Annotated in this window: 106 protein-coding genes and 2 tRNA genes (2 of these 108 running past the window's edge); 66 read left to right on the top strand and 42 right to left on the bottom strand. The window is 62.8% G+C overall.

Annotated elements, in window-relative coordinates; all coding sequences use genetic code 11:
* The 7 genes in view from ccoP to ABDZ98_RS11405 are tightly spaced (at most 32 nt apart) and all read left to right on the top strand, a layout consistent with a single transcriptional unit that may run on beyond the window.
* Positions 1-411, top strand: the final stretch of a protein-coding gene (gene ccoP, locus ABDZ98_RS11435) for a cytochrome-c oxidase, cbb3-type subunit III (RefSeq protein ID WP_343807917.1). Its footprint begins 516 nt before the window's first position; 411 of the gene's 927 nt are visible here — the last part of the coding sequence; its start codon lies off the left edge, out of view; its stop codon occupies positions 409-411.
* Complete coding sequence (gene ccoG, locus ABDZ98_RS11430) at positions 398-1852, top strand: cytochrome c oxidase accessory protein CcoG (protein WP_343807914.1); 1455 nt, start codon at positions 398-400, stop codon at positions 1850-1852. The genes ccoP and ccoG overlap by 14 nt, the downstream gene beginning before the upstream one ends.
* On the top strand, positions 1852-2298 hold the full coding sequence (locus ABDZ98_RS11425) for a FixH family protein (protein WP_343807911.1): 447 nt from the start codon (positions 1852-1854) through the stop codon (positions 2296-2298). Before ccoG ends, ABDZ98_RS11425 begins: the two co-directional genes overlap by 1 nt.
* Positions 2295-4412, top strand: a complete 2118-nt coding sequence (locus ABDZ98_RS11420) for a heavy metal translocating P-type ATPase (RefSeq protein ID WP_343807908.1) — start codon at positions 2295-2297, stop codon at positions 4410-4412. Before ABDZ98_RS11425 ends, ABDZ98_RS11420 begins: the two co-directional genes overlap by 4 nt.
* On the top strand, positions 4409-4564 hold the full coding sequence (gene ccoS / locus ABDZ98_RS11415; RefSeq protein ID WP_343807905.1) for a cbb3-type cytochrome oxidase assembly protein CcoS: 156 nt from the start codon (positions 4409-4411) through the stop codon (positions 4562-4564). The genes ABDZ98_RS11420 and ccoS overlap by 4 nt, the downstream gene beginning before the upstream one ends.
* Entirely contained in the window at positions 4561-4791 is a 231-nt protein-coding gene (locus ABDZ98_RS11410) for a hypothetical protein (protein ID WP_343807902.1), read from the top strand. The genes ccoS and ABDZ98_RS11410 overlap by 4 nt, the downstream gene beginning before the upstream one ends.
* Positions 4792-4823: 32 nt before the next feature.
* Positions 4824-6140 carry a radical SAM protein gene (locus ABDZ98_RS11405; RefSeq protein WP_343807899.1) on the top strand — a complete coding sequence of 439 codons (1317 nt, stop codon included), beginning with the start codon at positions 4824-4826 and terminating at the stop codon, positions 6138-6140.
* 83 nt (positions 6141-6223) lie between these two features.
* Here the strand turns inward: ABDZ98_RS11405 and ABDZ98_RS11400 are convergent, their stop codons facing one another.
* The 9 genes from ABDZ98_RS11400 to ABDZ98_RS11360 form a co-directional block, all read right to left on the bottom strand.
* The gene (locus ABDZ98_RS11400; RefSeq protein ID WP_343807897.1) at positions 6224-7681 is read right to left on the bottom strand and encodes a lignostilbene-alpha,beta-dioxygenase; all 1458 of its coding nucleotides are present in this window, start codon (positions 7679-7681) and stop codon (positions 6224-6226) included.
* A gap of 39 nt (positions 7682-7720) precedes the next feature.
* Positions 7721-8575: a class III extradiol dioxygenase family protein gene (locus ABDZ98_RS11395; protein ID WP_343807894.1), complete on the bottom strand. Its 855-nt coding sequence runs from the start codon at positions 8573-8575 to the stop codon at positions 7721-7723.
* Positions 8572-8976 (bottom strand): protocatechuate 4,5-dioxygenase subunit alpha, encoded by a 405-nt coding sequence (locus ABDZ98_RS11390; RefSeq protein ID WP_343807891.1) that lies wholly within the window; start codon positions 8974-8976, stop codon positions 8572-8574. Before ABDZ98_RS11390 ends, ABDZ98_RS11395 begins: the two co-directional genes overlap by 4 nt.
* A gap of 66 nt (positions 8977-9042) precedes the next feature.
* Positions 9043-10098 carry a ketopantoate reductase family protein gene (locus ABDZ98_RS11385; protein WP_343807888.1) on the bottom strand — a complete coding sequence of 352 codons (1056 nt, stop codon included), beginning with the start codon at positions 10096-10098 and terminating at the stop codon, positions 9043-9045.
* A 1-nt stretch (position 10099) separates the two neighbouring features.
* Positions 10100-10252, bottom strand: a complete 153-nt coding sequence (locus ABDZ98_RS11380) for a hypothetical protein (RefSeq protein WP_343807885.1) — start codon at positions 10250-10252, stop codon at positions 10100-10102.
* Positions 10227-11324 (bottom strand): MBOAT family O-acyltransferase, encoded by a 1098-nt coding sequence (locus tag ABDZ98_RS11375; RefSeq protein WP_343807882.1) that lies wholly within the window; start codon positions 11322-11324, stop codon positions 10227-10229. The genes ABDZ98_RS11380 and ABDZ98_RS11375 overlap by 26 nt, the downstream gene beginning before the upstream one ends.
* Positions 11321-12160, bottom strand: coding sequence for a hypothetical protein (locus tag ABDZ98_RS11370; RefSeq protein ID WP_343807879.1), 840 nt, complete (start codon positions 12158-12160; stop codon positions 11321-11323). Before ABDZ98_RS11370 ends, ABDZ98_RS11375 begins: the two co-directional genes overlap by 4 nt.
* A 14-nt stretch (positions 12161-12174) precedes the next feature.
* Entirely contained in the window at positions 12175-13995 is a 1821-nt protein-coding gene (locus ABDZ98_RS11365) for an AMP-binding protein (RefSeq protein ID WP_343807876.1), read from the bottom strand.
* Positions 13995-14642, bottom strand: coding sequence for an acetyltransferase (locus tag ABDZ98_RS11360; protein WP_343807873.1), 648 nt, complete (start codon positions 14640-14642; stop codon positions 13995-13997). The genes ABDZ98_RS11365 and ABDZ98_RS11360 overlap by 1 nt, the downstream gene beginning before the upstream one ends.
* 209 nt (positions 14643-14851) lie before the next feature.
* Here ABDZ98_RS11360 and otsB point away from each other — a divergent pair, with 209 nt between their 5' ends.
* Genes otsB through ABDZ98_RS11345 form a run of 3 tightly spaced genes read left to right on the top strand, consistent with a single transcriptional unit; the run spans position 14852 to position 18770 of the window.
* Positions 14852-15550, top strand: coding sequence for a trehalose-phosphatase (gene otsB, locus ABDZ98_RS11355; RefSeq protein ID WP_343807870.1), 699 nt, complete (start codon positions 14852-14854; stop codon positions 15548-15550).
* The gene (locus tag ABDZ98_RS11350; protein WP_425543040.1) at positions 15535-17361 is read left to right on the top strand and encodes a glycoside hydrolase family 15 protein; all 1827 of its coding nucleotides are present in this window, start codon (positions 15535-15537) and stop codon (positions 17359-17361) included. The genes otsB and ABDZ98_RS11350 overlap by 16 nt, the downstream gene beginning before the upstream one ends.
* Before the next feature lie 23 nt (positions 17362-17384).
* Positions 17385-18770, top strand: coding sequence for an alpha,alpha-trehalose-phosphate synthase (UDP-forming) (locus ABDZ98_RS11345; RefSeq protein WP_343807864.1), 1386 nt, complete (start codon positions 17385-17387; stop codon positions 18768-18770).
* A gap of 30 nt (positions 18771-18800) precedes the next feature.
* On the opposite strand, the gene ABDZ98_RS11340 is transcribed toward ABDZ98_RS11345, so the two are convergent.
* The 3 genes from ABDZ98_RS11340 to ABDZ98_RS11330 form a co-directional block, all read right to left on the bottom strand.
* Positions 18801-19259 (bottom strand): response regulator, encoded by a 459-nt coding sequence (locus ABDZ98_RS11340; RefSeq protein ID WP_343807861.1) that lies wholly within the window; start codon positions 19257-19259, stop codon positions 18801-18803.
* A gap of 123 nt (positions 19260-19382) precedes the next feature.
* Entirely contained in the window at positions 19383-19805 is a 423-nt protein-coding gene (locus tag ABDZ98_RS11335; protein ID WP_343807858.1) for an MAPEG family protein, read from the bottom strand.
* A gap of 71 nt (positions 19806-19876) precedes the next feature.
* Complete coding sequence (locus tag ABDZ98_RS11330) at positions 19877-20839, bottom strand: threonine ammonia-lyase (protein WP_343807855.1); 963 nt, start codon at positions 20837-20839, stop codon at positions 19877-19879.
* A gap of 120 nt (positions 20840-20959) precedes the next feature.
* Here ABDZ98_RS11330 and ABDZ98_RS11325 point away from each other — a divergent pair, with 120 nt between their 5' ends.
* From ABDZ98_RS11325 to ABDZ98_RS11305, 5 genes are all read left to right on the top strand, one after another.
* A complete protein-coding gene (locus ABDZ98_RS11325; RefSeq protein WP_343807852.1) occupies positions 20960-22015 on the top strand; it encodes a 1,9-bis(guanidino)-5-aza-nonane synthase in 1056 nt (351 codons plus the stop codon).
* Positions 22016-22260: 245 nt separating this feature from the next.
* Complete coding sequence (locus tag ABDZ98_RS11320; RefSeq protein ID WP_343807849.1) at positions 22261-23463, top strand: type III PLP-dependent enzyme; 1203 nt, start codon at positions 22261-22263, stop codon at positions 23461-23463.
* Between the two features lie 54 nt (positions 23464-23517).
* Complete coding sequence (locus ABDZ98_RS11315) at positions 23518-23961, top strand: ATP-dependent zinc protease family protein (protein WP_343807847.1); 444 nt, start codon at positions 23518-23520, stop codon at positions 23959-23961.
* Positions 23962-23963: 2 nt separating this feature from the next.
* Positions 23964-24875, top strand: a complete 912-nt coding sequence (gene rimK, locus ABDZ98_RS11310; protein ID WP_343807844.1) for a 30S ribosomal protein S6--L-glutamate ligase — start codon at positions 23964-23966, stop codon at positions 24873-24875.
* Positions 24862-25932 (top strand): succinylglutamate desuccinylase/aspartoacylase family protein, encoded by a 1071-nt coding sequence (locus ABDZ98_RS11305; RefSeq protein WP_343807841.1) that lies wholly within the window; start codon positions 24862-24864, stop codon positions 25930-25932. The genes rimK and ABDZ98_RS11305 overlap by 14 nt, the downstream gene beginning before the upstream one ends.
* 52 nt (positions 25933-25984) lie before the next feature.
* On the opposite strand, the gene ABDZ98_RS11300 is transcribed toward ABDZ98_RS11305, so the two are convergent.
* The 3 genes from ABDZ98_RS11300 to murI form a co-directional block, all read right to left on the bottom strand.
* Complete coding sequence (locus tag ABDZ98_RS11300) at positions 25985-26515, bottom strand: hypothetical protein (protein WP_343807839.1); 531 nt, start codon at positions 26513-26515, stop codon at positions 25985-25987.
* Positions 26516-26623: 108 nt separating this feature from the next.
* Positions 26624-27844 carry a 5-aminolevulinate synthase gene (gene hemA, locus ABDZ98_RS11295; RefSeq protein WP_343808947.1) on the bottom strand — a complete coding sequence of 407 codons (1221 nt, stop codon included), beginning with the start codon at positions 27842-27844 and terminating at the stop codon, positions 26624-26626.
* 118 nt (positions 27845-27962) lie between these two features.
* The gene (gene murI / locus ABDZ98_RS11290; protein ID WP_343807836.1) at positions 27963-28760 is read right to left on the bottom strand and encodes a glutamate racemase; all 798 of its coding nucleotides are present in this window, start codon (positions 28758-28760) and stop codon (positions 27963-27965) included.
* A gap of 185 nt (positions 28761-28945) precedes the next feature.
* Between murI and plsY the strand changes: the two genes are divergently transcribed.
* Positions 28946-29527 carry a glycerol-3-phosphate 1-O-acyltransferase PlsY gene (gene plsY / locus ABDZ98_RS11285; protein WP_343807833.1) on the top strand — a complete coding sequence of 194 codons (582 nt, stop codon included), beginning with the start codon at positions 28946-28948 and terminating at the stop codon, positions 29525-29527.
* Complete coding sequence (gene dprA, locus ABDZ98_RS11280) at positions 29524-30654, top strand: DNA-processing protein DprA (protein WP_343807830.1); 1131 nt, start codon at positions 29524-29526, stop codon at positions 30652-30654. The genes plsY and dprA overlap by 4 nt, the downstream gene beginning before the upstream one ends.
* Here dprA and ABDZ98_RS11275 read toward each other — a convergent pair.
* Positions 30644-31696 carry an acyltransferase family protein gene (locus ABDZ98_RS11275; protein WP_343807827.1) on the bottom strand — a complete coding sequence of 351 codons (1053 nt, stop codon included), beginning with the start codon at positions 31694-31696 and terminating at the stop codon, positions 30644-30646. The genes dprA and ABDZ98_RS11275 overlap by 11 nt on opposite strands.
* Before the next feature lie 276 nt (positions 31697-31972).
* Here ABDZ98_RS11275 and ABDZ98_RS11270 point away from each other — a divergent pair, with 276 nt between their 5' ends.
* The 4 genes from ABDZ98_RS11270 (at position 31973) to ABDZ98_RS11255 (ending at position 37022) form a co-directional block, all read left to right on the top strand.
* Positions 31973-32677, top strand: coding sequence for a hypothetical protein (locus ABDZ98_RS11270; RefSeq protein WP_343807825.1), 705 nt, complete (start codon positions 31973-31975; stop codon positions 32675-32677).
* Positions 32678-32757: 80 nt separating this feature from the next.
* Positions 32758-35370 carry a type I DNA topoisomerase gene (topA, locus tag ABDZ98_RS11265; protein ID WP_343807822.1) on the top strand — a complete coding sequence of 871 codons (2613 nt, stop codon included), beginning with the start codon at positions 32758-32760 and terminating at the stop codon, positions 35368-35370.
* Positions 35370-35552 (top strand): hypothetical protein, encoded by a 183-nt coding sequence (locus ABDZ98_RS11260; protein ID WP_343807819.1) that lies wholly within the window; start codon positions 35370-35372, stop codon positions 35550-35552. The genes topA and ABDZ98_RS11260 overlap by 1 nt, the downstream gene beginning before the upstream one ends.
* Positions 35553-35663: 111 nt before the next feature.
* Positions 35664-37022 (top strand): MFS transporter, encoded by a 1359-nt coding sequence (locus ABDZ98_RS11255; RefSeq protein ID WP_343807816.1) that lies wholly within the window; start codon positions 35664-35666, stop codon positions 37020-37022.
* A gap of 27 nt (positions 37023-37049) precedes the next feature.
* On the opposite strand, the gene era is transcribed toward ABDZ98_RS11255, so the two are convergent.
* Genes era through lepB form a run of 3 tightly spaced genes read right to left on the bottom strand, consistent with a single transcriptional unit; the run spans position 37050 to position 39437 of the window.
* A complete protein-coding gene (era, locus tag ABDZ98_RS11250; RefSeq protein WP_343807813.1) occupies positions 37050-37955 on the bottom strand; it encodes a GTPase Era in 906 nt (301 codons plus the stop codon).
* Complete coding sequence (gene rnc / locus ABDZ98_RS11245) at positions 37952-38623, bottom strand: ribonuclease III (RefSeq protein WP_343807810.1); 672 nt, start codon at positions 38621-38623, stop codon at positions 37952-37954. Before rnc ends, era begins: the two co-directional genes overlap by 4 nt.
* Positions 38624-38633: 10 nt before the next feature.
* Positions 38634-39437 carry a signal peptidase I gene (gene lepB, locus ABDZ98_RS11240; RefSeq protein WP_343807807.1) on the bottom strand — a complete coding sequence of 268 codons (804 nt, stop codon included), beginning with the start codon at positions 39435-39437 and terminating at the stop codon, positions 38634-38636.
* Positions 39438-39565: 128 nt separating this feature from the next.
* Here lepB and pgi point away from each other — a divergent pair, with 128 nt between their 5' ends.
* Positions 39566-41089, top strand: coding sequence for a glucose-6-phosphate isomerase (gene pgi / locus ABDZ98_RS11235; RefSeq protein ID WP_343807804.1), 1524 nt, complete (start codon positions 39566-39568; stop codon positions 41087-41089).
* On the opposite strand, the gene ABDZ98_RS11230 is transcribed toward pgi, so the two are convergent.
* Complete coding sequence (locus tag ABDZ98_RS11230) at positions 41090-42340, bottom strand: NRAMP family divalent metal transporter (RefSeq protein WP_343807801.1); 1251 nt, start codon at positions 42338-42340, stop codon at positions 41090-41092.
* A gap of 211 nt (positions 42341-42551) precedes the next feature.
* Between ABDZ98_RS11230 and ABDZ98_RS11225 the strand changes: the two genes are divergently transcribed.
* The 4 genes from ABDZ98_RS11225 (at position 42552) to ABDZ98_RS11210 (ending at position 46849) form a co-directional block, all read left to right on the top strand.
* Positions 42552-43580, top strand: coding sequence for a hypothetical protein (locus ABDZ98_RS11225; protein WP_343807799.1), 1029 nt, complete (start codon positions 42552-42554; stop codon positions 43578-43580).
* 100 nt (positions 43581-43680) lie between these two features.
* Positions 43681-45027 carry a glutathione-disulfide reductase gene (gene gor, locus ABDZ98_RS11220; protein WP_343807796.1) on the top strand — a complete coding sequence of 449 codons (1347 nt, stop codon included), beginning with the start codon at positions 43681-43683 and terminating at the stop codon, positions 45025-45027.
* Positions 45028-45090: 63 nt separating this feature from the next.
* Positions 45091-46623, top strand: a complete 1533-nt coding sequence (locus tag ABDZ98_RS11215; RefSeq protein ID WP_343807793.1) for an acyl-CoA carboxylase subunit beta — start codon at positions 45091-45093, stop codon at positions 46621-46623.
* Positions 46624-46633: 10 nt separating this feature from the next.
* A complete protein-coding gene (locus ABDZ98_RS11210; protein ID WP_343807790.1) occupies positions 46634-46849 on the top strand; it encodes a hypothetical protein in 216 nt (71 codons plus the stop codon).
* Positions 46850-46998: 149 nt separating this feature from the next.
* Here the strand turns inward: ABDZ98_RS11210 and aroB are convergent, their stop codons facing one another.
* The gene (aroB, locus tag ABDZ98_RS11205; protein WP_343807787.1) at positions 46999-48108 is read right to left on the bottom strand and encodes a 3-dehydroquinate synthase; all 1110 of its coding nucleotides are present in this window, start codon (positions 48106-48108) and stop codon (positions 46999-47001) included.
* Positions 48099-48692, bottom strand: coding sequence for a shikimate kinase (locus ABDZ98_RS11200; RefSeq protein ID WP_343807784.1), 594 nt, complete (start codon positions 48690-48692; stop codon positions 48099-48101). The genes aroB and ABDZ98_RS11200 overlap by 10 nt, the downstream gene beginning before the upstream one ends.
* A 91-nt stretch (positions 48693-48783) precedes the next feature.
* Between ABDZ98_RS11200 and ABDZ98_RS11195 the strand changes: the two genes are divergently transcribed.
* The 5 genes from ABDZ98_RS11195 to ABDZ98_RS11175 all read left to right on the top strand — a co-directional run bounded on the left by ABDZ98_RS11195 (position 48784) and on the right by ABDZ98_RS11175 (position 54198).
* Entirely contained in the window at positions 48784-48909 is a 126-nt protein-coding gene (locus ABDZ98_RS11195) for a hypothetical protein (RefSeq protein ID WP_343807781.1), read from the top strand.
* On the top strand, positions 48906-50762 hold the full coding sequence (locus tag ABDZ98_RS11190; protein ID WP_343807779.1) for a hypothetical protein: 1857 nt from the start codon (positions 48906-48908) through the stop codon (positions 50760-50762). Before ABDZ98_RS11195 ends, ABDZ98_RS11190 begins: the two co-directional genes overlap by 4 nt.
* Positions 50749-51645, top strand: a complete 897-nt coding sequence (locus ABDZ98_RS11185) for a tyrosine recombinase (protein ID WP_343807776.1) — start codon at positions 50749-50751, stop codon at positions 51643-51645. Before ABDZ98_RS11190 ends, ABDZ98_RS11185 begins: the two co-directional genes overlap by 14 nt.
* 10 nt (positions 51646-51655) lie before the next feature.
* The gene (locus tag ABDZ98_RS11180; protein ID WP_343807773.1) at positions 51656-52615 is read left to right on the top strand and encodes an acetyl-CoA carboxylase carboxyltransferase subunit alpha; all 960 of its coding nucleotides are present in this window, start codon (positions 51656-51658) and stop codon (positions 52613-52615) included.
* 113 nt (positions 52616-52728) lie between these two features.
* Positions 52729-54198: a M48 family metalloprotease gene (locus ABDZ98_RS11175; protein WP_343807770.1), complete on the top strand. Its 1470-nt coding sequence runs from the start codon at positions 52729-52731 to the stop codon at positions 54196-54198.
* A gap of 115 nt (positions 54199-54313) precedes the next feature.
* On the opposite strand, the gene ABDZ98_RS11170 is transcribed toward ABDZ98_RS11175, so the two are convergent.
* Together ABDZ98_RS11170 and ABDZ98_RS11165 are read right to left on the bottom strand one after the other, a co-directional pair.
* The gene (locus tag ABDZ98_RS11170; protein ID WP_343807767.1) at positions 54314-54490 is read right to left on the bottom strand and encodes a Flp family type IVb pilin; all 177 of its coding nucleotides are present in this window, start codon (positions 54488-54490) and stop codon (positions 54314-54316) included.
* Positions 54491-54588: 98 nt separating this feature from the next.
* Positions 54589-54738: a Flp family type IVb pilin gene (locus tag ABDZ98_RS11165; protein ID WP_343807764.1), complete on the bottom strand. Its 150-nt coding sequence runs from the start codon at positions 54736-54738 to the stop codon at positions 54589-54591.
* Positions 54739-54848: 110 nt separating this feature from the next.
* Here ABDZ98_RS11165 and ABDZ98_RS11160 point away from each other — a divergent pair, with 110 nt between their 5' ends.
* From ABDZ98_RS11160 to ABDZ98_RS11135, 6 genes are all read left to right on the top strand, one after another.
* Positions 54849-55250, top strand: coding sequence for a (deoxy)nucleoside triphosphate pyrophosphohydrolase (locus ABDZ98_RS11160; protein ID WP_343807762.1), 402 nt, complete (start codon positions 54849-54851; stop codon positions 55248-55250).
* A 44-nt stretch (positions 55251-55294) separates the two neighbouring features.
* A tRNA-Arg gene (locus tag ABDZ98_RS11155) sits at positions 55295-55371 on the top strand.
* A gap of 192 nt (positions 55372-55563) precedes the next feature.
* Positions 55564-56052 (top strand): hemerythrin domain-containing protein, encoded by a 489-nt coding sequence (locus ABDZ98_RS11150; RefSeq protein WP_343807759.1) that lies wholly within the window; start codon positions 55564-55566, stop codon positions 56050-56052.
* Between the two features lie 21 nt (positions 56053-56073).
* The gene (locus ABDZ98_RS11145; protein WP_343807756.1) at positions 56074-57624 is read left to right on the top strand and encodes a phospholipase D-like domain-containing protein; all 1551 of its coding nucleotides are present in this window, start codon (positions 56074-56076) and stop codon (positions 57622-57624) included.
* The gene (gene folE / locus ABDZ98_RS11140) at positions 57621-58229 is read left to right on the top strand and encodes a GTP cyclohydrolase I FolE (RefSeq protein ID WP_343807753.1); all 609 of its coding nucleotides are present in this window, start codon (positions 57621-57623) and stop codon (positions 58227-58229) included. Before ABDZ98_RS11145 ends, folE begins: the two co-directional genes overlap by 4 nt.
* A 38-nt stretch (positions 58230-58267) precedes the next feature.
* A complete protein-coding gene (locus tag ABDZ98_RS11135; protein WP_343807750.1) occupies positions 58268-59560 on the top strand; it encodes a UDP-N-acetylglucosamine 1-carboxyvinyltransferase in 1293 nt (430 codons plus the stop codon).
* Between the two features lie 73 nt (positions 59561-59633).
* Here ABDZ98_RS11135 and ABDZ98_RS11130 read toward each other — a convergent pair whose 3' ends face one another.
* Positions 59634-60113: a peroxiredoxin gene (locus tag ABDZ98_RS11130; protein WP_343807747.1), complete on the bottom strand. Its 480-nt coding sequence runs from the start codon at positions 60111-60113 to the stop codon at positions 59634-59636.
* A gap of 212 nt (positions 60114-60325) precedes the next feature.
* Between ABDZ98_RS11130 and ahcY the strand changes: the two genes are divergently transcribed.
* The 8 genes from ahcY to trxA all read left to right on the top strand — a co-directional run bounded on the left by ahcY (position 60326) and on the right by trxA (position 73161).
* Positions 60326-61744, top strand: a complete 1419-nt coding sequence (gene ahcY, locus ABDZ98_RS11125; protein ID WP_343807744.1) for an adenosylhomocysteinase — start codon at positions 60326-60328, stop codon at positions 61742-61744.
* 99 nt (positions 61745-61843) lie between these two features.
* Entirely contained in the window at positions 61844-64189 is a 2346-nt protein-coding gene (locus tag ABDZ98_RS11120; protein ID WP_343807741.1) for a PAS domain-containing sensor histidine kinase, read from the top strand.
* Positions 64186-64629: a tRNA (adenosine(37)-N6)-threonylcarbamoyltransferase complex ATPase subunit type 1 TsaE gene (gene tsaE, locus ABDZ98_RS11115; RefSeq protein WP_343807738.1), complete on the top strand. Its 444-nt coding sequence runs from the start codon at positions 64186-64188 to the stop codon at positions 64627-64629. The genes ABDZ98_RS11120 and tsaE overlap by 4 nt, the downstream gene beginning before the upstream one ends.
* Positions 64626-65618: an aminoglycoside phosphotransferase family protein gene (locus ABDZ98_RS11110; protein ID WP_343807735.1), complete on the top strand. Its 993-nt coding sequence runs from the start codon at positions 64626-64628 to the stop codon at positions 65616-65618. The genes tsaE and ABDZ98_RS11110 overlap by 4 nt, the downstream gene beginning before the upstream one ends.
* Positions 65615-66334: a nucleotidyltransferase family protein gene (locus tag ABDZ98_RS11105; protein WP_343807732.1), complete on the top strand. Its 720-nt coding sequence runs from the start codon at positions 65615-65617 to the stop codon at positions 66332-66334. Before ABDZ98_RS11110 ends, ABDZ98_RS11105 begins: the two co-directional genes overlap by 4 nt.
* Positions 66335-66340: 6 nt before the next feature.
* Positions 66341-69313, top strand: coding sequence for a PD-(D/E)XK nuclease family protein (locus ABDZ98_RS11100; protein WP_343807729.1), 2973 nt, complete (start codon positions 66341-66343; stop codon positions 69311-69313).
* Positions 69310-72768 (top strand): double-strand break repair helicase AddA, encoded by a 3459-nt coding sequence (gene addA, locus ABDZ98_RS11095; protein WP_343807726.1) that lies wholly within the window; start codon positions 69310-69312, stop codon positions 72766-72768. The genes ABDZ98_RS11100 and addA overlap by 4 nt, the downstream gene beginning before the upstream one ends.
* Before the next feature lie 72 nt (positions 72769-72840).
* On the top strand, positions 72841-73161 hold the full coding sequence (gene trxA / locus ABDZ98_RS11090; RefSeq protein ID WP_343807723.1) for a thioredoxin: 321 nt from the start codon (positions 72841-72843) through the stop codon (positions 73159-73161).
* Here trxA and ABDZ98_RS11085 read toward each other — a convergent pair.
* Together ABDZ98_RS11085 and argJ are read right to left on the bottom strand one after the other, a co-directional pair.
* A complete protein-coding gene (locus ABDZ98_RS11085; RefSeq protein WP_343808945.1) occupies positions 73158-73940 on the bottom strand; it encodes an inositol monophosphatase family protein in 783 nt (260 codons plus the stop codon). The two genes, trxA and ABDZ98_RS11085, sit on opposite strands and share 4 nt — an antisense overlap.
* A gap of 17 nt (positions 73941-73957) precedes the next feature.
* Entirely contained in the window at positions 73958-75184 is a 1227-nt protein-coding gene (gene argJ, locus ABDZ98_RS11080) for a bifunctional glutamate N-acetyltransferase/amino-acid acetyltransferase ArgJ (protein ID WP_343807720.1), read from the bottom strand.
* Positions 75185-75289: 105 nt separating this feature from the next.
* Here argJ and ABDZ98_RS11075 point away from each other — a divergent pair, with 105 nt between their 5' ends.
* The 5 genes from ABDZ98_RS11075 to ABDZ98_RS11055 all read left to right on the top strand — a co-directional run bounded on the left by ABDZ98_RS11075 (position 75290) and on the right by ABDZ98_RS11055 (position 81316).
* Positions 75290-75556: a hypothetical protein gene (locus ABDZ98_RS11075; protein ID WP_343807717.1), complete on the top strand. Its 267-nt coding sequence runs from the start codon at positions 75290-75292 to the stop codon at positions 75554-75556.
* Between the two features lie 84 nt (positions 75557-75640).
* Complete coding sequence (secA, locus tag ABDZ98_RS11070) at positions 75641-78388, top strand: preprotein translocase subunit SecA (RefSeq protein WP_343807714.1); 2748 nt, start codon at positions 75641-75643, stop codon at positions 78386-78388.
* Positions 78389-78462: 74 nt separating this feature from the next.
* A complete protein-coding gene (locus tag ABDZ98_RS11065) occupies positions 78463-79326 on the top strand; it encodes an SMP-30/gluconolactonase/LRE family protein (protein ID WP_343807711.1) in 864 nt (287 codons plus the stop codon).
* Positions 79319-80515: an MFS transporter gene (locus ABDZ98_RS11060; RefSeq protein WP_343807708.1), complete on the top strand. Its 1197-nt coding sequence runs from the start codon at positions 79319-79321 to the stop codon at positions 80513-80515. Before ABDZ98_RS11065 ends, ABDZ98_RS11060 begins: the two co-directional genes overlap by 8 nt.
* Before the next feature lie 54 nt (positions 80516-80569).
* Entirely contained in the window at positions 80570-81316 is a 747-nt protein-coding gene (locus ABDZ98_RS11055) for a class I SAM-dependent methyltransferase (protein WP_343807706.1), read from the top strand.
* A gap of 30 nt (positions 81317-81346) precedes the next feature.
* Here the strand turns inward: ABDZ98_RS11055 and ABDZ98_RS11050 are convergent, their stop codons facing one another.
* The 3 genes from ABDZ98_RS11050 to ABDZ98_RS11040 all read right to left on the bottom strand — a co-directional run bounded on the left by ABDZ98_RS11050 (position 81347) and on the right by ABDZ98_RS11040 (position 82834).
* Positions 81347-81883, bottom strand: a complete 537-nt coding sequence (locus ABDZ98_RS11050) for a YkgJ family cysteine cluster protein (RefSeq protein ID WP_343807703.1) — start codon at positions 81881-81883, stop codon at positions 81347-81349.
* Positions 81884-81890: 7 nt separating this feature from the next.
* Positions 81891-81965, bottom strand: a tRNA-Asn gene (locus ABDZ98_RS11045).
* A gap of 71 nt (positions 81966-82036) precedes the next feature.
* A complete protein-coding gene (locus ABDZ98_RS11040) occupies positions 82037-82834 on the bottom strand; it encodes an NAD kinase (protein ID WP_343807700.1) in 798 nt (265 codons plus the stop codon).
* A 107-nt stretch (positions 82835-82941) separates the two neighbouring features.
* On the opposite strand from ABDZ98_RS11040, the gene ABDZ98_RS11035 reads away from it, so the two are divergent.
* Positions 82942-83733 (top strand): EAL domain-containing protein, encoded by a 792-nt coding sequence (locus tag ABDZ98_RS11035; RefSeq protein ID WP_343807697.1) that lies wholly within the window; start codon positions 82942-82944, stop codon positions 83731-83733.
* Between the two features lie 12 nt (positions 83734-83745).
* Here the strand turns inward: ABDZ98_RS11035 and mfd are convergent, their stop codons facing one another.
* Both mfd and ABDZ98_RS11025 read right to left on the bottom strand, forming a co-directional pair.
* Positions 83746-87240, bottom strand: coding sequence for a transcription-repair coupling factor (mfd, locus tag ABDZ98_RS11030; protein WP_343807694.1), 3495 nt, complete (start codon positions 87238-87240; stop codon positions 83746-83748).
* A gap of 150 nt (positions 87241-87390) precedes the next feature.
* Positions 87391-87663, bottom strand: coding sequence for an FAD assembly factor SdhE (locus ABDZ98_RS11025; RefSeq protein ID WP_343807691.1), 273 nt, complete (start codon positions 87661-87663; stop codon positions 87391-87393).
* Positions 87664-87708: 45 nt separating this feature from the next.
* Between ABDZ98_RS11025 and recG the strand changes: the two genes are divergently transcribed.
* A complete protein-coding gene (gene recG / locus ABDZ98_RS11020; protein WP_343807688.1) occupies positions 87709-89769 on the top strand; it encodes an ATP-dependent DNA helicase RecG in 2061 nt (686 codons plus the stop codon).
* A 106-nt stretch (positions 89770-89875) separates the two neighbouring features.
* Positions 89876-91462: an amino acid permease gene (locus ABDZ98_RS11015; protein WP_343807685.1), complete on the top strand. Its 1587-nt coding sequence runs from the start codon at positions 89876-89878 to the stop codon at positions 91460-91462.
* 49 nt (positions 91463-91511) lie between these two features.
* On the opposite strand, the gene ABDZ98_RS11010 is transcribed toward ABDZ98_RS11015, so the two are convergent.
* A complete protein-coding gene (locus ABDZ98_RS11010; RefSeq protein WP_343807682.1) occupies positions 91512-92732 on the bottom strand; it encodes a sensor domain-containing diguanylate cyclase in 1221 nt (406 codons plus the stop codon).
* A 116-nt stretch (positions 92733-92848) separates the two neighbouring features.
* On the opposite strand from ABDZ98_RS11010, the gene ABDZ98_RS11005 reads away from it, so the two are divergent.
* The 5 genes from ABDZ98_RS11005 to dnaE all read left to right on the top strand — a co-directional run bounded on the left by ABDZ98_RS11005 (position 92849) and on the right by dnaE (position 99294).
* The gene (locus ABDZ98_RS11005) at positions 92849-94090 is read left to right on the top strand and encodes a lipoprotein-releasing ABC transporter permease subunit (RefSeq protein ID WP_343807679.1); all 1242 of its coding nucleotides are present in this window, start codon (positions 92849-92851) and stop codon (positions 94088-94090) included.
* Positions 94083-94760: an ABC transporter ATP-binding protein gene (locus ABDZ98_RS11000; RefSeq protein WP_343807677.1), complete on the top strand. Its 678-nt coding sequence runs from the start codon at positions 94083-94085 to the stop codon at positions 94758-94760. Before ABDZ98_RS11005 ends, ABDZ98_RS11000 begins: the two co-directional genes overlap by 8 nt.
* A gap of 23 nt (positions 94761-94783) precedes the next feature.
* On the top strand, positions 94784-95335 hold the full coding sequence (locus tag ABDZ98_RS10995; protein WP_343807674.1) for a hypothetical protein: 552 nt from the start codon (positions 94784-94786) through the stop codon (positions 95333-95335).
* Positions 95336-95419: 84 nt separating this feature from the next.
* A complete protein-coding gene (locus ABDZ98_RS10990) occupies positions 95420-95758 on the top strand; it encodes a hypothetical protein (protein WP_343807671.1) in 339 nt (112 codons plus the stop codon).
* A 71-nt stretch (positions 95759-95829) separates the two neighbouring features.
* A complete protein-coding gene (dnaE, locus tag ABDZ98_RS10985) occupies positions 95830-99294 on the top strand; it encodes a DNA polymerase III subunit alpha (protein WP_343807668.1) in 3465 nt (1154 codons plus the stop codon).
* A gap of 11 nt (positions 99295-99305) precedes the next feature.
* On the opposite strand, the gene ABDZ98_RS10980 is transcribed toward dnaE, so the two are convergent.
* Genes ABDZ98_RS10980 through ABDZ98_RS10965 form a run of 4 tightly spaced genes read right to left on the bottom strand, consistent with a single transcriptional unit; the run spans position 99306 to position 103443 of the window.
* Positions 99306-100388 (bottom strand): PA0069 family radical SAM protein, encoded by a 1083-nt coding sequence (locus ABDZ98_RS10980; RefSeq protein ID WP_343807665.1) that lies wholly within the window; start codon positions 100386-100388, stop codon positions 99306-99308.
* Between the two features lie 45 nt (positions 100389-100433).
* Complete coding sequence (moaB, locus tag ABDZ98_RS10975) at positions 100434-100961, bottom strand: molybdenum cofactor biosynthesis protein B (RefSeq protein ID WP_343807663.1); 528 nt, start codon at positions 100959-100961, stop codon at positions 100434-100436.
* Complete coding sequence (locus ABDZ98_RS10970; protein ID WP_343807660.1) at positions 100961-102715, bottom strand: lytic transglycosylase domain-containing protein; 1755 nt, start codon at positions 102713-102715, stop codon at positions 100961-100963. Before ABDZ98_RS10970 ends, moaB begins: the two co-directional genes overlap by 1 nt.
* Entirely contained in the window at positions 102712-103443 is a 732-nt protein-coding gene (locus ABDZ98_RS10965) for a uracil-DNA glycosylase family protein (protein ID WP_343807657.1), read from the bottom strand. Before ABDZ98_RS10965 ends, ABDZ98_RS10970 begins: the two co-directional genes overlap by 4 nt.
* Before the next feature lie 128 nt (positions 103444-103571).
* Here ABDZ98_RS10965 and ABDZ98_RS10960 point away from each other — a divergent pair, with 128 nt between their 5' ends.
* The 6 genes from ABDZ98_RS10960 to ABDZ98_RS10935 all read left to right on the top strand — a co-directional run bounded on the left by ABDZ98_RS10960 (position 103572) and on the right by ABDZ98_RS10935 (position 110485).
* Positions 103572-105215 (top strand): electron transfer flavoprotein-ubiquinone oxidoreductase, encoded by a 1644-nt coding sequence (locus tag ABDZ98_RS10960; RefSeq protein WP_343807654.1) that lies wholly within the window; start codon positions 103572-103574, stop codon positions 105213-105215.
* 10 nt (positions 105216-105225) lie between these two features.
* Positions 105226-106038, top strand: a complete 813-nt coding sequence (locus ABDZ98_RS10955; RefSeq protein ID WP_343807651.1) for a 4-(cytidine 5'-diphospho)-2-C-methyl-D-erythritol kinase — start codon at positions 105226-105228, stop codon at positions 106036-106038.
* On the top strand, positions 106035-106760 hold the full coding sequence (locus tag ABDZ98_RS10950; protein WP_343807648.1) for an N-formylglutamate amidohydrolase: 726 nt from the start codon (positions 106035-106037) through the stop codon (positions 106758-106760). Before ABDZ98_RS10955 ends, ABDZ98_RS10950 begins: the two co-directional genes overlap by 4 nt.
* A 114-nt stretch (positions 106761-106874) precedes the next feature.
* Positions 106875-108746: a dihydroxy-acid dehydratase gene (ilvD, locus tag ABDZ98_RS10945; RefSeq protein ID WP_343807645.1), complete on the top strand. Its 1872-nt coding sequence runs from the start codon at positions 106875-106877 to the stop codon at positions 108744-108746.
* Positions 108739-109110: a hypothetical protein gene (locus ABDZ98_RS10940; protein ID WP_343807642.1), complete on the top strand. Its 372-nt coding sequence runs from the start codon at positions 108739-108741 to the stop codon at positions 109108-109110. Before ilvD ends, ABDZ98_RS10940 begins: the two co-directional genes overlap by 8 nt.
* Positions 109097-110485, top strand: a complete 1389-nt coding sequence (locus ABDZ98_RS10935; protein ID WP_343807639.1) for an NAD(P)H-hydrate dehydratase — start codon at positions 109097-109099, stop codon at positions 110483-110485. Before ABDZ98_RS10940 ends, ABDZ98_RS10935 begins: the two co-directional genes overlap by 14 nt.
* On the opposite strand, the gene ABDZ98_RS10930 is transcribed toward ABDZ98_RS10935, so the two are convergent.
* On the bottom strand, positions 110467-110670 hold the full coding sequence (locus ABDZ98_RS10930) for a hypothetical protein (protein ID WP_343807636.1): 204 nt from the start codon (positions 110668-110670) through the stop codon (positions 110467-110469). The genes ABDZ98_RS10935 and ABDZ98_RS10930 overlap by 19 nt on opposite strands.
* A 27-nt stretch (positions 110671-110697) precedes the next feature.
* Here ABDZ98_RS10930 and ABDZ98_RS10925 point away from each other — a divergent pair, with 27 nt between their 5' ends.
* Entirely contained in the window at positions 110698-111687 is a 990-nt protein-coding gene (locus ABDZ98_RS10925; protein ID WP_343807633.1) for a class I SAM-dependent RNA methyltransferase, read from the top strand.
* On the opposite strand, the gene ABDZ98_RS10920 is transcribed toward ABDZ98_RS10925, so the two are convergent.
* The 4 genes from ABDZ98_RS10920 to ABDZ98_RS10905 are packed head-to-tail and all read right to left on the bottom strand — an operon-like array spanning position 111640 to position 114411.
* Positions 111640-112443 carry a hydrolase 1, exosortase A system-associated gene (locus ABDZ98_RS10920; protein WP_343807630.1) on the bottom strand — a complete coding sequence of 268 codons (804 nt, stop codon included), beginning with the start codon at positions 112441-112443 and terminating at the stop codon, positions 111640-111642. The genes ABDZ98_RS10925 and ABDZ98_RS10920 overlap by 48 nt on opposite strands.
* Positions 112440-113102, bottom strand: coding sequence for an alpha/beta hydrolase family protein (locus ABDZ98_RS10915; protein WP_343807627.1), 663 nt, complete (start codon positions 113100-113102; stop codon positions 112440-112442). The genes ABDZ98_RS10920 and ABDZ98_RS10915 overlap by 4 nt, the downstream gene beginning before the upstream one ends.
* A 6-nt stretch (positions 113103-113108) precedes the next feature.
* Complete coding sequence (locus ABDZ98_RS10910; protein WP_343808943.1) at positions 113109-113402, bottom strand: acyl carrier protein; 294 nt, start codon at positions 113400-113402, stop codon at positions 113109-113111.
* 25 nt (positions 113403-113427) lie between these two features.
* Positions 113428-114411, bottom strand: coding sequence for a GNAT family N-acetyltransferase (locus ABDZ98_RS10905; RefSeq protein WP_343807624.1), 984 nt, complete (start codon positions 114409-114411; stop codon positions 113428-113430).
* Positions 114412-114436: 25 nt separating this feature from the next.
* Between ABDZ98_RS10905 and ABDZ98_RS10900 the strand changes: the two genes are divergently transcribed.
* A protein-coding gene (locus tag ABDZ98_RS10900; protein ID WP_343807621.1) for an acyl-CoA ligase (AMP-forming), exosortase A system-associated crosses the window boundary here: on the top strand, positions 114437-115343 show its 5' portion. It continues 608 nt past the right edge of the window; 907 of the gene's 1515 nt are visible here — the first part of the coding sequence; its start codon is at positions 114437-114439; its stop codon lies beyond the right edge, outside the window.

The following is a 115343-nucleotide window of genomic DNA, read 5'->3' as shown; positions in this document are numbered from 1 at the left end:
ATGCCGGCTTTCGGGCGAGATGGCCTGCTGGGCGCGAACGAGATATCCGCCGTGACGGCGCATGTCCTCTCGCTCACCGGCAAGGGCGCTGCCAATCCCGCCGGAGCGGAGCTTTTCGCCAATAATTGTGCGGTCTGTCACGGTCCGGATGGCGGCGGGTTGCGGGCGTTCGGCACGCCCAGCCTGAACGATGCCGTCTGGCTTTACGGCAGCAGTGCGGACCAGATTCGCGCGCAGATCTTTGCGCCGCGCCATGGTGTGATGCCCGCGTGGGGAGAACGGCTCGATCCTGCCACCATCCGCATGCTGGCGGCCTATGTCCACTCGCTGGGCGGCGGTGAGGACTTTGCGGTGGTTGCCCCGGTTCCGGCGGCAGACGCAGTGGTGGCTCCGGTCGATGAACAAAACTGATCCGCTGATCCATCATAGCCCGCTTGGCGATTACCAGGCGCGAAAATCCGTCCATCCGCGGCGTATTGATGGCCCGTTCCGGCGGTTCAAATGGCTGATCATGGCAGTCACGCTGCTGATCTATTACGCAACGCCGTGGATCCGCTGGGACCGTGGTCCCTATGCGCCCGATCAGGCCGTGCTGCTCGATCTGGCCAATCGCCGCTTCTACATGTTCGATATCGAGATCTGGCCGCAGGAATTCTATTTCGTGGCCGGAATGCTGATCATGGCCGGGATCGGGCTGTTCCTGGTGACCAGCGCCGTTGGCCGCGCATGGTGCGGCTATTCCTGCCCGCAGACGGTGTGGACCGATCTGTTCCAGCATGTGGACCGCTTCGTCGATGGTGATCGCAATGCCCGCATGCGGCTGGAAGCTGCGCCCTGGACCTGGGGCAAGGTGGGCCGCCGACTGTTCAAATGGACGATCTATCTGATCATCGCCTTCTGGACCGGCGGTGCGTGGATCATGTATTTTGCCGATGCGCCCACGCTGGTGCGCGAATTCTGGGCGGGCGAGGCGGCGCCGGTTGCCTATATCACCGTCGCTATCTTGACCGTGACCACCTTTGTCTTTGGCGGCTTCATGCGCGAACAGGTGTGCATCTACATGTGCCCCTGGCCGCGCATCCAGAGCGCGATGATGGACGAACAGTCGCTGCTGGTAACTTACAAGGACTGGCGCGGAGAACCGCGTGGCAGCCTGAAAAAGGCGCAGAAAAACCCCGGCGAAGTTGGTGACTGCATAGATTGCAACCAGTGCGTTGCGGTGTGTCCCACCGGATGGGATATCCGCAAGGGACCGGACATTTCCTGCATCACCTGCGGCCTGTGCATCGATGCCTGCGACCGGGCGATGAAGGATGTGGGGCGTCCGCGCGGACTGATCGATTACATCACGCTGGAAGATGCCACGCGAGAGGAAGCGGGCGGAGAGCCGCGCCCGGCCTACAAGGCGCTGATGAACCCGCGGACCATCGTGTACTTCATCGTCTGGTCGGGTATCGGCATCGGCCTGTTGTTCGCCCTTGGCACGCGCAGCCATACCACGATCAGCGCGGCCCCGGATCGCAATCCCGCCTTCACGATGATGCGTGATGGCAGCGTGCGTAACAATTATACGATCAAGCTGCGCAACATGCAGGCCCGCCCGCGTACCATGCGCATTGCCATAGACGGGCTTCCCGGTGCCACCATGTGGACCGAGGACATGAGCACGGACAATGCCGCGCGGCAGATTGACGTGCCGGTTTCCGCCGATGTCACGCGCAGCCTGCGTCTGTATGTCATCGCCCCGCCAGATCTGGCGGCGCAGGATTTCAACTTCACCGTGACCGCTCTTGATGAAGAGGCCGAGAGCGATACTGTGGAAACGCACTTCACCACACCGGGAGACAGCTGATGGATCGACCGTTCACAGGGTGGCACATGCTGGGCATGATGGTGGCGTTTTTCGGCGTGGTGATCGCGGTCAATTTCACCATGGCAGCCGTCGCCCGTTCCAGCTTTGGCGGCGTGGTGGTGGAAAATTCCTATGTCGCCAGCCAGGAATTCAACGGCTGGCTGGATCAGGCGGAAAGCCAGGCCGCGCTGGGCTGGGATGTCTCGGTCGGTTGGCAGGATGGCTCGGCCGTCACGCTGGATGTGACCGGCGCACCCGATCCGCTGGTGATCAGCGCCAACGCACGCCATCCGCTGGGCCGCCTTCCGGACCGGGAGATGGTGTTCGATCGCGTTGCGCCGGGCCACTATCGCTCTCGCACGGAACTGCCTGCCGGACGCTGGACCTTGCGCCTGCAATTGTCTTCAGGTGACAGCCAGTGGCGCCATGAAGAACAGTTGCAGTGAGCGCATCGGAACGTCTCTCCCCTGAACTTGAGACCAGCGTTTTTGCTGTACCGACGGCCCATTGCGCAGGCTGCATGAGCAAGATCGAGCGTGGATTATGCGCCTTGCCGCAGGTGACAGGCGCGCGCGTCAACCTGACCTCGCGCATGGTCACCGTTACCCATGATCCGGCGCTGGACGATCAGGCGCTGGTGGAGGAACTGGCCAGGCTCGGCTTTGAATCGAAGCGGCGGCCCAAGCAGGTGGGCAAGCCGTTCTCGGCCGTAAAGCCGCTGCTCGGCCCGCTCGCCGTGGCGGCATTTGCGGGCATGAACATCATGCTGCTTTCGGTCAGCGTGTGGTCGGGCGCGGAAGGATCGACGCGCGATCTGTTCCACTGGCTGTCGGCGCTGATCGCACTGCCTGCGGTGGCCTATGCCGGGCGGCCCTTCTTCAAGTCTGCGTGGAGCGCCGTGAAGCACGGCACCACCAACATGGATGTGCCGATCTCGCTCGGCGTGATTATCGCCTGCGGGCTCAGCCTGTATGAAGTGGTGACAGGCGGCGAGCATGCGTGGTTCGATGGCGCGCTGATGCTGCTGGCCTTCCTGCTGGCGGGCCGTGTGCTCGATGCGATGATGCGCGACCGGGCGCGCGGGGCGATTGATGCCATGCTGGGCCAGGCAGCGCCCGGCGCTCTGGTGCTGGGCGAGGGCGGAGCGCTGGCATGGACGGCGTCCGAAGCGCTGGAGCCGGGCATGGTGATGCGCGTTGCCGTGGGTGAGCGGCTGGCCGCCGACGGTGAAATCGTGGCCGGATCAAGCAGCTTTGACCAATCTCTTCTGACCGGCGAAACCACGCCGGTCGCCCGCATTCAGGGAGAGGAGGTGCTGGCCGGCACGCTCAACCTGCACGCGCCGGTGGATGTGCGGGTAAGCCACGCAGGGCACGATACCACGCTGGCGGAGATCGCCCGGCTGATGGAAGCCAGCACGCAGAACCGCAGCCGCTATGTGCGCATCGCAGACCGCGCCGCGCGGCTCTATGCACCGGCGGTCCATTCGCTCGCCGCATTGGCGGTGATTGGCTGGCTGATTGCCGGAGCCTCGCTGTATCAGGCGCTGGTGATCGGCGTGGCCGTGCTGATCATCACCTGCCCTTGCGCGCTGGGTCTGGCCGTGCCGGTGGCGCAGGTTGTGGCCAGTGGATCGCTGCTGCGCGCCGGGATCATGGTCAAGGATGGCTCTGCGCTGGAACGCATGGCCAGCGTGAACCGCGCGCTGTTCGACAAGACCGGAACGCTGACATTGGGCAGGCCGACGCCGGACAGGCCCGCACTTGATGCGATGACGCCCGAAGATGCGCGGATCGCGCTGGCGCTGGCGTCCAACAGCCGTCACCCGCTCTCGCGCGCGCTGGCCGAAGCGCTGATGGCGCGCGGGGTAACGCCCGCCGCTCTGGACGATGTGACGGAGGTTGCGGGCACCGGCATGGCGGGAACCTGGCAGGGCAGGAAGGCTCAGCTGCGCCGCCCCGAAGGGTCGACAAGCACGGCTGTGGCGCTGGTGATTGAGGGACGGCCAGTCCGGCTGATCCCCTTTGCTGACCAGCTGCGCGATCATGCCCGCCTGGCCATTGAGGAACTCGGCAGGCTGGGCATTTCCAGCTCTATCATTTCCGGCGACAATGCCGATGCGGTGGCCGTGGCCGCGCGCCAGACAGGGCTGACCGGGCAGGCCGGGGCTTCCCCTGCGGCCAAACAGGAAACCATTGAACGCCTGCAGAAGGCGGGACAACAGGTGCTGATGGTGGGCGATGGTCTGAATGACGGCCCCGCACTGGCCGCCGCCAATGCCTCCATCGCACCTGGCAGTGCCAGCGATGTGGGGATGCAGGCGGCAGACATGGTATTCGTGCAGGAATCGCTGCTCGCCATTCCGCGCGCGGTGCGGGCATCGCGGGCCACCATGCGCGTGGTGAAGCAGAATTTCGCACTCGCCATTGCCTATAATGTGCTGGCCGTGCCGCTGGCGCTGGCCGGGATGGTCACGCCGCTGGTGGCCGCCATTGCCATGTCCGCCAGCTCGCTGATCGTGGTCGCCAATTCGCTGCGGCTGGTCAGGGCGGCGCGATGAACGGTGTGCTGATCCTGCTGCCGATTGCCCTTTTTCTGGGCCTGATCGGTCTGGCCGCCTTTTTCTGGGCCATGCGCAATGGCCAGCTGGATGATCCCGATGGTGCGGCATCGCGCATTCTGATGGACGATGACGAGGATGCCCCGCTGTGAGCCTGACCGCTTTGCTCGCCGCATTGGCCATGCTGCCCGCCATGCTGGGTCCGCTGCCGCTGGAACAGGGCAGCGAATTCATCGCCCTGGCGCTGTGCGGGGGCGGAAGCGTGAACGTTGCGCGCGATCGCGGCGCATCACCGCTTCCCGGTGCGGCGACCACGCCGTGCTGCGCAAAAGGGTGCCGGGGCAGCTCCAAACGCAGGCAAATTGATCCACGGCAATGAACCGGCGCAGGTGCCGGGCGATATAGGCTCGCATGTGGCCTTATCATCCCAAGCTCCTGGAAACGCCCGTACCGCGGTACACCAGTTTTCCCACCGCAGCCGAGTTTGCGCCTGACATTTCGCAGCGCCGCCATGGTGATGCGATCAGCACGGCAACGGGCGATATCTCACTGTATGTGCACATCCCCTTCTGCGAGAAGATCTGCTGGTATTGCGGATGCAACACCGCCGCCGCCAATCGCGCGCAAAGGCTGACCAGCTACCTCGATGCCCTGCATCAGGAGATCAAGATGGTCGGCGCCATGCTGCCAGCCGGGGCGCGCGTGCGGCGCATTGCTTTTGGCGGGGGCAGCCCCAATGCCATTTCACCGGTTGATTTCGTGCGCCTTTACGATGCGCTGGTGCTGGCGTTCCCGCTGCACGATCCGCTGCTGTCGATAGAGCTGGACCCGCGCACGCTCACCAGCGGCTGGGGACCTGTGCTCACCGCCGTGGGCGCCAGCCATGCCAGCCTTGGCGTGCAGACATTTGCCCCTCATCTGCAGGAAAAGATTGGCCGCGTGCAGCCAGAAGCGATGATCGAGAAATCGGTCAGCCTGCTGCGCGAAGCAGGCATCACCTCGCTCAACTTCGATCTGATGTACGGGCTTCCGGGCCAGAGCGAGGAAGACCTTGCGCAGACGCTGGAGCGGGCCACGCACTATGGCGCGGACCGGATTGCGCTGTTCGGCTATGCCCACGTGCCGCACATGCTGCCGCGCCAGCGGCGGATTGATGCAACCGATCTGCCGGGCCCCGAGGCGCGCTTTGCGATGGCCCGCAGCGGATATAGCCAGCTGGTTGAGGCCGGATATTCGCCCGTCGGCTTCGATCATTTCGCTCTGCCCGGTGATCCGCTGGCGCGTGCGATGGAAGCGGGCGATCTGCGCCGCAATTTCCAGGGCTTCACCGATGATCAGGCCGATGTGCTGATTGGCCTTGGCGCGTCGGCAATCTCCTCCTTCCCGGACCTGTTGGTCCAGAATGAAAAGAATGCGGGACGTTATCGCATGCTGCTTTCGCAGGCGCAGCTGCCCACTGCGCTTGGCAAGGAGCGCAGCGTGGATGACCGGCGCCGCGGCGCGATTGTGGAGGAACTGCTGTGCCGTGGCCGCGCCCGGATCGCGGCGGATATCCTTGCAGATTCGCTCGACCGGCTGCGGCCTTATCTGGAACCGGCACTGGCCCGGCTGGAAGGCGGCAACATGCTGGTGATCGCCAGCCATGCGCTGCCATACACACGCAGCATTGCCGCTGCGATTGACCCTTACCGGGGACAATCCCCGCGCCGCTTCAGCTCCGCAGTCTGAACGTTATTGCTCACACAAAAACAGGGGTGGTTCGCTAGCTGCGAACCACCCCTTAGTTGTTGGGTCGGGATGGAACTGGCGCGCTATGCCGCCAGCATGTCCGCCGCAGCCCAGTTGCCGTGAAGCCCCTGGCGCAAGCGAATGGGGAGTTTGGCGCGCGCAACCGGACCCTTGGCCACATCGCACGCATCAAAAATGCACAGGTCGGAGTAGTTGTGGACATGATCGTCCACCAGCGCGACCAGCCAGCCATCGCCCTCTGCCGCATCGGCATTGCGGGGGATGAAGCAGGGTTCCTGGATCGATCCGTCAGGCCCGCACCACCAGCTTTGTTCCTGCCCGGTCTCGAGATCGAAATGGGTCAGCGTATTGATCACGCCGGCAAAGGGTCCGGGCGGGCCGTTATAGGGCTTTTCCAGTGAATAGGTGATCATCCAGCCGTGGCGGTATGGCTTGCCGGCCATCCGGTCATCAATGCGCGGAAATTCGCCCGGGGCATCGCCCAGCCGGGTGATGCTCTCCACCTCGTCGCTGTTGGAGGAAAGGTCCACGGTGATGCGCGAAAGCTCTGTCATCGCCAGCGCGGGATCGAACGGCGCGCCGTCCTTGTCCGGGAAGAAGGGCAGGCTGCCGATCTTCGAAACCGGCGTGTCGAGATGGATTTTCGACCCTTCCTTGAAGGCATTCATCACGTGGCAGCTGCACGATCCCGGCTCATGCTTGAACCAGCGCATGTCGCTGCCGTCGCTGTCCCGGCGCATCACGCCGATGTAGGAGGGCAGAGCGCGGTCGTAATAGAAATGCGGCCGGTCCTGCTCCAGCACGCTCATGTCGGAGCTGTAGGGTGACACCGGGATGACGATGTAGTCATTCGCGATGCAGAAATCGTGGAGCATGGTGTAATAGGGCACTTCGAATTCGGCACGGGCCACCACATGGCCATCCCGGTCGATCTCGAAATAGGTGACGTCGCGGCTCAGATCGCCTTTGGAGGCATAGCTGATGTTGCACAGATTGCCCGTTGCAGCGTCAATCTTGGGATGGGCACCGAATGTGCGCAGCGGCAGCTCGCCGGAAAAATCCGTGTAGCCGTCGGTTTCCAGCGACAGCTTGTCCATCACCAGGCAGGGGCTGTCTTCCTTCATCGCCAGCAGCTTGTCATTGAACACCAGAACATTGGTGTTGGCAGTGCCCCGATATGCGCCCTTCACAGATGGATCATCGGTCAACGGATTGCGGTAGGAGCCGAACAGCGCGTGTCCGGCTTCATTCTCCAGCTTCCACTTGTCGGTCTTGGCATAGCGCTGCCTGAAGCTGATCTTTCCGTCATGCACGCGGAACATGGTGACCATGCCATCGCCGTTGAAGAACTGGTCGCCCGCCTTGCGCGGGGCGAACTGGGGATCGGGATGGACGCGGTAAAAGGCGCCGTCCATTTCGGCGGGCACATCGCCCTCTATTTCCAGATCGCCAATGTCGCCTTCCAGGCGGACCAGGCGCAGCACGTCCTGATAAATCCCATCCTGCGGAAAATGCACCATGTCAGACTTCCCTTTTCCCTGTCTTGTGTGCCCTGTTGTTCAGGCGCGCACTGTCTCGCTGTTTTCCAGCAGCACGGTGGCTGCGGCTGTGTTGGAGATCGGCACGTGATAATTGCTGGCCAGTTCGCGCACCGATCCGAGCAGAGCGCCGCGCGCGGCAATCCAGTTGAGGATTTCCACGCCCTGGCTGCCCGCCAGTTCGACAATATCCAGCGTGTCATGCTGCAACAGCGCCTCGGGATCGGGGGCAAGGTTGCGCAGGCAGAACTTGTCGTAATCGCTGTTGATATGGCCCGCGCGCTCGCCTTCCAGCTGGTGCGACAGGCCGCCGGTGCCGAATATCACCACCTTCTCATCGCCGCCCCATGACCGGATCGCCCGGCCCACGGCGCGGCCCAGGTCAAAGCAGCGCTTGGGGCTGGGCAGGGGGTGCTGCACGGTGTTGATGGCGATCGGCACCAGAGTGACCGGAAAGGCATCCTTGCCCGGCCAGCACAGTTCGAACGGCACGGCCACGGCGTGATCCACCAGCATGGACTGGCAGGTCACCGGATCAAATTCGCTGGCCACCACCTGTTCGATGATGTGCCAGGAAAGGTCCGGCTGGCCGGGATAGGGACGCTCAAACGCGATGCCCCAGCCTTCATCCTCATGCCGGTATTCGGGCGCGGCGCCGATGGCGAAAGTGGGCATCTTGTCGAGGAAGAAGTTGAGCCCGTGATCGTTGTAGAAGACCACCGCCACATCGGGCTTTTCGCGTTCCAGCCACGCATGCACGGGGATGAACCCGTCAAAGAACGGCTTCCAGTAGGGGTCCTGCTGAAGGCCCTTGGCAATGGCGTTGCCGATGCCGGGAACATGGCTGGTGAAGATGCCGCCGCAGATATCGCTCATGATGACATCCCCGTATCGGCCACGTGGCTCTCGGTCATTGCATGGGCCATCAGCCCGGCCTTGAAATCTTCCAGTTCCATGCCGGTCTGCAAGGCACCCAGCTGCTGGACATTGAGGCCGAGAATCCCGGCCAGCTTGGCCAGGTAATAGACGTTGCCGCCTGCCTCCAGCATGCCCAGCACATTGCGCTGGCGCACGGCATTACGCTGCGCTTCGCTGAGCGAGAAGCGGTCCATATAGGCCTCCTCATCGGCGGCGAAGGCCTTGCGGTTTTCGGCGTTGTTGAAGGAATAGCACATGGCATTGAGCGGATAGCCGCCCTGCGCTGCATCACCATCGAACACGATGGTTCCGGGAATGGTGCGCTTGCCTTCGGCGACAAGTCTGGAAAAGGGTGGCATCGGCCATCTCCGTCTGAACGTTGATGGCTGTGTGGCGCGCGTGCGGGCCGTAGTCGTTGCGCTGGGTCAAATCTGCTGGCGGTTGGCCGCAAGCCTCTCCTCAATCAGGTCGACAATCGGCTCCACGCCAGAGCTGTCCAGCCCGGCCTGACGCATCAATTGCAGCACCAGCAGGTCTATCCGCTCGATCTGCGTTGCGCCGCCTTCCAGCGCCCGCGCAGCGGAGGATGGACGCACCAGATGCTGCGCGGCGCTGGCATAGGCGCTGAAGGGTACCAGTATCGCTTCAGGGGCGCCAAGGGCGATGACAAGCTGCGAGACCGCGTCATAGATCTGCTCGGTCCGGACGCGGTCGGTCAGCACGGCATCGGCAATCGACCGCATGCCGCCGGGCATCACGCAGCGGCAGTTGCCGGCGATCAGCATGGGCCATTTGGCCAGCGGAATGAAGGCAGAGGAATGCGCCAGCAGGCGCACTGGCGGGGCCTTCATCCGGCCATCGACCATCACCTTCACCCGCGACATGTCGCGCGCCAGACGCAGAAGCAGTTGTTGGTCCTCATCGCGGGCAAAGGGTGCTGCCTTGAAGTTGGAGGCGAGGGTGACGCTCAGCTCTCCCGGGCGCGATGGGTCCATCCGCAGCGCTTGGGGGTCGGGGCTGGAATTGCTCATGCAAGACGGGTCAAATCCCGACCATGCGTCTGCGCTGGAATACACGCCTTCCAGCGCCGCGCCGCCAATTCCCAGCTGCGCCAGAAAAGGCGGCGGGGGCAGGTTCATGATGGAGAGGCAGGGTTTGCCAGCTGCCGCGATGCGACGGATCAGATCAGCCACGTTGGGGGCGGCGCATTGCGGTTCCTGCATCGCCAGTATCACCATGTCCGCCAGCGAGGGATCGGCCTGTTCGGGCGTGGTGAAAGCAGCATTGCCGGTACGCATTTCGATCATCTCGCCCGACCGGCGATCGCCGATGTGCAGCACCAGATCTTCAGCGGCCATCTGCGCGATTTCCTGCGCGCGGCCGACGAAGGTCACGACGTGTCCCGCCATTGCCAGCTTGATCCCCGGCAACAGGCCGTAGGACGCGCCGAGCACCAGTATGTTGAGCGGTGCTGGGTCCATGTCAGGAATGGAAATCGATATAGATGATGGAACTCTCCACCCGCTGTTCGAACAGCAGGATCGCTACCATCATGGCAAAATAGGCCAGGCACAGCGCTGGCCAGACCAGAGGTGCGGGGAGCAGGGCTTCAAAATGGCGATAAAGCGGCGTCATCGGCAATTCCCAACAGTAGAGTGATGACCGGGCGGGCGAGCGATAGCCAGCCCAGTATTCCCAGCGATATGATCAGGCGCAGCAAGGGCACAGGCAGGCGATCCAGCGGCAGGAATCTGCCCGCAAATCGCGATCCGATAATGCCCAGCGCCTGCCAGAAGGACCACAGCACGTAATAGACCGACAGTTCGTGCCACAGGCCGATCACCAGCATGGCCGCGATCACGCCGGCTATCGGGCTGCGGGTGAGGGCCATGACCGGGCGATAGGCATAGTCGCGGCTCCAGTCTGTCAGGCTGATGTGCCAGCGGGTCCAGAAATCCAGCAGGCTGGTGGCACGCCAAGGCTGGCGGAAGTTCTCTTCCAGCTTCATGCCCATCATCAGGCTGGTGCCAAGTGCGATGGAGGTAAGCCCGGCAAAAACGAAATACAGCTGCATCCAGCTGACGGCGGAAAGCAGCCATGATGTGGTGAACTGTTCGGGCGCCAGCAGGCGATGCGTCAAGTTCAGCTGCACCTCGCCCCAGACCACCCCGCCGATGAAATAGGCCATGAATGCGCCGATCAGGCACCGCTCCAGCCCGCTGAACAGATCGCCTGCATCAAAACGGCGGCGCTGTGCCTGCCGCTCAAAATTCTGGTAACGATGAATGGGGCCCACCAGCATCACGGGCAGAAAGAACTGGTAGCGCACAAGATTGCGCAGCGATGGCGGATCGAGCTTGCCCGTCCACCAGTCGCCCAGAACATGCAGCTGGCGCAGGGTGAAGAAGCTGACCCCGATCCACACCAGTCCGTGTTCAAATTCGCTGAAAACGAACCCCACCAGCAGCAGCACAACGGTCATGCCGGCGAACAGGCCCTTGTTTTGCGCAGCATTGCCAAGCCGCATCGCAGCATGGACTAGCATCGTGGAGGCCAGCAGCCAGGCCACCGTTGCGGGCGAAAAGGCGGCAATCGCCAGCGCGGTGAACAGCGCCACCGCATCCAGCGCCCATGCACGCGGAACCACCCATGACAAGGGCACGGCCAGCAGGCACAGCGCAAGCAGCTGGACAACCGACGCGCTCATGATGCGCTCATACCGGTATCGGCCCACCACTGGCGCAAGGCTGCCACCAGCTTGGCCCTGCCGCTGGCGCCCAGATGGGCACGGTCGACGAAATCATCATTGCTCCATTCGATATCGGGATCGAACAAGGGCAGCTGCAACCGCCTTGCGTAATAGGCGCTGCGGTTGCTGATTTCGGCATTCTGGCCCAATTCCAGATAGGCCTGCGCCATGGGTGAACGGGGCGGCTGGTACAGAATGATCCGCGTTTCCTGTTCTGTAGCCCTGCGCACCAGATCCTGCATACGCTGGCTCGGCTCGCGCTCTAGGAAGATGACCGGATAGACCTGCTCCAGCGGCTCCTGCACGGTGAAGGGTTCGTCCAGCCCGATCGGAAATTCCGTGCCCCGCTTCAACCTCATGGCGTAATTGCTGGGCCGCCCCAGCAGGCCGCGATACCAGTCCCTGAAGTTGTTGCGAAGGCGGCGAATACCCAGAAGCGATTCGCAAAGCAGGTCGTTGCATAATTGACGATCCTGCTGATTGCGCAGCACAAAAATGAACGGGCGCACTTCCAGCAGGATCGTCTGCACTTTGCCATCCAGCGCCTGTTCGACCAGGTCCTCGATCTCTTCGGGCAGCGGATCGCTCAATCCCACGCGCACATGGCTGCGCCCGTCGGCCAGCAGTGCAACCTTGCCGTCATCGCTGGCGGGGATGCCGTACATTGTCAGCGAGCCGCCGATTACGGCGATGTCTGCGCCGGAAAAATCGAACGGTGCACGCGGCGCAGGCTTGTTCGCCCAGCCAGCCATCAGCGCCAGCATCACCGCGCAGGCGAGCCAGCACAGTACCATGCGCCACGTCGCGCTCAACCTGCCAGCTCTGCAATGGCGCGGTGAAGGTCACCCAGCGTTGCAATCCCGGCAATGCGGGCTGCGGGAATGGTTATGGCGAAGTGCTTTTCTGCCTCCAGGATCAGGCTCAATTGTGAAAAACTGTCCCAGCCTGCCACCTGATCGGGTCCGGAGCGCAATGTCAGGCCTTGTGCAGGCTGGCGGAAGACGTCGCTGGCCATGGCGATCACGGCCTCTTCCAGGTCCTGCCGAGTGGCCTGTTGCGGGTCGCTTGCCGTTTGATCCTGGCCAGCCTCGGCCAGCAACTGCTGCCTGATGGTTGCCAGTTGCGGCTTGCCGGATATGCCGCGCGCAATGGAGCTGGCGATGGATATGCGGCGCGGGACCTTTTGCGCTTCCAGGTGTCGGCGGGCGTGATCGAACAGATCATCGATCGAAGCGTCACCTTCCACCACCACCATGCTGGCGGCGATCTCTCCGAATGTGGCATCGTCCAGCGCCACGCTCACGCACTCGCGAACGGCAGCATGTTTGAGCATGACCTCGTCAATTTCCTCTGGCCGGATCAGGAATCCGCCAGACATGATGATGTTCTTGAGCCGCCCGGTCATGGCATAGCTGCCATCATCGTTGCGGCGGGCCAGATCGCCGGTTTTCAGCCAACCATCGGCGGTGAAGCTGGCGCTGGTGCGGGCATCATTGCGCCAATAGCCGGGGAAGATATTGTCTCCGCGCAGCTGCAATTCGCCCTCGCTGCCCGATGCAGGATCAATCCGCGCCTCACAATCGACGGGCTTTCCAATTGTGCCGCGCGGTCCCATTTCATCGTGCGGTCCGGCGTAGAGCGCGCTGGCGACCGTTTCGGTCAGGCCGTAATGGTTGGCAAGGGGATGGCCAAAGCGCTGCTCCAGCCGCGCCCACAAATCCTCCGGCAACTTGGCCGCCACCGATTGCAGCGATGCAAGTTCGGGCGCGTCGAAATAATCGTCATGCGCGCCATAGGCGTCCACCATCGCCCAGATCGTGGGAACGGTGATGAAATGGGTGGCGCGCCGCGCACGCACCTGCGCCAGCCATTGCTCCATGCCCACCAGCGAAAATCCGCCAGCGCGGATAATGGTGCTGCCATTCAGGGCGGCCAGCACCGGCCCCTGGATCATGCCGTCGGCGTGGGCCAGGATCATGTCATTGAAGATGCGCGAGTGCCTGTCATAGGCGAACAGCCGCGTCAGCGTGGCAAGATTGGCGAACAGGTTGCCGCTGGTGATCTGCACACCGCTCGGCTCCGCCGTGGTGCCCGACGTGAACAGCAAATAGGCAAGGCTGGCGGTATCTTCGGGCAGCGCAGGTTCGCGCATTGCTGGGGAGGGGGGCAGGCCCGGAGAAGCTGGCGATGCGCGCCCGGCTAGTCGCGCCAGCACGCCCGGCTTCGGTGCAGATTGGGCCGCCGCATGCGTGCTGAACTGGAACAGTGCCGGTGGAAGCCCGGTAAGCAGTCCGGTTGCGGGCTGCTCGCCATCATGGATGAGGCATTTCGGCTCCACTGCGGCAATGATCGCCTCCAGCCGTGGCTGCGGCGTATCGGTTGCCAGATTGACCGGCACCTTGCCATCCAGCAGCGCGGCCATGAAGCTGGATATGGCGGCAAATTCATTGGTGGTGCGGATTACCACCCGTTCGCCCGCTGCCATTCCCGCTCCGTCAAACAGCGCCAGCCAGCGGCCTATCGCGTCCCTCAGTGCGGCATAATTGTGGTCGCCGTACGGAGACAGCAGAAAGGGCCGCCGTCCGCCATCGCAAATCGCCTGCCACATGCTGGCGCAATTGCCCTGCATCACTCCCCTCCGGTGATTTGCAGGCTGGAGGCGCGCGGCTTGAACGGCTTGGCAACCGCCGGATTGCCCGCGACGATGCAGTTATCGGGCACGTTCTTGCGCACCACCGCTCCGGCAGAGACGATGGAGTTGGCACCAATCCGCACATCGGGCTGCACCGTGGCACCAGCACCGATCACGCTGTTTTCGCCCACGCGAATGTCTCCCGCCAGCGTTGCGCCGGGGCCGATGCTGACGCGGTCTCCCAACAGCACGTGATGGCCAACAGATGCCGCGCGATTGACCAGCACGGCTTCACCGATGATGGTCGCCCCGCCGATCACCGCGCCGGCATTGATGAAGCTGCCTTCGCCGATCCGTGCAGACTGCGGCAGGATGGCGGTGGGATCGATCAGCGCCTGCGCCAGCTCCAGCCCCAGCGCGCGGGCCTGCTCTATCAATTCGCCGCGTCGGTGCGGAGAAAAGGCGCAGGCGATGAAGCGCCCGCCTGGCGGGGCAGCGAAGTCCCGCAGATCGACAATGCGGCTTCGGTCCAGCATGCGCGGCGTATCGTTCACGCTGACGGCGGCGGAAATGGCAATGCCACACCGGATCAGCGTTTCCTCGATTTCTACGATCAGTGGCGATCTTATTCCGAACAGGATCATCGCCATGCTTAACCACGTTGCGCGGATGATTTGAAGGACGGCATCAGTGAAATCCCTCAGTATATTTTCGAAAAGCGCATTTATGGGCTCTCGGGCGTAATTTTCCGGCCTGCGGCACCATCGCGCATTGACCATCGCCGCATGGTCTTTATTGCAATGCAGCAATGACAGGAGCGAACGTCCTCCCACCACCCCCCGGCCTGAGCGCAATGCTCGGCAACGGACCGCTCGCCTTGTTCCTGGATTTTGATGGCACTCTGGTGGAGATTGCCCCCACGCCTGACGCGATTGAGGTTCCCCAAGCTCTCGCAGCAAGGCTGCATGATCTCGCCGCGCGGCTGGAAGGGCGGCTGGGGCTGATAAGCGGCAGGGGCATTGCGGATATAGAGAGCCATCTTGGCCCGTTGCAGATTGCCCGCGCCGGATCGCACGGCATCGATCGCCGCCTGCCCGATGGCACGCCGCTGGGCGGGCAACCGCTGGCGTTTCCCCGCTCGGTCAGCGACGAATTGCAGGCTTTCGCCTGTGCCAACGGCTTTTCGCTGGAGAGCAAGCCGCACGGTGCCGCGCTGCATTATCGCGCCCGGCCAGAGCTGGAAGGGCAGGGGCTGGCCTTCGCGCAGGATCTGGCGGGCAGGCACCAGTTGCTGCTCAAACGCGGCAAATGCGTGATCGAACTGGTCCATCCCGGCGCGGACAAGGGCGGGGCGGTGCGCGCCTTCATGCAGGATGATATGTTCGCAGGCTCTCGGCCGCTGTTTATCGGCGATGATGTGACAGATGAGGACGGCTTTGCCGCCGTGCTCGAATTCGGAGGAACCGGCATTTTGATTGGTGATCGTGAACCCACACTGGCGCAATATCGCCTTGCAGACCCTGCGCAGCTCTATCAATGGCTCGGCCTGTGAACGCGCTCGGCAAGGGGCAAAGCCAGCCCGATCTGGAACTGTGGCCGGTCGGCAATTGCCAGGTTTCCGGCCTGATGGACACGCGCGCCGGTCTGGTGTGGGGCTGCGTGCCGCGGGTGGATGGCGATCCGGCCTTTTGTTCGCTGATCAATGGCGACGCGGCCAATGTCGGCGTCTGGCGGTTCGAGCTGGAGGGTCAGGTTTCTGCCACCCAGCATTATGTCCGCAACACCCCGATCCTGATCACAAGGCTTGAGGCCGAGGACGGCAGCGCGGTCGAAATTTCCGATTTCTGCCCGCGTTTCGAACGGTCCGGCCGGATGTACCGCCCGGTGGCCTTCATCCGCATCGTGCGCCCGGTTGCCGGCGCTCCGCGGATGAAAGTGACGCTCAAGCCGATGCGCGATTATGGTGCCAGCGTGGCGGAAACCACCAATGGCACCAACCATATCCGCTACCTCACCACCGGGCAGGCACTGCGTCTCACCACCGATGCGCCGATCGGCTACGTGCTCGACCAGCGCACCTACCGGGTAGAGACCGACCAGCATTTCTTCCTTGGACCAGATGAGCCGTTCAGCGGCAATATCCGCAGCGAAGTCAGGCGGATGGAGGCCAATACCAAGAAATACTGGCAACTGTGGGTGCGCAGTCTGGCAACGCCGTTTGAATGGCAGGAGGAGGTGATCCGCTGCGCCATCACGCTGAAATTGTGCCAGCATGAGGAGACGGGCGCGATTGTCGCTGCGCTGACAACCTCGATCCCCGAAGCGCCCGGAAGTGAGCGCAACTGGGACTATCGCTACTGCTGGATCCGCGATTCCTATTACACCGTGCAGGCGCTGAACCGGCTGGGCGCGCTGGACGTGCTGGAGAACTATCTCGCCTATCTGCGCAACATCGTGGACAACGCCAAGGGCGGGCAGATCCAGCCGCTCTATTCGGTGATGGGCGTGGCCGAACTGGATGAGACGACCGCGCCTTACCTGGCCGGTTATCGCAACACCGGGCCGGTGCGCGTGGGCAATGCGGCCTACAAGCAGATCCAGCACGATTGCTATGGCCAGATCGTGCTGCCCACGGTGCAGGGTTTCCTCGACAAACGTCTTTTGCGCATTGCCGGGGATACCGATTTTGAATCGCTGGAGCAGGTGGGTGAGACCGCCTGGCAGATGCATGACCAGCCCGATGCCGGCCTGTGGGAATTCCGCACCCGCAAGGAAGTGCACACCTATTCTGCGGTGATGAGCTGGGCCGCCTGCGACCGCCTCTCCACCGTGGCGGAATATCTGGGCAAGGCGGACCGGGCCAAGTTCTGGCGCGACCGGGCCGATATCGTGCGTGAGACAATCGACAAGGAAGCCTGGGTCGAGAACGACGAAGGCGGGCACTACGGCGCCAGTTTCGAAAGCGATTACCTCGATGCCAGCCTGCTGCAATTGCTGGAGCTGCGTTTTATCGAGCCTGATGACGAGCGCTTCCAGTCCACCTTCCGTCAGGTGGAGCGCGATCTGCGGCGCGGCGAGCATATGCTGCGCTATGCCGCGGAGGATGATTTCGGCGCGCCGGAAACCGCGTTCAACATCTGCACTTTCTGGCTGATCGAGGCGCTGGCGCTGTGCGGACGCAAGGACGAGGCGCGCGAATTGTTCTGCACCATGCTAGGGCACCGCACGGCCTCTGGTCTGTTGTCCGAGGATATGGACTTCGAAACCGGCGAATTGTGGGGCAACTTCCCGCAAACCTACTCGCTGGTAGGAGTGATAAACTGCGCGGGCCTGCTGTCCAAGAGCTGGAATACCGTGCGCTAGAGCGCCGGTTGTTAAGGAGAACAATGAGCCGATTAGTCGTCATTTCGAACAGGGTCGCAGTGCCCAAGGCGCGCGGCGCAGCGGGCGCGCAAGGCGGGCTGGCGGGTGCGCTCAATTCCGCGCTCAAGGAAAATGGCGGGATCTGGTTCGGCTGGTCCGGGCAGGAGTGTGAGGAGTTTACCGGCTCACTCAATATCCAGCGATCAACCGACGGTGTCACCACTGCGACCATCGATCTGGAGACGCAGGACGTTGAGGAATATTACAACGGCTATGCCAATTCCACGCTCTGGCCGCTGTTCCATTACCGCATCGACCTGACCGAATATGAGCGCGAATTCGGCAAGGGCTATGAACGCGTCAATGAACGTTTTGCCCAAAGCGTGCAGCCGCTGATCGAACCTGACGATCTCGTGTGGGTGCACGATTACCACCTGATGCCGCTGGGGGAGCGGCTGCGGGCGCGGGGCCTGAAGAACAAGCTGGGGTTCTTCCTGCACATCCCCTGGCCGCCATCCAACCTGTTCGTCTCGCTGCCTTATCATGAGCGGCTGGTGGAAAGCCTGCTGCATTATGACCTGCTCGGCTTCCAGAATGACGAATGGCTGGAGAGCTTCCTGCATTATTGCACCAAGGAGCTGGGAGCCGATGTGGAGCGGGCTACGGGCCGGGTCACGCTGAACGGCCGCACCACTATCGCGCGTGCCTACCCCATTGGCATCGATTATGATTTCTTCATGCAGAAGGGTGCCAGCGATCTGGCCAAATCGGCGCAGGACCGGCTGGCTGTCAGCCTGCGTGGCCGAACCTGCATGATCGGCGTGGACCGGCTCGATTATTCCAAGGGATTGCCGGAGCGGATCGATGGCATCGGGCGCTTCTTCGATATGGAGCCGGAAAGGGTCGAGGACCTAGTCTTCATCCAGATCGCGCCGCCCAGCCGCGAGGATATCGGTTCCTATCAGAAGATCCGCGAAACGCTGGAGCAGAAGACCGGGCAGATCAACGGTGCGCGTTCCGATGTGGACCTGGTGCCGATCCGCTATGTCAACAAGGGCTATTCGCAGGAGGAGCTGTTCGGCTTCTATCGCGCCTCCAAGATCGGGCTGGTTACCCCGCTGCGTGACGGGATGAACCTGGTGGCAAAGGAATATGTCGCGGCGCAGGACCCTGAGGATCCCGGCGTGCTGATCCTGTCTCGTTTTGCCGGTGCCGCACAGCAGATGCAGGATGCCCTCCTGATCAATCCGCACAGCCCGGACGATCTGGCGCATAATATCCGCATCGCGCTCGACATGCCTCTGGAGGAGCGCAAGGAGCGTCATGAAAAGCTGATCGTTACCGTGCGCGAGGAAAATGTGCTGCGCTGGACGGAGAACTTCATCGGCGACATGGAACAGCTTCCCTGAAAGGGCAGCGTATCGCGGTGATTGCGCCAGTCAGATGAAGACGCGCTTGGGCGTATCTTCCTTGCTTCGGCGAAGCTGGAATTCGGCCCATTCCTCCAGGTCGCGATGTTTGGGCCGCTCTGCCCGCGCGCGCAGGGTCTGGTTTACCCGCCACACCAGGAACTTGGGATCTACGGGTTTGCGGATATAATCCTGCGCGCCGAGGAAATAGGCCTGACTTTCATCCTCCGCACCGGCGATGCTGGTGAACATGATAATCGGCAGATCATAGAATTGCGGAGAATTGCGCAGGCGGCGCAGCAGGCTGGTGCCATTTTCACCGGGCATGTTCTGATCCAGCAGGAGCAGGTCCGGGCGGCGCCAGGCCAGCAGTTTTTCCGCCTCCTTCGCATCTGACACCCAGCCGCAGGCATGGCCTTCGGATATCAGAATCTCGGACGCCAGTTCGGCTACGATGTCATCGTCGTCGACGATAAGGATATGCGCCATGGGCGGCCTCTCAAGTCCGGCTCCTCCATCTTGGGGGTGCCTGCCAGTTCACTTGTAAAGCGGCAGAGGGAATTGTTGGTTTCCCCGGTGGTAGGCAGAAGTCCCTAAAGCGCGGCGTTTGTGTCAGATCGTCAACTGCACGGCGCGAACGGCCATTGTCATCAGCACCAGGCTGGAAACGCCGAACAGCGTCAGGCGAACAGGGATGGTGTTAACCAGCGCCTGCCACAGGGAATGGGCCACGCGCAGAGCCACATATGCCCACGCGAGCCACACATCCAATTGCGCCGCACCGGCAATCGCCAGGATCATCACCAACGCATAGAAAATGGTCGGCTGTTCCATCAGGTGGTTGTAATTATGTGCTTTCCACTGCGTCTCGGCTGGCAGCACTCCATCAAGATCAGAGCCCCGGCCACCCCGCGACCGCTCCGGCGGCAATTGCAGTCTGGCAAGCGCGGGCAGGCGGGTAACACCCATCCAGATCAGCATGATCAGCGTCCATGCGACAAGCACGGCTGCGGGCGCGAGAATTTGGGTCTGCATGGCTGGTCCCCCTTGCCTCCAATGACAGGTGGAGGCTGGGGTATCGAAAATAGATTGTCAATTGAAACCCATTAATGTCCGGCGACGATCCTGGCAAAGGATTGCGGGTCCACGTTGCCGCCCGTGGCGATGACAACGGTGGCATCGTCGAGCTGCGCCTTGCCTGCCAGAGCGGCGGCCAGCGCCACCGCTCCGCCCGGCTCCAGCACCAGCCGCAGGCGTGAAAAGGCGAAGCGCTGTGCGTGTGCCACCTCGGCCTCGCTCACGCGCAGGCCAAAGGCGCAGCGGCGGGAGATGACTTCGAAATTGATCGCGCCGGTTGCGAACGTTTGCAGCGCATCGCAGGCGGTGGGGGGAGGGCTGTCTGACACACGCTCTATCCGGCCACTCTCGATCGAACGGCAGACATCGTCCCAGCCTTCAGGCTCCACCGGGACGACCTCGCTATCGGGACAGGCCAGCGCCAGGCCCGCGGTCAGCCCGCCGCCGCCGCAACACACCAGTATGCGCGCTGGCTGGCGGCCCAGCTGGGCGGCGATTTCTATTCCGGCGCTGCCTTGCCCCTCGATCACCCACGGATCGGCAAAGGCATGGACGTAGGCTGCCCCGCGTTCGGCCGCCAGCGCGGTGGCAATGGCCTCCCGGTCCTCGTTCATGCGGTCATAGAAGATCACCTGCGCGCCAAGCTCCCGCGTGCGCGCCACCTTTATCGCTGGGGCGTCTGAGGGCATGACGATAGTCGCCGCCATGCCCAGCCGCCGCGCCGCCCAGGCCACGCCCTGCGCGTGATTGCCGCTGGACACCGCCACTACGCCGCGCTGGCGTTCGGCCTGTGAAAGTGCGCTCAGCCGGTGCCATGCGCCGCGGATCTTGAAAGCGCCGACAGGTTGCAGGCATTCCGCCTTGATCCAGAACTTGCGCCCCTCATGCTCCACCGGCAAAAGCGGGGTTGGCGGCAGGATTTGCGCCATTTTTGCCGCCGCTTCCTGCACTCCGGCAAGATCGGGCCTTCGCATGGAAGCATTATCCGTCATAATGGGCATTCAAATACATGTTTACGAAGGCCCTGCCAGCGACTATCGCGCGCGCCCTTCGCCCGGGAACCCCTGAAGATGTGGGTCCGTTGACCCGGCAACTGGATCTGGAGATTTTACATGAGCGAGTCCCCCGTCAACGATGTGCGCAAGGCCGAGCTGCTCTCGACCGAAGTCGAGCATATCGACATCACCAAATTCGATGCGCGTCCGATTGTGGATGCGATGGGCAAGATGAGCTTTACCAGCCGCGATCTGGCGCGCGCCACGCGCATCTATAACCAGATGCTGGAAGACAAGGATTGCACCATCTTCCTGGTCATCGCCGGTTCCACCAGCGCGGGCGGCTGCATGGATCTGTATGCCGAGCTGATCCGCTCCAACATGGTCGATTGCGTGGTCGCCACGGGTGCCACCATCGTCGACATGGATTTCTTCGAAGGGCTTGGCCACAAGCATTATCAGGCGCTGGAAGTGCCCGACGATAATATCCTGCGCAGCCTCTACATCGATCGTATCTACGATACCTATATCGATGAGGAGCAGTTGCAGGATTGCGACTTCACCATCAACGCCATCGCCAATTCGCTGGAGGCAAAGCCTTATTCCAGCCGCGCCTTCATCCGCGAGATGGGCAAGTATCTGGCCCAGCATGGCAAGAAGGACAACAGCCTGGTCAAGCTGGCTTACGAGCATGACGTGCCGATTTTCTGCCCGGCTTTCGTCGACAGCTCCGCCGGGTTCGGCCTGGTCAAGCATCAGGTGGACCGGATGAAGGAAGGCAAGCCCTACATGGTGCTGGATGCCATCGCCGATTTCCGTGAGCTGACCGACATCAAGATCAAGTCCGGCGATTCGGGCCTGCTGATGGTGGGCGGCGGCGTGCCCAAGAACTTTATCCAGGACACCGTCGTTTGCGCCGAGATCCTGGGTCATGAAGACGTGTCAGTGCACAAATATGCGGTGCAGATCACCGTGGCAGACGTGCGCGACGGGGCCTGTTCCTCCTCCACGCTGCAGGAAGCGGCGAGCTGGGGCAAGGTCAACACCGCTATCGAACAGATGGTGTTTGCAGAGGCCGGCTCGGTCATGCCGCTGCTGGCATCGGATGCGTATCACCGTGAGCACTGGAAGACCCGCGACAAGCGTCGCTGGGCCAAGTTGTTCGAAGGCTGATTGCTTGCTGGCGGGCTCGATCAGCGAGCCCGCCAGTTCAGCCCTCGCCGTGACGAAGGCGGGGCGGGCTTCGGGTGCAGAAATCCTGAACATTTCGGAACACTTGGGCTGGCGAAGCGTGGTGTAGATATGCGCTTTGTTCTTGCACAATTTCCAACGGCGCTTATATGCGCCCTTCCGCTGCCCCAAGGGGACTTCCAACCGCAAGGCAGCTTGTGACGAATTGCTCCTGGGGGTCCCTTGAATTGCACGATTTTCCTGACGCAAAAGCTGTAGTCCGCGCCCTTTCGCCGGATGAAGCTGTAATTCTCAACCGCCCGCATGCTGCGGCGCGGGCAGCGCGTTTCTTTACCGAGAAATTCCCCGGCACGGCGATGTATGCGGTGAAGGCCAATCCTTCCCCCGATCTGCTGCGCATCCTGTGGGCCGAAGGCGTGACGCATTATGACGTCGCTTCCATCGGTGAAGTGCGCATGGTGCGTGAGACTTTGCCGGAAGCGAAACTGTGCTTCATGCACCCGGTCAAGACCAGCTCGGCCATTACCGAAGCATATAATGTGCACGGTGTGCGCACCTTCAGCCTCGATACGATGGAAGAGCTGGAGAAAATCGTCCAGGCGACCCAGAGCGATGCTGGCGAGCCTGCACAGGACCTGCAACTGCTGGTCCGCCTGCGCGTGTCTTCCGAACATTCCGAGCTCTCGCTGGCGGCCAAGTTCGGCGTCGATCTGGCCGATGCCGCACCCCTGCTGCAGGCCACCCGCCAGTATTGCGATGCGCTGGGCATCTGTTTCCATGTCGGCAGCCAGGCGATGACGCCGTTCGCCTATGTGCAGGCGCTGGAGCGTGTGCGCGCGGCGATTGCGGAGGCTGCTGTCACTGTCGACATCATCGATGTGGGCGGCGGTTTTCCCAGCGTCTATCCCGATCTCGATCCGCCGGCGCTGGAGGACTACTTCCAGCAGATCCACCACCATTTCGAAGCGCTGCCGATTTCCTATTCGGCGGAGCTGTGGGCGGAGCCGGGCCGGGCATTGTGCGCCGAATATTCCAGCCTGATCGTCAAGGTGGAAAAGCGCCGCGGCGATGAGCTGTATATCAATGACGGTGCCTATGGCGCGCTGTTCGATGCCGCGCATGTCGACTGGCGTTTCCCCGTTGTGGCGCTGGAGGATGACCTGACCCAGCCGCTGGCTGAATTCTCCTTCTATGGCCCCACCTGCGACGATGCGGACTACATGAAGGGCCCCTTCATGCTGCCGGCGGACATCCAGGCGGGCGACTTCATCGAAATCGGCATGCTGGGCGCCTATGGCGCGGCCATGCAGACCCGCTTCAACGGTTTTGGCGCCAGCGTGGCTGCAATTGTGCACGATGAGCCGATGGCCAGCCTGTACCGCGGTGACCGCCAGCGTCCACAAAGCGACAACGTGGTGAGTTTGCGCTAAGACCCTGATTTTCCGCATTTGGAAACGGGGGGCTAATTGGCAAAACCAAGGACTTTGATCGGCTGGCGGGAGCGGGTGGACCTGCCCGATCTCGGACTGCTGGGGATCGTCGCCAAGATCGATACCGGTGCGCGGACATCCGCCCTGCATGTCGATCACATAGAGGAACTGCCATCGGAGGACGGCGGCAAGAAGCGCCTGCGTTTCTCACGATGGCACAGCCGTGGCTCGGTCAGCGAACGCAGCTGGGTGATGGAAGTCGACGAGCTGCGCAAGATCAAGAGCTCCAACGGCACGTTTGAACACCGCTTCGTGATCTCCACACCCTTCGTGCTGGGGCCGGTCACGGCGACGATAGAATTGACCCTTACTGACCGCAGCGACATGCGGTATGAAATGCTTATTGGCAGATCGGCGATGAGGCGCCGCTTCATGATCGATCCTGCCCGCTCTTTTCTGGCAACAGATGGCGCGCCCCTGAAATCCCAAGGAGAATAGCGATGCGATTCGCGATGTTGGCGCGCAACCCCAATCTTTACACGCACAAGCGGCTGGTCGAGGCTGCCGAGCAGCGTGGGCATGAGATTGAGATCATCAACACCACCAAGTGCTTCATGGAAATCACCTCGCACCGTCCCACCATTCATTATGCCGGGCGCATTTTCCGCGCGGGCGATTTCGATGCGGTGATCCCGCGCATCGGTGCCTCGATCACATTCTATGGCCTGGCAGTGCTGCGCCAGTTCGAGATGATGGGCGTGTTTCCGCTCAACGAGTCAGTCGGCATCGGGCGTTCGCGCGACAAGCTGCGGTCCTTGCAGCTGCTGGCGCGCGACGGCATCGGCCTGCCGGTCACCGCCTTCGCACAGGATGCCAAGCAGGCGGATGACGTGCTGGAAGTGGTTGGCGGCGCACCGGTGGTGATCAAGCTGCTCGAAGGCACGCAGGGCATCGGCGTGGTTCTTGCCGATACCGCAAGATCGGCCAAGTCCGTGTTCGAGGCGTTCCGCAGCGCCAATGTGAACATTCTGGCGCAGGAATTCATCAAGGAAGCCGGTGGCAGCGATATTCGCGCGCTGGTGATTGATGGCAAGGTTGTGGCGGCGATGGAGCGCACCGGCGCCAAGGGCGAATTCCGCTCCAACATTCACCGCGGCGGATCGGCGAAGCAGATCAAGATCACGGCGGAGGAACGCTCCACCGCGGTCCGTTCGGCCAAGGCGATGGGCCTCAATGCCTGCGGCGTGGACATGCTGCGTTCCAATCACGGTCCGGTGGTGATGGAAGTCAATTCCTCGCCCGGTCTGGAAGGTATCGAGGCGGCGACCCAGCTTGACCTCGCAGGCAAGATGATCGAATTCCTCGAAAAGGAAGCGAAGTCGGGGAAGACCAGAACCCGTGGCAAAGGCTGAGAAGACCGGCAAGACTGCGCGCAAGGGGCGCGATTTCACCTTCGCCGATCAGGTGATCGCGCCTGGCGAGATTCGCACTATCGACCTGCCGATCAGCCGCCTTTCCACGCACCAGGAAGTGGCGCTGCCCGTGCGCGTACTCAATGGGCGGCGTGCCGGTCCGGTGCTGTTCGTGAGCGCGGGTATCCACGGGGATGAGATCATCGGCGCGGAAATCATTCGCCGCCTGCTCAAGCTGGTCAGCGTGGATGATCTTGCCGGTACGCTGATATGCATTCCGGTGGTCAACTTCTTCGGCTTCATCTCGCACCAGCGCTACCTGCCCGATCGCCGTGACCTCAACCGCTGTTTCCCCGGATCATCCAGAGGATCGCTGGCGGCACAGCTGGCGCATGTCTTCACCGAAGAGATCATCAGGCGCAGCGACTACGGTATCGATCTGCACTCCGCGGGCCTGCACCGCACCAATCTGCCGCAGACGCGCGTCACGCTGGATCGTCCCGGCGCGCTGGAACTGGCGCGCAGTTTCGGTGCGCCGGTCATCGTTGCCTCGCGCATTCGCGATGGATCGATGCGGCAGGCTGCGGCCGAATGCGATGTGGACGTGATTGTCTACGAATCGGGCGAGGCGCTGCGTTTTGACGAGTTGGCGATTCGGCTGGGGGTGAAGGGGATTTTGCGAACCATGGCCTATCTGGGCATGGGGCGGCGGCGCAACCGCAAGCGTCCATCTTCGCTGTACAGCCGCAAGACCCAGTGGATCAGGGCGCCCGAGGGCGGATTGTTCCGCGCCACCAAGGCGGCGGGCGATCTGGTCGCTGCGGGGGACGTGATCGGTTACCTGTCCGATCCCTTTGGCGATATTGACGACGCCGTGACCAGCAGCGTTTCCGGCATCATCATCGGCCGCTCCAACCTTCCGGTCGTGAACATGGGCGATGCGCTGATGCATATTGCGCAGGTCGAACGGCTTGAAGAGGGCGACGATACGCCGCTGGAACGCTTCGCCGAAGAGGCCTTCAGCGATCCGCTGTTCGATGAGGACGAGGTGATCTGAGGTGATCTGAGGCCCGCCCGCTGCGGCGAGCAGGCCCCGATTACATCACAGTCTAGTCGAAAATGCTCTCACCAAGCGATTCACGAACCGTGGATTCGTGCAGGATGCCCTGGCTGGGAACCTCCGGCTTGAACAATTCGTGGCAGGCCAGGCAGTTCTGCACCAGCCGGTCTCCGATCGCGCGCCACGCCTCGACATCGGTTGATTTGGCTTCGGCCAGCGGCAACGCATCCTGCCCGATCTGGGTCAGGTCATTGGAATGCTTCTGCCAATCCTGATTGGCGACCCATTGCGCATCATATTCGCCCGTGCCTTCGATCTGGATCAGCTGGCCGCCCAGGATCATGTCATAGACCGCGCCGCGCACCTGGTCCCAGTCATGGTCATCGCGCGGCAGGTCGCCATTACCCACGGCCCAGATGTAATCGGCTGATTGGTCGATGATGCCGACCATGGCGGCGTTAATGGGCACTGGCAGCTTTACCTGCGGGGCAGTTCCTTCTTCGGCGACTGCCGGCTCCTCAGCGGCCTGCTGGCAACCAGCAAGCGCGAGGGTCAGAAGGGGAAGGGCGGCAAAAGTCATGATCCTACGCATTGCAATCTCCCGTATATCCGGGCGCACAATGCAGAACGGCATTGCGGCCACTTCCGGAAGGATAGTGCACGCTGTCAGTTTGCGCTTTGATCTAGATCAGGCAGCTTCGCTAAGCTGCAGTTCCATCCGGTCCCAGATTTCCACCAGCGCCTTCGTCAGCTCGGTCATCATCTCTTCTGTATGAGCAGGGCCGGGGGTGAAGCGCAGGCGTTCCGTGCCGCGTGGTACGGTGGGGAAATTGATCGGCTGCACATACACGCCGTACTCGGCCAGCAGGATGTCGCTGATCTTCTTGGCGCGCACCGGATCGCCCACCATCAGCGGAACGATATGGGTGGTGGAATTCATCACCGGCAGGCCGGCATCGCGCATTTTCTGCTTCAGCATGGCGGCAGAGGCCTGCTGGCCTTCACGCTCCACACTGCTTTGCTTCAGGTGGCGCACGGCGGCCAGCACGCCAGCCACCAGAACCGGGCTGAGCGAGGTGGTGAAGATGAAGCCGGGCGCATAGGAGCGGATGCAGTCGATGATCTTGCGATCAGCCGCGACATAGCCGCCCATCACGCCAAATGCCTTGCCCAGCGTGCCTTCGATCAGGTTGATGCGGTGCGCGGCTTCGTCCCGCTCGGAAATACCGCCGCCATGTTCGCCATACATGCCCACGGCGTGCACTTCGTCGATATAGGTCAGCGCATTGTATTTTTCGGCCAGGTCGCAGATCGCGTGGATCGGCGCGACATCGCCATCCATCGAATAGACGCTTTCAAACGCGATCAGCTTGGGCAGGTCCGGATCTTCGGCGGCCAGCAATTCTTCCAGATGCGCCACGTCGTTGTGACGGAAGATGCGCTTTTCGCAGCCGGAATTGCGGATGCCGGCAATCATGCTGGCATGGTTGAATTCGTCAGAGAAAATGATGCAGCCGGGCAGCAGCTTGGCGATGGTGGAAAGCGTGGCGTCATTCGACACATAGCCGCTGGTGAACAGCAGCGCGGCTTCCTTGCCATGCAGGTCGGCCAGTTCGGCCTCCAGCTGGATATGGTAATGGGTGTTGCCGCCGATATTGCGCGTGCCGCCCGAACCGGCGCCGACGTCGTGCAGCGCCTCTTCCATGGCGGTAACCACCTTGGGATGCTGACCCATGGCGAGGTAATCGTTGGAGCACCACACGGTGATCGGCTTGGGGCCGTTATGGCCCGCAAAGCAACGCGCGTTGGGATAGGCACCCTTGTTGCGCAGGATGTCTATGAAAACGCGATAGCGCCCTTCTGAATGCAGACGATCAATCGCCTGGTCAAAGATCTGGTCGTAATTCAGCGTATCTGTCCAAGCTGCACCGCGGTGATGATTGCGGCTTCGAGTCTGTTCAAGTTTCCGGGCGGACTTAGTCAATCCGGCCTGCGGTTTAAAGCCCGATGTTTGCGAATGGCTCGCATTAAAGTCGCAGAATTCTGCCGATTCCGTAGGACTGGAACGCGGGCAGAAGAGGGGAAGGATCTTGGTCATGGCTGGTATCAATCGCGAAATCGTCCTGCGCACGGGCAAAGGACTGTCCCTTGGTCAGGTAGGCGATCCGCCGGGCTATTCCTTGCGCTCCATCAACAAAGCGCACGGACGGGCCGAATTCTTTCCCCAGTTCTTCTTCCAGCAGCGGGAAATGCGTGCACGCCAGCACCACGGTATCGATGTCCGCGCCGCCGGGCTGGCCCAGCAATCCCTCCGCCGCGCGGGCGAAAACTGCCGGGTCGGGCGCAATGCCGCGCATTTTCAGCTCCGCCGCCTGCACCAGCTCGGGCGCGGCGTGGCGCAGCAGGCGCTTGCCCTGCGCATATTGCGCTTCGAGATTATCGACATAGGCCTGGCGGATCGTGGCCCTGGTGCCCAGCAGGCCGATGGTGCCGGTGCGGGTCATTTCCGCGGCGGGCTTGATCGCCGGAACCGTGCCCACGATCGGCACCTCCAGCACTTCGCGCACCATGCCCAGCGCGATGGTGGAGGCGGTGTTGCAGGCGATGCAGATCAGGCGCGGATGATAGCGCTCCGCCAGCCGCCCCAGCAATCCGCACACACGCGCGGCAATCTCCGCCTCGGACTTGTCGCCATAGGGCAGGGCAGCACGGTCGGCGACATAGATGACCGGGGCATCAGGCAGCAACTTTCGCACCTGTTCCAGCACCGTCAGCCCGCCGACACCGGAATCGAAGATCAGGATGGGAGCGGCGGGATCGACCATCCGCGCGGGATGGCCAATGGCTCCCACTGCGTCAACCAGGAACGGCTGCGAGGACCAGTCCGGCGATGCCCGGCAGGAATTCCCGCAGCGTGATGGCGGAGGGTGAACGGGCTGTGCCGGTTTGCTTCGATTGCGGATGATTTTCCCCCTGCCAAATGCGGGGGGAGCCGCTATGCATCATGGCCATGGAATGGCTTTACGCTTTGTTGCTGGGCTACGCGCTCGGCTCGATCCCCTTCGGCCTGCTGCTTTCGATGGCGGCGGGCAAGGGAGATATTCGCCAGATTGGCAGCGGCAATATCGGCGCCACAAACGTGCTGCGTACCGGCAGCAAATGGCTGGCGGCGGCGACATTGCTGCTCGATCTGGGCAAGGGGTTCCTGCCGGTATTCCTGGCCTGGCATTGGTTCCCCTCTGCCGTGCCTCTGGCCGCTCTGGGCGCGGTTGTGGGGCATTGCTTCCCCGTCTGGCTGAAGTTCAGGGGTGGCAAGGGGGTGGCCACCAATGCCGGCGTGTGCTTCGGCATCGCCTGGCCGATCGGGCTGGCCTATGCGGCGGTGTGGATCGCGATGCTGGCGATTTTTCGTATCAGTTCGCTGGCCGGAATGAGCGCGGTTGTCGCAGCGGCGATTGCTGCGGCGGTGCTGGGCGCGACCGGTTTCGTGCCGGTGCTGGCCGCCATCGCCGTTCTGGTGATAGTCCTCCACCGGGAGAATCTGAAACGCCTCGCCAATGGGACGGAGCCCAAAATCGGCGGCAGGAAGTGAGCAGCGCCCCGCCGCTGGAGCGCTCGCTGTCACAGGATGAGGCCTTTGCCCGTATCCGCCTGCTGCGATCACCCAATATCGGCCCCGTCAGCTATGCCCAGTTGCTGCGCCGCTTTGGCAATGCCCGGGCGGCGCTGGATGCTCTGCCCGACCTCGCCGCACGCGGGAAGCGCAGCTACCGTGCGGCCCCTTCGGCAAGGATCGAGGATGAGATTGATGCCGTGCGCAAGGCCGGTGCGCGCTATCTGTTTCACGATATGGCGGACTACCCGGCGCTGCTGGGGCAGATGGAAAATGCGCCCCCGATCCTGACCGTGCGCGGAAACCTGGCGCTTGCGGCGCGCCCTTGCGTGGCGATGGTGGGGGCGCGCAACGCCTCTGCCGCAGCGGTCAAGCTGGCGCGCGACTTTGCCGCCGCGCTGGCGGAGGAGGGCTTTACCGTCGTGTCCGGCCTTGCCCGCGGGATTGACGGCGCGGCGCATCAGGGCGCTCTTTCAGCGGGCGGTGGCGGCACCATCGGTGTGATCGCCAGCGGCATCGACATCACCTATCCGCCCCAGCACACCGATCTGCAACAGCGGGTGGCGGACGAAGGCCTGCTGGTGGCAGAGGAGCCTCCCGGTACTGAACCGCGCGGGCAATTATTCCCCAAGCGCAACCGCATCATCGCCGGGCTGTGCGCCGGAACGCTGGTGGTTGAAGCTGCTCCCAAAAGTGGCTCGCTGATCACGGCAAGGCTGGCAGGCGAAGCGGGGCGCGAGGTGATGGCCATTCCAGGTTCCCCGCTGGAGCCGCGCAGCGCCGGGTGCAACATGCTGATCCGCGAAGGCGCGGTGCTGGTCCAGTCGGCCGATGACGTGGTGGAACTGCTGTCGGGCTTTGAGGGCAATCCCCGCTCCACCTTCCGCGAAGCGCAACCGCCCTATGACTATGAAGATGCGCTGGATGAGGATGGCGGCGAAAGCGCCGATATTGCCGGTCTGCTGACGCTTGCCCCGGTCAGCGTGGATGAGCTGGTGCGGCAAAGCGGGGCCAGTGCCGGCGCAGTGCAGATGGCACTGCTGGAGCTGGAAATATCCGGCCTGATCGATCGCCATGCCGGAGGGCGGGTGTCCCTCAGGCCCTGATCAGTGCCGAGCCGTAGCGCATCAGCGGCTTTTCAACATATCGGGTAATCAGCGCCGATGCCGCGATGCAGGCCATTATGGCGCCTGCCTTGTAGGCCAGACTGCCGTCCATCCGCTCCCCGAACAGATAGAGGCACAGCAGCAGGGCAGGCATGTGCACCATGTAGATGGTGTAGGACCATTCGCCCAGAAAGCGCAGCGGTCCGCGTGACAGCAGGCTGTCCGAATTTGCGACCACCAGCACCGTCAGGATCACAATCAGCGGATAGGCCAGCCCAATCAGCGGCCAGATGTCGATGGCCATGATGGCGAGGAACAGCAGTGCGATACAGCCCAGAGACAGCAGCGTGGGCCACAGGCCTTTGCGAGGGCTGATCCTGCCCTCCACCAGCCGGTAAAGCACGAAGCCGATGGTCAGGCTGGCCAGCGCGCGCACCACATTCCATCCGGCCGTTTCCACCAGTTCATAGGATGCGATCGACGCGCCGATGATGCCGATCAGCAGCAGGGCGATCAAGGCGGGGCGTTTCAGCGCGGTGAAGCTGGCCCAGACAATCACGAACAGCGCCGGAACCACCAGTTCCAGTGACGCGCTCCACGATGGCGGATTGATCGAATCCATGCCGAATGCGGCCTGCGCCAGTGTCAGGTTGATAAGGATTTCCGGCACGGTGGGATCAAATTCCATCACCAGTATCGGCAGCAAGGGAAGCAGGATCACCAGATGGACCGGGACCAGCCGCCAGACGCGCTTGATCGCATATTGGCGGATGGTCAGCGGGCGGCGCATGAAGCTGTGGCACAGGACAAAGCCGCTCAGCACGAAGAAGAAATCCACGCACAGCGCCCACGGTGCATCGGCGATCAGGCCGCCTGTGATCCGGCTCAAGACGGTGTTGAGCCCGAAGTGATACAGCATGACGGTGACGGACAGGATGCCGCGCAGGCCATCCAGATCGCGGTAATGCACGCTGCCGCCATCCGCACTGGCGGGCTGCTCAACGCTTCCAGAGGTGTCCGCGGCTGGCGCCGAAGCAGTCATTCAGTCATGTCCCCGGGCCAGAACCTGCCACATTGGCGCCGGGTGCAAAGCGCCGGGCGCGCGTTAAGAGGGCGGGGCATAACCGCATGCGCCGCATTTGGCCAATGGCAAGTCCGCATCCGCCAGACAGCTGACTTTGCTGGAAATCACCGGCAGACGCGGCGCCTTTGCGCGATCAGGATCGGCGCCGCTACTCCTCATCCCGGACGAGCTTGCCAGAGCGGAAGGAAGGCGTATCCTTGCACCGGCTTCTCGGGATGGCAGGGGGACAGGCGGATGGACAGGAATTTTCAGATAGCGGACATTTTCAGCGGTGTTTCGGCATTGCTGAGCAAGGCCTCACGCGAGGTGATGATATACATACTTGTGCTTGGCGCGTTGGCCATTCTCGGGCTTGTCATGGGCTACACCAATTCAGAGAGTTTCTCTCTGGAGGCCGGCTTCATGATCGATGAAAACGATACGCCGATGAGCGGCCTGTTCGAGCTGGTCTCTGCCATCGTCAGCGTGGTGGCTGCCTATCTGCTGGCGAAAGCCTACCTGGCCGGCAGTGGCCACCTGCGGACGACGGAAAATCGCTTCTGGCCCTATCTGGGCATGGGCATACTCTCCGTGCTGGGAATTGTTTTTGGTTTTGTGTTGCTGATCGTTCCCGGGATTTTCCTGCTGGTGCGCTGGTCTGCGGCAACGGGATATCTGGTTGGCGCGGGTAAGGGCGTGACAGAATCGCTGTCCGACAGCTGGGATGCAACCAAGGGCCACGGCTGGACCATCTTCTTCGCCGGATTGATCCTGATGATCTCGCTTGTGATCGTAGGCGGGATCATCGGCGCAGTGCTGGGAGTTGCGGGCGATGCGCTGTCTTCCTACCTGCTGGCCTTCGTGGAAGCGGCCGCCGGTGCGATCTCCATCGCCTTTGGTATTTCTGTCTATACGCTGGTCAGCAACGATGCCGGAGATGTGAGCGAAGTCTTCTCCTGAAATTGCCTGCTTGACGAATCCGTGACAGGGGCACCACCCTCGCGCGTACGTACACACGTAAGGACTGCCACTTTCAAATCATGCAATTAGTCATCGTAGAATCGCCCGCGAAGGCGAAGACCATCGAGAAATATCTGGGCAAGGACTTCAAGGTCCTGGCATCCTATGGCCACGTCCGCGACCTGCCGCCAAAGGATGGCAGCGTGCGCCCGGATGAAGGCTTCGAGATGGACTGGGAAGTCTATGCCGACAAGCGCAACCGCGATCAGGTGAAAGCCATCGCCGATGCGGCCAAGAAGGCCGACCGCCTGATCCTGGCGACTGACCCTGATCGCGAAGGTGAAGCGATCAGCTGGCATGTCCTGGAACTGCTGAAGAAGCGCAAGGCCCTGCCTGCCGAGGTGGAGCGCGTTACCTTCAACGCCATCACCAAGCAGGCGGTGACCGATGCGATGAAGGTTCCGCGCGGGCTGGATATGGACCTGATCGAGGCCTATCTGGCGCGCCGCGCGCTGGATTACCTGTTCGGCTTCACGCTTTCCCCCGTGCTGTGGCGCAAGCTTCCCGGGGCCAAGAGCGCGGGCCGCGTGCAATCCGTGGCGCTGCGCCTGATCGTTGACCGGGAGCGCGAGATCGAGGCGTTCCTGCCGCAGGAATACTGGTCCGTCACCGCAAAGATGGAGCATGACGGCACCGCTTTTGATGCCAAGCTTGTCAAGTTCGGCGGCAACAAGATCGACCGCCTGACCATTGGCGAAAAAGGCACCGCCGATGCGGCAAAGCTGGCGGTGGAGCAGGGCCGCTTCACCGTTGAGGATGTTGAGACCAAGCCGCAGAAGCGCAATCCTTCTCCGCCATTCACCACCTCCACCCTGCAGCAGGAAGCCGCGCGCAAGCTGGGCTTTTCGGCCAGTCACACCATGCGCTGCGCCCAGTCGCTGTATGAAGCGGGCGCCATCACCTATATGCGGACCGACGGCGTGCAGATGGATGGCAGCGCCATTTCCGCCTGCCGCAAGGCCATCGCCGAGCGGTTCGAGCCGCATTACGTGCCGGACAAGCCGCGCTTCTATTCCTCCAAGGCCAAGAACGCGCAGGAAGCGCATGAGGCCATTCGCCCCACCGATTTCAACCGCGATCGCGCGGGTTCGGGGGATGAGGCAAAGCTGTATGACCTGATCTTCAAGCGGGCGATGGCCAGCCAGATGGCAGGCGCCCAGCTGGAACGCACGACCGTCGCCCTGCGCGATCCGACCGGCCAGCATGAACTGCGCGCCACGGGGCAAGTGGTGAAGTTTCCCGGCTTTCTGGCGGTGTATGAGGAAGGCCGCGACAGCAGGTCTGACGATGATGAGGACGCAAACCTGCTGCCGATGATGCGCAAGGGCGATTGCCCGGCGAAGAAGGCTGTGGAGGCGATCCAGCATTTCACCCAGCCGCCGCCGCGCTTTTCCGAAGCGAGCCTGGTCAAGCGGATGGAGGAGCTGGGGATCGGCCGTCCGTCCACCTATGCCTCCACTATCCAGACCCTGCGTGACCGGGACTATGTGCGGATGGAGAAAAACCGTTTCTTTGCCGAGGATTCGGGCCGTTTGCTCACATCATTCCTCGAACGGTTCTTCGATCGCTATGTGGCATACGAATTCACCTCCGGCATGGAAGACGAGCTGGACGAGGTTTCCGCCGGACACGCCGAATACAAGAAAGTGCTCGAAGCCTTCTGGCGCGATTTCAAGCCCAAGAGCGACGAGGTGATGGAACGCCAGCCTTCGGAAGTGACCGAGGCGCTGGACGAGTTCCTGTCCGATTACCTGTTCCCGAAGAACGAAGACGGCAGCGATCCGCGCCTGTGTCCCAAATGCGTTGCAGAAGGCCGCGATGGCGGCCGCCTGAGCCTGCGCGGCGGGCGTTTCGGCGCCTTCATCGCCTGCAATAACTATCCCGAATGCAACTTCCGCCGCAAATTCGGCCAGCCCGGGGACGAGGATGGGTCAGACGATGCCGTGATCGGCGTCGATCCCGAAAGCGGCCTGAATGTGGAGCGCAAGAGCGGACGCTATGGTCCCTATGTGCAGATGGGTGAGGGCAAGGACGCCAAGCGCGCCTCCATCCCCAAGGATCTGGACGATTTCGATCTCGACTGGGCGCTGAAGCTGCTGGCCCTGCCACGTATCGTCGGCAATCATCCCGAAACCGGTCAGCCGATTGAAGCGAGCATTGGGCGCTATGGTCCGTACCTTCGCCATGACGGCAAATATGCCAAGCTGACCTCCACCCGCGACGTGTTCGATACCGGCATGAATGCGGCGGTCTCGCTGCTGGCCGAAGCGGCCAATCGCAAGGGCGGCACGCGCGGCAAGGCGGAACCGATCAAGACGCTGGGCCTGCATCCGGTGACGGAAGCCGAGATGAAGGTGATGCCGGGCCGATACGGCCCCTATGTCACCGATGGCACCAATAATGCGACCATTCCCAAGGACGTGAAGCCAGAGGACCTGACCGAAGAGCAGGCCATCGTCCTGATCGATGCGCGCATCGCCAAGGGTCCGCCCAAGGGCAAGGGACGCAAGAAGGCTCCGGCCAAGAAGAAGGCTCCGGCCAAGAAGGCTGGGGCGAAAAAGAAGGCACCTGCCAAGAAGAAGGCTCCCGCCAAAAAGGCCGCCAAGGCTGCTCCAGCGGCAAAGGCGGAATAATGGCGGGCGAACATTTTGAGCGCCACAAGCAGCCGTGGAACGGTGAGGAGGCGGGCAAGCTCAAGCTGCTGGCAACCAAGGGCCACGGCCTGAAACAGATCGCCAAGGCGCTCAATCGCAGCGAGGAATCGACCAGGGACTTCGCCAAGAAGAACAAGATCGCGATTGCCAAGAAGCGGTAGTTACCCACGCAAGCTCTTGCAGCGGCGGGACGATGCGAGCATTGAGCGCGCGTGTTGCAGGATCAATCCGATACCGAATCCCCGGCCAAGGCTCCAGCTGGAACCGCGCCAGTGACCGACGAACACCACGGCCTGCCCAAGCCGCGCCGCTGGTGGGCGATTATCGCCATCAGTTTCGGCACATCGCTGCTGGTGCTGGATGGCGCCATTGCCAATGTCGCGCTGCCCACCATCGCCCGCGATCTGGGCGTTACCAATTCCGTCGTGACCAATGTTGTCACGGTTTACCAGCTGGTGCTGGTGATGCTGCTGCTGCCCTTTTCATCGCTGGGAGACCGCATGGGGCACCGGCGGCTGTACCAGTACGGGCAGGGCGTGTTCATGGCGGCATCCGCGCTGTGCCTGTTTGCAGACAGTTTTGCCGTGTTGCTGGTGCTGCGCGCGGTGCAGGCAGTTGGCGCGGCAATGGCGCTGAGCGTTTCGGCGGCCATGCTGCGGCAGATTTACCCGGCCAAGAACCTTGGTGCGGGACTTGGCGTGAATTCCGTGATCGTGGCGTCGTCTGCCGCGCTGGCACCAACGCTGGGCGGCTATATCGTGGGCAATGCCCATTGGCAGCTGGTGTTCGTGGCCGCGGTGCCGCTTGCCATCATTTCGCTGCTGCTTGGCCGCGCTCTGCCCGAACCGGAGCCGCGCGAGGGCAGGCTGCAATGGATCAGCGCATCGTGGAGCGCGGTGACCATGCTGCTGGTGATCGGCGGATTGCAGCTGGGCACACATGGCAATGCCCCGATCGGCATCGCGCTGGCGCTGGCGGGTGTGGTCTCGCTGGTGCTGCTGGTGCGGCGGGAGAAGGCGCGCACCGCGCCGGTGCTGCCGGTGGACCTGCTGGCAAAGCCGGTGATCGGCCTGTCTGCTCTGGCGGCAATGGCCAGCTTCGTTTCCGCCGGCGCGCTGATGCTGTCCCTGCCGTTCCGCCTTGAGGTGGGCATGGGCTATGATCCGCAGACGGTGGGCCTGCTGCTGCTGCCATTCCCGCTCACCATGCTGGTGGTTTCCCCGCTTGCAGGCTGGATGAGTGACCGCATCGCCGCCACCAAGCTGGGCGTGACCGGCATGAGCATTGCCATCATCGGCCTGTTGCTACTCGCCTTCATGCCCGATGATCCGGGCAAGATCGGGATCGCCTGGCGGCTGGCCTTCACCGCGCTGGGCTTTGGCCTGTTCTTCAGCCCCAACACGCGCCTGCTGATCGGCCGCGCACCGCGAGACAGGGCAGCTGCGGCAGGCGGATTGCTGTCCACCTCGCGCCTGCTGGGCCAGACACTGGCCGCCGTGGTGGTGGGTATATTGCTGGCTGGCGGAATGGGCATGGGCGGCGCGCCGATGTTCCTCAGCTGCGCGCTGGCCGTACTCGCGGCGCTGTGCAGCATGACCCGCTATTGGTTCAGGGAATCGAAGCCGGTCTGAGCGGGGGATGGCCCTGCGCTCGACAGTTCACTTCACCCAGTCCAGCCCCATTTCGTCAAATATTTCGCGACTTTCGGCCCAGTTCTCGTCCACTTTCACGTGCAGGAACAGGTGGACCTTCACGCCCAGGATCTTGCTCAGTTCCTTGCGCGCCGCTTCGCCGATTTCCTTGATCCGGCTGCCGCCTTTGCCCAGCACGATGGGCTTCTGGCTGGCGCGCGCGATCACGATCTGCTGGCGCACTTCCACGCTGCCATCGGGCCGCACCTTATAGCTCTCATGCCGCACGGTGCTGTCATAGGGCAGCTCCTCGTGCAGCTGCGCATACAGCTGTTCGCGCGTCACTTCGGCGGCGAGCAGGCGCTCGCTGGCATCGGACACCTGGTCTTCGGGATAATGCCACGCGCTTTCGGGCATCAGGCTGGCCAGATGGTCTTTCAGTTCGGGCACGCCGTCACCGGTGAGGGCGGACACGAAGAACACTTGCTCAAAATCGACCATTCCGGTCAATTCCTGCGCCAGTTCCAGCAGCGGTTCCTTGGTCGCCCGGTCCACCTTGTTGAGCACCAGAATCTTGTGCTCGGGCCGGTCTTTCAGGATTTCCAGCAGCGGCATCAGATTGTGGCGGCGCTGCTTCATCGGATCGACCATCAGCAGGATCGCATCGGCAGCCTTGGTGCCTTCCCATGCGGCGCTGACCATCGCGCGGTCGAGGCGGCTCTTGGGATCGAAGATGCCGGGCGTATCGGCCAGGATGATCTGCGTATCGCCGTGCAGCGCAATGCCCATCAGCCGTGCGCGCGTGGTTTGCGCCTTGGAACTGGTGATGGCGACTTTCTGTCCCACCAGCTGGTTGACCAGCGTCGATTTGCCGGCGTTGGGCGCACCGATCACGGCAACCACCCCGCAATGCGTCTTGGTGCCGTCAGTCATCCGAATTTCTCCATGAAAAGGCGTGCGGCCTCTGTTTCTGCGTCCTGCTTGGACGCGGCGGTGGCATCCACTTCGCCCACATTCTTGACCGTGACGCGCACGGTGAAACGCGCGGCGTGATCGGGGCCGGTGCGGCCGATAATCTCATATTGCGGCGGACGGCGCTGGTTGCCTGCCGCCCATTCCTGCAAAGCGCTCTTGGGATGCTTGGACCGGCCCACGTGGCCTTCCACCGTATCCTTCCAGATCTGCCGCACCACATCGCGCGTGGCGTCAAAGCCGTTCTGAATGAAGCTTGCGCCCAGCAGCGCTTCCATGATGTCGCCCAGCACATTGTCGCTGTCCGCCGCGCCATCATCGCGCGCCTGCTTGCCCAGGCGGACATGCTCGGGCACGCCGATCTGGCGCGCGCACCTTGCGCAGGACTGGCGGCTGACCAGCGCGTTCAACCGCTGCGCCAGTTCGCCTTCAGCGCCTTTGCTGTTGTGATAAAGCCATTCGGCGATCGAAAGGCCCAGCACCCGGTCACCCAGGAATTCCAGCCGCTCATAATCACGCTCATGGCCGGTGCTGCCGTGTGTCAGCGCTTCCAGCCACAACAGCTCATCCGTGACGTGGAAGCCCAGGCCTTCCAGCCAGAGCTTCGTTTCAGGTTCCAGCGTACGCATTGCTCTCAGATCAGATGCCGCGGCCAATGCGGCTCCACCGCACGCCATCGCCGTAGGACCAGTACATGAAGCTGGCCTGCGCCACGAGGTTCTCCTGCGGGACCAGGCCGATACCGCGGCCAGGCTCTGCCGGGAAACGGCTGTCGAGCGAATTGTCGCGGTTGTCGCCCATAAGGAACAGGCGATCTTCAGGAACGATCACCGGCGCGGTGGTGTCCTGCGGCTCCAGACCGAAATCGAGCACGTTGTAGGATACGCCATTGGGCAGGGTTTCACGGAACTGGGGGTAGCGGCAGGCAAAGCTTCCATCCGCCTGCTGCTCGGCAAAGCGGGCGCGGGCGCAGTGGCCATCGGGGCTGATCGGCAGCACCAGGTCTTCAACCGGCACCTTGGGCACGGCAACGCCGTTCAGATGCAGCACGCCGTTCACCATCTGCACTTCGTCACCCGGCAGACCGATCACGCGCTTGATGTAATCGGTGCCGTCGATCGGATGTTCGAAGATGGCGATGTCTCCGCGCTCTGGCTGGGAGGCAAATATGCGCCCGGGAATCAGCGGCAGGTCAAGCGGCAGGGAGCGCTTGGAATAGCCATAGGACCATTTCTGCGCGAACAGATAATCACCCACCAGAAGGCGCGGCATCATGCTCTCACTGGGAATGTTGAAGCTGGTGAACACGAAGCTGCGAAAGATCAGCACGATAATCACCAGTTTCACGCAGAACCAGGTGAAGCTGCGCCAGTCTTCCTTCTTCTCGGCCTTGACCGGTGCGGCCGGTGGTGTGGCCGCCTGTGTAGGGGTAATTTCACTCATGGCGCGGGGTCTTGTTGTCAGGGAAGGGCAACGTCAAGAAAAATGGCGACAGAAGGCTTGCATTGATCGACCAAAGCCTTAGCGCATTTGCCCATACCAGCACCATGACCAGCACCAGGAGAAGCCCATTGAGCACCCCTCGCGAAGCCGTCTGGAACAAGCTCTCGCTCCATCAGGACCCGACACTGGTGCAATTGTTCGCCGATGATCCGCAGCGGGTGGAGACATTCTCGGCCCGGTTCGAGATGGAAGAGGGCGGCGTGCTGTTCGACTGGTCGAAAACGCACATGACCGAGCAATTGCTGGCCGAGTTCGAGGAGCTGGCGCAGGTCAGCCAGTTTGACGAGATGCGCCGCCGCCTGTTCGCAGGCGAGGTGGTCAATCCCACAGAGGGCCGCGCGGCCGAGCATTCCGCCCTGCGCGGGGTAGGCAAGGAAACCAGCGTTGAAGAAGCAGAGGCGCTGCTGGCGCGTATGCAGACGCTGGTTGAAGCCATTCACGAAGGCGCTTTGGGAGAGGTGAAGCACCTGATCCATGTCGGCATCGGCGGATCGGCGCTGGGACCCGCCCTGGCGGTGGATGCACTGTCACGCGACCTGTCGCTGGTGGATGTGCATGTGGTGTCCAATATCGATGGCGTGGCGCTGGAAGCAGCCTTCGCCGCCTGCGATCCGGCCACCACGCTGCTGGCGGTGGCGTCCAAGACCTTCACCACGATTGAAACCATGACCAACGCCGCCAGTGCGCTCAAATGGCTGGCGGACAACGGCGTGGCCGATCCCGCGGGCCGGGTGATCGCGCTGACCGCCGCACCAGAAAAGGCGGTGGAATGGGGCGTGGATGAAACGCGCGTGCTGCCTTTTGCAGAGAGCGTGGGCGGGCGTTATTCGATGTGGTCGTCCATCGGCTTTCCCGTCGCCATTGCCATTGGCTGGCAAGACTTTGAAGCGATGCTGGAAGGCGCGGCGGATATGGACCGTCATTTCCGCGATGCCCCCATGCGCGAAAACCTGCCGCTGCGTGCCGCATTTGGAGACCTGTATTATGCGCGCGTGCGCGGCGCCGAAACGCGCGCTGTGTTCTGCTATGACGAACGGCTGGGCCTGCTGCCCGATTACCTCCAGCAGCTGGAGATGGAATCGAACGGCAAGAGTGTGACTGTGGATGGTGCGCCAGTGGATGGGCCCACCGCTCCCATCACCTGGGGCGGGGTGGGCACCGATGCCCAGCATGCGGTGTTCCAGCTGCTGCACCAGGGCACGCATCTGGTGCCGATAAACTTCATTGCCAGCATCGCGCCGGGCGATGCGCTGGACCCGGCGCATCACCGCATCCTGCTGATGAACTGCTTCGCGCAGGGCGCAGCCCTGATGGCGGGCAAGACCACTGACGATCCGGCCCGGTCCTATGCCGGCAACCGGCCCAGCACGACCATTTTGTGCGATGATCTGGATGCCGCCACGCTGGGCGCGCTGATCGCCTTCCACGAACACCGCACCTTTGCCAATGCGGTGATGATGGATATCAACCCGTTCGATCAGTTCGGCGTGGAACTGGGCAAGGAGATTGCCAACAAGATCGAGAAGGGCGGCGCAAGTTTCGATCCCAGCACGGAAAACCTGCTGAAACTGGCGGGGCTCTCGGCGGGCTGATTACCTCAGAACCAGCACGAAATACATCACTGCCAGCGCGGCCATCACCAGTATGGCCAGCCAGCTCCATGCACGCGTGACAAGTCCCGGACGCGCTTCGTCGGGCATGGCGCAACGCGTCACCACCAGATGGTTCAGCAACGCCACAACAGGGGCAATCACGAAGCTGGATGATGTCACGAAGTCCAGGAAGACCGAAAAGTCAGCCAGCACGGTGAACAGCACCGATGATGCCAGCGCCATGAACAGCAGGCAGAACCCCACATAATCGCGCCGCAGCCCGGCATCGTCTCCCTTGCCCGACATGACAGACATGGCGGAGGCGAAAATGCGTGCATAGGCGTCTATCCCGGCGATCACCGTGGTCAGCATCACCGACAGGGCGGCAATCGCGGCAAGGATGGCGGCCTGCGGTCCCAGCGCCTCCCGATAGAGATTGACCAGCTGTCCGGCAAAGCCGGGCGCATCGCTGAGCGGAGTGATCGATTGGGCGTGCATCACGCCTGCGCCCATGATGCAGAAACACACCGCCATCAGCGCAGACAGCGCATATGGTCCCATGAAGCTGGCGCGCGCTTGCCGTAGCGAGGGGTGGCTTTCTTCGGGCAGGCTGCGGTCTGATTCCACCTTCCACAGCGACAGCGCCACCGAAACGTCCAGCGGGTTGGGCATGAAGCCGGCCAGCGCGACGATGAACAGCAGGGCAGTTGTCTGATGCGTCCAGCTGAAATCTGTCAACGTTCCCCAGTCCACCCGCGGGACCACCATGATGGTGGTGATCAGCGTGGAAATGACCAGGAATACAAGCAGATAGCCGTTGATCCGGTCCAGCCAGCTATATCCGCCCGCAACCAGCAGCAGCGTTGCGCCCAGCAGCACCAGCGCGGCCAGCGGCGGTACCGGCATGATCGTGCCGATCAGCGTGCTGATGATGCCTGCGGTCGCCGCGCCCAGTGCCGCAAGGATGATCGGCACCAGCGGGGCCACTGCCACCAGGAACAGGATCGGCGCCCATTTGCCCAGTTCCCGGTAACCCGAAAGCAGTGATCGGCGGCTGGTGTGGCTGTAATCCACGCCAAAGCGATAGGCCGGATATTTCAGGAAGTTGACCAGCACGATCACACCGATCAGCGCCGCCCCGAACATCGCGCCTGCGCGGGTCGACTGGACGAGATGCGATGTGCCGATGGCAGCACCCGAAAAAATCAGACCCGGGCCGATCATGTGACGCAGGCTGTGCAGGCTCTTCATGGCCGGATTCCAGCGGCGACTGTGCCCGCCATGACCAGTTCAGCAGCTATCGTACGTTCCTGCACTCCAATCCCCCCGGATTTGCCGGTCCGCAACAGCGGACCGCAAGGGCATTAGTGCCTTTTTTCCAGGGGTCACGATAGAGATTTCTTAACCATGCAGGCCTAGCAGATTCCAAGCAATTATGCGCATCGCGGGGGCGTTTGAGTTAATGATCAGATCCAAGACAACTCTGGTCATCGGTGCCGGTGCCGGCTCCGAGATCGAAATGCCCGACGGGCGCGAAATACTGGGCAAGATTGCCCAGGGTTTCGACTTCGCGCGTCTGGGCAGCGAGTTGCAGACCCGCGACATGCAGGTTCTGGCCGGTCATTTTGACAAATTCTCCCGCCGGATCGGTGCCAGGCCGGAACAGTTGATGCAGGCGGCGCAGACCATCCGCACATCCGCGCGCGTGGGCAGTTCCATCGATAACATTCTGGAACAGCACAATAATGATCCGCTGGTGACGGCTGCGGGAAAGCTGGCCATCATCTATTTCACGCTGCAGGCCGAAGCGCGATCGCCGTTGCAGCTGGAGCCGCGCGAGGAGGGCGACCTGCCCTTGCGTGGAACCGAGAACTGGCTGTTCCAGCTGGGCAAGCTGATCACCTCCGGCGTGCCCCGCAGCAAGGCGGAAAAATGTTTCGAGAATCTGGCAATCATCAATTTCAACTATGACCGGTCAATCCAGCATTACCTGCCCTATGTGGTGGCGATGGCTTTTGGCATGACGCTTCAGGAAGCGCGCCAGCTGGTGGGGGCGAAGCTGAATATCGTCTACCCGCTGGGCAATGCCGGCCGCCTGCCGTGGGAACCGGGCGAGCGGCCCGATGTCGAATGGGGCAATGAGGAGCCGTGGAACCTGCAGAACCTGGTCAAGGAGATCCACACGGCGTCCGAGCGCATGAACAACCGCGCCTTCGTGACCGGCCTGCATGGCGCGCTGGCGGGATCGAAGAAGATCATCTTCCTTGGCTTTGAGTTCGATCCGCTGACAATCGATTTCCTGTTCGATTATTCGCTCAGCCATGATCCCGATGTGATCGCGGCGGTCACCGGCATGAATGAACCCACCAAACTCGCCGTTGCGCGACTGCTCAAGCGCCGCACCGGGATTGAGGAGGAGGGGCTGATCTCCGTGATGGAGATGCGCAGCTTCCAGCTGCTGCGCGATTACTCGCTTTTCCTCGAAAGCTGATGACCTGTAGTAACTTCTGGCGGTTGGCAATCGAAGGCTGATTGCCCATAGGGCAGACGCCAGCACGCAGGAATCTGGCAAGCAGGGAGCCATTCAGCGCATGTCGCAATTCGATTATGATCTATTCGTCATCGGTGCCGGTTCGGGCGGCGTGCGCGCGGCGCGCATTTCGGCCAGCCACGGCGCCAAGGTTGCCATTGCCGAGGAATACCGCGTTGGCGGCACCTGCGTCATTCGTGGCTGCGTGCCCAAGAAGATGCTGGTCTATGGCTCTATGTTTGCCGAAGAACTCTCCCACGCCGAGAAATATGGCTGGAGCGTCGGCGAGAAGAGCTTTGACTGGGCCGCCTTGCGCGATTTCGTGAATGGCGACGTGGACCGGCTTGAAGGCCTGTATGGCAAGACGCTGGAAAGCCATGATGTCGAACTGATTGCAGAGCGTGCGACGATCGCCGGACCCAACACCGTCAAGCTGGCGAGCGGGCGCGAGATCACCGCGAAACATATCCTCATCGCCGTGGGCGCATGGCCCGCCATGCCCGATTTCCCCGGCGTGGAGCATTGCATTTCCTCCAACGAGATTTTCCATCTGGAACAGCAGCCCAAGTGCCTGATGGTGGTGGGCGGCGGCTATATCGCGATGGAATTCGCCGGAATTTTCAACGCGCTGGGCAGTGAAGTCACGGTGGTCAACCGCTCCGACAAGATCCTGCGATCCTATGATGACCAGATTGTCGAGCGCATGCTCCACATCGCCATGGGCCGGGGCATCAATTTCAGGATGCACAGTGAGATCAAGTCGGTCGAAAGGACGGCAGAGGGCTGTCTGTCGGTCGATCTGGGCGAATCCAATCGCGTGCAGGTAGACCAGATCCTGATCGCCACCGGCCGCAACCCCAAGACCGATGGGCTGGGCCTGGAAAATGCCGGGGTCCAGCTGGGCGAGAAGGGTGAAATCATCGTCGACGAGTATAACCGCACCAGCTGTGAGAGCATCTATGCGGTGGGCGATGTGACCGACCGCGTGCAGCTGACGCCGGTGGCCATTCGCGAAGGCCATGCCTTTGCAGACAGCGTATTCGGCGGCAATCCGCGCACCATCGATTATGATTTCATCCCCAGCGCCGTGTTCAGCCAGCCACCGCTCGCCGGTGTCGGCATGACGGAGAAGGAGGCGCGCCGCACGCATGGCAATGTGCGCGTCTATTCCTCCGACTTCCGCCCGATGAAGAACATCTTTTCGCCCCATGCGGAGCGTGGGCTGTACAAGATGATCGTGGATGACACCTCGGGCAAGATCCTGGGCATTCACATGATCGGCCCGGAATCGCCGGAGATATTGCAGGTCGCCGCCGTGGCCCTGAAGGCCGGCCTGACCAAGGATGCCTTTGACGATACGGTTGCGCTGCATCCCAGCATGGCGGAGGAACTGGTGCTGCTGAAATAGCAGCCACCTTGCCGCCCGGCTGCTTGCGCTCTACCCCTTGCGCTGGGTGCAAGAGGAGAGTGCATGTCCGCCAATATTCCTGAAGTTGAACGCAGGCGCGAAGCTGCCCGCCTGGGCGGCGGCGAGAAGCGCATTGCCGCGCAGCATGCCAAGGGCAAGCTGACCGCGCGCGAACGGCTGGACGTGTTGCTGGACGAGGGATCGTTCGAGGAGCTCGACATGTATGTCGAGCACAATTGCACGGATTTCGGGATGGAGGAGCAGCACGTTCCGGGCGATGGCGTGGTCACTGGCAGCGGCACCATCAACGGCCGTCTGGTGTTCGTCTTTTCGCAGGATTTCACCGTCTTTGGCGGATCGCTGTCGGAACGCCACGCGCAGAAGATCTGCAAGGTGATGGACATGGCGATGAAGGTCGGCGCACCGATCATCGGCATCAACGATTCCGGCGGCGCGCGCATTCAGGAAGGTGTCGCCAGCCTGGCGGGCTATGCCGAAGTGTTCCAGCGCAATGTGCTCGCCAGCGGAGTGATCCCGCAATTGTCGCTGATCATGGGGCCGTGCGCGGGCGGGGCGGTCTATTCGCCCGCCATGACCGATTTCATCTTCATGGTGAAGGACAGCTCCTACATGTTCGTGACCGGGCCTGAAGTGGTGAAAACGGTCACCAATGAGGTGGTCAGTCAGGAGGAACTGGGCGGGGCGATCACCCATACCACCCGCACCGGCGTGGCCGATCTGGCGTTCGAGAACGATCTGGAAGCCCTGGTGGCAGCGCGCGAGTTCATCTCGCTGCTGCCGTCGGACAATCGCTCCGGCGTGCCGCAGGTGCAAACCAATGATCCCTTTGACCGGGTGGAGGACAGCCTCGACACGCTGATCCCGGACAATGCCAACCAGCCCTATGACATGCATGAACTGGTGCGAAAGGTGCTGGACGAAGGTGAATTTTTCGAGATTGCCCCCACGCATGGCGGCAATATCCTGTGCGGGTTTGGCCGGGTTGAAGGACGCACTGTGGGCGTTGTCGCAAATCAGCCGATGGTGCTGGCCGGGTGCCTCGATATCAACGCCAGCCGCAAGGCCGCGCGCTTCGTGCGCTTCTGCGATGCTTTCGATATTCCGATCATCACCTTCGTCGATGTTCCCGGCTTCCTGCCCGGCACCGCGCAGGAGCATAATGGCATCATCAAGCACGGCGCCAAGCTGCTGTTCGCCTTTGCCGAGGCGACCGTGCCCAAGATCACCGTGATCACCCGCAAGGCATACGGCGGGGCCTATGATGTCATGGCCTCAAAGCATTTACGCGGCGATCTCAACTACGCATGGCCCACCGCCGAAATCGCCGTGATGGGAGCCAAGGGCGCGGTGGAGATCATCTTCCGCAAGGACCGCGACGATCCCGCCAAGATTGCAGAGAAGACCAGCGAATATGAAGACCGCTTCGCCAACCCGTTCATCGCCGCCAGCCGCGGCTACATCGACGAGGTAATCAGGCCGCGCAACACGCGGCGGCGGATAGCGATGGGACTGCGGAAACTGCGCGGGAAGAAGCTGGAGAACCCGTGGAAGAAGCACGATAATCTGCCGTTGTGAAACGGAGTAGATGAGGCTCGCCTTCACCTTCGCGTTCCCCGCCATCGCGCTGCTCGCGGCAATCTACGCTGCCTGGCTTGCGCGCAAATCGTGGCGAAACCCGGACAATTGGCACCTCGATCCGCAAAGTGCGCAGATGACTTTTCACAATTGGCCCGAATTTGGCCTTTCGAGTTTGGTCAGCGCGATTTGTGGCGGCGTTGCGGTGGCGGGGTTTCTGATTTGATTCTGCAGTTGCGGACCGTTTGAGCCAAATACCGTCACCCTGAACTTGTTTCAGGGTCCATCGTGCCTCAATCGTGCACCAATCAAGCGCGGTGCGGGCCGGGGAATGGATGCTGAAACGAGTTCAGCATGACGGAATGGGAATGACTGCTATTGGCTCGCCAACTGCTCACCCAGAAACGCCGCCACGTCAGCCAGTTCGACCTGCTTGTCCACAAACGCTTTGCCGATCCCGCGCAGCAGGATGAAGGGCAGGGTGCCGGCATCCATTTTCTTGTCGTGTAGCATGTGACTGGCAAGCTTCTGACCCGAGCAGGTGAGGCCCAGCGCTGATATCTCACTCGGCAATCCGGCAGAGGCGATCGCGGCGGTGATGCGAACGGCATCGCCATCGGATATATATCCGCGCCGCGCCGAATAACGCGCCGCCAGAACCATGCCCAGCGCCACGCCTTCGCCGTGCAGCAGCCGGTTTGAAAAGCCGGTTTCCGCCTCCAGCGCATGGCCGAATGTGTGGCCCAGATTGAGCAGTGCGCGCGCGCCGGTGGTTTCCCGCTCATCCTCGGCAACGATGCGCGCCTTGGCCTTCACGCTCTGATCCACCGCATATTCCAGTGCGGCCTGATCGCCTGCCATGACCTTGGAGCCATTGGCCTCGCACCAGTCGAAGAATGCGGGGTCGCCAAGAATGCCGTATTTGATCACCTCGGCATAGCCCGCGCCCATTTCGCGCGGGGGCAGGGTGGTCAGGCTGTCCAGATCGGCCAGCACCAGGCTCGGCTGGTGAAACGCGCCGACCAGATTCTTGCCCGCACTGGTATTGATTGCCGTCTTGCCGCCCACAGAGCTGTCGACCTGCGCCAGCAAGGTGGTGGGCAGTTGCACAAAGCCGCAGCCGCGCTTCAGGATGGCCGCGGCAAAGCCGGTAAGGTCGCCGATCACGCCGCCGCCCAGCGCCAGGATGTGATCGCCGCGCTCAACCTCTTCGGCCAGCAGCCAGTCCATCACGCGTTCCAGTACGGCCCAGCTCTTGGACCCTTCGCCCGGATCGAGGGTGAGGAAATGCGGCTCATGTCCGGCGGCTTCCAGTGAGGTTGCAACAGTCTCACGCCAGTGGTGCGCCACGTTCAGATCGGTGATGATCGGCACCACCTTCTTGCGCAAAAGGCCATCGCACTGGCGCGCCACATCGGCCAGCAGCCCGCTTGCCACGCGCACTTCATAGGACCGTCCGGCCAGTTCCACGCGCGTTACAGCCATTGGTCGAGTGCCTCCAGAATGCGGTTTACGGTTTCGCCATGAGGGCCGGTGTCGCTCATGACCTTGATCGGTGCCTGGGCATAGGCGGGATCGCGCTGTGCCTTCATGCGGGTAACAATTTCACGAACATCGCCGCCGCGCAGCAGGGGGCGCTTGTTATTGCGGCTGACGCGTTCAACCAGTGTTTCGATATCGCTGTCGAGCCAGATGGGTATGCCTTTTTCGCGGATAATCGCGCGCGTATCGTCCTGTACGAAAGCGCCGCCGCCAGTGGCGATCACGCAATTGTGACCTTCCAGCAGGCGGGCGATGACCCTGCGCTCGCCATCACGAAAATAGTCCTCGCCAAACTGGTCGAAAATCTCGGCTATGGGCATTTGCGCGGCCTTGATGATCTCGTCATCGGCATCGGCGAAATGAAAACCCAGCAATTGCGCCAGCTTCCTGCCGATGGTGGATTTGCCCACGCCCATCATGCCCACCAGAACCAGCGGACGCGTGACGCGCCCGGCCAGCGCCTTGATCGTGGCATCATCCGGAGCGCCTGCGTTTTCCGGCCCGCCATTGGGTTGTTCGATGTTCATTGCCGTTTGGGCTATAATTGCGCTAACCGCCGGTGCAAGTTCGCAAAGCCGATGATTGTGTAAGGGTCGGGGATAGGTGGCAAAGCGCCTGATGAGTATTTTGGTTGTCATTCTTGTGCTGTGCGTGGCCGTTCTGGCGCTCGCCTGGTATGATGCGGGGCGTGAGGAACAGCGCCTTGTCGTTGAACCCGTGATGTTGCCGGAGGCGGCCCGATGAAGCGATTCATGCTGCTTGGCGGTGCCATTCTGGCGCTCAGCTCTTCGCTTGCCCTGGCCCAGCCTGAAAGCCTGCTGCCCGATATCTTCGACGATCCGCCGCCAGAGCCTGCGCCCACGCCCACTCCGCGCGCAACCGCCGCGCGTCCGGCGCCTGCTGCGCCGTCTGCACCTGGCGCCAGGCCAGCCCCCGGCTCGCCCGGCGTATCCGCTCCGGTGGTACAGCAAGTTCCCGGTATTGCTGGAGAAGGTGCCAGCACGGTCGCGCTTCCTGCAGACTTCCCTTCGCTGGAAGAGCTGGAGAATATGGAACCGGGGGAGATCAACGAACTTCTCGGCCTGCGCCCCAAGTTTGACGTGCCGCCAGCGGCGCGGCGGGCCATGTCGGGCATCGGCGTGATCGCCCGCAGCGAAGGGGGATTGCCGTCAAGAACGCTCTCCGGGCAGCCAGCCGGACTGGTGCGCGCGGCCTTGCAGGGCATGCGCGGCCCGGTGGTTTCCCGCTGGGGCCATATATTGCTGCGCCGTGCGCTGGCCAGCCGCATGGATGCGCCGCAGGGCATGAATCCGGTGGAATTTACCGCCCTTCGTGCCGCCGCGCTCAACAATATGGGAGAGCCGCAGGTTGCGCGGGCGCTGGTGCAGGATGTCGACACCGGCAATTACGACCGCGCCCTGATCGATGCCGCTTTCGATGCCTATCTGGCCAGCGGGGACGTGCTGGGCATGTGCCCGGCGGCCCGCTTGCTGCCGACCGCGCGCGAAGATGGCGAGTGGATTCTTATCCGCGCGATCTGCGATGCCTATCTGGGTGAGGCGCGCAGTGCCGAAAGGCGTCTTGCGCGGGCATTGGGAACGGGTGAGGCGCCTGCCATCGACGTGCGACTGGCACAGCGCTTTGCCGGTGCGGCGGGCGATGCCGGGCGCGCAGTGAATATTGAATGGGACGGGGTGGACGAGCTGACCCCGTGGCGATTCTCGCTCGCGCGTGCGCTGGGTGTGGAATTGCCTGACAATCTGCGCGATGCGATGCCCGCGCGATTTGATCTGGCCGATGCGCTGATTCCGGCAACGCCCTTGCTGGACCGGGTTGAGGCAGCCGATCTTGCGGCCCAGCGCGGGGTCATGTCCTCTGCCGCGATGGTCGGCCTGTATTCGCAGCTCTATTCCAGCGATGTGGTCGATGCCGGTGACCGCAATCCCGGCATTCTGTTGCGCGAGGCCTATGTCGCCAGCGATCCGGCTGCCCGGCTTGTGGCCATGCGCAACCTGTGGGGGGACGGCGATGCCTATGGCCGGCAGGTGCTGACGGCTTTTGCCGCCGCGCGCATGCCCGTTTCGGACAGTTTCGAGGATGATGCGGCGGATATCATCGCTTCCATGCTTGCTGCCGGGCTTGATCGCAATGCCATGCGCTGGGGCGATGTGGTGAGTGAGGGCAGTGCCGCCTGGGGCCTGCTGGCACTGGCGCAGGAGAGCGGCGACACGCAGGTAAGCTCCGGAGCCGTTGAGAGCTATGTCGATGGCGACACCAGCGAGGATTACCGCAAGTCCCGCTTCCTGCTGGCTGGCCTTGCCGGTTTGGGCCGCCTCGACAGCGATGCGATCTCCGATCTGTCGGACAGTCTTGAAATTGACCTGAACCGCTCGAGCGTCTGGAGCGCACGGATCGACAAGGCCGCGCAATATGGCAATCCGGGGCTGGTGGCCCTGCTCGCCGGTCTGGGCATGCAGGGCGATGGATGGGACCGGATGACCGCGCGCCATCTGTATCACATCGTCAAGGCGCTCAACGATGTGGGCATGGGCGCAGAGGCAAGGATGATCGCCGCGGAGGCGGTTGCGCGGGGGTAGGGCCATCGGCGCCGCGATAGACACTTTTCTTGCCATGCTGGCCGCCGAGCGCGGTGCTGCGCCCAATACTCTGGCCGCTTACCGGCGTGATCTGGAAGGGGCGGAGGCCCTGCTGGGCGATCTGGCATCGGCCAACCGCGACCAGCTCGCCTCTCTGGCAGGACGATGGGCCGATCTGGCACCGTCCAGCGTGGCGCGCAAAAGCTCGGCCCTGCGGCAGTTCTTCGGCTTTCTGGTGGATGAAAACATTCGCGATGACGATCCGTCGCCAGCCCTGCCGCGCCCGGCTGCGCGGCGCCCTTTGCCCAAGATACTCTCGCACGATGAGGTGGAAGCGCTGTTCGAGCGCGCCGAGATGGAAGCGTCGGCAGGAACGCCGCCAGCGGTCCGCACGCTTGCCTTGCTGGAACTGCTCTATGGATCGGGCCTGCGCGCTACCGAGCTGGTCGGGTTGCCGCTATCAGCGGTGCCGCGCGATGTTCCGTTCCTGACCGTGACCGGCAAGGGATCGCAGCAGCGCATGGTACCCGTTTCACGCCGGGCGCAGCAGGCGCTGAGCCAGTGGCTGGAGGTGCGCGGCAGCCAGTCACCCTTCCTGTTTCCCTCGCGCACCAGGCATATCAGCCGTATTCGCCTGTTTCAGCTGGTGAAGGAACTGGCAGCGCGCGCCGGGCTCGATCCGGCAAAGGTCTCCCCGCATGTGATGCGTCATGCCTTCGCGACCCATCTGCTGGAGGGCGGAGCAGACCTGCGCGTGTTGCAGACATTGCTTGGCCACGCCGATATCGCCACCACGCAAATCTACACCCACGTCGATTCCGCGCGCCTTGTCGCTCTGGTAAATGAGCGACATCCCCTTGCAGGCAAGCCGCGCTCCGGTTAGCGCAAGTCGCATGATTTCCTATCTCGAATTTGAAAAGCCCGTTGCGGCCATTGAAGCCAGGATTGCCGAGCTGCGTTCAGCCGCCGGGGACGATGGCGATGTCGATATCTCGAAAGAGCTGGCGCGGCTGGAAAAGAAGAGCGCGGACCTGCTCGCCAGTACTTATGGCGCGCTTTCGCCGTGGCAGAAGACGCAGGTTGCGCGCCATCCGCTGCGCCCGCATTTCCGCGATTACGTGGCCCATTCCTTCAGCGATTTCATGCCTTTGGGCGGAGATCGCCTGTATGGCGAAGATGAAGCGATACTGGGCGGGCTGGCCACGCTGGATGGCCGCAAGATCGTGTTGATCGGCCATGAAAAGGGCAATGACACCGAAAGCCGCATTCGCCACAATTTCGGCATGGGCAAGCCGGAGGGCTATCGCAAGGCCATCCGCCTGATGGAACTGGCCGATCGTTTCGGCCTGCCGGTTGTCACTCTGGTCGATACTTCGGGCGCATTTCCGGGAATCGAGGCGGAGGAACGCGGCCAGGCAGAGGCGATCGCAAGATCGACGGAAGCCTGCCTGGCACTGGGCGTGCCGATGGTGGCCGCGATTGTGGGCGAAGGCGGATCGGGCGGGGCGGTGGCGCTGGCCAGCGCGGAACGCGTGCTGATGTTCGAACATGCCGTCTATTCGGTGATCTCGCCCGAGGGCTGCGCTTCCATTCTGTGGCGCACCGGAGAAAAGGCACCGCAGGCAGCCGAAGCGATGAAGATGACGGCCAAGGACCTGGTGGGACTGGGCGTTGTCGATCGCATCGTGCCAGAGCCTGTTGGCGGTGCGCACCGCGATCCGGCGGCGGCCTCTGCTGCGCTGGCAATCGCCATTGGCGAGGAACTGGATGCGCTGGGCAAACACGATTCCGCCAGCCTGAAACGGATGCGGGAAGAGCGTTTCCTGGCGATTGGCGAGGACCTTGCCCGATAGGGTCCGCTCAGGTCTCGGGAACCGAGGGCAGTGCTGCCGGTTGCTTAGGAAAGATAACAGGGCGACGATGAGCGCCTGAAATTTGTCTGGAGCCTGAAATGCCCTCAACCTACATGTCGCGAATTATCAAGATTTCCCTGGCGAGCACTGCATCGCTGGCGCTGGCAGCCTGTGCCACAGTGCCCGGTGCCAATGTTGCCGCCGGGTCCCCGATTACCCCTGCCGAAGCGCAGATGGGGGCTGAATATCACCCCCAGTTCCTGGCCGAATTTGGCGGGGAGATGACCGGTCCGCAGGCCACCTATGTGGCGCAGATCGGCTCCAATATCGCTGTGCAGTCGGGCCTGGCAAACAGCCGTGACGCCTTTGACGTGACGCTGCTCAATTCATCGGTCAACAATGCCTTCGCCGTGCCCGGCGGCTATGTTTACGTTACGCGCCAGCTGGTTACGCTGATGAACAATGAGGCGGAGCTGGCAGGTGTTCTGGGGCATGAAGTAGGACATGTGGCGGCGCGCCATTCTGCCCGCAGGCAGGCCGCGGCACAGCGCAACCAGCTTCTGGGACTTGGCGGTGCGATCCTTTCCAGCGTTCTGCTGGGCGATAATCCGCTGGGGCAGCAGCTTGCGCAGGGCGCGTTGCAGGGATCTCAGCTGCTGACGCTGAAATATTCGCGCACGCAGGAGATCGAGGCCGATAATCTGGGCGTCCAGTATCTCAGCACCGCAGGCTATGATCCGCATGCAATGGCCACATTGCTGCAAAGCCTTGCCGCGCAAAACTCACTCGATGCGACATTGCAGGGCAGGGGCGATGCCACGATGCCGGCATGGGCATCCACTCACCCCGATCCGGCCAGCCGCGTTCAGAATGCCCTGACTGTTGCGGGTTCCTCTACCGGTGTGACCAATCGCGAGACCTTCATGAGCCGGATCGATGGCCTGTTATATGGCGATGATCCCCAGCAGGGCGTGATCGAGGGCAGCGATTTCATTCATCCCGAACTGCGCCTGCGATTTACCGCGCCGCAGGGTTTTTACATGGTCAATGGCACCAGCGCCGTCTCCATCAATGGCGATGGCGGGCGCGCCCAGATGAGCAGCGGGCCATATAGCGGCAATCTGGAAACCTATGTGCGGGCGGCGTTTCAGGCTTTGGCCGGTGAGCAGCAGCAGCTCGCCCCGCAGACCCTGCAAAGAACCACGGTGAACGGACTTCCGGCAGTTTTTGGCGGCGCGCGGGTCAATAATGGCCAGCAGGAAGTCGATGTGACCGTGTTCGCCTATGAATTTGCGAACAATCAGGCCTTCCACTTTGCCGCGATTACCCCGGCGGGCCAGGCGGCGGTTTTCAACCCGATGTTCAATTCCATGCGGCGCATTTCCGCGTCCGAAGCAAGCCAGGTCATCCCGCGCCAGATCGATATCGTCACCGCGGGCCGCAGTGATACGGTCCAGACACTGGCCAGGCGGATGGCTTACAGCGATGCGCAGGAGCAACGTTTCCGCGTTCTGAATGGCTTGCTTGGCAATTCCCAGCTGGTTCCGGGGCAGCAATACAAGATCGTCGTGCGCGCCAACTGAGGTCAAACTTGGCTCTTTTGCTTGCGACAGGCGTGAGTTTGCGTGTGCTCCAGACAAAAAGAAAGGGCGGCAGGTTTCCCTGCCGCCCTTCCTCTAGACTTGGTAGCTTTCGCTATTAGCCGTCGTTGGCGGAGTCGAGTTCGCTCTCAACCTTACCGAAAGTCGTGTCGAGTTCGTCGCCCACGCCCTGCAGGGCGGTGATGGCAGCGATGGCGATCAGTGCAGCGATCAGGCCATATTCGATTGCGGTTGCGCCAGCTTCGTCGCGCAGCATGTTCTTGAAGAAGGTCATTTTAGTCTCCTGGTTTACAGTCTTCGGTACCCGGTCCGGCCAATCTCTCGACCGGACGATTTGTGATCTAGGGGATAAAAGTTGATAAACTCCTAAGCCTAGACCGCATCTTCAACGCTGGTTTGGACGTATTCCCACATTTCATCGGTGGCCCGCGCAAAGCCTTGCAGCGCACCAATGATGAAGATCACCAGCAATCCGACGATCAGACCATATTCCACAGCAGTCGCACCGCGCGTATCGCGCACTACGGCTTTAAAACATCGGACTACACACATAGGGATGTCCCACAGGAATGGACTGATGCTTAAGATTTTCGCACCGAATGACTAACGAATGATTGAGGGGCCGCACTGAGGTGGAAAGCAATCCGACATGGTTGGCGGTGGTCGCACTGGCGCTGCAGGATGAATCCGGACGGTTGTTGATGCAGCAGCGCCCTGACCACAAGCACCACGGCGGCCTGTGGGAGTTCCCGGGCGGCAAGGTGGAAAAGGGCGAAAACCCCCGCCAGGCGCTGGTGAGGGAGATTGCGGAAGAACTGGGGGTCAGGATCGAAGCCGATGATCTGATCCCGGCCTTTGTCGCTGATGAAGCCGGATCGCGCATGGTTGTCCTGATTCTTTACACCTGTCTAAGATGGTGCGGCGATGTGGAGCCGGCGGAGGGCCAGGACTGGGGATGGTTCAGCCAGGATCAGGCCTCGGCGCTACCCATGCCGCCGATGGATGCCAGCTTGTTGCGCCGCATTGCAGACTAGCTATTGCCAAGCTTCCAATGCCACCCTATGTGGCCCCCTCCAACGCGCCCGTAGCTCAGCTGGATAGAGTACCTGACTACGAATCAGGGGGCCGGAGGTTCGAATCCTTCCGGGCGCACCAATCAAGGCGGTCTTGCGAAAGCAGGGCCGCCTTGTTTGGTTTTGGCGACCTGAAAACCGGAATTTCAGACTCCGCGATCATTGTGCCCGTGACCGTTCGCCGCTGGCCCGAAATCGCACTGGCGTGAAAGATTTCCGGAACATGGCGCGGCTCTTTGGGTTCTATCTTCAAACCAAAGATAGGAGCTTCGAAATGAGCAATGACGATATCTTCGCCCGTCTCAAGGAAGATCATGACAACCATCGCCAGCTGCTGGCCACGATCGAGCAAACGCATGGCGAATCCGCAGAGCGCAAGGACCTGTTCGAGGCGCTGACCTATGAATTGAAGGGGCATGCCGCGGCTGAGGAGCAGGCGCTTTATTCAACCATGATGCGCAAGCCGCCGACCACGGACGAAACGCGCCATTCGGTGGCCGAACACCACGAGATCGAAGAAATGCTGAACGATCTGGCGGCGACGGACATGGCCACCGGTGCCTGGCTGACCAAGTTCAAGCAGTTCAAGCACGATTACCTGCACCATATCGATGAAGAGGAAGAGGATCACTTTCCCGACTTCAAAAAGCATCTTACGGCAGCAGACGAGCAGCACATGCGTGAAGTCTTCGAGCGCCGGAAGAAGGTGGAAGAGGCTGAAGCCGAGGTGACGCCGGAAAAGATGGAAGACGCCAAGGAATAAGATCCGGCGCAAGAGGGGCAATTGGTCGCGCAGCAAACCGAACAGACAGGCGTCGACGCCGGGCAGGGGGATCAATCCGCCGCGCCCGGTGTCTGGCGTTATGCATGGGCCAGCCGCGCGTCTCTGGTGGTGGATGGCGAGGATTACTTCGACCTGATGCAGCAGGCCATGCTGAAGGCCGAGCAGCGAATCCTGCTGATCGGCTGGGATTTCGACACGCGCATTCATCTGTCCAAGGGGCGGCGCTGGTGGGAAAAGGGCTGGCGCAGATATTATCCGCGCCGGCTTGGCAGTTTTATCCTGTGGCTGGGCAGGAAACGTCCGGGACTGGAAGTCCGCATCCTGAAATGGAGCGTGGGTGCGCTCAAATTCCTTGGCCGCGGATCGATGATGATCGACCTCATCCGCTGGTGGCCGCATCGCCGCATAGACTTCAAGTTCGATACCGCGCATCCGGTTGGGTGCAGCCATCACCAGAAGCTGGTCATCATCGACAACAAGTTTGCTGTGTGCGGCGGTATCGACATGACGTCGCGCCGGTGGGACACCCGCGATCACCTGGAACATGATGATCGGCGGATCGGGCCGGGCGGCGCGCCCTATGGACCCTGGCATGACATGGCGATGTTGATGGAAGGTGACATTGCCGCAGCGCTGGCGGACCTTGGCCACACGCGCTGGATCGCGGCTGGCGGCAAGCCTCTGATTCCGTGCAGGCCGCAGGATCACAGTGCCTGGCCTGATGCACTGGGTGCGCATTTCGAGAATGTCGAAGTGGGCATCGCGCGCTCTCGCGCTGCCTATAAGGATCAGCCGCGCATCGATGAGGTCGAGCAGCTGTTCCTGCTGCAGATCGCGGCGGCGAAGCACTTCATTTATGCGGAGAACCAGTATTTCGCCTCCCGCACCATTTGCGAGGCGATTGCCAAAAGGCTGAACGAGCCCGATCCGCCTGAAATCGTGATCGTCCACGCCCAGTCGGCTGATGGCTGGATTGAAAGCCAGGTGATGGACCCCGCGCGCGCGGCGCTGGTGGATGCCGTGCGCGAACTGGACGCCAATGACCGGTTCCACCTGTATGTGCCCTTCGCCGGCAAGACGCCGATCTATGTCCACGCCAAATTGCTGATCGTGGATGACATGGTGATCCGTGTCGGCTCGGCCAATTTCAATAACCGGTCGATGGGCCTGGACAGCGAATGCGATGTGTTCATCGATGCCGCGCGGCCCGGCAACGCCCATGCGCATGAACCGATCAGGGCGCTGCGCCATTCCTTGCTGGCGGAGCATTGCGGCGTGGAGCAGGACGAGGTCGCCCGGCTGCTTGAACAGCACGGGTCCATGGCCGCGATGATCGCATCGCTTGGGGGCACCAAGGCCTGCCGCCTGCGACCCTTCAACACAACTATTCACGAAGACTGGGCACACGAACTGGCCGAGCGCGAGATGTTCGATCCCGAGCATCCTGACGAGTTGTTCGCAATATTACCGCGCAAACGTGGTCTTTTCCGTCCGGGCAGCCTATTGGCCAAAGCCAAGACAAGATTGACAAGGAAACGATCGGATAAATGAGTAGCCTGGTTGGTCCGGATGAGGACGATCCCCGCGGCAAGCCCCCGGTTCCCGAAGATGTGCAGGATGCCATCCGCACATTGATCAAATGGGCCGGCGATGATCCCCAGCGAGAGGGTCTGATTGATACTCCAGCGCGTGTCGCACGTGCGTGGAAGGAGTATTGTCAGGGATATGACGAAGACCCGTCGCATCACCTTTCCCGCGTGTTCGAGGAGGTGGGCGGCTATGACGAGATCGTCCTGCTGAAGGACATCCCTTTCCAGAGCCATTGCGAACATCACATGGCGCCGATCATCGGCAAGGCGGCCATCGCCTACCTGCCCACCAACCGCGTGGTCGGCATCTCCAAGCTGGCGCGTGTGCTGCACGGCTATGCGCGGCGATTGCAGATCCAGGAACGGCTCACCGCCGAGGTGGCGCAGTGTATCTGGCAACATCTGGAGCCCAGGGGCGTGGCCGTGGTGATCGAGGCAAGCCATGCCTGCATGACCGCCCGCGGTGTGCGCACCCCCGGCGTCAACATGGTCACCAGCCGCGTGATGGGCTTGTTTCGCAGCGATTCGAGAAGCCGCGAAGAAGTGCTCAAGCTGATGGGCTATTGATGCCCGATCGCTCGCATTAGAATTTCGGAAGGAAAGACATGACGGCGCTTTACGTCCGCGGCGGACAGCCATTGAAGGGCAAGATTGACCCCTCTGCCAACAAGAACGCTGTGTTGCCGGTGTTGTGCGCGACCCTGCTCAGCGATGCGCCCATCACTTTGCGCAATGTGCCCGAAATTACCGACGTGACCCGCATCCATGATTTCTTTGGCGCGCTGGGCAGCACGGTCAACTGGGACAAGGCGGCCAAGGTGCTGACCATTGACCACAGCACCATTCCCGCCGGAGCCAAGGCCACTTTGCCGCAGGCGATGCGCGCTTCGATCATGATGATCCCCGGCCTGCTGGCCCGTCTGGGAGAGGCGCGGCTGGAAAACGAGGTCAAGGGCTGCACGCTTGGCGCGCGCGAGATTGATCCCCACGTGGCCGTGTTCAAGGCTTTCGGCGCCGAGGTTTCGACCGAAGGCAAGGACATCGTCTTCCGTACCAGGGGCAAGACCAAGGGCACGCGCATGTGGCTGGAGTATGCCAGCGTGACCACGACCGAGAATTTCATCATCAGCGCGCTGACCGCCAATGGCACCAGCCAGATCGTCAATGCCGCTTGTGAGCCGCATGTGCAGGAAATGTGCGCATTTCTGGAACTGATGGGCGCCCGGCTGAAGGGCAAGGGCACTTCGATGGTGTCGATCGAGGGCGGGGCAGAGCTGGGCGGGGCGGATTACACATTCGTGGAGGATTTCCACGAGATCGCCACTTTCCTTGCTTTGGCAGCGGTAACCGGCGGCGATATTTCCGTGCGCAATTCGCAGCCTGAAAACTTCATGCTGATCGACCAGACCTTTGCCAAATTTGGTGCCCATGTGGAGCACAAGGATGGCTGGTCGCGCCTGATCGCTCCCGAACAGCTGGAGGTGCAGCAGAACTTCACCAGCCACCTGATCACCAAGGTGGAAGCCGCGCCGTGGCCCTATATCCCGGCCGATCTGCTGCCGATCTTCATCGCTCTGGGCGTGAAGGCCAAGGGCCAGACGATGTTCTGGAACAAAGTCTATGAAGGCGGGCTGACCTGGCACACTGAACTGTCACTGTTCGGCGCGCACACGCTGCTGTGCGATCCGCACCGCCTGATCACCTTTGGCGGGGACCGTCTGGTGCCTGCCACGGTGACCAGCCCGTATATTATCCGCGTGGCCATCGCGATGCTGATGGTGGCCGCCTCCATCGACGGCGAAAGCACCATTCTGGATGCCGACCCGATCCGGCGCGCGCATCCCAATTTCGTGCCCAATATCGATAGTCTGGGCGTGAATGTGGAATGGGGCGACTGAGGGGCCTTCACGAAACATAATAAAAAGGGCGCCGCAACGGGCGCCCTTTTTCGTATTGGCTTGGGGCCGGAGCTTACAGCTGGCCGAGCATATGCTCCGCGCTGGAGACCTTGAATTCGCCGGGGCCTTCCACGTTGATTTCGGTCACCACGCCATCATCGACGATCATCGAATAGCGCTGGCCGCGCTGGCCCATGCCATATCCGCTCATGTCTGCCGAAAGGCCAACCGCCTTGGCGAAATCGCCATTGCCGTCTGCCAGCATGGTGATGTCATTGGAGCCGGCAGCCTTGTTCCACGCAGCCATCACGAACGCATCATTGGCTGCTGTGCAGGCAATCTCGTCCACGCCCTTGGCTTTCAGCTCGGCGGCCTTCTCGACATAGCCGGGAAGATGCTTGGCCGAACAGGTCGGGGTGAAGGCACCGGGCACTGAAAACAGCGCCACTTTCTTGCCGGCGAAGAAATCGGCGCTCTGCACCTTGTCGGGCCCGTCTGCACCGGCCTTGACCAGCGTTACGTCGGGCAGCTTTTCACCCTTGGAAATTGTCATGTGGGATAATCCTCCTGTCCCCGTCCAGCTGTACAAATAGGTTATTGCGCTGGCAGTGCAACCCAAACGGCCAGCGTCGACGGTCAGCGTTGGCAGGCCCAAAAGGCCGGGGTTGTCGCGAGGCCTCCGCGCGACTATGTGCGTGTGCGAAATAGCGCGTTGCATGGAGCCCCGGCGACGCTTCACCCCTTCATTTTACAGGAGAAGTGTACGTGGCCACTGCTGTCGCTCAGAACGACTATATCGTTAAGGACATCTCTCTCGCCGAATTCGGCCGGGACGAGATCAACATTGCCGAGACCGAAATGCCCGGCCTGATGGCCCTGCGCGAGGAATTCGGCGCGTCCAAACCCCTGCGCGGTGCGCGCATCACCGGATCGCTGCACATGACGATCCAGACCGCCGTGCTGATCGAGACGCTGACCGCGCTTGGCGCAGACGTTCGCTGGGCGACCTGCAACATCTTCTCCACGCAGGATCACGCCGCCGCCGCGATCGCCGCGACTGGCGTTCCGGTCTTTGCCATCAAGGGTGAAAGCCTGGCCGAATACTGGGATTATGTCGGCAATATTTTCGACTGGTCGACCGAAGACGAGCCCAATCTGACCACCAACCTCATTCTCGACGATGGCGGCGATGCCACCATGTTCGCCCTGTGGGGCGCGCGTCTGGAAGCGGGCGAAACCATGCCCGATCCGCAGAACGCCGAAGAGATCGAGATGCAGCGCGCGCTCAAGGCCTATATCGCCAAGAAGCCGGGCTATCTCACTGCCTCGGTCAAGGCCATCAAGGGCGTGTCGGAAGAGACGACCACCGGTGTCCACCGCCTGTACCAGATCGCCAAGAACGGCCACCTGCCGTTCCCGGCCATCAATGTGAATGACAGCGTCACCAAGTCGAAGTTCGACAATCTGTATGGCTGCAAGGAATCGCTGGTCGATGCCATCCGCCGTGCAACGGACGTGATGCTGGCCGGCAAGGTCGCCTGCGTCGCCGGTTTTGGCGATGTCGGCAAGGGTTCGGCTGATTCGCTGCGCCAGGGCGGCGCCCGCGTGATGGTGACCGAAATCGATCCGATCTGCGCGCTGCAGGCGGCGATGGAAGGCTATGAAGTCGTCACCATGGAAGAAGCCGTGAAGCGCTGCGACATCTTCGTGACCGCAACCGGCAACGAAGACGTGATCACCGCAGAGCACATGAAGGCGATGCGTCCGATGAGCATCGTGTGCAACATCGGCCACTTCGATTCCGAGATTCAGATTTCCGCGCTCGACAACTACGACTGGAAGGAAATCAAGCCTGGCACCGACATGGTGACCTTCCCCGATGGCAAGCAGATCCTGATCCTGGCGCAGGGCCGCCTGGTCAATCTGGGCTGCGCCACCGGCCACCCCAGCTTCGTGATGAGCTGTTCCTTCACCAACCAGGTGCTGGCGCAGATCGAACTGTGGCAGCGCGGGCATGATTATTCCAAGGAAGTGCACGTCCTGCCCAAGCACCTGGACGAAAAGGTGGCCGAACTGCACCTCGCCAAGCTGGGTGTGCAGCTGACCAAGCTGAGCAAGCGGCAGGCCGATTATATCGGCGTGCCCGAGAGCGGCCCCTACAAGCCCGATCATTATCGCTATTAAGCGACAATTCGGCTGAAAATGCACGGGCGGGTCCTCACAGACGTGGGGACTCGCCCGCTTGCCATTGCATCCACGGCCCGTCGGCCATAGCTGGAAGTAATGGAACTCTCGCCTTCCTCACTGGCATTGCTCGGCCTGCTTCTGGCGGCCTGGACGCTGGGCGCGGTGTGGCTGGTCCTGGCAGCGCAGGCCCGCGTGCGGCAGGCCAGCACCGCGCGCTCCACCGCCCGGCGGCTGACGCGCATGATCGACGATTCCCCGGCAATCCCCATGCTGGTGCGCGGGGATGGGCGGATCGAAGGGCCGGACCGGCTGTCTGCCTGGCTTGGTCTTGATCGCCTGCCCGGATACCTCAGCGAACTCGATGCCGGGACGGTGGGCCTGACCACGGACGATCTGGAAGAATTGCGCGAAGCGGTGCGCCGCACGCAAAAGACCGCCGCCCCCTTCCGCATGGTGGTAACGCCGCGCGGCTCCGTCAAAAGTCTGGCGATACGCGGGCAGCAGGCCGATCCGGCAGTCGCTCCGCACGGCTCGGCCCTGATCTGGTGGTTCGATTTCTCCGAAAGCCACGGCGAACTGGCGCGCCTGCGGGCCGAAACTGCCCGCGCGCGCAATGATTTTGCAGCGCTTGTCGGCCTGATAGAGGCCGCGCCCATTCCCATGTGGTTCCGCGGGCCGGACATGACCCTGCGGCTGGTCAACAGCGCTTATGTTCTGGCGGTGGAAGCCGCAGATGCTGAAAGCGTGGTCGAACAACAGATAGAACTGATTGAGCCTGTTGACGGCCTCACCGCCGCGCAGATTGCCCGGCAATCGCGTGAGCAGGACTTGCCGGTCGAACGTATCGTGCAGGCAACGCTGGGCAATCAGCGCCGCAGCCTGCGCGTCAGCGATCTGCCGCTGGGCGATGAAGGCGTGGCCGGTTACGCCATCGATATCGAGGAGATGGAGGAGCAGGGCCGCGCCTTCCGCGCCTTCAGGGAAGCGCAGCGCTCCATGCTCGATCAGCTCTCGGTCGGCGTGGCGCAATTCGATCCGGAGCGGCGGCTGACCTTCGCCAACCAGCCTTTCCTGCGCATTTTCGCTCTGCCCGGCTCAGTGCAGATTGAGCCGCCGGACTTCGATCGCTTCCTCGATCTTGCACGCGACAAGGGACGGCTGCCCGAAATGCGCGATTTTCCGGCGTGGCGTTCGGAACTTGCGGGCTGGTTCCTGCTCGACAATCCGATTGAAGACGCGTGGACGCTGTCGGACAACACCCATCTGCGCATCGTCGCGCAGCCCATGCCCGATGGCGGGCTGGTGCTGGTGGCGGAAGACCGCTCGGAACAGCTGGCGCTGTCTGCCACGCGCGACACGCTGCTGCGTACGCGGACCGCCACATTCGATTCGCTGTTCGAATCGCTGGCCGTGTTCGCGCCCGACGGGCGGGTGCAGCTGTGGAACCGCTCCTTCCCGGCGATCTGGAACCTGGATGAGGAGTTCTTTGACGAGCATCCGCATGTCGACGCTCTGCTGGACCAGATTGCCCAGTGCCTGGCACGGCCGGCACAGCACAAGGCGATTGGCGAAGTGGTGCGGTCTGCCACGCTCGATCGCCGCCAGCGCGGCGGGCAGGTGATCCTGTCCGACGGGCGCACGCTGGAATTCGCCGGTGTTCCCTTGCCCGATGGCAACGGCCTGCTGACGGTGCTGGACGTGACCGACAGCGCGATGGCCGAACAGGCGCTGCGGGAACGCAATGCCGCCCTTGAGGAGGCTGACGCGGTCAAGACGCGCTTCCTGGCCAACATGTCCTATGAATTCCGCACGCCGCTGACATCCATCGGCGGGTTCGCCGAACTGCTGCAATCGGGCGTGGCGGGTGAATTGAGCGAACAGGGCAAGGAGTATATCGGCGCCATCATCGCTTCGGTGGAGCGCCTTTCCCAGCAGATAGAGAGCGTGCTTGACCTGACCCAGAGCGAGGCCGGACTGCTTCCTATCGCCACCGAAGAAGTGGACCTGCTCGCCTTCACCACAAATGTGGTTCGTCAGCGGGAAGAGTCGATTGAGGAAAAGGATCTGGCGCTGGACCTGCGCGGGGACAAGAGTGCGGGCAAGATCATGGCCGACAAGCGCCAGCTGGGGCGCGCCATCGGCAATCTGCTCGACAATGCGATCGAAGCCGTGCCGCAGGGAAAGGGCCGCATTCTGGTGGCTCTTTCGCGCCGCAAGCAGGGCGCGCGCATCGTGATTTCGGACAATGGGGCGGGCATGAAGCCGAGCGAACTGGCGCGCGCGCTGGATGGCTATCGCATGGTGGGCGATGGCACCAACAGCAAGGAAAAGCGCGGGCTGGGCCTGCCGTTGGCCCGGCAATTGATAGAGGCGCATGGCGGCAGGCTGGACATCCAGTCCGAACCGGGTGCCGGCACAACCGCCACGGTTACCCTGCCTTGATTGTCGAGTTGCCCGATCTTTCCGCAATGGATGACTTTGGCGCGCGGATTGCTGCGGCCCTGCGCGCAGGTGACGTGGTGGCGCTGACGGGCGGACTGGGCGCTGGCAAGACCACGCTTGCACGCGCTATTCTGGCGGCGCTGGGTCATGCGGGCGAAGTGCCATCGCCGACCTTCACCATTATCGAGAAATATGACGATCCCGCCATGCGCCTGCCGGTGGTCCATGCCGATTTCTACCGGCTGGATAGCCCGCAGGAGGTGGAGGAACTGGGGCTGGACGATTACCGCGAAGGCGCGGCCTTGCTGGCGGAATGGCCGGACAAGGCGGGCGGCTTCGCCCATGAGCCTGCCTGTCTTTCCATTACGCTGGAAATCCACGGCGAAACACGCAAGGCGATTGTCGAGATGGGGCCTGATTGGCTAGGGCGCTTGGCATGAGTGGAGAGCTGCCGGAAGGCATCATGCAATTCCTGCGCGAAGCAGGCTGGGGTGAGGCGGTGATCGAGCCGCTGCCCGGTGACGCCAGTTTCCGGCGCTATTTCCGCATTCGCCGGGGCGATGCCAGCGCCATGCTGATGCACGCCCCGCCGCCGCATGAAGATCCCCGGCCATTCCTGCACGTGGGCAAGTGGCTGGAACAGCAGGGCCTGCGCGCGCCGCATATCCATGCCCAGCAGGCCGAGAGCGGTTTTGTCCTGATCGAGGATTTCGGCGATGACCGCATGCGCGACTGGCTGGAGCAGCACCCGGCGCAGGAAATGCGCGTTTACCGTCATGCCGTGGATGCCCTGGCGCAGCTGCACACGCGGCCCCCGGGTCCGTTTGCGCCTTATGACATGGCGACCTATCTGCGCGAGGTGCGGCTGTTCACCGAATGGTTCTGTCCCTGTGCCGGGATTACGGTGGATGCCGCATCGCATGATGCCGCATGGGAAGAAGTGCTAACCCCGCTACTGGCCAGGCAGCAGCCCGGTGTTGCAGTTCTGCGCGATTATCATGCGGAAAACATCATGTTGCTGCAACCTGAGCATCCCGATGGCGGCGAGCAGGGGCTGATCGATTTTCAGGATGCGCTGGTGGGTCACCGCGCCTATGATCTGGTGTCGCTGTTGCAGGATGCGCGGCGCGATGTTTCGCCCGAACTGGAGCGCGCCATGCTGGCCCATTATGCCTCGCGCATCGATTGCGGAGAGGACTTCGCCGCCGACTATGCCCGGCTGGGTGCACAGCGTAATGCCAAGATCGTCGGCATTTTCGCGCGCCTGTGGAAGCGTGACGGCAAGCAGCGCTATCTCGCCATGATCCCGCGCGTGTGGGAAGCGATGGAGCGTGATCTGGCGCATCCCGATCTTGCCCCGGTTGCGTCATGGTTCGATGCCAATGTCCCGCCGGATATCCGCGCGCGGCGCGGTGGAGGACTGGGATGAGCGTGCTTGCTTCGGATACGGCGATGGTCATGGCTGCCGGGCTTGGCAAGCGCATGCGGCCGCTCACTGCCAGCCAGCCAAAGCCGATGGTGCGCGTTGCCGGAAAGCCGCTGATCGATCATGCGCTGGACCGGGTGGTTGAAGCGGGCATCACCCGCGCGGTGGTCAACGTGCATTACTTTGCCGATGTGCTGGAAGCCCATCTGGCAGAGCGTGACCGGCCCGAAATCATCATTTCCGATGAGCGCGCGCAATTGATGGAAACGGGCGGCGGACTGGTGAAGGCGCAGCACCTGCTGCCCGATCCGTTCTTCTGCCTGAACAGTGACAACCTCTGGCTGGATGGGCCCAAGAACAGTTTTGCCGATCTGTCCGCGTTGTGGGATCCGGACAGGATGGACGCGCTGCTGCTGCTGGTGCCGCACAAGGGCGCGGCCAATTTTCGTGGCAAGGGCGATTTCCACATGGACGCCTTGGGCCGGCTCAGGCGGCGCAGGTCGGGCCGTATCGCGCCCTATATCTTCACCGGAATACAGCTAGTTTCCAAGCGTTTGCTGCGCGATGCGCCCGATGGACCGTTCTCCACCAACCTGTTGTGGGACCGTGCACTGGAGGAGGAGCGCCTGTTCGGCCTGGCCTTTACCGGGCGCTGGTTTGAAGTGGGCACACCGCAATCCATCAAACCGACAGAGATGGCGCTGGCCGATGGCACATAGGGTCTGATGTCAGGGCCGGGCCCGCAGATTTATTCCATAGCCGCGCATCGCGGCTTTGCCGATGCGCTGGTGGCGGGATTGGTCCCGCGCTATCATGAAGATGGGCTGGGGCTGGCCCGGCTGACGCTGATCCTGCCCAGCAGCCGCGCCGCGCGCACCATGAGCGAGGCCTTTATCCGCCACGCGGGCGAAGCGGGCAGTGCGGGAATGCTGATGCCGCGCATGGCGATGGTGGGCGACCTCGATCTGGATGAGACGCTCGGCCCGCTGTTTGACCGGCTTGGCAGCGCCGATGACATTCCCCCCGCAGCCGATCCCACGCGCCGCTGGCTGCGGCTGGCAGAGCTGATTTCACAGTTTCGCGGCAAGGATGCTCCGCGCGGCGGCGCTCTGCTGCGGCTGGCGTTTGAAACGGGGCAGGTGATGGACCGCCTGCTGGCAGAGGAAATCGCACCCGAAGACCTGATGGGTGAGGGCGTGCTGGATCTTGTTGGCGACCTGTCGGGCCATTGGGTCGAAAACCTGCGTCTGTTTGCATCTGTCCAGCGGCTGTGGCTGGATGAATTGCAGCAACGCGGGGAAGTGGATGCGGCAACGCGGCGCAATATGCTGTTCCGCCGCGCTGCGCAGGAATTGCAGGCCAGCCCTCCGGCCACGCCGATTGTGGCCGCGGGCGTCACCAGTGCTGCTCCTGCCCTGGCGCATTTGCTGCGGGTGATTTCGGAGTTGCCGGGCGGGGCCGTGGTGCTGCCGGACCTTGACCTGACCATGGACCACGCGGTGTGGGATGAGCTGGGCAGCGCTGGCGCTCCCGATGCGCAGACGCCGTTTGAGCGCGGCGATGCCGTGTCCCACCCGCAATATCACCTCAAGCTGTTGCTCAACCGCATGGGCGTGGCGCGCGGGGAGGTGCAGCCGTGGCACCGTGCCGGGCTGGGCAAGGGCCCGCCCGAACGCAGCCACGCCATATCCAGCCTGTTCCTGCCGCCAGAGGCGAGCAAGAGCTGGGTTGATCTGCCCGCCGAGAAACGCCGCCTTGCCGGCGTTCGTCTGATCGAGACCGCCCATCCGGAGGAGGAGGCGCAGGCCATCGCCCTGCTGGTGCGCGAAGCCTTGCTGGAACCGGAGAAGCGCGTGGCCGTGGTGACTCCCGATCGCGGCCTGGCAGGCCGGGTGGTGCAGCATTTGCGGCGCTGGCATATTGAGGCGGACGATACCGCTGGCCGCCCGCTGGCGCAGACGCCTGCTGGCCGGGTGATGCTGCAACTGGCCGATGTGATGGCGCAGGAAGCGGCGCCGGTGGAGCTGGTTTCACTGCTCGAACATCCGCTGGTGCGGCGCGGTGAAGGGCGCGAGGACTGGCTGCACGCCGCGCGCCAGCTGGAACTGCATCTGCGCGGCCCGCGTCCGGCTCCCGGGCTGGAACCGCTGCGCCATATTGCGCAGGCGGCTGAACTCACGAGCTGGTGGGATGAGGTGGAGACAATCCTTACCCCGCTGATGCTGGATGATGCGCCGCGCCCGCTGGCCGATCTGATCGACCTGCTGGCCACGGCAGGAGAGGCGCTGTGCGGGGAGGAATTGTGGTCGCGCGAAGATGGCCGCGCGCTGGCCCGCTTCGTGGAGGCACTGCGGCTGCACGCCCGCGATGTCGGCACCATGCTGGAGCCAGAGGACCTGCCCGCCGCATTGCGCGATGCGATGGACCGCGAAGCGGTGCGCCCGCCCTATGGCGGCCATCCGCGCATCGCCATCTATGGCCTGCTGGAAAGCCGCATGACGCGCGCCGATCTGGTGATCTGTGCGGGGTTGAATGAAGGCACATGGCCGGCCACGCCCTCCAATGATGCGGTGCTCGCACCCCCGGTCCTGCGGGCGCTTGGCGTGCCGGGCGCGGATTTCCGCATCGGGCTGGCGGCGCACGATCTTGCCTCTGCGCTTGGCGCGCCCGAAGTGGTGCTGAGCCGGGCAATGCGCGACGCGGGCGGGCCGGTGATTGCCTCGCGCTTCTGGCTGCGCGCCTGCGCCTTGCTGGGGGAGAGCCTGCTGAAGGAATACCTCAATCGCGGCACGGTGGAGATGGCCCGCGCCATCGACAAGGGCGAGGCTGTGGCCCCGCACCCGCGCCCTCAGCCCCGGCCCAGTGCGCAGCAGCGGCGCGAACGGCTGAGCGTGACCGCGATCGACCGGCTGCGCAGCGATCCTTATCAGTTCTATGCCTCGCACATTCTGTCGCTGAAGGAACTGGACCTGCTCGATGCCGAGCCCAGTCCCGCATGGCAGGGTACGCTGGCCCATCTGATCCTGCATGATTGGCATGAGGGCAAAGGATCGATGGAGGAGCTGGCAAAGCACCATTTGCAGGAGATGAATGCCCACCCGCTGATGCGCGCCTTGTGGCGGCCACGGCTGATGAAGGCGCTGGAATGGGTGGACCTGCGCCGCGATGCCGACCTTGACCGGGAAACCATAGCGTCAGAGCAGAAGGGCAAGATGACCCTGCGCGGTGTTACCATTACCGGGACGGCGGACCGGATAGATCGCATGGCGGATGGCTCGCTGGCGATTGTCGATTACAAGACCGGCGCGCCGCCCTCGTCACGCGAAGTCGAAGGCGGATATGCGATGCAGCTTGGCACGCTGGGGCTGATGACGCGCGCAGGGGCGTTCGGCAGTCTGGCGGGCGAGCCACGGGTCTTCGAATACTGGTCGCTCGCCAAGGCCAAGGACGCCGATCACCCCACCGGTTTTGGCTATGTCACCACGCCGATCAAACTGCCGGGCAAACGCAGCGGCATTGCGCCTGATGATTTCCTGCCGAGCGCGGAGAAATTCCTCCACGATGCGCTGGACAAGTGGATATTGGGCGATGAGCCTTTCACCGCGCGGCTCAACCCCGATGCCAGGGTCTATAATTCCTATGACCATCTGATGCGGCTGGATGAATGGATCGGCCGATTGGAAGGCGGCGACGGATGAGCGGCAAGGTCTATCCCCTTCAGGACAACCAGAAGCTGGCGGTCGATCCGCGTGACAGCGTGTGGCTGTCCGCCTCTGCCGGAACCGGCAAGACGCAGGTGCTTTCAGCGCGCGTGTTGCGGCTGTTGCTGCGCGAGGATGTGCGGCCGGAACAGATCTTGTGCCTCACCTTCACCAAGGCCGGTGCGGCCGAAATGGCCACCCGCGTCAACGATGTGCTGGCGCGCTGGGTGCGCATGAAGCCAGAGGCGCTGGGCGGGGAATTGCTGGCAATCGGCGCATCGGCGGACAGCCACACGCAGGCCCGGGCGCGGACCCTGTTTGCCAGCGTGCTCGATTGTCCGGGCGGCGGCCTGCGCATCGATACGATCCACGCCTTTGCCCAGTGGCTGCTCGCCGCATTCCCGACCGAAGCCGGGCTTGAACCCGGCACTCAGCCGATGGAAGATCGCGAGCGGGACATGCTGGCCCACCGCGTGCTGGCGCAGATTCTCGTCGATTGGGAGGGGCAGGGCGATCATGAGGCCATTTCGGCGCTTGAGGACCTGTCGCTGCGCATGGGAGCCGATGGTGCGCGCGGCTGGCTGATGCGCTGTGCGATGGCGCGTGAGGCTTGGTTTGGTACCGGCGCCTGGCAACCGCCGATGCGACCCCGCGTGGCGCGCCTGCTGGGGATTGCCGACGGGGAAACCCGCGCCTCGATTGCTGACTGGTGCAGCGATGAGAATTTCGATCTGGCGGCGCTGCGCCAGGTGGCAGACGCCTATCACAGCTGGGGCACGCCCAGCGCGGCAAAATATTCAGAGCCGATCGAGGCATGGATCGCCAGTGCGCCGGCAGCCCGGCTCGAAAGCTGCACCGCCCTGAAATCGGCGTTGTTCAACGAGGCGGGCCAGCTCAAATACCTCAAGAATATCCAGAAGCACGATCCCGATATCGACGCTGTCGGGGACGATGTGCTGGCGGCTCTGTCGGTGATAGAGGCGCGCAGGACGCTGTTCGATCTGGTGGACCTGATCACCCCCGCGCTGGAAGTGGGGCGCAAGTTCGCTCTGGCATGGGACGAGGCGAAGAAGCGCGAAGGACTGGTCGACTTTGACGATCTGATTCACCGCGCTGCCGCTCTGCTGAAGGATGGCGGGCTGGGCGACTGGATCCGCTACAAGCTTGACCGCCGGTTCGACCACATATTGATCGACGAGGCGCAGGATACCAATCAGGCGCAGTGGTCCATCATGGATGCGCTGACCGGCGATTTCTTCACCGGGATGGGCCAGCGGGAAGACAAGCTGCGCACCATCTTCGTGGTGGGCGACTACAAGCAGGCGATCTTCCGCTTTCAGGGTACGAGTCCGGAGAACTTCGCCGCTGCCAAAGCCCGCTACAAGCAGGCCATGGCCGAGCGGGCATCCAACGCGCTGGCCATGCGCGAGAATATTCAGGCGCGCGAACTGGTCGATCTTGATCTGGGCCGGTCCTATCGCACGGCGCAAAGCGTGCTGCATTTCGTCGATGATGCGATTGCCACCATCGGTCCGGCACAAATCGGGCTGAAGGAAGACCCCAAGCCGCATGTGGGAGAGGATCGTCCCGGTCTGGTGACCATGTGGCACCCGGTGCCCGCCATTCCCGATGATCTGGAGGAGGACGCCGAAAGCCCCGATGGCTGGCTCTCCCAGCCCGAACGGCGGATGGCGGACCGCATCGCAGAACAGATCAGGCACTGGATGCAGACAGGCTTTCCGCTGGTCAAGGACAAGGCCAATCCGCGCAATGCCGGGCCGGGCGATGTGATGGTGCTGGTGCGCAAGCGGCGCGAACTGGCCGGGCTGATCGTGGCGCGCCTGCATGCGGCGGGAGTGCCGGTGGCGGGCGTGGACCGCCTGCGGCTGGGCGCTCCGCTGGCGGTGAAGGACCTGATGGCGGCGTTGCGTTTTGCTGCGCAACCGAATGATTCGCTCAGTCTTGCCGCTCTGCTCGTCTCGCCGATCTTTGGCTGGAGCCAGCAGGAGCTGCTCGATCATGGCCACCGGCCGCGCGGCATCAGCCTGTGGGACAAGTTGCGCACCACGTCCGATCCGCTGGTGGCGCATACGGTGGAGCAATTGCTCGGCCTGCTCAGGATTGCCGATTTCGAACCGCCGCAGGCGATGCTCCACTGGATGCTGATCGGGCCGTGGCAGGCGCGCCGCAAGCTGACGGGGCGGCTGGGCAGCGAAGTGAACGACCCGATAGACGAATTGCTCAATGCCGCGCTGGCCTATTCCGCCGCGCATACGCCCAGCCTGCAAGGGTTCCTCCAGTGGTTCGATGCAGGAGACGGGGAGTTGAAACGCGATGCTGCGGGCGATGGCGGCATGGTGCGGGTGATGACGGTACACGGTGCCAAGGGCCTGCAGGCGCCGATCGTGATCCTCGCCGATGCCACTGGCGATCCTGAAAGATCGCCCACGCGCGGGCTGGAGCTGGAGGAGGATGTGCCGGGCGGTGGCGGGCGCACCATGCCCGTGCCCGATCTGCGCAAGGAACAGAAGGTCGGCCCGATACTCGCCGCAGACGAACAGGCTCGCAAGGCCGATCTGGAGGAGCACTGGCGCCTGCTTTATGTCGCCATGACCCGCGCGGAGGAGGCGCTGTTCATCGGCGGCGCGCTGGGCAAGCGGGAGAAGGAGCCTGCCGCCAACAGCTGGTATGCAAGGCTGATCCACCTGTTTGGCGAGATTGCCGAACATGACGACATCTGGGGCGCACGGCGCGAGCGGGGCGCGCTGGCGGAACCGATCCCCAAGGTGATCAATGAACAGGATGGCGCGCGGCTGGAACTGCCCGAATGGGTTTCCACCCCGATCGGACCCGAACCGCGTCCGCCGCGTCCGCTGGCACCGTCCGCCGCCGGGGAAGAGCAGGGCGCCGATCCGCCATGGCCCGCCGATCAGGCGCGCTATGCCGCCAGGCGCGGCGTGCTGATCCATGCGCTGCTTGAACGCCTGCCCGATGTGGCGGAGGAGCTGCGTGAGGATCAGGCGCGCCGTTATCTGGCAAGGCATGGCAGCGATATCGATCTGGCGGAGCGGGAGGACATGCTTGCCCGCGCTCTGGCGGTGATTGCCGCGCCGCACTGGGCCGAACTGTTTGGTCCGCTGGCTCTGGCCGAAGTGCCGCTGGCCGCCACTGTGGGGGGACAGGTGATTGCCGGCACCGCCGACCGTCTGCTGATAGAGCCCGACCGCGTGCTGATCGCCGATTTCAAGACCGCGCGGCGCCCGCCGTCCTCACTGGCAGACGTGCGCGATTCGACGCTGAAACAGTTGGGCGCCTATGCCGCCGCGCTGGAAGTGATCTTCCCCGGCAGGACGGTGGAGGCGGTGCTGCTTTATACCCAGACCCCGCAACTGATCGCGATTCCCAGGGATATTCTGGCGGCGAACAAACCGCACTTGGGCCCAATGCAGTAAACCTATGCCTCACAACCCATTGCCGATGGCGCCGTCATGCCTAGATTGGCGCAACATTACAGGAGACAGATAATGGCCACCAAGAGTGTCACCGATGCCAGCTTCCAGGCTGACGTGCTCGATTCCGACAAGCCCGTGCTGGTCGATTTCTGGGCAGACTGGTGCGGTCCGTGCAAGATGATAGCCCCCGCGCTGGAAGAAATCAGCGATGAACTGGAAGGCCAGCTGACCATCGCCAAGATGGACATCATGGAAAATCCCGACGTTCCAGGTGCGATGGGCGTGCAGTCGATCCCGCTGCTGGTGCTGTTCAAGGATGGCAAGGCCGTGGCCAACAAGATGGGCGCTGCACCCAAGAGCCAGCTCAAGGGCTGGATCGAAAGCGTCCTTTAAGCAGGCAGACCGGCCAGTCGCTCGGCCAGCTGGTCCCACAATGCGGGACTGGCCGCGCCGAGCAGGCCCTTGCGATCCCATTCGCTGACCAGATAGGCCGAACCATCCGGCCGCATAACCTTGCCGCCCGCCTCGTTCAGCCACAGGGCACCGGCCGCATGGTCCCACGCCAGCGTGCGTTCGAAGATGGAAATGTCGTTCTCGCCCAGTCCCAGCCGCGGATATTGTTCGGCGGCGCAATAGGGCACGTCCACCAGCCGGTAATGCGGGGCGATATGGTCCATCATCGACTGACGCTGGCCGCTGTCCATGAACAGCAGCGAGATGGCCGCGACCGGCGGCGTCTCACCGGTGGCGCGTGACGTGATCCGTTCGTCGTCCACGAACGCGCCTTTGCCCAGATGGGCGGTGCAGAACCGCTCGCTCAGGCAATCATAGATCCATCCCGACTGGACCACGCCTGCATCGGCCCGCGCGATCAATATGCCGAAGGGCGGCTTTCCGGCGGCGAAATTGCGTGTGCCATCCACCGGATCGATGATCCAGCACGGGCCGGACAGTGCATCCAGCACCGATTTGTCTGCGTGAGCAGCTTCCTCACCGACAATGGCGATGGAGGCATCAAACCTTGCCAGCCCTTCGCTCAGCAGGATCTCGGCCTCGCGGTCGGCCACGGTGACGGGATCGTCGCCGCCCTTGTCCTCCACCTCGCCGTGCCTCAGGTTGCGGAAGCGCGGCAGGATCACCCGCTCGCTCACATCGCGCAGCAGGGCGAGCATTTCGCGGTCGAAAATGCTCACGAGCGGTAGTCGGCGTTGATGGCGATGTAGCCGTGGGTCAGATCGCAGGTCCAGACCGTGGCCCGGCCATCGCCAAGCCCGATATCGACGGTGATATCGACTTCGCGTCCTTCCAGGTGCTTTGCAACGGGCGCCTCGTCATAATCGGGCAGGGGCAGGCCATCGCGCGCGGCCCACACGCCGCCAAACGCGATGGACAGCTTGTCGCGGTCGGCAGGCTCGCCCGCCTTGCCCACCGCCATCACCACGCGGCCCCAATTGGCATCGCCCCCGGCAATCGCGGTCTTCACCAGCGGCGAATTGGCAATGGAAAGGCCGATACGGCGCGCGCTGTCATCGCTTGTCGCACCGGTTACGCTGACAGAGATGAATTTCTGCGCCCCTTCGCCATCGCGCACCACCAGATGGGCGAGCTGGCGGCAGATGTCCTGCATCGCGGCCATGAAGGCATCACCGCCCGGATCGTCAGGTGAGGTGAGCGGCGCATTGCCAGCCTTGCCGGTGGCAAAGGCCAGCACGGTGTCGCTGGTGGAGGTGTCGCTATCCACGGTGATGCAGTTGAAGCTGCCCTGATTGGCGGCGGACAGGCAGTCCTGAAGGAAGGCAGGCTCCACCGCCGCATCGGTGAAGATATATCCCAGCATGGTGGCCATGTCGGGCGCGATCATGCCGCTGCCCTTGATGATGCCGTTCAGCGTCACGCGCACATCGCCGATCATGGCGGAAACGGTTGCACCCTTGGAGAACGTGTCGGTGGTGCCGATGGTTGCGGCGGCATCCTCCCACGAACATGCCTCGGCGCTCAAGGCGGCCTCGACGCCGGCCCGCGCCTTGTCCTTGGGCAGGGGAACGCCGATCACGCCGGTGGAGGAGACGAGCACATCCGCCGCCTCGCAGCCCAGGTGATCCGCCACCTGGCCCATGATCTGCTCCACCGCCTCGCGTCCGCGAAACCCGGTGAAGGCGTTGGAATTGCCGGCATTGACCACCAGTGCCCGCGCCGCGCCGCGCGCCACCTGTTCGCGGCCCATCTCCACTTCGGTGGAGCAGCAGATATTGCGCGTGAACACGCCTGCCAGCGCAGTGCCCGGTGCCAGTTCGGCATAGGTCAGGTCGCAGCGGTCCCAGTTCTTGTAGCGTGCCCGCGCCACGCGCAGCGTCACGCCGGCAATGTCCGGCATGTCGGGAAAGGGCAGGGCGAGCGGAGAGCGTTCAAGGTCCATGCGCAGCCGCATAAAGGCTCCCCGGCCTACCGACAATCCGGCAAAATTCAGCGCAAAGTAACTTTGCTGGCGTAGACAAGGCATAATAGATCGCTATCTGGGGCCATGATGCTTCGCCAATTGCTTACCTTGCTGGCTGTAATCACCGGGCTGACCGTTGCGGTTGAGCCTGCGCGTGCGGTTGATGCAGGCGTGCAGACTGTCCGGTTGAGCGAGACGGTCGAGGCATACCAGGCGCAAGCCATCGCCCAGAGCGAGGGGCGCGAATACCTGCGTTTCGCCGGACAGCGGCGTGAGGCGGATCGCAAGCCTCCCACCATCACGATCTACGTTCCCACGGTGATGCTGAAGGCAGACCGCGCGCGCGAATAGCAGCGCCTGCTTCTACCAATTCGCTGAAATTCCGGGCCGCGCACGTGCATGCGGCCAATCTCCATATCACGACAGGATACGCCCATGTGGCAGACAATTGCCAAATCCATTTTCGGCTCGGCCAATGACCGTTATGTGCGCTCGCTCGACAAGACGGTTGAGCGCATCAATGCGATGGAACCGCAGCTGGCCGACTTCTCCGATGAAGAGCTGAAGGCGCAGACGCACAAGTTTCGCCTGAAGCTGCAGGAAGGCGCCAAGCTCGACGATCTCCTGCCCGAGGCTTTTGCCACGGTGCGTGAGGCATCCAGGCGCGTGCTGGGCATGCGCCATTTCGATGTGCAGATGGTTGGCGGCATCGTCCTCCACCGCGGCGAAATCGCCGAAATGCGCACGGGTGAGGGCAAGACGCTGGTGGCAACGCTGGCCACCTACCTCAATGCCATTGAAGGCAAGGGCGTCCACGTCGTCACCGTCAACGATTACCTCGCCCGCCGCGATGCGGAGTGGATGGGGCAGCTGCACAACTGGCTGGGGCTGAGCGTGGGCGTGATCGTGCCCAACCTGCCCGAACAGGCCCGCCGCGAAGCCTATGCCGCCGACATTACCTACGGCACGAACAATGAATTCGGCTTCGATTACCTGCGCGACAACATGAAGCATGAACGCGCGCAGATGGTGCAGCGCCCGTTCAATTTCGCCATCGTCGACGAGGTGGATTCGATCCTGATCGACGAAGCGCGCACCCCGCTGATCATCTCCGGCCCGACCGAGGACAAGTCCGAGCTGTATGTTTCGGTCGATGCCATCGTGAAGGGGCTGGAAGAGGAATATTACGAGGCGGATGAAAAGGCGCGCTCCGTCCAGCTTACCGAAGAAGGCGTGGAAGAGGTCGAAAAGCGCTTGATCGCCGCCGGCATGCTGGAAACCGACAATCTTTATGACGTGGAGAACACGCAGGTTGTCCACCATCTGGACCAGGCACTGCGCGCGGTGGTGATGTTCAAGCGCGATACCGATTATATCGAGAAAGACGGCAAGATCGTCATCATCGACGAATTTACCGGCCGCATGATGGAAGGGCGCCGCTGGTCCAATGGCCTGCACCAGGCGGTGGAAGCCAAGGAAGGCGTCAAGATCGAGCCCGAGAACCAGACGATGGCCTCGATCACTTTCCAGAACTATTTCCGCATGTATCCCAAGCTTTCCGGCATGACCGGCACGGCCGCCACCGAAGCGGCGGAATTCTGGGATATCTACAAGCTCAACGTGGTGGAGATTCCCACCAATGTCCCCGTCAAGCGCGTCGACGAGGATGACGAGTTCTACAAGAATACGATCGACAAGTTCCAGGCCATCGCCAAGGCGATCAAGGAAAAGCACGAGATCGGCCAGCCGGTGCTGGTGGGTACGGTGTCGATCGAAAAGTCCGAACTGCTGTCGCAATTCCTCGACAAGGAAGGCGTCGAGCACGCCGTTCTCAACGCCCGCATGCACGAACGCGAAGCGCATATCGTGGCGCAGGCTGGCCGCCTTGGGGCGGTGACCATCGCCACCAACATGGCTGGCCGCGGCACCGATATCCAGTTGGGCGGCAACGTCGAATTCCGCATCGGCGACGAGCTGGCCGAAGTGGAAGAAGGCCCCGCACGCGAGGCAGCCATCGCCACGATCAAGGAAGAAGTCGAGGCAGAGCGCCAGAAGGTGCTGTCTGCCGGCGGCCTGTTCGTGCTGGGCACGGAACGCCATGAAAGCCGCCGTATCGACAACCAGCTGCGCGGCCGCTCCGGCCGCCAGGGCGATCCCGGCCTGTCACGGTTCTACCTGTGCCTGGAAGACGATCTGCTGCGCATCTTCGGTCCGGATACGCTGTTTTCCAAGATGATGAATTCCAACCTTGAGGACGGGGAGGCTATCGGCTCCAAATGGCTGTCGAAAGCCATTGAAACCGCCCAGAAGAAGGTTGAGGCGCGCAACTACGAAATGCGCAAGCAGGTCGTGCAATATGATGACGTGATGAACGATCAGCGCAAGGTCATCTATCAGCAGCGTTCCGAGATAATGGACGCCGACCGCGTGGATGATGTGGTGGTCGACATGCGCCAGGATGCCATCAATGCGATGGTGATGACCGCATGCCCTCCCGGCTCCTATCCCGAGCAGTGGGATATTGCCGGGCTGCAGAAGAAGGTCGCCGATGTGCTGGGTCTGTCACCCGATCTGGCCGCCTGGCTGGAAGAAGAGGCGGTTGAGCCGGATCTGATCGAAGAACGCCTGCAGCAGCTGGCCGAAGAAACGCTGAAGGCGCGCACTGCGGAAATTGACGAGCCGGCATGGCGCGACGTTGAAAAGCGCGTGCTGCTGAGCCAGCTCGATTTCCAGTGGAAGGAGCATCTGGCCACGCTGGATGCGCTGCGTCAGGTGGTGTTCCTGCGTGCCTATGCGCAAAAGCAGCCGATCAACGAATACAAGCAGGAAGCTTTCGGCCTGTTCGAAACCATGCTGGAAACCATCCGCGAGGATGTGACCCGTATCTTGATGACCAGCGAACTGCGCAGGTCGGAACCGCCGCCCGCGCGTGAATTGCCCAGCCTGCCCCAGTTCATGACCGGCCATATCGATCCGTTCACAGGCGAGGACGATTCCAACGATGGCGACGGCTCGGCCATTCGCCAGCCGCTGTTCGGTGCGCTGGCAGGCTCCGTCATGGCGCAGGTCGGTCCCGGCGGCGCCAACCGGGAAGATCCGTACAAGGACAAGAACGTCAACCGCAACGCGCCTTGTCCTTGCGGTTCGGGCAACAAGTACAAGCACTGCCACGGGGCTGTCTAACAAGGCCTGACGTCAACCTCTTCTTGCCAGCACAATAACGATCGTTATTATCGCTGGCGGGAAGGGGATGACCCATGCAGATTACCAGGCTGGACCTGCCGAAAAGGTCGGTAGGGGAAGGTCCCGTTTGGGACGTGGCGGAGCAGGCGCTCTATTACATCGATATCCTCGATAAGAAGGTGCTGCGCTGGCATCCGCACAGTGGTGCGCAGGCGCAGTGGGACGTTCCCGACATGATCGGATCGATGGCGCTGCGCAAGAATGGCGGCGCGATCGTGGCGCTGGTCGATGGTATCCACGCGCTCGATTTTGACAGCGGTGAGGTTACGCCGCTGGCTTTGATGCAGCCTGCCAATCCGGCGATCCAGCTGGCCGATGGCAAGGTGGACCGCGCAGGGCGCTTTATATTCGGCACCAGCCACCGCAAGGCGGCAGAGCCCTTGGGCGGGCTGTTCTCGCTCAGCAAGGGCGCGATCAGCCAGCTCGACAGCGGTCTGACGCTGGGCAATGGCCCGTGCTGGTCCCCCGATAACCGCGTGCTCTACCATGCCGATTCCATGGCGCATGTGATTTATGCCTATGATTATGATCTGGCCACCGGCACCGCCAGCAATCGCCGCGAGTTCTTCGACACCAGCGAATATGGCCCCATTCCCGATGGTGCGACCATCGATGCCAGCGGCGATATGTGGGTGGCGATCTGCGAGGGCGGGGTGGTGCTGTGCCTGTCACCCAAGGGCGAGGTGAAGCGGGTGATAGACATGCCTACGAAGCTGCCCGCCAGCTGCATGTTCTTCGGCCCTGATCTGGATCGTTTGTTCGTCCCCACCATCGACCCATCCTTCCTGGGGCGTGAGCCGGGCGAACATGACGGCTATAATTTCGTGATCGATGGCCTTGGAGTGCAGGGCCTGCCGGAGCCAAGGTACAATGGATAAGCGCCTTCCTCCGCTGCTGGTGGCGGTGTTCATCAACATTGCCGGTTTCAGCCTGATCCTGCCGCTGCTGCCGTTTTACGGGCAGGTGTTTGCGGCAAATTCGTTCGAGATTGCGCTGCTGTTTGCCGCCTATTCGCTGGGCAATGTGTTTGGCGAGATATTCTGGGGCCGCAAGTCGGACCTGTGGGGTCGGCGCAAGGTGCTGGTGGTCACCACCATGCTGGCGGGCCTGTCCTATGTCGCCTTCGCCTATGCACCCACGCTGTGGGCAGCGATCGGCATACGTGTGGTCAGCGGGTTCTTCTCCGGCACGCTCAGCGTGGCGCAGGGCTTCATCGCCGATGTTTCCGCACCCGAAAAGCGCGCCAAGACCATGGGCTATTTCGGCGCGGCCTTCAGCCTGGGATTTGCCTTTGGACCGGTGCTGGGCGGGGTCTTTGCCGGGGAAGAAGTGGTGGCAGCCAGTTTCCGCCTGCCGATCTTCATCGCTGGCGGCCTGGCGCTGCTGGCCAGCGCGTGGTGCATGGCGGTGCTGCGCGATGCGGTGGAGCCGCAGGGGAAGGGCAGGCCCATGCCCCGCTATTCAGAGGCTTTCACCTTTGTTTCGGCCCAGCCGCTGCTTTCTCGCCTGTTCGTGATCTCCTTTTTCGGCATCGCCGCCTTCGCCTCGATGGAGGCCATTTACGGCCTGTGGAGCGAGGCCAATTTTGGCTGGAGCGCGCATGATCTGGGCTTTGCCTTCCTCGCCATTGGCGGCGGCGGGCTGTTTGCGCAGCTGGTGCTGATCGGCCCGCTGGTTGCGCGATTTGGCGAGGCGCGGGTGATCGTGATCGGGCTGGGCCTGCTGGCCCTGTCCATGCTGCTGCAACCGGTAATCCGCATGCCCGTTTCCGGCGTGCTGCTGATGGGTGTACTGATGACCGGCCACAGCCTGGCATTCCCGTCTGCCGGGGCGCTGCTGTCGCGCAATACACCGCCCGAACGGCAGGGCAGCATCATGGGTCTGCTGATGGCCTCCAACGCCATCGGGCGGATTATCGCCCCGCCGATATTCGGGCTGATCTATGGCAGCGTGGGGCACGATGCGCCGTGGTATTTCGGCGCGGCGATGATTGGCCTTGTGGTGATAATCGGCATGCAGGCCGTGCGCCTGCTGGACCAGCAAAGGGCCGCTGTCGATACAAATTGAGGGTTGTTTTAGGCGCGCAGAAAGATAGCCTTCCGCCCAAAGGGAGACTTGTCCATGAAACGCGCTTTTTCCGCCACCGTCACCACCGCAATTGCCGCAGCTCTGCTCGCCTCGACCGCATCGATCCCCGCATTTGCGCATGAAGAATCCATGGCTGCCATTTCCGCCGCCGTTGCCGATGATCGCCGGCCTGAGGCCGATGTGGCGCGTGACGGTTTGCGCAAGCCTGCCGAAATCGTCCATTTTGCCGGTGTGGAGCCGGGCATGACCATTGCCGAAATCGCCCCGGGTGGCGGCTATTACACGCGTATTCTGGCTGAAAGCGTGGGGCCTGAGGGCAAGGTCTATGCGCTGATGCCAGCCTTTTTCGCCAACCGTCCCGGCGGCCTCGACGGTATCAACGCGCTGGCCGCGCAATATCCCAATGTGGAGGTCGTGGTGGCCGATTTTGCCGCGCTCGATCTGCCCGAAGCGGTCGATCTGGTGTGGACGACCGAGAATTATCATGACCTCGCCAATGGCGATATCGGCCCGATCAACGCCTCTGCCTTCGATGCGCTGAAGCCGGGCGGGATCTACTTCGTGGAGGATCACTCGGCCCCGGGTACCGGCACCTCTGCCACCAGCACGCTGCACCGGATCGATCCGGCGGCCGTGGTCGAGCAGGTGACCGCGGCGGGCTTCGTCAAGGAGGCGGAAAGCGACCTGCTGCATAATCCCGATGACGCGCATGATGTGAACCCGCGCGAAGTGCAGCCGACATCGGACAAGTTCGCCCTGCGCTTCCGCAAGCCGGAATAGGATCAGGCGTTCACCGGCCCGCTGATATCGTCAGATATCGTCATAACCGGTCATGGTCTTGTAGCTGTCTTCGCGAAACCAGCGGTCCAGCAGGCGTTCCAGTGCCATGGCCTGCGGGGCAAAGCCCGGCAGCTGGTGGCCACGTTTGCCTTTGCCCAGCGCCTCGGTCACGCGTGCGCGCGCTTCGGCCTGGTCTTCCTGCGGGTCTCTTTCGTCGCCGATAGCCAGCGCCAGATCCCGCTTGGCCGCCAGGGTCTGCGTGATGCGTGATTGCGCCTGCTGCCCGGTGATGGTGCCATCGCGCAGCGCATTGATCGTTTCGCACACATAGGACTGGCAGGTGTGCGGGCGCGATTGATAGACTTCGCACTTGAAGCCACGAAGGCGGGGACAGCGCTGGTTGAAGCTGAATTCGCCATCGTCATATTCGATGACCTGAATGCCCAGCGCGCGCAGCTGCGGCGCTTCTTCGGCTGAGGAAATTACCCGCCCGAACAGCGTGTTGTCACAACACATGCCGCAAGCAAGGCACAGCTCGCTTTCGGTGGGGTCTGCTTCGGCTGACAAGGAAAAATGGCTCCCCGAGTTGGATTCGAACCAACGACCAAGTGATTAACAGTCACCTACTCTACCGCTGAGCTATCGGGGAGCAGCCCGAAGGCAGGAGTGCGCCTATATGGGGGTGATTCCGGTTTGGCAAGACCCGTTTGCGGGCAATCGCTACACCATGAATTGTTCTGCCACGATCCGCTCATCCAGCGCATGGCCGGGATCGAACAGCAGCGTCATTTCCATGTCGCGGGCAATCTCCACATGCACCTCGGCAATGTCGCGATATTCCTTCTGGTCCGCCACCACCGCAACCGGGCGCTTGGCCGGTTCGCGCACGCGGAAGCTGACCTTGCTGCGATCGGGCAGAATGGCCCCGCGCCAGCGACGCGGGCGGAACGGGCTGATCGGCGTGAGCGCCAGCATCTGGGAATCGAGTGGCAGGATCGGCCCGTGGGCAGACAGGTTATATGCGGTGGAGCCGACCGGCGTGGCCAGCAGCACGCCGTCGCCCGCCAGCTCCGGAATGCGCACCTTGTCATTCACGCTGATTTCGATCTTGGCGGTCTGGCGCGTTTCACGCAGCAGGCTGACTTCATTGATGGCGCAGGAGCTTTCGCGCCTGCCATCCTGCGTCACCACTTCCATGCGCAGCGGGCACACGCTGACAGGCTTGGCCCTGGCGATGCGCTTCATCAGCCCGTCGCAGCCGCGATAGCGGTTCATCAGGAAGCCCACCGTGCCCAGGTTCAACCCATAGGCGGGCAGGATGCGGTTCTGGTCGAGCATGATGTGCAGCGCATCGAGCATGAAGCCATCGCCGCCCAATACGACGACGCCCGAAGCCTCCTCCAGCGGGACCCAGTTGGTGCAGCCACGCAGAGCCTCTGCCGCCTCCCTCGCGCGGTCAGTCGGAGAGGCAAGCAGCGCCAGCCGATCGAGATCCAGTTCGGAGCCATTGCTGGTCATGAATGCAACCCTATGGAGCGGCGTCCCGATTTGCAACGCGCGTCGCAAGGGCAGGTGACGAATTGTGTTCTGGCAGCCAGTGGAGATTGATGACATCAGCTATGCCCATGACCGAACGCCGCAACAAAAGTGACCGCCGCATGACTGATCAGCACCCGCTGTCAGATGCGCTGGCGGCCGCGATAGAGCGGCACGAGGTCGAGATTGTCTTCCAGCCGCAATACGCCTGCGCCGATGGCTCTCTGGTGGGCGCAGAGGCGCTGGTGCGCTGGACATCGCCCGAACATGTGGTGGTATCGGGCGATCTGGTGTTCGCCATTGCCGATGTGGCCGGATTGACATCCGATCTTGTGCGCCACGTGCGCGAAACCGCGATGCAGGCGGCGAAGGCATGGCCCGATCATCTTCGGCTGTCGATCAACGTGACCGCCGCCGATCTGGGTGAGGCCGATTTTGTCCGTTCCATCACCGATGCGATGGTCAAGACCGGCATTTCCGCCAAGCGCCTGACTCTGGAAATCACCGAGCAGGCGCTGGTGAGAGATCTTGAGCGGTCTGCCCAACGGCTGCGCGAACTGGTCGATCTGGGCATGCGCATCGCGCTGGATGATTTTGGCGCGGGCTTCTGCAACTTCAACTACCTCAAGGTCCTGCCGCTGCATTACCTCAAGCTGGATCGCGCGATGGTGGACGGCATAGCGCAGGACCCGCGCGACCTGGCCGTGCTGCGCGGAATTATCGCCATGGCCCATGCGCTGGAACTGTCGGTCATCGCCGAAGGGATCGAGACTGCGGACCAGCGCGCCGCCATCACCAGCGAAGGCTGCGACACGTGGCAGGGCTTCCTCGGCGCGAAAGCGATGGGGGCAGGGGAGTTCGCAAAGCTGGCCAGAGGTTAACCCACCCGCCGCCTATCCCTTCTTTGCCGCCCTCTTGGCCACGCCGCTCAGGCCCTTGGTCAGCTGGAACAGGCCGTTCAGGCGGCTTTCGGGATCGCCCCATGCGCGGTTGATCACCAGTTTCATGTCCGGGCGCAGCTTGGCGGTGCCGTTGAGCCTGTCGACATAGGCCAGCAGCCCCACCGGATCGGGGAAGTTGTCATTGTGGAAAGTGACCAGCGTGCCGCGCGCGCCCACGTCGATCTTGGCGATGCAGGCGTCGATGGCCTGATGCTTGATTTCGATCAGGCGGATGAGGTTCTTGGTCGGTTGCGGCAATTCGCCGAAACGGTCGATCATTTCGGCCGCCATGCTCTCGATCTCGGGCTTGTCCTTGGCATCGTTGAGGCGGCGGTAAAGCGCCATGCGCACGGCCAGATCGGGGACATAGTCTTCCGGTATCATGATCGGCGCATCGACGGTGATCTGCGGGGAGAGGCCCTCGCTCTGGCGTGACAGGCCCATCGCGCCCGCCTTGGCCGCCAGGATCGCATCTTCCAGCATCGCCTGGTAAAGTTCGAAACCGACTTCGCGAATATGGCCCGATTGCTCGTCGCCCAGCAGATTGCCTGCGCCGCGAATGTCCAGATCGTGGCTGGCGAGCTGGAAACCGGCCCCCAGACTATCCAGATCGCCCAGCACCTTCAGGCGCTTTTCCGCCACTTCGGTGAGCGCGGTGTCCCTGGCCGTGGTGAGATAGGCATAGGCGCGGATCTTGGCGCGCCCCACGCGGCCGCGCAGCTGATACAGCTGGGCCAGCCCGAAGCGGTCCGCACGGTGGATGATGATGGTGTTGGCAGAGGGGATATCCAGCCCGCTTTCCACGATGGTGGTGGACAGCAGCACCTCGTATTTCTTCTCATAGAAGGCGCTCATTCGCTCTTCCACTTCGCCTGGGCTCATCTGTCCGTGAGCGGTGACCGCCTTGATCTCCGGCACATGCTCATGCAGCCATTCGGACACCGCTTCCATGTCCGAAATGCGCGGCACCACGATGAAGCTCTGCCCGCCGCGGTGATGTTCGCGCAGCAGGGCCTCACGCATAACCATATCGTCCCATTCCATCACATAGGTGCGCACGGCGAGGCGATCGACCGGCGGAGTCTGGATCGTGGAAAGCTCACGCAGGCCGCTCATCGCCATTTGCAGCGTGCGCGGAATGGGCGTGGCGGTCAGGGTGAGGACGTGCACATCGGCGCGCAGTTGTTTCAGCTTCTCCTTGTGGGTGACGCCAAAGCGCTGCTCCTCATCCACCACCACAAGGCCCAGATCCTTGAACTTGGTGTTCTTGGACAGGATCGCGTGAGTGCCGATGACGATATCGATCTTGCCCTCTGTCAGCCCTTCGCGCGTTTCCTTCATCTCCTTTGGCGGGACGAGGCGGGACAGGCGGCCGATGTTGAGCGGGAAGCCGGAGAAGCGCTCGCAGAAACCCTGGTAATGCTGGCGGGCGAGCAATGTGGTGGGGGCAACCACTGCCACCTGCTGCCCGGCCATTGCCGCCACGAATGCCGCGCGCAGGGCCACCTCGGTCTTGCCGAAGCCAACATCGCCGCACACAAGCCGGTCCATCGGGCGGCCTGAGGCAAGGTCCTTCAGCACATCATCGATGGCGGCGTCCTGATCGTCGGTTTCCTCCCATGGGAAGCGCTCGACAAACTGGTTGTAGGAATTCTCGTCCACCTCCAGCACGGGCGCGGTGCGCAGGGCGCGGGCGGCGGCGACCTGCATCAGTTCGCCGGCAATCTCGCGAATGCGTTCCTTCAGGCGGGCGCTGCGCTTCTGCCACGCCTCGCCGCCCAGCCTGTCCAGCGCGGCGCCTTCCTCGGAAGAGCCATAGCGCGACAACACATCGATGTTCTCGACCGGGATATAGAGCTTGTCGCCGCCGTGATATTCCAGCCGCACGCAATCATGCTGGCTCTTGCCCACGTTGATGGGCTCAAGGCCGATATATTTGCCGATGCCGTGATCCACGTGGACCACCAGATCGCCGCGCCGCAGCGCCTGCAATTCGGCCAGGAAGGCGTCGGAATCCTTTTTCTTCTTGCGGCGGCGGACCAGCCGGTCACCCAGCAGGTCCTGCTCGGTAATCAGCTCCAGCTCGTCATTGGCAAAGCCGGTATCCAGCGGCAGCACCATCGCCACCGGCCTGGCCTTGCCGGACTTGTTCGGCACGGCCTTGCCCAGCGCATCCTGCCAGCTGGTGGCCAGCACCATGTCCGTTCCGGCTTCGCCCAGAATGGAGGCGATGCGGCTGCGCGATCCTTCGGAATAGGCGGCGAACAAGGCGCGCTTGCCGCTCTTGCCCAGATCGCTGAAATAGCTGGCGGCGGCCTCATAAGTATTGCGCCCGGCGGAGCGTTCCGGCGTGAAATCGCGCGCCGAGCGGAAGCCGAAATCGATGACCTTGTCGCTCTCCGGCTCGGCAAATATCACCGATCGGTGGATCGGCGCGGCGGCGCTGGCGGCGGTTAGTTCCTCACTTGTTAGATAGAGCGAGGCGGTTTCCAGCGGGCGGAAGCTGCCGGCGGCCTGCCCGGACACTTCGCGGCGCTGCTTGTGATAGTCGGCAATGTCGGACAGCCGCTCCTGCGCGGCGGTTGCGGCGCCGGAATCGATCACGATGATGTCATCGCCGGTCAGGTAATCGAACAATGTGGCCAGCTTGTCCTCAAACAGCGGCAGCCAGTGTTCCATGCCTGCCAGGCGGCGGCCTTCGCTGACCGCTGTATAGAGCGGGTCCTGCGTGGCGGTGGCGCCAAACTGCTCGCGGTAATGGCTGCGAAAGCGCTTGATCGTGGCATCGTCCAGCAAAGCCTCGCTGGCGGGCAGCAGCAGGTGACTTTCCAGAATGCCGGTGGTGCGCTGCGTGGCAGGATCGAACAGGCGCAGGCTTTCCAGCTCATCCCCGAAGAAATCCAGCCGCAGTCCGCCATCAAGGCCGGACGGGTAAATGTCGAAGATCGATCCGCGCACGGCGAATTCGCCCGTGTCGACCACCGTATCGGTGCGTGTGTAGCCTTGCCGCTGGAGCAGGGCGGACAGGCTCTGGTGGCCGATCTGCGTGCCGGGTTTCAGCTCCCGCACAGCCTCGCGGATGCGGAACGGGGTGAGCACGCGTTGCAGCACGGCGTTGATGGTGGTGACCAGCAGCTGATTGCCGCTGGCGCCCGATTGCAGCTGGAACAGCGCGGACAATCGCCGCGCGGATACGCCAAGGGCCGGACTTGCGCGGTCATAGGGCAGGCAATCCCACGCCGGAAATTCGATAACCTGCAGTTCGGGCGCGAAGAATTGCGCCGCATCGGTGATCGCCCGCATCGCCTGCTCATCGGGCGCGATGAACACCGCGCGGCCCTTTGCCGCGCGCGCCAGATCGGCCAGCACCAGTGGCTGCGCTCCGCGTGCAACGCTGGCGAGGGTGAGCGGCTGCCGGGCGGCGAGGATGCGGTCAAAATCGGGCATTGTTGGCCAAGAACTTTCGGACGCGCACGTGTTCCAGCCACGCGCAATTGCCCGCCGGCGATTTTCGGGAAAGGTCGCAGGCGGGTTCAGATGGATAAGAGCCATGCGCCCTATTGAAAGCGCGCCTTCAGGGCAAGCCGGTTAGGCCAATCAGATGGAGACGTAATCGAGCTTTCGCATCGCGTCGAGCAGCGGACCGTGGAAACGTTCCGGCGCATCCTGCGTTTGCAGGGCCCAGGCCATGATATCGACGTCATCCGCGTCCAGCAGATCCTCGAACCAGCAGATTTCCTGCTCACCCCACCCGCCATGATAGCGATCGAAGAAGCCGCCGATCATGTAATCCGCCTCTCGCGTGCCGCGATGCCAGGAGCGGAATTTCATGCGGGCGAGACGGATGGTGATTTCAGGCGGATTGCTCATCCACACCTCCTACCGCGCAGCGCGCCAATCGGCTAGGGTCCTCTCATGCGTCCCGACATTCTCAGCCCCCTGTTTGCCGAAACCGATTCCATCGATGGTGTCGGTCCCAAGCTGAAGAAGCCGCTGGACAAGCTGGGTCTGACCCGGCTGCGCGATCTGGCCTATCACCTGCCCGAACGTTTCGTCACCCGCCACGCCGTCGCCAATCTGGATGCAGCGGGGGAGGGTGAGCAGATCGTGGTCGCCCTGACTCCGGTGGAACATCGCGCCAGCGGCACCGGGCGCGGGCCGTACCGCGTTCTGGCGCAGGATGAGGCGGGCAATATCTGCGCCATCACCTATTTCGGGCGCGCCAGCTATACGGCGAAGAAGCAGCTGCCGGTGGGCGAGAAGCGCTGGGTAGCCGGGCGGCTCGATCGTTATGGCGACATGCTGCAGATCGTTCATCCGGACCATGTGGCGGACCACAGCGGTGCGCTGGCGGGCAAGCTGACCGAACCCGTCTATCGCCTGGCCGAAGGGCTGACCCAGCCGCGCGTGGCGGGCATGGTGGCGCAGGCGCTGGAGGCGGCGCCCGAACTGCCCGAATGGATAGAGCCGGGCCTGCTGGCACGCGAGAAATGGCCCTCCTGGCGCGATGCGCTGGTGCTGGCGCACAAGGGCGAGGATCAGGCGGCGCGCGACCGGCTCGCCTATGATGAGCTGTTCGCCAATTCGCTGGCGCTTATGCTGGTGAGGGCGGCCAACAAGCGGCGCAAGGGCCAACCCCTGCAAGGTGACGGATCGCTGCGAGACAGGCTGGCGCTGCCATACCAGCTCACTGGGGCGCAGCGCCGCTCGATTGACGAGATTACCGGCAACATGGCGCAGGAATCGCCGATGCTGCGGCTGCTGCAGGGTGATGTGGGATCGGGCAAGACAGTGGTCGCGCTGGAAGCCATGCTGGCCGCTGTGGAGGCAGGTGCGCAGGCGGCTTTGCTGGCCCCCACGGAAATCCTCGCCCGTCAGCATTTTGAGACGCTGCGCGATCTTGCCAAGTCCACCGGGGTGGAAATCGCCCTGCTGACCGGTCGCGACAAGGGCAGGGCGCGGGAGAGCATCTTGATGGGGCTGGTCGATGGCTCGATCCAGATCATCGTCGGCACCCATGCGATCTTTCAGGACACGGTGAACTACCGCAATCTGGGCCTTGTCGTTATTGACGAGCAGCACCGCTTCGGGGTCAGCCAGCGGCTGTTGCTGACGCAGAAGGGCAAGCGCACGCCGCACACCCTTTCCATGACGGCAACGCCGATCCCGCGCACGCTGACGCTGGCGCAATATGGCGAGATGGAAGTCAGCCGCCTCGACGAAATGCCGCCCGGACGCCAGCCGATCGATACGCGGGTGATTTCCGCCGAGCGGATCGCCGATGTCGTGGACGGGGTGGAGCGGCATCTGGCGAGCGGCCAGCAGGCCTATTGGGTATGCCCGATGGTGCGTGAGAACGAGAATGAGGACATGGCCGCCGCCGAGGCGCGCTATGCCGCGCTCAAGCATCGTTTCGGCAATGATGTGGTGCTGGTCCACGGCCAGCTTTCGCCTGAGTTGAAAGATGCCGGCATGGCCCGCTTTGCCGCCGGAGAGGCCAAACTGCTGGTGGCCACCACGGTGATCGAGGTGGGTGTCGATGTGCCCAATGCCACGCTGATGGTGATCGAACAGGCAGAGCGTTTTGGCCTGGCCCAGCTGCACCAGCTGCGCGGCCGGGTGGGGCGTGGCAGCGAAAAGAGCACCTGCCTGCTGCTGCGCGGCGGGGAGCTGTCCGAAACCGGCCGCGCGCGGCTTGCCCTGATGCGAGAGACGCAGGACGGCTTCCTGCTGGCGGAGGAGGACCTGCGCCTGCGCGGCGGTGGCGAACTGCTCGGCACACGCCAGAGCGGCGACACGCCGTTCACAATCGCCACGCTGGAACAGATCACCCGCATGCTGCAAATGGCCAATGATGATGCCAGGCTGCTGGTCGAACGCGATGCAGCGCTGGAGAGCGCACGCGGGCAGGCTGCGCGCGTACTGCTGTATCTGCTGGAGCGCGACTGGGGCGTCACGCTACTGCGCGGGGGATGACACCGGCATCAGAATCCCGATTGCCGGCGATTTCGAATGATATAAACAGCGTGGTTCGGGGAAGGTGGAGCAGGCGAGTCTGCTGCGGCCCCAGAGGACGAACTCAATGTTCCTTGACCGTGTCAAACCACTCGACGTTATCCTTGCAGTAGCTGAAAAAAAGAGCCTCCACCGATCGCTGGGCGGATTCCAGCTGATGCTGTTCGGCATTGGCTGCATCATCGGCACCGGCATTTTCGTGCTGACTGCGGCGGGCGCGCAAAAGGCAGGACCCGGCCTGATGCTGGCATTCGTGATCGCGGGCGCCGTGTGCATCGTGGCCGCGCTCTGCTATGCCGAAATCGCCTCCATGATCCCGGTCGCAGGGTCCGCCTACACCTATAGCTATGCCACCATGGGCGAGTTTCTTGCCTGGACCGTCGGCTGGGCGCTGGTGCTGGAATATGCCATCGCCGCCTCTGCCGTGGCAGTTGGCTGGTCGGGCTATTTCACCGGCACGATCCTGCACGATACATTCGGCATCTCGCTGCCGGCATCGCTCACCGCAGGGCCTCTGGCTCTGGGCGGCGCGCCCGGCGGGCTGATCAATTTGCCCGCCTTCATCATTGCCTTGCTGGTGACGTGGCTGTTGATGATCGGGACGAGCGAAAGCGCACGGGTCAATGCCGTGCTGGTGCTGATCAAGGTGACTGCGCTGACGGTGTTCATCGCGCTGACTTTCACCAGTCCCGAATTCGAGGTTGAGCGCTTCAATCCGTTCCTGCCTGCGGGCGTGTTTGGCGGCTGGGGTACGGGCGTTGGCGCGGTGGGGGCCGCGGCGACGATCTTCTTCGCCTATGTCGGATTTGACGCTGTTTCCACCGCGGCGGAGGAGACCAAGAACCCGCAGCGCAACGTGCCGATCGGGCTGGTTGGATCGCTGCTGTTCTGCACCATTTTCTATATTCTGGTGGCTGCGGGCGCGATTGGCACCATTGGCGGGCAACCGATCATGGGGCCGGGCGGCATTCCCTTTCCCGCAGGGTCCGAACAGCTGGCCCTGCAATGCGCGATGCCGCAATATGCCGATGCACTGGTCTGTTCGAACGAGGCGCTGGCCCATGTCCTGCGGCAGATCGGCTTTGGCGCAATCGGCAATATGCTGGGCTATGCCGCGATCCTGGCGTTGCCTTCGGTGATTCTGGTGCTGCTGTATGCCCAGACCCGCATCTTCTTCGTCATGAGCCGCGATGGCCTGCTGCCCGATGGCCTGTCCAAGGTGCATCCCAAATGGAAGACCCCTTATGTGGTGACCGCGATCACTGGCGTGCTGGTGGCGATTGGGGCGGCATTTTTCCCCGTAGGCCAGCTGGCGGATATCGCCAATGCGGGCACGCTCTATGCCTTTGCCATGGTGGCGGTAGCGGTGATGATCCTGCGCAAGAGTGACGGCGCACGCGAACGCAGTTTCCGCGTTCCGGGCCTTGTGGTGATTGGCCCGCTGACGGTGCTGGGCTGCGTGTTCCTGTTCCTCAACCTGCCGCTGGCGGCCATGCTGATGCTGCCGATCTGGACCGTGATCGGCTTTGTGATCTACGCGCTCTACAGCCGCCGCCACAGCCATATGGCGCAGGGCATTGTGGAAGTGCATGAGCCTGAGCTGGCAGATATCGAACCGGACATCCCCGGCATCGCCGACCGCGACCGGCCCTAGGGCTTGTCGCTCCAGTCCCGCGCGTCACTCGAACGCGCGATATGCGGTGTTACGCGGCCAGGCGGACCTGGTCGCGGCCGTTCTGCTTGGCGATGTAAAGGGCTTCATCTGCCCGGGCAATCAGGTGGTTTCGGTCATCGCCCTCGATCAGCTGGGCCACGCCTGAGCTCACGGTTATTCCCATCACCGAACCATCGGGCAGGATGATGTGCAGGGCGGCGATGGCAGCGCGCAGGCGCTCGCATGCGGCAACGGCTTCGGCTGCCCGGCATTCCGGAAAGGCGATGACGAATTCCTCACCGCCAAGCCGGCCCACAAGATCCTGATCGCGCATGACCTCTACGGCCATCTGTCCGACCCTGCGGATCACCTCATCGCCTGCCGGATGGCCGTATGTGTCGTTCACCAGCTTGAAGCGATCGATATCAAGGATTGCCACGGACAGCGGACGCTTGTTGCGCCGGGCGCCCCCCATCATCCGGTCCAGCGATCCCAGCAACTCGCGCCGGTTTGCCAGTCCTGTCAGTTCATCGGTGGTGGCTATGCGGCGCAGCTCGGCTGAAACCCTTGCCTCCCGCGCCAGCGACCGGCGCAGAGCGATGCTGGCCAATGCGCCGATTATCAGCAGCAAAACGCCAACCATGCCCAGCAGGCGTTCAAAGCTGGCTGACCGCTCGGAGGCGATGTCAGCAATCTGCACGCGCTCTTCCAGCAGCTTGACTTCTTCGCTCTCGAACGCGGAAAGCGGTGTGAAGATGCCCTCTATCGTGCTGCGGTCCTCGCCGGCCCTGGTTCGGCGGACGGCCTCTTCATGCTGGCCCCGCGCCACCAGGGCGATCAGCTGGGCCATCTTCCCAAGGTGGAGGTCGATCTTTTCCTCCAGCATGGCCAGTCGCGCCAGCTTCTGGGGGCTGTTGGCAAACTCCTGCTTCAGGCTATCGGTAACCCCGGCAATCTGGTTTCGGCCTTCGATATAGGGTTTGAGAAATTCAGGATCATGGGTCAGCAGATATCCGCGCTCACCGCGCATCGTGCTCATTACCGCGATGCGCAAGGTTGCCGTATGTTCGAGCACGGTGCGCGTATGGCTCTCCCAGTATTCCGCCCGGCGCTGCTCCGCGCTTGAAGTGAATGTCAGCCAGCTGGACACGGCGAGCATCGCGGCAAGTGCCAGCATCACCACCAGCGCCGCCGTTCCAAGCCGTGAGCTTGACTGGCGCGGCAGATGGCGGACCAGTAAATGTGCTTTCTGGAGAGTTAATCTGTTCACACGGCCTGATAGGCCGCAACGGGTAATGAGATGGTTAACGGCAAATCAGTTGCCACGATTGATGGGCGAACCTAAACAGGCGCCTCCGTCGCCAGACATCAGATAAAGATACAATCTTGATCCTCTCCCCCTTCGAATGGACCATCGCCAAGCGCTATATGCTTCCCGGCCGCGGGGAGGCAGTGATTGCGCTTGTGGCCTCAATCTCCATCGGCGTTGTCATGCTCTCGGTCGCCATGCTGGTGATCGTGATGAGCGTGATGAACGGCTTTCGGGCAGAGCTGCTTGAACGCATCACCGGGCTGAACGGCCATGCAATCGTGCAACCCTATGGCGGCAGGATGGAAGACTGGGAGGAGATCCTGGCGCAGGTGCGCGCCACGCCCGGCGTCACCCGCGCATCCCCGCTGATCGACCAGCCCCTGCTTGCCACATTCAATGGCCGGGCGGAGGCTGTGCTGGTGCGCGGCAATCTGCCCGAAGATATTGAGCGGCTGCGCCCCAATGTACTGATGGGCAATCTCGATACGCTGCAACCCGACCTGCGCAATGTCGCCATCGGATCGCGTCTGGCGCTGAACATCGGCGCGCGGCTGGGTGACACGATCACCATCATCAATCCGCAGGGGCGCTCTACCCCGATGGGCACGATGCCGCGCCAGATCGGCTATACCATCACCGCCATCTTCGAAGTGGGCGTGTATGATTTTGACGAGCGCTTCGTGGTCATGCCGCTGCCTGCGGCGCAGACCTTGCTGATGATGGGCAATTCCGTCGGCATGATCGAGGTGACAACCGAAAATGCCGACCGCGTGGAGGACATCATGGCGCCGCTGGCAGAGAGCCTGTCCGGCCGTGCCGTGGTGACCAACTGGCAGAGCCTGAACTCATCGCTGTTCGAGGCGCTTCAGGTGGAACGGGTGGCAATGGCCTTCGCGTTGGGCATTATCGTGCTGGTTGCCGCCTTCAACATATTGTCATCGCTGGTGATGCTGGTGCGGTCCAAGACCCGCGACATCGCCATCATGCGGACCATGGGGGCCACGCGCAAAAGCCTGCTCAAGATCTTCGTCACCACCGGATCGGTGATTGGCGCGCTGGGCACATTTGCCGGCCTGGCGCTGGGTTTCATCGTGCTGATATTCCGCCAGCCGATTGTCACGGGCATTGAATTCATCATGGGCGTCACTTTGTGGGACCCCGAAGTGCGTTTTCTGACAGAGCTGCCTGCCCGGGTAAATCCGGTGGAAATCATCGCCATTGCCGGCATGGCGATGGGGCTCAGCTTCCTGGCAACGCTCTATCCTGCCTATCGCGCGGCCAATACCGATCCGGTGGAGGTGCTGCGTTATGAGTAACCCCCCGATTGTCCGCCTGCGCGGCCTGGCCCGCAATTTCGAACAGGGCGGCGAAGTGATCGAGGTCCTGCGCGGTGTCGATCTCGATATCGCTCCGGGAGAAATCGTGGCGCTGCTCGGCCCTTCGGGATCGGGCAAATCCACCATGCTGCAAGCTGTTGGCTTGCTGGAAGGCGGGTTTTCCGGCGTGATCGAACTGGCCGGACACGATGCCAGCAAGATGAGCGCATCCGAACGTACCAGACTGCGCCGCGATCATCTGGGCTTTGTCTATCAGTTCCATCACCTGCTGCCCGATTTCAACGCGCAGGAAAACGTCATCATCCCGCAGATGCTGGTGGGCAAGACCCGCGCCGAGGCAGCCGAGCATGCACGCGAACTGCTCACCACGCTGGGGCTGGAACACCGTCTGGAACACCGGCCCAGCCAGCTTTCCGGCGGCGAACAGCAGCGCGTGGCCGTGGCCCGCGCGCTGATCAATTCGCCCAAGCTGGTGCTTGCCGATGAGCCGACGGGCAATCTTGACGAAACCACATCGGAAAAGGTCTTCGGCCAGTTTATCGAACTGGTTCGCGGCAAGGGCAGCGCCGCGCTGGTGGCCACGCATAACGAGGCTCTGGCCGCGCGAATGGACCGTGTGGTACGCTTGCATGAGGGCCGGCTGGAATAGGCGGGCCGCAACGGAGAGCAGACATGTTCGCATTCGCCGCAAGCCTGTTGCTGCTGCAGGCGGCAACAGCTCAGGCCCAGACACAGGCTCAGGTTCAGGCCCAGAATTCAGCCACGTCGCCATCGCCCCAACCTTGCGCCAGTGAAGCACATGGCCAGTTCGATTTCTGGGTCGGCGAATGGGACGTGTTCCCCAATGGCGGCGGTGACCAGGTGGCGCGAAGCTCCATCCAGCGGCTGCACAATGGCTGCGCAGTGCGCGAACAATGGATGCCACTGCAGGGGCAGGGCGGCTCCAGCCTCAACCGCCTCGATGTGGAGACCGGACGCTGGCACCAGCTGTGGATCGATTCCAGCGGCACTACGGTGGAGTTTGAAGGCGGGCTGGTTGGCGATGTGATGGTGATCAGCGGCTATTGGGCCGATATCAACGGGCCGGGTGTGGATGGGCTGGTGCGCATGTCCTACACGCCCAATGCGGATGGCTCCGTGCGCCAGTATGGGCAGGTGTCCTTCGATCATGGGCTTACGTGGCAGGACAGCTTCGATCTGGTCTATCGTCCACGCGCCCAGTAACCGGCCCATAGTAACTGGCCCAAAGTAACCGGCGCAGCACTTGGGCCGTATTGCCCGGCGGGCACAAACGCAGGATCAAGGCACATGATAGAAGCATTTCAGGACTGGTTTCTCTCTCTGGGAGAGAATTACGGCGTTAACCCGTGGGTTTTCGGCGCGATCTATGTCGGCGCCATTCCGTTCTTCCTTGCCTCCATCACCTGGCTGGTGACGCGCGCGAGGGCGCATCGCTCCACCGTCGTGCCCACCATGCTGGCAGGGTTCTTCTTCGTGTCCGCCTATCTCTACCTTGCCATAGCTGGCCGCAATATTCCGGTGTGGGTGTGGATATTCCTTGCCGTGCTGGTTGTTTACGGTGCGTGGTCGACCATTCGCGACACCCGTCGCAAGATCGCCGCGGCCAAGGCGGCTGCGGGCGAATAGGCTGGTGAAAAGCCTGCGGACAGCGGCGCTGCGGCAATTGCCCTTGCGGCGATAAGGGCTAATCTGCGGGCATGGCCTTTGCTCCCTTTGTCCCTTTGCGCGTGCTCTCCAGCTATTCGATGCTGGAAGGGGCAATTGATCCCAAGGCGATTGCGCAGCTGGCGAAGGAGCGCGGTTTTCCCGCCATCGCCATTTGCGATCGCAACGGGCTTTACGGTTCCACCGCCTTTGCCTCCGCCTGCAAGGGTGAGGGGATACAGCCCATCATCGGCGCGCTTGTGGGTGTTGCGCGGGCGGTGGATGGCCCCATCGATTATCTGCCGCTGTTCGCGCAGGACAATGATGGCTGGCAGAACCTGTGCCACCTGGTCAGCCGCGCCCACCTCGATCGCCCGCTGGAACTGGACCCGCATGTCGCACTGGCCGATCTGGAGGGTCATACGGATGGTCTGATCGCCCTGTCCGGTGCGGGCGAGGGGGCAATTGCCCGGCTGCTCGCGGACGGTAAGGAAACCCGCGCACAGGCCATGGCCATGCATCTGGCATGCCTGTTTCCGGGGCGCTTCTATATTGAGCTGGCGCGGCGCGGTGACGCGGTGGAGGAAGCGGCGGAGGAAGGCCTGATCGAACTGGCCTACCGCGAAAACCTGCCGCTGGTGGCCACGAACCCCGCCAATTATGCCGAACCGCATATGCACGGCGCGCATGACGCCATGCTGTGCATCGCCAATTCCAGCCAGATCGACAGCGCGGATCGGCCGCGTTCCTCACCCGAGGCTTTCGTAAAGACGGCGTCGATGATGGAGGAGCTGTTTGCCGACCTGCCCGAAGCGACCGCAAACACGCTGGTGATTGCCCAGCGCTGCGCCTTTGCGCCGCCGCGCCGCAAGCCGATCCTGCCCAGCCTTGCCGGCGATCTGGAAGGCGAGATCAAGCTGCTGGCGCAGGACGCGCACAAGGGTCTGGCCGCGCGCCTCGAACATTATGAGGAGATGACCGACGAGGAGCTGAAAACCTACGTCGACCGGCTCGATTTCGAGATCGAAGTCATCACCCGCATGGGCTTTCCCGGCTACTTCCTGATCGTTGCCGACTTCATCAAATGGGCCAAGGCGCAGGGCATTCCCGTGGGACCGGGACGCGGCTCGGGTGCAGGATCGCTGGTGGCATGGGCGCTGACCATTACCGATCTCGACCCGATCCGCCTGGGGCTGCTGTTCGAACGCTTCCTCAACCCGGAACGCGTGTCCATGCCCGACTTCGATATCGATTTCTGCGAAACGCGGCGCGGCGAAGTGATCCGCTATGTCCAGGATCGCTACGGGCAGGACAAGGTCGCGCAGATCATCACTTTCGGCAAGCTGAAGGCGCGCGCCGTGCTGCGCGATTGCGGGCGCATCCTGCAAATGCCCTATGGCCAGGTGGACCGGCTGACCAAGATGGTGCCCAACCATCCCACCGATCCGTGGACGCTGCCGCGCACGCTGAATGGCATATCGGAATTCAAGCGCGAATATGACAACGATACCGAGGTGAAGCGGCTGGTGGATCTGGCGTTGCAGCTGGAAGGCTTCCCGCGCAATTCCTCCACCCATGCCGCCGGTGTGGTGATCGGTGACAGGCCTCTGTCGCAGCTGGTGCCGCTCTACCGCGATCCGCGATCGGACATGCCGGTTACGCAGTTCGACATGAAATATGTCGAGGAAAGCGGGCTGGTGAAGTTCGACTTCCTCGGTCTCAAGACCCTGTCCGTGCTGCGCAAGGCGGTGGACCTGCTGGCCAAGCGCGGGATCACCGTGGAGCTGGAAAACCTGCCGTGGGACGATGACGATGTCTTCGCCCTGCTCAAGCGCGGCGATACGGTGGGCGTGTTCCAGCTGGAATCCGAAGGCATGCGCCGCACGCTGGCTGCCGTTCGCCCGACCAAGTTTGAGGATATCATCGCCCTCGTCTCGCTCTATCGGCCGGGTCCGATGGACAACATCCCGCTGTTCGGCAAGCGCAAGAACGGCGAAGCGCCGATCGAATATCCGCACCCCAGGCTGGAAGGCATTCTGGCCGAGACTTATGGCATCTTCGTCTATCAGGAACAGGTGATGCAGGCCGCGCAGATCCTGGCCGGATATTCGCTGGGCGATGCCGATCTGCTGCGCCGCGCGATGGGCAAGAAGGTTCAGGCCGAAATGGATGCCCAGCGCCAGCGCTTTGTCGATGGCTGCAAGGAGATATCAGGCATTGAATCGAAAGAGGCGAACGTTCTGTTCGACTTGATCGACAAGTTTGCAGGCTATGGCTTCAACAAATCGCACGCCGCCGCCTATGCGCTGCTGTCCTATCAGACCGGCTGGCTGAAGACGCATTACCCGGAAGAATTCTACGCCGCCTCCATGTGCTTCGACATGCACCAGTCGGAGAAGCTGTCTATCTACGTCGATGACATGCGCAAGAACGGCATTGCGCTGATGGGTCCGGACATGAACGCCAGCGAGGGCGAGTTCACCGTGGAGCAGACCGATGAGGGCCACGCGGTGCGCTATGCGCTGGCGGGCATTCGCAATGTTGGCGAAAAGGCGATGAACGCCATCGTTGCCGAGCGTGAGGCGAATGGCAAATTCACCAGTCTGGAAGACCTGTTCGGACGCATGCCCGCAGGGGCGATGAACCGTCGCCAGCTGGAAGGTCTGGCAGGCGCGGGCGCGTTTGACAGTATGGAGCCGAACCGCGCCAAGGTGCTCGCCAATGCCGACATGCTGCTGGCCGTGGCAGAGGCCGCCACGCGTGAGCGCACCAGCGGGCAGGCAGGCCTGTTCGGCGGGGAGGATCACGAGGAGCCATCGCTGCGACTGGTCGACGCACCGGAATGGAAACGTACCGAGCAGATGGCGGCCGAGCGCGAGACCTTCGGCTTCTACTTCGCCGCCCATCCGGTGGAGGAATACCGGATGATCGCCTCTGCCAACGGCGCGCGCAACTATGGCTCGCTGATGGAATCGGGCGTTGCCAATGGCCGCCAGCCGGCAGTGATGGCCGCGATGGTGGAAAGCGTCAGCAAGGGCCGCACAAAGCGCGGGGGTGAGTTCATCCGCGCCGATTTTTCCGATTCAACCGGCCAGTTCAGCGCAGCTTGCTTTGAGGAGAGCCTGGTCGAGAATTTTCAGCGCTGGGCGGCAGATGGCACCTGCGTGTTGCTCAACGTGGAGCTGGATTCGCCCAGTCCCGAAGAACCGCCGCGCGTCACCGTGCGCGGCGCGCGTCCGCTGGCGGAAGTGACCTCCACATCGCGCATGCTGCTGGAGCTGGAGGTGCATCAGGAAGCTGCGCTCGATGCGCTGAGGGCGGCATTGAGCGAGGGCAAGGCCGGCCACGGCGAAGTGGTGGTGCGACTGATGATCGGCGAGGAGGAGAACCCCCGCCTGCGGCTTGGCCGCGATTTCGCGCTGGGCGGCGATCTGGTGGATCAGCTTTCGCTGGTCCCCGGGCTCAGCAATGTCTCGCTGCGGCCACGGCGCGGGCCTTCGCTGAAGCTGGTCGCCTGACGGTGATATCTTCACAGCAGTGACAATTGCCCGTCCAGCGAGGGCGGGCGAAACCGGCTGCAATCCAGCGTGAACTTGTGCCTGCTGATCCCGGCCTTGCGGCAGGCGAGGCGGAACCGCGCGCGGAACAGGTCTGCCCACACGCCGCTGGGGCGAAAACGGCTGTAGAAGGCCGGGTCATTGTCCCGCCCGCCGCGCACCGATTGCACGATCCCCATCACCTTGCCTGCGCGCTCGGGGAAGTGGACGTCCAGCCATTCACGGAACAGGGGCGAAACTTCATGCGGCAGGCGCAGCATGATCCAGCCCACTGACTGCACGCCATGCGACGCTGCCGTGGCGATAATCTCCTCCATGAAGCAATCGGTGATGGCCGGAATGACCGGGGCCACCGCGCAATGGGCGGGGATGCCCGCGCTCACCAGCTGCGCCAGCGCCTGCATCCGCTTGGCGGGCGATGACGCGCGCGGCTCCAGCCTGCCGGACAGCACGGGATCGAGCGAAGTCACCGATAGCGAAACCGCTACCAGATCATGCGCGGCCATTTCCTGCAGGATATCGATGTCCTGTAGCACACGGTCGCTCTTGGTGGTGATGGTGACAGGGTGCCGGGTTTCGAGACACAGTTCCAGCAGGCTGCGGGTGATGCGATAGGTCTTCTCTATCGGTTGGTAAGGATCGGTATTGGTCCCCATCGCAATCGGGCGGGGCACGTATCGGGGCCGGGCCAGCGTTGCGCGCAGCAATTGCGCGGCATTCGGCTTGGCAAACAGCTGCGTTTCGAAATCAAGGCCGGGTGACAGGTCGAGAAAGGCGTGGCTGGGCCGGGCATAGCAATAGACGCAGCCATGCTCGCAGCCGCGATAGGCATTGATGGACCGGTCAAAGCCGATATCGGGCGACTGGTTGAAGGTGAGGATGGATTTGGGATGTTCCTGTGTGACGGTGGTCCGCAATTTTGGAGGGTCGCCATCCAGCGCGCGCATGGCATCGCGCCAGTCATCGTCAACCAGCCTTTCAGCCAGGCCAAAGCGTTGCGGCACAGCCGCGCTTTGGGCACCGCGCCCGGTTGTGGATGATGTTCTCGCAGCCATGATGAAGTGAGAACATATATGGAACAGATGGACTTGTGAAGAGGCTCAGACCTCTTTGAGGCGCGGCATCAGTTCCACGAAATTGCACGGCCTGTTGCGGCTGTCGAGCTGTTCGGACAGGATCATGTCCCACCCATCGCGGACCGCTCCGTTGGAACCGGGCAGGGCGAAGATATAGGTGCCGTCCGCCACCACCGCGCAGGCGCGGGACTGTATGGTGGACGTGCCGATGGTCTTGAAGCTGACCCAGCGGAACAGCTCTCCAAAACCGGGAATTTCGCGGGTCTTCACCCGGTCCAGCGCTTCGGGCGTCACGTCGCGCCCGGTCAGTCCGGTGCCGCCGGTCGAAACCACCGCATCGACCTGCGGATCGGCCATCCACGCGCGCAATTGCACCTCGATCAGGTCGGCATCGTCCTTCAGGATCGTGCGCGCGGTGAGCTTGTGCCCGGCGGAGGTTATGCGCTCCGCCAGCAGATCGCCCGATGTATCCTCATCCGGGCCGCGCGTGTCCGACACAGTCAGCAGGGCGATGTTGATGGGCCTGAACGTGCGTTTTGTATCAATGGCCATTATTCGCCTTCTGCTGAAAGGTAGACGCGGCCACTGCCGTCATTCGTCTGGGGAAAGGCTGGCCATGCGTTCTGCGCCAGCGCCATGCGGCTGGGGGAGGCGGCGTTGGCCTGCCGCTCATACATCCAGTAATTGCGCATCACGATGGCAACATATCCGCGCGTTTCCCAATAGGGAATGGCCTCCATGTACAGCAGCGGATCGCCCATATCGCGAACCTCGCTCTCCCAGCGGGTAACCGGGGAAAGGCCGGCGTTATAGGCCGCCATGATCTTTGGCAGCTTGTCATGGGTGACGGGATTTTCCTGCAACATCTCCAGATTGCGCTGGCCGAATGCCAGGTTGGTGCGCGGATCGAAGATATCGACCTGGCTGGCGGACATTTCCAGCCGCGGGGCGTGCTGCTGCACGGTAATCGGCGTGATCTGCATCAGCCCCTGCGCATTGGCCGGACTGCGGGCATTGGCGCGAAAGTTCGATTCCTGCAGGATATGCGCATAGGCAAGCGCGGGATCGACACGCCAGCCGGTCAACGGAGTCCAGCGCGGCGTGGGGTAAAAACTGGCCGGATCGGCGCGGCCCCCAGAAGGCGCGTTATAGGCCATGTACAGCTGCGTCTGCGGCAGGCCCAGATCGCGCGCGAGGCGGGAAAGCGGCGCATAATGCGACGGATCGCCGATCTTCGCCTGATGCAGCAGGACTTCGCTGGCCAGATCCTCCTCGCCAATTTCCGCCAGTGCGACAGAGATGCGGACATTCTCCAATTGCCCGATCTGGCGCCAGTCATCATCGGACAGATCTGCCTGTGAAACGCGCGGGGGCAGGGCACGGCCCAGCTGTTCGGTCGCCAGCATGCCATAAAGCGTCTCGTCATTGCTGGCCGCTTCGCCCAGCAATTGCGCCGACAGTTGCGGCTGGCGGCATCGCAGTGCGGCGCGGCTGGCCCAGTAAAGCGCGGCTGCGCGCAGTTCCACGTTCTGCGCCTGGAAGGCGGAGCGGCGGAAGGCCTGCGTGGCTTCATCGCAATCGTTCAGGCGCCATGCGGCAAGGCCCTGTACCCATTCGCCCTCTGCCACCCACGCGCCGCTTCCTTCGGTAACGGTGCGGGCCATGGCCAGCGCCTGCGGATCCATGTTCTCGATGAAATAGGACCATGCAACGCGCTGGCGCCATTCTGCCCGGGCTTCCGGGCTGAGCGAGGCATCCACCCCGTCAAGCAACTGGCGCGCACCGCCGGGATCGTCATTGGAAATGGCGCTGAGGATGGCCGCGCGCACACCGTCCGGCATGGTGCCATCGTTGACGGTGGCGGGCCGCACGCGGCGCGGGAATTCACCGGCGGAACGAATGGTGTTCTCGGAAGGCAGGCTGGGCATGGCGTCCGCCCCGCGTGTCATGCCCAGCCGCGCCATTTGCGCTGCCATCGGCAGATTGCGGCCCTGTTCCAGCCATTCGAGGATTTGCGGCAGCTCTACGCGCGGGGAGCGTGCATGCAGGTAATATCTGGCGCGGGCGATTGGATGCAGCAGCCCGCTATCCCTCTCGCTCAAGAGTTGGGTGACCTCGCTCCAGTTCTCCCGGTCGATGGCGCGGAAAACGGAGCGGTAATAGGCCGCGTCACTTTCGCTCAGCTGGCGCGGGGCATCGTTGCGGGCGATATGGGCCACGAAATAATCGCGCGAGGCCTGTGCCAGCGCCGGAGTTGCAACACCTGCCGACAGGCATGCCAGCGCTGCAACGATCAGTTTCTTCATGCTTTCCCTGTCCAGTCGAGCCAGCGGCGCCACAGATCCGCGCGCAGCCGTGCATTCGCGATCAGATTCTCCGCTTCGAAGCTTGCCAGGACATGAATCGATCCTGCGGGCAGGGCGATTTCACACACGCCTTGTCGCTTTTCCTGTCCCAGCACAGTCAATATATCGCGGCCCAGCACGATAACCCGGACAGGCGCACACAGGGCAATGTGGTGAAGCAGCACTTCGCCATGCCCGGCAGCGTGCAGATCGTCCCACCCGGCCAGCGGCATGTGGCGCGGCAGGGCGGAGGCGAAATAGGCCTTGTCCGCAGGCACCTCCATCGCGCGCAGCATATTGGCGATCAATTTGCCGTGATGGCCGGCAAGCAGGGTATCACTGTCATCGGCCTCCGGCATGGGGACGATCACCATCACATCCGCATTGGCCGCGCCGCGCGGAGCCACGCGGCTTTCGGCAGGTGCCTCGTCCAGACTGGGTTCGTTCATCCACCAGCCGGCAAAATCTTCGAGCGTTGTGGGCCAGCTCTCTCGCGCACCGCCAACTTTCGGCAGTTCAGGTTCGGCGGCCTTCAGGGCAGGCGCCGCCACCTTCTCGGCCTGCTGTTCCGGCTCTTGCAGGAATGGTTCGGCTACATCGTTGAAATCCTGATCCACGCCCGCTTCGCGCCACCAATCGCAGGCGGCCACATATTGCTCGGCAAGGGTCAGGGGCGGGCGGCTATCCATAGGGGTCCTTTGTACCGGTCTTGACCTCCCGCCAGCCAGCGATCAAGTCCCTTGAGCATGATCTACCCTGTTATGGAATGGCCTGAAGTGTCGGAAGAGCCAGTAGTGTCGAAAGAAAAGGTGGCGGCATGAGTGAGCGTGAAAGCATGCCGGTTGATGTCGTGATCGTGGGCGCGGGTCCCGCGGGGCTTTCTGCCGCCATCCGCCTGAAACAGCTGAATGACCAGCTGGAAGTGGTGGTGCTGGAAAAGGGCGCGGAAGTGGGCGCGCATATCCTGTCGGGCGCGGTGGTCGATCCGCGCGCGCTGGATGAATTGCTGCCCGACTGGCGCGAAACCTGTCCGCTGGCAGAGGTTCCGGTGAGCGAGAACCTCCACTGGGTGCTGACCCGTACGGGCACATGGGCGATGCCGCATCTGGCTTTGCCGCCGCTGATGTCCAACAAGGGCAACTACACCGGCTCGCTGGGCAATCTCACCCGCTGGCTGGCAGAGCGGGCCGAGGAAATGGGCGTACAGATATTCCCCGGTTTTCCCGCCAGCGAGGTGCTGTATGACGATGCGGGCCATGTCATGGGCGTGGCGACGCAGGACATGGGCGTGGCCGCCGATGGCTCGCACAAGCCCGATTATGAGCCAGGCATGGAACTGCATGCCAAATATACGCTGTTTGCGGAGGGCGCTCGTGGCCATCTGACCAAGCGGATGAAGGCGCAGTTTGATCTCGAAGCGGATTGCCAGCCGCAGGTCTATGGCCTGGGGATCAAGGAATTGTGGGATATCGATTCCGCCAGACATGAACCGGGACGGGTGATCCACACGCAGGGCTGGCCACTGTCCGAAAGTGACACCTGGGGCGGTGGCTTCCTCTACCATCAGGCGGATGGGCAAGTGGCGCTCGGCTTCGTCACCGCGCTCGATTACGCCAATCCCTACGTCAGCCCGTTTGAGGAATTCCAGCGCTGGAAGCAGCATCCCGCAATCCGAGAAGTGCTCGAAGGCGGCAAGCGCGTGTCCTATGGTGCGCGGGCGATCAATGAGGGCGGCTGGCAGAGTGTTCCGAAGCTGGCATTCCCCGGCGGCGCGCTGATCGGCTGCTCAGCCGGGTTCGTGAATGTGCCGCGGATCAAGGGCACTCATACCGCCATGAAAAGCGGCATGCTGGCGGCCGACAGCATCGCCGAGGCGATTGCGGGCGGGCGTGAGAACGACGAACTGGCGAGCTATGACGCAGCCGTGCGATCAAGCTGGATCGCCGATGAGTTGCAGAAGGTCAGGAACGCGCAGCCGCTGGTCGCCCGGTTTGGCGAGGGGCTGGGCACCGCGCTGGCCGGTATCGACATGTGGCTGCGCACGCTGAAAATCGGCCTGCCGTTCACACTGGGGCACCACACCGATGCCAAGGCCACGCAGCGCGCCGATCTGTTCCAGCCCATCGCCTATCCCAAGCCTGACGGGGTGATCAGCTTCGATCGCCTGTCCTCGGTCTATCTCTCCGGCGTCAACCATGCAGAGGACCAGCCCTGCCACTTGCAGCTGAAGGACCCCGCCGTTCCCCAGCGCATCAACTGGCCGCTCTATGCAGGACCGGAGGCGCGCTATTGCCCGGCCGCCGTCTATGAATATGTCGGCTTGGAGGAAGGCGAGCCAAGGCTGGTGATCAACGCGCAGAACTGCGTCCACTGCAAGACCTGTGACATCAAGGACCCCACGCAGAACATCAACTGGGTCACGCCCGAGGGCGGCGGCGGCCCGACCTATCCGAACATGTGAGACAAGCGGCTTGCGCCTGACCGAAACCGCCTTTGCCAAGATCAATCTGGCGCTGCACGTCCGCGCGCGGCGCGATGATGGCTATCACCAGCTGGAGACGGTGTTCGCCTTTGTCGATGCGGGGGACCGGCTGGTTGCCCATTCGTGCGAGGCGGACCGGCTGGAAGTCACCGGCGAATTTGCAGGCTCGTTGACCGATCCGTTCGATAATATCGTCGCCAGGGCGCTCACCGCGCTGCCGCATGGCGACGGACTGTGTGTGTCGCTGGAGAAGAACCTGCCCGTGGCCGCCGGACTTGGCGGGGGATCGGCCGATGCGGGGGCGATTTTCCGTATGGTCAAAGACTCTCATGGTCTGCCCGATGACTGGCAGGATCGTGCCGCACGGCTTGGCGCCGATGTCCCCGCCTGCGTGGACAGCGTCACCTGTGTGGGTCGCGGCACGGGCACCGAACTGGAACCCATTGAAAGCGACCTGACGGGCTGCGCGGTCTTACTAGTCAATCCACGCATTCCGCTTTCCACAGGCCCGGTGTTCGCCGCCTGGGATGGCCGGGACCTCGGTCCCTTGCCAACAGGTGCGGTATCGCAAATCGCACAAGAAGGGCGCAATGACCTGCAAGCGCCTGCCATCGCGCTGGTGCCCCTAATCGCCGCCGTGCTGGATGCCATTGCCGCAAATGGCGCATTCCTCTCCCGGATGTCGGGGTCAGGCGCGACCTGCTTTGGTCTGTTTCGCGATGATGAGGCCTTGGCGCGGGCCGCGCAGGCGATCGCACGGGACCACCCCGGCTGGTGGCAAATGCAAGGACATCTCAGGTGAGCGAACCATCCTACCGCCAGATCGGCAAACAGGGCCGCGCCAGCATCGTGACCGTGTGCGATCACGCATCCAACCATGTGCCCGACGATATCCAGCTCGGCGTTTCGGCACAGGCGATGGAAAAGCATATCGCCTGGGACATTGGCGCTGCGGGCGTGACCGAACGGATGGCGCGCCGTCATGGCATTCCCGCCCATCTGGCGCAGATCAGCCGGCTGGTGATCGACCTCCACCGGGAGGAGGATTCGCCCGGCCTGATCCCGCAGACGAGCGACGGCATACTGATCCCCGGCAACATCGGCGCAGACCGCGAAGGGCGGCTGGATCGCTATTACCGCCCTTATCACGATGCGCTGGGCAAATGGCTGGACAATGCGGACCCGCGCCTGATCCTTTCCATCCACAGCTTCACGCCCAGCCTTGAAAGCGCGCCAGCGCCGCGCCCGTGGGAAATTGCCCTGCTGTATAACCAGGATGATCGCGCCGCCCGCCACGCCATCCGCCTGCTGGGCGAGCTTGGCTGCACTGTCGGCGATAATGAGCCTTATTCGGGCAAGCAGCTCAACGCCACGATGAACCGCCATGCAGAGGCGCATGGACGGCCCTATTGCGCGATCGAGATACGCAATGACCTGATCGCCACCAGGGCCGGTCAGGCGCGCTGGGCGGGGCTGATTGCCGATGTCGCCGGGCGCGTGCTGCTGGCGCTGGATGGCAGCTGAGCCTGCGCTTTTGCGGCGCAGTTGCGACTGCAACCGCATTTCTGCTTAGAATGCAGGCGCACCTGCGGTAGGGGCTGCGCATAAACACACGCACTATTTCCCGACGGAGTCACCATGCCTGCCTATCGTTCACGCACATCGACCCACGGCCGCAACATGGCCGGCGCCCGCGGCCTGTGGCGCGCCACAGGCATGAAGGATGGTGATTTCGGCAAGCCGATTATCGCCGTGGTCAATTCCTTCACCCAGTTCGTGCCGGGCCATGTGCACCTCAAGGACCTGGGCCAGCTGGTTGCGCGTCAGGTGGAAGCGGCGGGCGGCGTTGCCAAGGAATTCAACACCATCGCGGTGGATGATGGCATCGCCATGGGCCATGACGGCATGCTCTATTCGCTGCCCAGCCGCGACCTGATCGCTGACAGCGTGGAGTACATGGTCAACGCCCATTGCGCCGATGCGATGGTGTGCATTTCCAATTGCGACAAGATCACGCCCGGCATGCTGATGGCGGCGATGCGGATCAATATTCCGGTGGTGTTCGTTTCTGGCGGACCGATGGAAGCGGGCAAGGTCGTGCTCAATGGCAAGGAAGTGGCGCTCGATCTGGTCGATGCCATGGTTGCTGCCGCCGATCAGAACGTCAGCGATGAGGATCTGGCGGAGATCGAACGCTCCGCCTGCCCAACCTGCGGCTCGTGTTCGGGCATGTTCACCGCCAATTCGATGAACTGCCTGACAGAGGCGCTGGGCCTGTCGCTGCCCGGTAATGGCTCGCAGCTGGCCACCCATTCGGACCGCAAGGGCCTGTTTGAGCGGGCCGGGCGGCTCGTCGTCACTCTGGCCAAGCGCTATTACGAGGAGGATGACGAGAGCGTCTTGCCGCGCAATATCGCCAGTTTCGAGGCGTTCGAGAACGCCATGAGCCTGGATATCGCCATGGGCGGATCGACCAATACCGTGCTTCACTTGCTCGCCGCCGCGCATGAGGCGGGCATAGATTTCACCATGAAGGATATCGACCGGCTGAGCCGCAAGGTGCCTTGCCTGTCCAAGGTGGCTCCGGCCAAATCGGACGTGCACATGGAAGACGTTCACCGCGCGGGTGGGATCATGGCGATCCTGGGGGAACTGGACCGTGCGGGCCTGCTCCACACTGCTCTGCCCACCGTGCACAGCCCCACGCTGGGCGATGCGCTGGCAGACTGGGACATTCGCCTGACCAATAATCCCAAGGTGCAGGAATTCTTCAAGGCAGCGCCCGGCGGCGTTCCTACGCAGACGGCTTTCAGCCAGTCGCGCCGCTGGGATGAGCTGGATATGGACCGTGAAAATGGCGTTATCCGCTCTGCCGAACACGCCTTCAGCAAGGATGGCGGGCTGGCGGTGCTCTACGGCAATATCGCCCGCGACGGCTGCATCGTGAAAACGGCGGGCGTGGACGAATCCATCCTGAAATTCAGCGGCCCGGCAAGGGTTTTCGAAAGCCAGGATGCCAGCGTTGCCGCAATCCTGACCGGACAGGTCAAGGCGGGCGACGTGGTGGTGATCCGCTATGAAGGCCCCCGCGGCGGCCCGGGCATGCAGGAAATGCTCTATCCCACCAGCTACCTCAAATCGAAGGGGCTGGGCGCGGAATGTGCCCTGCTGACAGACGGGCGCTTCTCCGGCGGCACATCGGGCCTGTCGATCGGCCACGTCTCCCCCGAAGCGGCAGAAGGCGGCGAAATCGGACTGGTGGAGGAGGGCGACCTGATCGCCATCGATATCCCCGCCCGCACGATCAACCTTGCTGTGAGCGATGAGGAACTGGCCAACCGGCGCGCGGCGATGGAAGCCAGGGGTGACGCAGCCTGGCAGCCCGCTGCGGCGCGTCCGCGGCAGGTTTCGGCGGCATTGCAGGCCTATGCCGCCATGACCACCAGCGCCGCACGCGGGGCCATTCGCGATGTGACACAGCTTCGCTCCGCCCGGGATCGCAATGGCTGACATGGGCCGCCTGCTGCCCTTGCTCGCACTGACGGTGCTGGCAGGCTGCTCGGTCAGTGAGACTGTGCAGGAACTGCCGCTTGATGATGACAGCGCGATTTCCTGCGCCATTGGCAGTGCGACACAGTTTACACGTAATTGCAGTGTTGAACGGGTAGTCATTGATAACAAGCTGTTTCTTGTGATCCATCACGACAATGGCGGGTTCCGCCGACTGGAAGTTTTGACCGATGGGCGCGGGGTTGTTGCAGCCGATGGCGCCGATAATGCCACGATCAAGGTCTTCGATGGAGAGATCGAAGTTACCATTGGACCGGACCGTTACCTCCTGCCAGCAGTGATCGCGGACAATGGCGCACAATAACCAGATTCTCACCGTCCAGCATATGCAGGCGGCGGAGCAGGCGCTGATCGATGGCGGGGAAACCGTGTCCTCGCTGATGGAAACTGCGGGAAAGGGTGCTGCGGACTGGATCTGGCGCCTCGCCGCAGGGCGCAGTGTCACCGTGCTGTGCGGTCCCGGCAATAATGGCGGCGATGGCTATGTGATTGCACGCGTTTTGCAGGAACGTGGTCTGTCTGTCGCGGTGGTCGCTCCGTTTGAACCCCGCACCGAAGCCGCAATCGCCGCGCGCAAGGCCTGGGGCGGGGAATGCGTGAAGGATGCCCGTGGGGGCGTGTTCGTGGATTGCCTGTTCGGCAGCGGCCTGACGCGCGAGCTGGGCGGCAAGCTCAGGACGTTGCTGGTAAAGCTTGCCGGCCAGCATTCGCTGAGCGTGGCGGTGGACCTGCCCAGCGGTATCGACAGCGATAGCGGTGCCGTGCTGGATGAAGGCCTGCCGTCATTTCATCTGGTGATCGCGCTTGGTGCATGGAAATTCGCCCACTGGCTGATGCCGGCCATGGCGGGAATGCAGGCCAAGCGACTGGTGGACATCGGCGTGGCCAAAGTGCCCGGTGCGGCAATGCTCTCCCCAAGACCGCAATTGCACGCGCCTGATACCGATGAGCACAAATATTCACGCGGCCTGCTGGGCGTGGTGGGCGGCGCCATGCCGGGCGCATCGATGCTGGCGGCGCGCTCGGCGATGCATGGCGGTGCCGGTTATGTGAAGCTGTTCACCGCTGAAGCGATCTCGGGCGCGCCTGATGACCTTGTCACCAGCGATGGCGACCTGACGGACCTGCTTGTCGATCCTCGCCTGTCGGCGCTGCTGATCGGTCCCGGGCTGGGCAGGGACGAGGAAGCGCGAACGTCGCTTGCCACCTTGCTGGCGTGGGATCTGCCCACCGTGTGCGATGCCGATGCGCTGGTGCTGCTGGAACCCGATATGCTCGATGACCGGGAAAGCGAGCTGGTGGTCACCCCGCATGCTGGCGAGCTGGAGGCCCTATGCCGCAATTTCGACACGGCAGAACCTGAGCGCGTCGACCAGATTGCCGAACTGGCGCAGGCGCTGAATGCGACGGTTGTTGCCAAGGGTCCGGACACGATCATTGCCAGCAGCACTGGCAGTCTGGCGATCATGCCGCCTGCTACCAGCTGGCTCAGCACGGCCGGTACCGGTGATGTGCTGGCGGGCCTGATCGCCAGCCGCCTTGCCGCAGGGCAAGCCGGTTTCCTGGCCGCTCAGGAAGGGGCGTGGCTCCATGGCTGCGCCGCACACCATGCTGGTCCGGCCTTTTCATCCAGCGATCTTATTGATTATATTCCAAAGGCCTATTCAACATTTCTGTAACTGAAAACGAAGTAATTCTGCGCATCGCTGCCAAGGGCGATGGCGTCACCACGTCTGGCCAGCATGTCGCCGGAGCGGCACCTGGCGATCTGGTCAACGCCGATGGCCTTGTTCAGCGCGGGCCGCATCATGTCGATCCGCCGTGCCGCTATTTTGGCACCTGCGGAGGCTGTGAATTGCAGCACTGCGATGATGAAAGCCTTGCCAACTTCGTGCAGGAGCGCGTTGTTTTTTCAGCAACTTCGCAGGGGATGGAGCCGGGAAGGATTGCTCCGGTCCATCTTTCGCCGCCGCATAGCCGCAGGCGCGCCACCCTGCATGCGGTCAATGGCGGCGGCCGGGCGCTGATCGGCTTTCGCGAGCGGGGATCGCACCGGCTTGTCGATGTGAAGGAATGCCACGTCCTGGCACCGCAACTTTTCGCGCTGATCCAGCCGCTGCGCGCCTATCTCTCGAAGCGCAAAGGCAAATTCGCTGCGGAGATTGAACTGGCCCTGACCGATCAGGGTGTCGATTGCGCGATCAAGGGCATCACCGTCGAAGGTCTCGATCAGATCGAGGACCTGCTCGACCTGTGCCGTGACAACCAGCTTGCCCGCCTCAGTCTGGATCAGGGATACGGCACCGAGGGATTTTGGGAGCCGGAGCCGGTAACCGTAACGCTCAGCGGCGTTGCCGTGCCCTTTCCCGCTGGGTCCTTCCTGCAGGCCACGAAGGACGGGGAACGGGCATTGGCCGCCGCTGCGCGTGAGTGGCTGGGTGAGTGCGAAAATGTGGCCGATCTGTTCGCCGGGCTGGGTACATTCGCCTTCGCTTTCCCCGCTACAATGCAGGTATCTGCCTATGAGGCGGCGCGCGATGCCGTGCTGGCCTGCAAGACAGCTGCCATGCGCTATCGCCCCAACATGTCTGCACATCACCGCGACCTGTTCCGCAATCCGCTTCGCCCCGCTGAACTGGCCCAGTTTGATGGGGTAGTGCTCGATCCGCCGCGTGCCGGTGCACGATCACAGGTGGAACAGCTGGCGCAGGCCGATGTGGCGCGCATCGTCTATATCAGTTGCAATCCGTCCAGCTGGGCGCGTGATTGCACCTTGCTGACAGAGGCGGGATACGAGCTGGCAGAATTGCGCGCTGTCGGGCAATTCCGCTGGTCAACCCATGTCGAGCTGGCGAGCCTGTTCCTCAAGAGTGGCAAGTAACTGGTTGAAAAGCCAATCACGTGCATGCGGTTCGGAAAAGGAATGGCCCGCATTTTCACAGATCTGCCACGCGTCCTTGCTTTCTGGGCAGGCGGCCATGAAGGCCTGCCCGGTGCGATCGGTCTGCGCCACCAGGTAAGTTGCAGGAAGCGTTGATTGGCGCATGCCGCCGCGCAGCAGTTCCACCAGCGATGACGGCGGCGGCGGCGGAGACAGCGCGCGGCGCAATCCGCCTGCGAGCTTTGCCAGCGAGACGCCGCCGGTCACCAGTCGCACCAGTTCACGCGGGTTCCTCAGCTTGGCCGCATAGCGCGATCGGATCGCGGCGGGCGGCGGGGCTGCGTCTGCATCATCGGCATCGAAGGTCCAGGGATTGGCGAGAATGAGCGCGTCACAACCCGCGCCGCCCATCAGCATCAAGGCGCTGGCCGCATCGCAATTGCCAAAGCCAACGATCCGCAACGGTCCCGGCTTGCGGTCTCGAAACGCGGAGATGGCTGCGGCGATATCTTCATGACTGGCTTCGAAACCGCAATTTTCCCCGCTGCTGTCGCCCACACCGCGCCGGTCAAAGCGCATGACCGGGTATCCCGCCGCTGCGATCCTGGCTGCAAGCTGGGCCTGACCGCTGAATGCTCCGGCGCGCGTTTCATTGCCGCCTGTCACCAGCAGCAGGCCCGCCGCTCCATTGGCATCGTCCAGCGTCGCCGCCAGCTCTTCGCCCGCGCAAGGGAATGTGAAGTGGCGGCGGCTCATGCGCGCAGTCCTGCGGCGATCCGTGCCGCCAGCGCTTCTGCCTGTTGCTGATCGTGATCCGGTTCTGACCGCAGCCACAGGCCCGCGCCGCCCAGTTCCGCCTGGCGTATCTCTTCAACGTCGGCGCGCTCGGGCAAGTCTGCTTCTGCCATCTGGGCGATCATCGCGGGGCCAAGGCGATATCCAGCCAGATCCAGTCCTTGCGCAAGGCCTGTTTCGAGCAATTCCTCGCGCTTTTCCACGCGGCCAGTCTCCTTGCTGGCAATGACCCGGCCCCGCAGCAACGCCCTGAGCGCGGACGTGGCAGCAACTGGAGCATAGCTCCAGCCGGGCAGGGGCGGGGCGATAGTGGCCGCCGCGCGGATGGCCAGCACGTGCGTGCACGCCAGCGCCTGCGCAGCCTGAGCAGCGGCATCGCGCCAGCTGTGCAGGTCCTGCTGGTCAAGCGGTTCCAGACTTTCATTGCAGCCGGGCAGATCGGGCAGGACGCTGTCCACGCCCTGCGCATCCAGCGCGCGCATCACCTCTACAGTGAAGTGGCGCAGCTTGTTGCTTTCATCGAACCAGGCGGGCAGCACCAGCAGGCAGGGCCCGCGCTGGTGGTTGAATTCGACCGCATATTCCTCGCCGCCACAAGGGGATGGCCAGGAACGCAGCACGATCGATCAATCCTCGCCGCGTTTGGAAAGGACGAATTGCAGCAGGCCGCCGAAGGTTTCCAGCATTTCGCCGTCCACCTCGTCATCCTCGATAATGATGCCCAGCCGGTCTTCCACCTCGGTCAGAAGTCCTGCGACGGCCATCGAATCAAGCTCGGGCAAATGTCCGAAAAGGCCCGTATCAGCCTCAAATTGTGCGACTTGTTCTGATCCCAGGCCGAGCACATCCTGCAGCACCTGGCGCAGGACCAGTTCTGTTTCGGTGTCTTCGGACCGGATTGCCGGAAGGTTATTGGCCATAAATTCCCCGTTTAATGCTGGCTCACTAGCCAGCAGGGGCGGCTGAAACAAGCGTGCGCAGTGCCCATCTGCCCATCAGCGGCCAGTTGCGCATGTCCGACCGGCGCAGGCAGGTGAGGTGGAAGCGCGGGCGGGCGCTCTCCATCCAGTCCGCCTTATAGCCATCATTGCCGGTGCCGAAGTCCACCAGATGCACGTGATCGCGGTCAAGCACCTCGGCAAACAGCGCGGCGGTGAGCGTGGTGCCGGGAGAGAGCCTGTGCGCGCTTTCGAGATGGGCGAGCTTGTGGATGTAGGCGGTGCCATGATCAACGGTCCAGAACTGCGCCGCCACGGGCTTGCCTTGCGCCATTGCCATGCCGAATAGGAACCGCCCGGCATCACTTTCAGCCTCGGCAAAAGCGCGCAGCAGCGCCGGATCGCCTTCCTCCGGCTTCCAGCTTTGGCGGTAAATGTCCTCATAGGCGGCCCAGTCAGCGGCTTCGAACTGGCGTTTCAGCGTGATTTCGACCTTCTTCGCCTTGCGCTTGAGCGTGGTGCGAAGCGGGCCGGGGCGCGATGCGAGATAATCCGCATAGTTGAGGCCAGCGCATACCAGCACGTGATTGGTGTCGCATTCCTCGCGCCGGACCGCCCAGCCGGCCTTGCGGAAGGCCTGTTCCAGCTGCGAGGCCGTGCCGTCTTCATCGGGCAGTTTGGCCAGATCGATGCGGTGGGTCCGCGTGGCCAGATCGCGCGCAAGGCTTTCCATCAGGGAGGGGCGAGGCTCGCCTGCCACCAGCGGCTGCCAGGTGAAGGCATACCAGTTGGTCAGCACTTCCAGCCCCGTGGCAGACTTGGTCAGCGGCAGGCAGACCACACGCGCACCATCGCGCGCGGTGGCCAGTATCGGCTTGTTTGCGCCATTCTCCAGCAGCGAAAACCACTGCACGCGCGCAAACGGGCCCTTGCCCGAAAGAGCAAGGCCTTGCAGATCATTAACCGTGCCGTGATAGCTGATTGCCGTCACCAAAGATTTCCCCGTCTGGAGCGCAATGTCTCTCACGCCTGATCCAGTTGCCCTGCCGCTCGACCATCTTGCCCTGCGCGGGCGGGATGAGGACGTGGCGCTGGTTCTGCGCGGGGAAAGCCTTAGCTGGAAGGATTTAAGAAGCCGTATCGCCACGCTTGCGGGCTGGCTGGCGGAGCATGTGCCGCAAAAGGGCGCACGGGTGGCCAGCTGGGCCGCCAAGGGGGAACTGACCTGCCTTTTGCCGCTGGCGGCGGCGCGAGCGGGATTGGTGCATGTGCCGATCAACCCGCTGCTCAAACGGGCGCAGGTTAAGCATATTCTCGGCGATTGCGGTGCCAGCATGCTGATCGCCACCAAGGCGAGGCTCAGCAGCCTGGAGGCGGGCGATAGCGGTGCAGATCGCGCGGTGATCGAGGAGAAGGAGGCGCTCGAGGCTGCGGCCGTGCTTGGCGCCGCTCTGGAACCGTCCACCGCCAGCCCCGATGATCTCGCTGCCATCCTCTATACCAGCGGATCGACCGGCAGCCCCAAGGGCGTGATGCTCAGCCATGCCAATCTGTGGCTGGGCGCGGTCAGCGTGGCGCATTATCTCGGGCTGAAGGCTGACGATGTGACGCTGGCCGTGTTGCCGCTCAGTTTCGATTACGGACAGAACCAGCTGTTTTCCAGCTGGTATGCCGGTGGCAGCGTGGTGCCGCTGGACTATCTGACCCCGCGCGATGTCATCAAGGCTTGCAGCAAGCACGGCATCACCACGCTGGCGGCTGTTCCGCCGCTGTGGCTGCAACTGACGGAGCAGGAATGGCCGGAGGAGGCGACATCGGCCATGCGCCGGCTGACCAACAGCGGCGGCGCGCTGACACAGGGGCTGGTGCGCGATTTGCGCGCCATATTCCCGCAGGCGCGGCTGTTTCCCATGTACGGGCTGA

This window comes from Alteraurantiacibacter aestuarii, from assembly GCF_039523595.1.
Lineage (GTDB): Bacteria > Pseudomonadota > Alphaproteobacteria > Sphingomonadales > Sphingomonadaceae > Alteraurantiacibacter > Alteraurantiacibacter aestuarii.
The sequence above is the reverse complement of the archived record's forward strand: the minus strand, read 5'-3'. Positions and strand labels throughout refer to the sequence as shown.

Coding starts and splice junctions, on each gene's coding strand:
- dnaE (WP_343807668.1), top strand. CDS start 95,830: ATGGCCTTTGCTCCCTTTGTCCCTTTGCGCGTGCTCTCCAGCTATTCG.
- ABDZ98_RS11175 (WP_343807770.1), top strand. CDS start 52,729: ATGTCGCGAATTATCAAGATTTCCCTGGCGAGCACTGCATCGCTGGCG.
- ABDZ98_RS11425 (WP_343807911.1), top strand. CDS start 1,852: ATGGATCGACCGTTCACAGGGTGGCACATGCTGGGCATGATGGTGGCG.
- argJ (WP_343807720.1), bottom strand. CDS start 75,184: ATGGACCTTGAACGCTCTCCGCTCGCCCTGCCCTTTCCCGACATGCCG.
- ABDZ98_RS11400 (WP_343807897.1), bottom strand. CDS start 7,681: ATGGTGCATTTTCCGCAGGATGGGATTTATCAGGACGTGCTGCGCCTG.
- ccoS (WP_343807905.1), top strand. CDS start 4,409: ATGAACGGTGTGCTGATCCTGCTGCCGATTGCCCTTTTTCTGGGCCTG.
- ABDZ98_RS11375 (WP_343807882.1), bottom strand. CDS start 11,324: ATGAGCGCGTCGGTTGTCCAGCTGCTTGCGCTGTGCCTGCTGGCCGTG.
- ABDZ98_RS11170 (WP_343807767.1), bottom strand. CDS start 54,490: ATGACCTTCTTCAAGAACATGCTGCGCGACGAAGCTGGCGCAACCGCA.
- ABDZ98_RS11060 (WP_343807708.1), top strand. CDS start 79,319: ATGGATAAGCGCCTTCCTCCGCTGCTGGTGGCGGTGTTCATCAACATT.
- ABDZ98_RS11225 (WP_343807799.1), top strand. CDS start 42,552: ATGATCAGATCCAAGACAACTCTGGTCATCGGTGCCGGTGCCGGCTCC.
- era (WP_343807813.1), bottom strand. CDS start 37,955: ATGACTGACGGCACCAAGACGCATTGCGGGGTGGTTGCCGTGATCGGT.
- ABDZ98_RS10995 (WP_343807674.1), top strand. CDS start 94,784: ATGTTCGCATTCGCCGCAAGCCTGTTGCTGCTGCAGGCGGCAACAGCT.
- ABDZ98_RS11350 (WP_425543040.1), top strand. CDS start 15,535: ATGGCTCGGCCTGTGAACGCGCTCGGCAAGGGGCAAAGCCAGCCCGAT.
- ABDZ98_RS11370 (WP_343807879.1), bottom strand. CDS start 12,160: ATGGTACTGTGCTGGCTCGCCTGCGCGGTGATGCTGGCGCTGATGGCT.
- ABDZ98_RS11135 (WP_343807750.1), top strand. CDS start 58,268: ATGACGGCGCTTTACGTCCGCGGCGGACAGCCATTGAAGGGCAAGATT.
- ABDZ98_RS11035 (WP_343807697.1), top strand. CDS start 82,942: ATGACCGAACGCCGCAACAAAAGTGACCGCCGCATGACTGATCAGCAC.
- ABDZ98_RS11150 (WP_343807759.1), top strand. CDS start 55,564: ATGAGCAATGACGATATCTTCGCCCGTCTCAAGGAAGATCATGACAAC.
- secA (WP_343807714.1), top strand. CDS start 75,641: ATGTGGCAGACAATTGCCAAATCCATTTTCGGCTCGGCCAATGACCGT.
- ABDZ98_RS11270 (WP_343807825.1), top strand. CDS start 31,973: ATGGACAGGAATTTTCAGATAGCGGACATTTTCAGCGGTGTTTCGGCA.
- ABDZ98_RS11105 (WP_343807732.1), top strand. CDS start 65,615: ATGAGCGTGCTTGCTTCGGATACGGCGATGGTCATGGCTGCCGGGCTT.
- trxA (WP_343807723.1), top strand. CDS start 72,841: ATGGCCACCAAGAGTGTCACCGATGCCAGCTTCCAGGCTGACGTGCTC.
- murI (WP_343807836.1), bottom strand. CDS start 28,760: ATGGTCGATCCCGCCGCTCCCATCCTGATCTTCGATTCCGGTGTCGGC.
- ABDZ98_RS11405 (WP_343807899.1), top strand. CDS start 4,824: ATGTGGCCTTATCATCCCAAGCTCCTGGAAACGCCCGTACCGCGGTAC.
- gor (WP_343807796.1), top strand. CDS start 43,681: ATGTCGCAATTCGATTATGATCTATTCGTCATCGGTGCCGGTTCGGGC.
- ilvD (WP_343807645.1), top strand. CDS start 106,875: ATGCCTGCCTATCGTTCACGCACATCGACCCACGGCCGCAACATGGCC.
- ABDZ98_RS11230 (WP_343807801.1), bottom strand. CDS start 42,340: ATGAAGAGCCTGCACAGCCTGCGTCACATGATCGGCCCGGGTCTGATT.
- ABDZ98_RS10990 (WP_343807671.1), top strand. CDS start 95,420: ATGATAGAAGCATTTCAGGACTGGTTTCTCTCTCTGGGAGAGAATTAC.
- plsY (WP_343807833.1), top strand. CDS start 28,946: ATGGAATGGCTTTACGCTTTGTTGCTGGGCTACGCGCTCGGCTCGATC.
- ABDZ98_RS11360 (WP_343807873.1), bottom strand. CDS start 14,642: ATGATCCTGTTCGGAATAAGATCGCCACTGATCGTAGAAATCGAGGAA.
- ABDZ98_RS11190 (WP_343807779.1), top strand. CDS start 48,906: ATGAAGCGATTCATGCTGCTTGGCGGTGCCATTCTGGCGCTCAGCTCT.
- ABDZ98_RS11025 (WP_343807691.1), bottom strand. CDS start 87,663: ATGAGCAATCCGCCTGAAATCACCATCCGTCTCGCCCGCATGAAATTC.
- ABDZ98_RS10935 (WP_343807639.1), top strand. CDS start 109,097: ATGGCGCACAATAACCAGATTCTCACCGTCCAGCATATGCAGGCGGCG.
- ABDZ98_RS11195 (WP_343807781.1), top strand. CDS start 48,784: ATGAGTATTTTGGTTGTCATTCTTGTGCTGTGCGTGGCCGTTCTGGCG.
- recG (WP_343807688.1), top strand. CDS start 87,709: ATGCGTCCCGACATTCTCAGCCCCCTGTTTGCCGAAACCGATTCCATC.
- ABDZ98_RS10920 (WP_343807630.1), bottom strand. CDS start 112,443: ATGAGCCGCCGCCACTTCACATTCCCTTGCGCGGGCGAAGAGCTGGCG.
- ABDZ98_RS11395 (WP_343807894.1), bottom strand. CDS start 8,575: ATGAGCGATATCTGCGGCGGCATCTTCACCAGCCATGTTCCCGGCATC.
- rnc (WP_343807810.1), bottom strand. CDS start 38,623: ATGCGTACGCTGGAACCTGAAACGAAGCTCTGGCTGGAAGGCCTGGGC.
- ABDZ98_RS11215 (WP_343807793.1), top strand. CDS start 45,091: ATGTCCGCCAATATTCCTGAAGTTGAACGCAGGCGCGAAGCTGCCCGC.
- ABDZ98_RS11300 (WP_343807839.1), bottom strand. CDS start 26,515: ATGACTTTTGCCGCCCTTCCCCTTCTGACCCTCGCGCTTGCTGGTTGC.
- ABDZ98_RS11340 (WP_343807861.1), bottom strand. CDS start 19,259: ATGGCGCATATCCTTATCGTCGACGACGATGACATCGTAGCCGAACTG.
- ABDZ98_RS11200 (WP_343807784.1), bottom strand. CDS start 48,692: ATGAACATCGAACAACCCAATGGCGGGCCGGAAAACGCAGGCGCTCCG.
- topA (WP_343807822.1), top strand. CDS start 32,758: ATGCAATTAGTCATCGTAGAATCGCCCGCGAAGGCGAAGACCATCGAG.
- ABDZ98_RS10970 (WP_343807660.1), bottom strand. CDS start 102,715: ATGAAGAAACTGATCGTTGCAGCGCTGGCATGCCTGTCGGCAGGTGTT.
- ABDZ98_RS11385 (WP_343807888.1), bottom strand. CDS start 10,098: ATGGACCCAGCACCGCTCAACATACTGGTGCTCGGCGCGTCCTACGGC.
- ABDZ98_RS11085 (WP_343808945.1), bottom strand. CDS start 73,940: ATGCTCGCCCTGCTGCGCGATGTGAGCGAGCGGGTGATCCTGCCGCGC.
- ccoG (WP_343807914.1), top strand. CDS start 398: ATGAACAAAACTGATCCGCTGATCCATCATAGCCCGCTTGGCGATTAC.
- ABDZ98_RS11380 (WP_343807885.1), bottom strand. CDS start 10,252: ATGACGCCGCTTTATCGCCATTTTGAAGCCCTGCTCCCCGCACCTCTG.
- ABDZ98_RS11120 (WP_343807741.1), top strand. CDS start 61,844: ATGGAACTCTCGCCTTCCTCACTGGCATTGCTCGGCCTGCTTCTGGCG.
- ABDZ98_RS11335 (WP_343807858.1), bottom strand. CDS start 19,805: ATGCAGACCCAAATTCTCGCGCCCGCAGCCGTGCTTGTCGCATGGACG.
- ABDZ98_RS11345 (WP_343807864.1), top strand. CDS start 17,385: ATGAGCCGATTAGTCGTCATTTCGAACAGGGTCGCAGTGCCCAAGGCG.
- ABDZ98_RS11040 (WP_343807700.1), bottom strand. CDS start 82,834: ATGACCAGCAATGGCTCCGAACTGGATCTCGATCGGCTGGCGCTGCTT.
- ABDZ98_RS11100 (WP_343807729.1), top strand. CDS start 66,341: ATGTCAGGGCCGGGCCCGCAGATTTATTCCATAGCCGCGCATCGCGGC.
- ABDZ98_RS11180 (WP_343807773.1), top strand. CDS start 51,656: ATGATTTCCTATCTCGAATTTGAAAAGCCCGTTGCGGCCATTGAAGCC.
- ABDZ98_RS11130 (WP_343807747.1), bottom strand. CDS start 60,113: ATGACAATTTCCAAGGGTGAAAAGCTGCCCGACGTAACGCTGGTCAAG.
- ABDZ98_RS11275 (WP_343807827.1), bottom strand. CDS start 31,696: ATGACTGCTTCGGCGCCAGCCGCGGACACCTCTGGAAGCGTTGAGCAG.
- mfd (WP_343807694.1), bottom strand. CDS start 87,240: ATGCCCGATTTTGACCGCATCCTCGCCGCCCGGCAGCCGCTCACCCTC.
- ABDZ98_RS10965 (WP_343807657.1), bottom strand. CDS start 103,443: ATGGATAGCCGCCCGCCCCTGACCCTTGCCGAGCAATATGTGGCCGCC.
- ABDZ98_RS11065 (WP_343807711.1), top strand. CDS start 78,463: ATGCAGATTACCAGGCTGGACCTGCCGAAAAGGTCGGTAGGGGAAGGT.
- ABDZ98_RS11000 (WP_343807677.1), top strand. CDS start 94,083: ATGAGTAACCCCCCGATTGTCCGCCTGCGCGGCCTGGCCCGCAATTTC.
- folE (WP_343807753.1), top strand. CDS start 57,621: ATGAGTAGCCTGGTTGGTCCGGATGAGGACGATCCCCGCGGCAAGCCC.
- ABDZ98_RS11210 (WP_343807790.1), top strand. CDS start 46,634: ATGAGGCTCGCCTTCACCTTCGCGTTCCCCGCCATCGCGCTGCTCGCG.
- ABDZ98_RS10910 (WP_343808943.1), bottom strand. CDS start 113,402: ATGGCCAATAACCTTCCGGCAATCCGGTCCGAAGACACCGAAACAGAA.
- lepB (WP_343807807.1), bottom strand. CDS start 39,437: ATGAGTGAAATTACCCCTACACAGGCGGCCACACCACCGGCCGCACCG.
- ABDZ98_RS11260 (WP_343807819.1), top strand. CDS start 35,370: ATGGCGGGCGAACATTTTGAGCGCCACAAGCAGCCGTGGAACGGTGAG.
- otsB (WP_343807870.1), top strand. CDS start 14,852: ATGCTCGGCAACGGACCGCTCGCCTTGTTCCTGGATTTTGATGGCACT.
- moaB (WP_343807663.1), bottom strand. CDS start 100,961: ATGGCCATTGATACAAAACGCACGTTCAGGCCCATCAACATCGCCCTG.
- ABDZ98_RS11365 (WP_343807876.1), bottom strand. CDS start 13,995: ATGCAGGGCAATTGCGCCAGCATGTGGCAGGCGATTTGCGATGGCGGA.
- ABDZ98_RS10940 (WP_343807642.1), top strand. CDS start 108,739: ATGGCTGACATGGGCCGCCTGCTGCCCTTGCTCGCACTGACGGTGCTG.
- ABDZ98_RS11390 (WP_343807891.1), bottom strand. CDS start 8,976: ATGCCACCCTTTTCCAGACTTGTCGCCGAAGGCAAGCGCACCATTCCC.
- rimK (WP_343807844.1), top strand. CDS start 23,964: ATGCGATTCGCGATGTTGGCGCGCAACCCCAATCTTTACACGCACAAG.
- ABDZ98_RS11075 (WP_343807717.1), top strand. CDS start 75,290: ATGATGCTTCGCCAATTGCTTACCTTGCTGGCTGTAATCACCGGGCTG.
- aroB (WP_343807787.1), bottom strand. CDS start 48,108: ATGGCTGTAACGCGCGTGGAACTGGCCGGACGGTCCTATGAAGTGCGC.
- ABDZ98_RS10960 (WP_343807654.1), top strand. CDS start 103,572: ATGAGTGAGCGTGAAAGCATGCCGGTTGATGTCGTGATCGTGGGCGCG.
- ABDZ98_RS11015 (WP_343807685.1), top strand. CDS start 89,876: ATGTTCCTTGACCGTGTCAAACCACTCGACGTTATCCTTGCAGTAGCT.
- addA (WP_343807726.1), top strand. CDS start 69,310: ATGAGCGGCAAGGTCTATCCCCTTCAGGACAACCAGAAGCTGGCGGTC.
- ABDZ98_RS11110 (WP_343807735.1), top strand. CDS start 64,626: ATGAGTGGAGAGCTGCCGGAAGGCATCATGCAATTCCTGCGCGAAGCA.
- ABDZ98_RS11055 (WP_343807706.1), top strand. CDS start 80,570: ATGAAACGCGCTTTTTCCGCCACCGTCACCACCGCAATTGCCGCAGCT.
- ABDZ98_RS11330 (WP_343807855.1), bottom strand. CDS start 20,839: ATGACGGATAATGCTTCCATGCGAAGGCCCGATCTTGCCGGAGTGCAG.
- ABDZ98_RS11325 (WP_343807852.1), top strand. CDS start 20,960: ATGAGCGAGTCCCCCGTCAACGATGTGCGCAAGGCCGAGCTGCTCTCG.
- ABDZ98_RS10980 (WP_343807665.1), bottom strand. CDS start 100,388: ATGGCTGCGAGAACATCATCCACAACCGGGCGCGGTGCCCAAAGCGCG.